This is a genomic window from Brevibacillus fluminis, assembly GCF_003710825.1.
Lineage (GTDB): Bacteria > Bacillota > Bacilli > Brevibacillales > Brevibacillaceae > Brevibacillus_D > Brevibacillus_D fluminis.
In genome coordinates this window covers 55729-171071 of the sequence record NZ_RHHQ01000023.1, presented here as the reverse complement: position 1 = coordinate 171071, position 115343 = coordinate 55729, and the positions used below count along the sequence as shown (strand labels likewise).

The following is a 115343-nucleotide window of genomic DNA, read 5'->3' as shown; positions in this document are numbered from 1 at the left end:
TGTTGCCGAATATGAGCGGATTTGATGTTTGTGAGCGCATCCGGAAGAATTCCGACGTACCGATTCTTTTTCTAACAGCGCTTGGAGATGATGATTATTACACACTTGGATACCGTTTGGGTGCAGATGACTATATTGTCAAACCGTTTAAGGCCTCAATTCTCGCCCTGAAAGTTCGGCGTATTTTTGAAAGGCAGGCCAAAGCTGATCCTGCAAAGATAACAGCAAAAGGTATCGAACTGGACATAGATGGTTTTCGGTGTATTATTGATGGGATGAATATCGAATTAACGCAAAAGGAATTTCATTTGCTGCAAATTTTAATACGTAACGAGGGACGTACCATGTCACGCGATTATCTTCTCAATACGGTCTGGGGTTACGACTTTTATAACGAGAGCCGTGTTGTCGATAATCATATAAAAAATATACGACGTAAGCTTGGGACTTATTCGACTTATATCAAAACAGTCATTTCTGTCGGGTACAAATACGAGAAAAACATATGAAAATCAAGAAATCAATCATGCTTCAAATATTTTTTACAATCTTATCTATATTTTTACTTGTGTTTGTATTGCAATTTATATTCTTTGGTAAATATTTCACTTCTCTATATAGCAATTTTTTATTAAGAGATATCCGAGCAGAATTTCAAAGTGCGGTTGAACAATTCTCTCGCAGCAATAATGAGCAGGCCAATTCTGTTTTAAGTACCTATGCTGTGTCTTATGACGCACCTGTGCTTGCTTTTACCGAAGATTACAGCGTTATTGGGCAAGGGCTTTTCAACTACCTTAGCATTTTGACGGTTCGAGTACCAGGAGTTGGCATTTGTCGTATTCTTATTAGCGGTTTAAATGAAATGCCCAATATTAATTTAAATGATTTACTGACGGTTGAAGCGGTACGTGTGGGTGAAAGCAATTACTTTGAACCTTATTCGATCCGCTCTACGAACAAAATATATTTATATCGACAAGCAGAAAGAGCAAAGAGCACGAAAACAATGACGGCAACCAGTAACTGGTATACTAAAAATGAAGGAAGTCTTTTAAACGACCGTGCACGAATCATCTATGATCTAATGAAAGATTGCCTGATTAAAAGAAAAGATATTAAAACATATCTTGCAGCGATTACAAAAGAGCCGTTTACAGATAAGAGAGGAACATCGTACTATATCATTTCCGAAAGCAGGCGTATAAATGGAGTCGTGACTTATTTTGTAACGATCCGGCCTATTGTTGTATCCAATAGTGAAGTGCGATATTTTAGCAATTATTTTTATACCGTTTATTGTATTCTTGGCATCCTGTTAATAGCGGCGGTTTTTATTTTGTCCAGGAAGCTGAGTGCACCGATCGTACGTCTTTCAAATGTAACCGGTAAGCTTGCTTCCAAGGATTTTTCAGTCAGGGCAAATGTCAACCTACAGAACGAAGTTGGACAACTTTCGGCAAGCATAAACGTGATGGCAGACAATCTTCAAGCGGCAATGGAAGAATTGCAGCAATCGGCTGAGATAGCAAAAGTAAACGAAAAACGTATGAAGCTGTTGCTTGCTGACCTGGCACATGAGTTTAAAACACCGCTTGGGATCATTTCACTTTATAGCGAAGTCATTGAGAACGGAATGTTTGAAAAGGAGCCTTCATACTATTTTGGAATTATTGAGCAAGAAATTGAAAAACTGACCCAGATGATTGACGAGACTATTCAGCTGTCAAAGCTGGAGGCAGGATACTGGGAATACAAACCCGCAACGTTCTACATCAGTGACCTGATCGAGGGGGCACTTTCAAGGTTCTCTGAAAAGATTATGCGAGAAAACTTTACGTTGAAGGTTGATTTACTGGATGCGATGGTTTTTGCTGACGGACGGCGAATTGAGCAAGTATTAACGAATTTGATTTCAAATGCCTTAAAATATTCCAGTGAGAAAAAAATAATTGAGGTGCGCGTTACAAGAGAAAATGGAAATGTGAAGGTCCGCATTTGCAACGATGGATATATTTCCGAGCAAGACATTAACCATATATGGGAGCGTTATTACCGGGCATCCGAAAAAACGACAGCACGCTTGCCAAGCGAGGGTATTGGACTTGAAATTGTGAAGCATATTTTGATTATGCATAATAGCAATTTTGAGGTAAGGCAAGAAGCGGATATGGTTTGTTTTTATTTTACAATTCCACTCGTTGATGAATGAATAATTCATGCGATTCAGATGTCAACTGAGAGTGGCTGCAGTCACAATGATAGAGGCGGGAGGTAGGTCGTCGTGCACTATTTCGGACAATTTGAATCACGTGAACGAATCCCGGATATTTTATCGGGGAGATTGCATCCTTCTGAAGATCCATTATGGCAAATGTCTGGAGCAGCCGATAGGCAGGAATATTCGGAGTGGAGCTTTCATATTTGCGGGATGGCGTGTTTGAAAATGCTGCTGGCGCAGTGGAGGAATGTCATAATTCCCACAATCGAGCTCACAAAGCAATGCCGTGAATTCGGAGGATACACGATCAGCGAGGATGGCTCCATTAAAGGGTTAATTTATCGCCCTTTTGTTGCGTTTATCGCGGACAGGTTTGGTTTGGAAGCCGAGGTGAAGGAGCATGTACCGATCGAGGAAATATACCATTTGCTAGGCCAGGGGTATGTGTATATGGCATCCGTCCATCCGAGTATCCGTACTCCTGAAGTAACACCACCTAAACAAGGTGGGCATCTGGTGTACGTGTTTGATAAGGATGATCAGCACCAAGAAATCATTTTTCACAATCCTTCTGGAGATACCGCCCATAGCCAGGAAAATGTTCATGCGACTCTCGATGTCTTTTCGCGCTTCTACGCCAATCGGGGAATATTGATAAAAGTATCTTCATGATATTTTTGCTTATTAAGAGGATTCCGCTTGGAATTATCGCCTGTTCAGTAAGTAAACTGAATGGGCTTTTTTATTGTTTACATCGATATATGTGCATCAAGGAAAAATTTACGAGGGAATATCCCCGTAAAGTGCCGCATGAGAAATTAGATTACTCATCTTTCCACTTGAATCTCAAGTTACTTGAGGTTTTATAATTGCTTTGGAGGTGTTGCAACGTGCATGCAAATTCGAGAAACAGAGTAGACACCACACAAGATCAACAGACTGATCCGACAGCAAAAGACGTGAAGTTCTCCATCGGACAAGTAGCGAAAATCACAGGATCTACTGTACCCACTATCCGTTATTACGACGAGATCGGCCTGCTCTCACCTGCAGAGATAACGTCTGGCGGTCATCGTTTGTATGCGGCGGAGGAAATATGGCGATTAAAACTGATTCTTACTCTCCGATATCTGAATTTTGGCATTGATGAGATTCAAAAAATAATATCCGGGGATATAGCTGTTGATACGGCAATAGATTGGCAAATGGAAGCGTTGGACAACCAAATGCGTATGCTTGCCAGCATGAAATCCATTTTGGAACAGACCAAGCAGAGTAAGGGTGGCACTGATTCTCTCCGCTTTATGTACGAATTGGTTGAATCAATTTCAGCAAATACATTGGCACGTGAAAAGTTTATTTTGGAAAAAATGTTCTTGTCCGTTTTCCCTGAACAATTTCCGGTTGAATGGCGAGAGATTTTTTTACTTGGGGTTAAAGTCTCTACTTTGCTGGATGGTAAGCTTTCGGCAGCACAAACGGCTGCATTAGATGAGTTGGAGGAAATGTTTAATGATTCACAGATTGTTCGGGAGTTGAAGAAAGATTTTCTGTCCTACCTGGAAGTCGTTCATCTACCGAGAATCAGCGTTGAGATGTGGAGCGCCAAAATGATGAAAAACCATAAACAGTTGTTGAAGTTAGCGGAACAACATGCAACTCCTGACAGTCCTTTCGTACAGGCGAACGTTCAAGAGTATGTCTTGCTGTTTGCCGATGTTGACGAACCTCCTGTCTCGGAGTCATTTTTCCGGCGGTTTGCAGAAAAGATGCTTTCAATGCAGTCAGAAAATCTCGAACGTTTCAGAAGAATTGCCTTTATCTTGTACCCAAGTCTGCAATCGTATTTGAAAACAAATGAGTTATTCTACCAAGCATTACAGTGGAAGCTTCAGCAGCTGGATAAAGAGTAATTGTACTCTTTGTCTTACACTTTTATATGGAAGCGCTAACAAGAATGGCGTACCGAATGCGAAGGAGGTGAAATCATCAGTCATATATCGGAAGTACTTTAAGAGAGAAAAGTGAAGTAGGGGGGACTGTAGTCATATGAAGAAAAACAAGCGAAGAATCTTTTTGAGGGGATTTGTGACTCTTTGTATGTTCATGATGGTTGGCTGCAGCAGTCAAACAAATGAACCAGCTGAGCAACAAAAGAGTGCCAAACCAAAAATGGGCGGAACCATTACAGTAGCGTACCCTTATGAACCGGATACGTTAGATGGCCAGAAGTCTGCTGGAACAGCTGAGGTCTATACCTGGTTGCTGGGTGGATCTCTGCTCTATAAAGATCCTGCCACAAATGAATACAAGCCCTCTCTTGCAAGTGACTATAAAATTTCAGAGGATGGCAAAACGTTGACCTTTACCATTCGTTCCGGGATTACCTTTCACGATGGGACACCTCTGACCGCAAAAAGTTTTAAGGAAACCTTCGATCGCGCTCGCAATCCGGAGACGAAAGCAATGACAGTCGGTGAATTAATGGCTCCAGTAAAAAGTGTGAAAGCGCCAGACGATCATACTCTCGTTCTGGAACTATATGAACCCAATGCAGCCTTTCTCTATACGTTAGGGATTAATTCCTCGCAGCCGTTATCGTTGAAAGCGATTGAAAAGGCTGGAGAGGCTTACGGCCGGAATCCTGTAGGAGTAGGGCCGTGGAAGTTTGAGAGCTGGAAAACGGGCGAAGTCACCTTTGTTAGAAATGAAGCTTTTCACTGGGGAGAGCCCTATTATGAAAATCAAGGTCCTCCAAGAGCGGACAAACTTGTCATAAAATCGATTCCTGACACCAATCTGAGGTTGTCAGCGCTAGAGAGTGGTGCGATTGATGTAGCAACGGAGGTACCTGTTAAAGAAGCGAAAAAATTTCAAAACAATCCGAAATATCAAGTTATGGAGCGTTTACGGTCTGGAGTGGGTATGCTGCTGGAGATGAATCTGAGAAGACCGGAGTTTCAGGATATTAAGGTGCGTCAAGCATTAAATATGCTCGTCAATAAAAAAGCCATTATCCAAGCTGTTATGCAGGGAGATGCGGAAGTAGCCCAAACGCCATTATCTCCAGCAACGCTAGGGTATGACAAATCCTTAGAGAAGTATGGGTATCAGTATAATGTGGACGAAGCAAAGAAATTGTTGGACGACGCTGGTTGGAAAGTTAACGGAAGTGGTGTGAGAGAAAAGGACGGGAAAACACTTAGTCTGGATTTGCTTAGTAGTTCAGATATTGACAAAGAAGCCCAATTGATACAAGCAATGCTGGGGGAAGCTGGTATTAAAATTACGATTCAGAAGCTAGAACTAGCAACGTATTTGCAGGAAGCAGTCAAAGGGAATTTTGATCTAACGCTAATGTCCGGTGCGTATGATGATCCAGATATTTTATACTTTTATTTTTATTCCAACGGTGGCTACAACATGGCTGGTATAAAAGATGACATACTGGATGCTCTCCTTTTGAAAGGGCGTATAACCATACAGATTGATGCCAGAAACCAAGTGTATAAGGATGTACAAAAACGTATAGCTGAGCAAGCGTATGTTGTCCCAATCTATTTCGATAAGGTCTTTACTGTCATAAATTCGCGAGTAAAAGGAGTGAAGTGGACATCTATCATGCCCACCTATAATGACAGCTGGATCGAGAACTAACAAGCAATAAGACGATCTATATTTGAATGGAGGAGAGACGCTTATGCAAAATAACGGATGGGTTGAGTCTTTTGAAAAGTATGCTCAAAACTGGACGACAGAAGGTAATGTTCCCGGTGTTAGTATCGGATTGGCACAAGATGGTCAACTCTTCTATAAAAACGGATTTGGCTTCCGGGATGTGGAACGGCAGTTAGGCGTTACGATCGATACGGTATTTGGTATTGGATCCATAACGAAATCCTTTACTTGTGTGGCAATCATGCAATTACAGGAAGCTGGTAAGTTATCCGTACATGATCCTGTAGTGAAATACTTGCCGGAATTCCAATTGAAAAATAGTGATGTTGGGCAAATCACGATTCATCATTTTATGACGAATACGAGTGGCATTCCTCCCTTGCCAACATTTTTTGCAACGGTGATGCGAAGCATGGAAGCGAATGGGGCAGAAGACCATTCATTCCCGGACTGCAATAGAGCTGATACGGTGCCAATCGATACGTACGAAGAATTGATGCAGGTTATTTCTACGTTAGATGTAGAGCTTTTAGGGTCTCCAGGTACAGAGTTCAGTTATTCCAATGATTGCTTCGCCTTGCTGGGGGCGATCATCAATCGCGTCAGCGGCAAGTCGTATGAGTTGTATGTCAAAGAGCACATCCTTGAACCAATCGGGATGGAGCACACTGGCTTTTTCTTGGAAGAGCTGAATGGGTATGACAATATTACAAATCTGTATATCATGCGAGACAGCGGCGATCACAAGGAAGTAGTCTCATCTCCAAATTGGTGGGATTTCCCTGCTTCCCGGGGGGCAGGAGCATTGAAATCAACGGTGCGGGATATGCTGCGATATACGGACATGTTCTGCAAAGGTGGGCTTACATCCGGGGGAAGCCGTATCCTGACACCTGAAAGTGTAGAACAGATGATGACGCCTTATTTTCCGACTGATATGACACCTGGTCAGTTTTACGGGTACGGCTTGATTATCACTTCTGACTACTATGGAAAAAAGTTGGTTGAACATAGTGGTGGTATAAAAGGGGTTACCGCTCATATGTGCTTCTTTCCCGAAACAGGACTGGCCGGAGTGGCGCTGTCCAATATCGAATTGTCGCCGGTTCTGGCGATCATGTCGGGTGCACTAAATAGTCTGGAAAACCGTCCTCCTGAATCCTCTCATCTGGATAGCAAGAATTATTCCGTATCTGAGGAAGCGTTGCATCAAATCGTGGGGGATTATCACTCTAGTGAGTTTGGGACATTGCCGATCAGCTTGGATAATGGTCAACTGATGCTCTCCTTTTTAGGAGAAAACTACGTGTTGAGACCATTTGCTGAAGATCTTTTTGTCGTCCGGGCTTTTGGAACAGATTCCTCCGTACGGTTTATCAGAGCTGGGAAGAATGAGATTGTTCGGATGGCTTTTGCTGGGAGACAATTTTCGAAAGAGGTAGCTGCAAATACGTTTGAAAATAAGGCGAGTGGGGGAAACGAAAAATGACACAGCGAGCCAACGCAAGTGATGTGAGATGCCGCCAGCTTGACGAGCTTCTTTCAACAATTGCTGAACAAAACAATTGGAGCGGGAACCTATTGATTTTGGAAGAAGGGAACCCTTTCTATCAAAACTCCATAGGGTTGGCCAATCGGGAAACAGCTGAAAAATTGTCACCGGATTCGGTATTTGAACTCGCATCGGTTTCCAAGGCGTTTACAGCAATGGGCATCATGATCCTGCAAGAACAAGGGAAGCTCGATTATTCAGATAAAGTGGACAACTTCTTTCCGGATTTTCCCTATGCCAATATTACCGTAGAGAATCTACTGGTGCACACATCCGGTTTGCCTGATTACATGGAGCTATTTTCTCATTGCTGGGATAAAACGAAAATTGCTACGAATCAAGACATTCTCGATCAGCTACAAAAGCATCGACCAGACATCTTGTTTCAACCGAATGAAAAGTATGAGTACAGCAATACCGGCTATGCTTTATTGGCCTCCATTGTAGACCACGTAGCAGACACACCATTTGCAGATTTCTTGCAAAAGCATATTTTTCAACCACTTAATATGCACAACACGAGCGTGTACAACCGAAGATATTCTCCTCAGTTGATCCAGCATTACGCGTATGGTTATGTATATTCTGCCCCATCTGAAGCATTTGTGTTGCCCGATGAATCAAGTGAGCACGATTTTGTCATTCATCTGGATGGCATTCAGGGAGACGGCGCTGTCAGCTCAACTCTGGATGACTTACGCAAGTGGGACAGAGCGCTTTACACAGAAAAACTGGTCAAGAAAGAAACGCTAGAAAAAGCCTTTTCCCCAGTGCGGCTTTCTGACAACAGTATGTCTAATTATGGTTATGGCTGGCGACTGAAAGAAGATCAGGTGATAGGAAAAGTGGTCCAACACGGCGGAAGCTGGCCGGGGTATCGAAGCTGGTTACGACGATATATTGAGACAGATAAAACGATTATTTATCTTACAAACGTGGATCAGGAACATCAGTGGACGGAAAAGACTCTTGAAGCAGTCGAAAATATTATATTTGAACGACCGTACATCATTCCATAAGGATGGGTGTGAACACATCATGAAGCAATACATTTTCAAACGACTTATTTCGGGTGTCATTGTTCTCTTTGGACTCTCGATTTTTACCTTTATGCTCATTCATTTCATCCCTGGCGATCCGGTACGTATTATGCTCGGTCAGCGGGCAACGGTTGAACAAATCGAGGCGCTGCGAGAAGAGCTTGGGCTTAATAAGCCTCTCGTGACTCAGTATCTCAGCTATGCGTCTGGGGTAGTAAAAGGAGATTTGGGTACGTCACTCAAGACAGGAAGACCCGTAAGCACGGAAATTGCAGAGCGCTTTCCAGCAACGGCGAAAATGGCAGTGGCAAGTCTAGGTGTTGCTGTTGTTGTCGGAATAGGCATGGGAGTCCTTGCTGCAAGATGGAAAGATACGTTTATTGATAGCTTCATCATGACGTTGTCAACCTTTGGCATGGCGCTGCCAGGTTTCTGGTTAGGTCTTCTTGTGATTTTGGTGTTTTCTGTGCACTTGGGCTGGTTTCCGATCGCAGGAGGCACCGGATTCATGGATATCGTACTGCCTGCGTTCACGCTCGGTACTTTGATGGCGACATCGATCAGTCGATTGACACGTGCGGGCATGGTGGAAGTCTTATCCAATGACTACATCCGCACAGCTCGTGCAAAAGGCATGAGTGAGCGACTTGTGCTACTGCGGCACGCATTTCGCAACGTGATGATCCCGATTGTTGCGGTAATCGGACTAGAATTCGCGGGACTGTTAGGCGGGGCTGTCATTGTTGAGCAAGTATTCAACTGGCCGGGAATAGGGACATTGGCGATTCAAGCGATCAGCTCGCGGGATTTCCCCATGATACAGGGAACGACATTGTTTATCGGTGCGATTTACGTTCTTGTCGTGATCGTAATTGACGTGTTGTACGCCATCCTTGATCCACGTATCGACTACACGGTAAAACGAGAGGGAGTGTAGTATGGGCCAGGTCAACAAAATGATTTCCGTCGATTCGATAGGGCGTAAAAAAAGGTCTCTTCCCCGTTTTGAATTGCTAGGAAAGATTATGCAACAAAAGAAAGCACGATTTAGTTTCATGATGATGCTGGGTATTATTGTAATCGGTATCATCGGTCCTTGGATTGCTCCACACGATCCGACCAAAACGTATTACGAAGCTTTTATGCAAGGTCCATCGAAGGAATTTTGGCTTGGGACGGATGCGATTGGCCGCGATATATTATCGCGTTTGCTGTATGGAACTAGGGTGACGTTGACAGTAGCGGTGATGGCGTCTGCAATGACGTTTGTAACCGGAACGCTCATCGGTGTGACAAGCGCCTATTTGGGAGGATTATTTGATAACGTGATGATGCGGATCATGGATGTCTTGCTCGCGTTGCCAGGGATTGTATTGGCTTTGGCGATCGTAGCAGTCCTTGGGCCCAGTCAGGAAAATGCCTTGATTGCAATCGGCATCTCGTCCGTACCCGCTTTTTCTATCCTCGTCCGAGGGGCAGCTCTAACCGTCAAGGGAGCAGGGTATGTGGAAGCAAGTCGGTCAATCGGAAGCTCCAACTGGTGGATAATTATCAATCAGCTGATTCCAAATATTTCTAATATACTAATCGTGTATACGACTATGTTCATTGGAAGCGCAATTTTAAGTACATCCGCACTCGGGTTTATCGGCCTTGGAGCGCAACCGCCTACTCCTGAGTGGGGAACGATGCTGAGTGAAGGCAAGGATTATTTGGGGGAAGCATGGTGGCTGGCGACGTTTCCGGGAATCGCGATAACTGTCGTAGTTTTTACCGTATACATGCTAGGCGATGCCCTACGCGATATTTTTGACCCGAAAGCATAGACACGGTAAAAAATCAGCTTTCATTCAGTTGCAAGGAGGGGACAACATGACTAACGTACTGGAAGTGTACGGTTTGACAACTACGTTTACAAAAAATAATAAAGAATTCAAGGTAGTGGATGATCTTTCTCTGTACGTCGGGAAAGGAGAATCCCTGGGAATCGTTGGAGAGTCTGGGTGCGGGAAAAGCGTTACCTCCCTCTCTATCATGCGCTTGCTCGGGAAGAATGGAAAAATTGAAGGAAGCATTCAGTTAAACGGTACTGAACTATTGGCGTTTAACGAAAAAGTGATGCAAAAAATCAGAGGAAAAGAAATGGCGATGATCTTTCAGGAGCCGATGACCGCGCTTAATCCTGTTTTGACAATCGGCAAGCAAATGAGTGAAGGACTCGAAAAGCATGAAGGTATGAAGCGCGCGCAAGCAAAGCAAAAGTCGATTGAGCTACTTACACAGGTAGGGATTTCACGAGCGAATGAAATCTACAACGAATACCCTCATCGTTTATCTGGAGGGATGAGACAGCGTGTCATGATTGCGATGGCGATCGCTTGCAGCCCGAAGCTATTGATTGCGGATGAGCCGACAACAGCTCTCGATGTGACGATTCAGGCACAAATTCTGGATTTGATTCAAAAAGTCCGCGTGGAATTGGGCATGTCTCTGATCATGATCACACATGATTTGGGAGTTGTTGCCGAGACTTGTGACCGGGTGATGGTGATGTATGCGGGGCAGGTCATTGAATCAGCAGATGTCCGTACGCTGCTGCGAAACCCGAAGCATCCATACACCATCGGCTTGATCCATTCCACTCCGCATAAGGCAAAAGGACAGAAGCGTCTGAACAGCATCGCCGGAAGTGTACCGGCCCCAGACGAATATCCCAAAGGCTGCCGCTTTGCTCCGCGATGCGATAAAGCCATGCCCATTTGTGCCGAACAGAATCCCCAGTTGATGGCTGTGGATGAGCAGTCCCAATGTCGGTGCTGGCTGTATCAAGAATTAGATAAGAGATCGGCGGTGAATGTATGACGACGCCTCTCTTGGAAGTGAAAAATTTGCAGAAGCGGTTTCTCGCCAGCAAAGGGTGGTTCCAACAGCCAACCTATGTACACGCTGTCAACGGCGTGAATGTGACGGTAAACGAAGGAGAAACATTGGGCATCGTCGGGGAATCAGGATGCGGCAAATCGACTCTTGGAAGGTGCATTTTGCGCTTGGTTGAGCCGACTGATGGCGAGATCGTGTTCCAAGGCAACAACATCCGTACCTTTACCAAAGCCGACATGCACAACGTAAGGCGTAATATGCAAATGGTATTTCAAAATCCTTTTGATACGCTGAATCCTAAGCTGACGATTCAGCACATTTTAACAGAACCGCTGATTGCCCATCACATCCCAAAGGAAGATAGACAATCGCTGATCGAAGAGACGATCGAAATTGTCGGTTTGAGCAAAAGGCACCTCTCACGATACGCGCATGAATTTTCAGGCGGGCAACGGCAAAGGATCGGGATTGCGCGGGCTTTGATGCTCAGACCAAAGCTTATTATTGCCGACGAGCCGGTTTCCGCTCTGGATGTATCGATTCAATCTCAGATTCTCAATTTGCTGCAGGATTTGCAGGAGCAGTTTTCCCTCACAATCCTCTTTATTTCTCATGATTTACGAGTCGTCGAACATATTGCTGATCGAGTAGCAGTCATGTACTTGGGCGAAGTCATAGAGCTGGCGAAAAAAGAAGAGCTGTTTCAAAGACCGATGCATCCGTACGCACAATCGCTTCTCTCTTCCGTTCCCGTTTCTGATCCAGATGAAAAAAAAGAACGGATCCTGTTAACGGGGGACTTACCCTCACCATCCAATCCTCCCAAAGGATGTAAGTTTCATACGCGTTGCTGGGCATGTATGGATGTCTGCAAAACAGAAGCACCTTTGTTGAAAGAAGTGGAAGGAAGAATGGTCGCCTGCCATCTCTATTCGATGGCGGGAGAATAAAAAAAGATTGCGGAGGTGTCAGTGATCAATGTTGGACTCACGACTTACCAAATTGGCGGATGTGCTAGTGAACTACTCTACTCATGTACAGCCAGGGGACAATGTACTGATTGAAGCGATTGAAATCGACACGGCTCTGATCAAAGAGCTTGTGAAAGCTGTCCATAAAGCGGGAGGACATCCTTTTGTAAACTTGCGAGATACCAGCATAAATCGCCAGCTGTTGCTGGAAGGAACCACGGAACAGTTCCGGACTTTGGCTGAGATTGATCGCTATCAGATGGAGAAGATGCAAGCCTATATCATCATCGATGGCGGGAAAAATATCAATGAACTGTCCGATGTGCCAGATGAGCAGTTGAAGCTGTCCGCTTCCTTTACCAAATCGGTGCGAGAGGTTCGTCTCCAGAAAAAATGGGTCTATCTCCGTTATCCCAATCCATCTGTGGCTCAGCTGGCAAACAAGAGTACTGAAGCTTTTGAACAATTCTACTTTGATGTATGCACGATGGATTACGCTAGGATGGCAAAAGCCATGCTTCCACTGCAGGAGCTGATGGAAAGAACAGACAGAGTGAAAATAATCGGACCAGGCACCGAGCTTACCTTTTCGATCAAAGGCATCCCAGCAATTCCGTGTGCGGGAGAAAAGAACATACCCGACGGAGAAATATTTACTGCTCCGGTACGAGATTCGGTGAACGGTGTCATCACATTTAACACGCCATCTCCTTATCAAGGCTTTACGTTTGAAAATGTTCGTCTGGAGTTTGCAAACGGGAAGATCGTGAATGCGACAGCTAATGATACGAAGCGATTGACGGGCATTTTGGATACGGATGAAGGTGCTCGGTTTATTGGCGAGTTCGCACTGGGGGTACATCCTTTCATTCGGGAACCCATGAAGGATATCTTATTTGACGAAAAAATTGATGGCAGCTTCCACTTCACACCGGGACAATGCTATGACATTGCTCCAAATGGTAACAATTCCATGATTCACTGGGATATGGTCATGAACCAACGTCCGGAGTATGGTGGGGGAGAGATCTGGTTCGACGATCGGTTGATCCGAAAAGATGGACGGTTCGTTATCCCAGAATTAGAACAGTTGAATCCTGAAAACCTAGTCTAGTCGAAACGGTTGTTTTTCAAAGGAACGTATGGCAAGGCTGGGCAAAATAGACAGCCTTGCCTCTATCAAACATGGTGAGGGTGATAGATGAATGACAATAAGAGTAAAGTTTCCTTGGATTGTTTCCTTCATTTCTCTAGTGTCTTTCAGTTTCTCTACAGCAGTACCGAGCATAGCTGCCGAAACAACCCAGCCACAACAAAATGCAGAAATATTAACGATCGAAAAGGCTATCAAACTAGTAAACGCCGCTGATTCTGAAGTGGCATTGGCCAGCCTTGATGCTGAAAATGACGATGTAAATGCACGAATTGTAAAATCACAGCTGCGCAACATTGGTGCTGATTCAATTGATTCGTTGGAATTTGCTGAACAAAAATATGTGACAGAAGCACAAAGTGCAATGGATGCTCGGATCAGTAAACTTTACAAAGAATCTGTAGAGGCAGATTTAAGGGGAAAGGCCATACTCTCCTATTACGATTTATTACAGGCATATTCCGAACGGGAATCGAAAAAGCGCCGTTACAACAGAGTGAATGAATTGGTCCAAATGGCAAAAGAAAACGCAACTAGCAGTAAGAACACGACTGTGTCTAACGTAGATGTTATGCAGGCAGAAGCAATTGCATCGATTGCAAAAGTTGAATGGTTTGAGGCTCAAAGCACGTGGGGAGAGACAAAAATCAAGCAAAATGAAATATTGGGCGTAGATGCGCAGAAAGAATGGCTGTTCCCGACTGAAGATGAAGTGACAACTGAAGACCCTCCCATTTCATTTGAAGATGCGATCGCTTCATTACAAACCGATTCATTTGCTATCGCTCAAACAAAAGGAGATATGGAGATCGCACAGTTACGAGTAGCGTTGATCAACAAATATTCTGCTGTATCAACTTTTTATGGGAAAATCGCGACAAACAATTTGGAAAAATTAAAAGTCGAGCTGGAGCATTCAAAAAAAGAGGATGTATATGCGGTATACACCCTGTATCAAAAATATCGCGACGGATATCAATTACTGCAAACATGCAAACATGCAGTAAAGCTCGCAAGCGAGAACTATGACCAGAGGATCTCTCGATTTAAGCAGGGAACGGCTAGCATCGGTGATGTTCTACAGTCGGAGCAGGAGTTAGCAAAACTGGAGGATCATTACGTAGCAGCAAGGAATGATTTCAATCATATTAGAGCAAATTTTCAATGAGTGAGTTCAATAAGGTTACTGTTATTTATTGTTTTTATATTTTGAATATTCGCTGTGTTTAAAAACCCCTTTTTGCTGAAAATTTGAGATAAATGAGAAAGCCAAGGAAAAGGAGATGGAAAAGCGCATGACACACGTAATTGATGCTCATTTTGATCTGCTGATGGATGTGGCAATCCAACGGGAGCATGGCAAAAGAAACGTCATTGTATCGGACTATTTACCTGGTTTTGTGGCAGGCGGGGTACATACCATCGTCGCTGCAATTTATATCGAAAACAAATTTTTGCCAGAGATGGGCTTGCGAAAGGCGCTCCAGCAAATAAGTGCGTTGCATGCAGAGGCGGATGAATCACCTGACAAAATCATGGTATGTAAAAGTGTGGATGATATCGAAAATGCAAAAAAAGCGGGGAAAGTCGGCTTTGTCCTTTCTTTGGAAGGTGCAGAACCATTGTACAACGATTTGAGTATGCTCCGCATCTTCTATGAGCTTGGCGTACGTTTTATGGGACTTGTCTGGAGCCGACGCAACTTCGTTGGAGACGGCAGCCACTTTTCTCCTGTGCGTGAGGGGAAAAAAGGGGGACTAACCGAATTTGGCGTGCGACTGGTTGAAGAGGCAGAAGCGATGGGGATGATCATCGATGTGAGCCATCTAAACGATGAAGGCTTCTGGGATGTTGTGGAGATCGCCAAAAAGCCAATCATCGCCTCCCATTCCAACTGTCGGTCACTTGTGGACTCTATGCGCAATCTGACAGACGAACAAATCAAGGCGATCGCTTCTACCAATGGGGTGATCGGCATGAATGGTGTAAATATTTTTGTAGCAGATGATGATGACGATTCAAATCTCGAGGGCTTGCTGGACCATGTAGACCATATAGCTGCGCTTGTTGGAGTAGAGCATGTCGGAATCGGCCTGGATATAATCGAGCCATTCATGAAGTACGAATCGCCTGATGTGATCGCGCAGGCTTCGCGCAAAGATTTTGACGTAGTAAAAGGACACATCCAAGTACCGGGGATTTCCAAGGCACTTGCCAAAAGAGGGTATTCAGATGAAGCCATCGAGCTAATCATGGGCAAAAACTTTATCCGAGTGTATCAAGAAGTCTGGAAATAAATGATGCGCTACTAAAACTGGCAACGCATGAACTAGGAGGCACACAATGTTACGAAAGCGCTTGGATTTTCGCAAAGGATTTATGTTGTTTGCATGTTTACTCGCCATTTCTACAGTGGGATGTACTTCTGCACCCCCATCAGTAGAAACGGCCGATCAACAGTCAAATACGAATGTCAGCCTGACGCCAAAAACGGGAGGAACAATCACAATCGGGTACCAAGCGGAGCCGGATACGTTAGATCCGCAAAAAACAGCCATATCAGCCGGCAACTTCGTAGGCGGTTTTCTGGGAGGAGCCTTGATGGTTATGGACCCATACACCTTAGAGCTGAAGCCGAACCTGGCTGAATCGTACACGATTTCCAAGGATGGAAAGACCTGGTCGTTCAAGCTTCGCCCGGGGGTGAAGTTTCATGATGGAACACCGCTGACGGCATCATCCATCAAGCAAAGCATGGAGCGGGCAATGGACCCCAAAACTGCTTCACCGCTTACCGGACAAGAGTTAGCTTTGATCCAGTCCATTTCTGCACCCGATGATTCTACTCTGATTTTTCAATTGAAACAATCTTCTGCTCCGCTGCTTAGTGCCTTGACCTATGGAGGATACCATCAGCCTGTATCGATGGAGGCGGTAAAGAAATACGGAAATAATTATGGACGAAATCCAGTGGGAGTGGGACCGTGGAAGTTCGAGAGCTGGAAGACGGGGGAATCCATTACGCTGAAACGAAACGATGACTATCAATGGGCACCTCCGTTTGTTGAGAACAAAGGCCCTGTGCGGCCAGATCGGCTCGTTATCAAGTTTATCAAAGACAATCAGACGCTGATGGCTGCGCTTGACAGTGGAACGATTGATATCGCGAACGTACCTGCAAAAGACGTGAAGAAGTACAAGAATGATAAGAAATTCACCGTTATGGAAGGGACGCCGCCAGTTGAGAACTTTATCGGAATGAATATGGAAAATGAAATTTTGCAAGATCTCAACGTACGTAAAGCTCTGAATCTGGCAATCAACAAGGAAGCGCTGATCGCCGCGGACCTGAAGGGAGAAGGAGTGCCTGTCTACGGACCTATACCGCCAACCATGGTTGGTTACGATCCGGCAGTGGAGCAATACGGCTACAAGTATAACAAAGAGGAAGCCATGCGATTGCTAGAGGAGGCAGGTTGGAAAACCAACGAGCGAGGAATTAGGGAAAAGGATGGGAAAGAGCTCAGCCTCATGATGATGATCGACAATCCTAAGCCAGGAAATCAGCTTGTGCAAAGCATGCTGAAAGAAATTGGTGTCGATCTAAAAATCCAAAGCTATGAAATGGCCACGGCCTCAGCGCAAGCAGTAAAAGGCGCGTTTGATTTGCTGGCGACGGATCATGGAAGCAATGACCCCGATATTTTGAATCTGCTCATGAATTCCAATCAAATCGGCGGCTTGAATTTTTTCCGCATCCACAATAAGGAGCTGGACAGCCTGCTGGAAAAAGGCGCAACAACAATGGATAATACAGAACGAAAGCAAGCGTATGCAGACATCCAGAAGCTTGTAGTTGATGAAGCTTATTGGATTCCGCTATATTCTGCGAAAACGTTCCAGGTTATCAACAATCGCATTCAAGGGGTCAAGCCTAATCCGTTAGCGACTTTGGACATCCAGGATATGTGGGTGAACGAATGACATTCGTTCAGGTAGGATATTGAGTTCTCTGCCATGTATGAGGCGGGAGTCAATCTGGAAAATGAAGAGATTTGCGAGGGTGTATCTGGTACTGCCGGCAATGAATAGGGACCTTCGGGTCCTTTTTGCTTTCAGTAAATAATTATACATACAGTTGATTATTATTGATTTCATTGAATCACTTATAGCTGAAGAGGGGCCAAAATGGCCTTTATTTATTTCATGTCGCGAACCACAACTATACCGAAAAGGAGAGTTCTAAGGTACTGAACAGAGAACTCAGCGGGATCGAAGTTGGCCAGAGCGAATAGCGCTGCTGGAAGCTTATCTTAGCCGGACGGGGTAATCAGAATAAACGACGAGAACGAGACACCACAATAGGGTGTCTTTTTGTGTTTCTGAATTTGTGTTCCGATTGGATGGGGGAGTGGTACTAATGGTCGTTTGTATAAAAAGTTATTGATAAAAGGATTTTACATAGGACTTTTTATATAAAAACCGTGTTTTAGGACGAAAATTTCCACAAAATATAGAAAAAATTATATAAATGTCTTGATTTTTTTATGCGCCCAACTATAATTCAAAGTAACAGGTGTACATGGAATATCCAAAAGCGGAGTGTGAAACATGGGAAAATACAGTGAAGAGTTAAAACGCTATATACCGATTGCGGATGCGATCGCGCAGACGTTTGGACGAGTCTGCGAAGTAGTTCTACACGATTTAAGCACGCCACAGTCCTCCGTTATTTATACGGTAAACAATCATGTGACTGGGCGTGCCGTTGGGCAGCCGTTCAACCATTTGATTACCCAAGTGCTGCTTTCTCAAAAGCTGCAAAACGATGTCGTAGCGAATTATCGTACAGAAACCGAAGATAAACGAACAATTAAATCGACGACTGTTTTACTGCGCGATGCAAAAGGGGAAGCGATTGGGGCACTTTGCATCAACGTTGATATTGAACCGATGGTGGATATGAAAAATTTCATAGAAGATTTTATCCGCATGGATGAGGAGCCACTTGAAGAAGGGGAGGTAGACGTGGTTGGAAACGTCTGGGAGATTGTCGACAATCTGATCACCCGGATGATAACCGAAAAAGAAGTGGATGAGTTGGATAAAGATGCAAAGCTGCAGATTGTTCAGTTTATGGACAAAAAAGGGATATTCCTGATCAAAGGGGCAATGGAGAAGGTAGCTGCTGAATTAAAGATATCAAAGGTAACCCTCTACAGCTATCTGGATGAGATCCGAAGCCAAAAAGAGTAAGGAGGTTAGATAGAATGGGCGAGTTGTTGCTGGAAGAATTGGATACGCCGTCACTGTTAGTGGATTTGGACCGTCTGGAGCAAAATCTGCAACACATGCAGGAGAAAGCCAACGCTGCTGGGGTGAAGCTGAGGCCACATACCAAAACCCATAAGATGGCTGACATCGCCCGTTTGCAACTCGAGTATGGCGCCGCAGGAATTACAGTAGCAAAGCTCAGTGAAGCGGAAGCGATGGCAGCCGAGGGAATCGATAATATTTTCATCGCCACACAAATTGTCGGCAAAAAGAAACTGGAGCGTCTGCGAACGCTGGCCGGTAAGGCGACGATTCGGGTAGCGGTCGACTCGATTGAACAGGTGGAACAAATCGCATCCTTTTTTGGAGATCAAGTTCCCGTAAGTCTGATGATTGAGGTAGATACAGGACAACATCGCTGCGGATTGGAATCGCCGGAAGCGGTGAAACTTGCAGATTTTATTGTCGGAAGATTTACTCAAGTATCACTTGCAGGTCTATTTACGCATGAAGGTCATGCTTATCACGCAGTGGATCGTGAGGAATTGAAGCGAATTTCACTCCGTGCCCAACGGGATCTGATTGAAGCATCCAAGCGTGTTGAAGACAAATGGGGTATTCAGTGCGAAAAAAGCATTGGCTGCACGTTAAGTCAGCTTGGGGGCGAGATTTTACCGGATATTACCGAAATCAGACCGGGAACCTATGTGTTTTACGATGCGGCGCACGCGTATTTTCTTGGGCACAGCAATTTTTGTGCGGCGACCGTACTTGCCACCGTCACATCGAAAAGCGGAGTGGAGCGGATTGTTGCCGATGCCGGGGCGAAGTCGTTTACCATTGACCAGCGTTCAAGCGGCATAGTGAAAACGTCAGGCTTTGGTATCGTGAAGGGCCATCCCGATCTTTTGATCCGGCGGCTTTCCGATGAGCATGCGGTGATCGTACCTGGCACCAGCCTTGTCATTGGGGAACGCATTGAAGTGATTCCCAATCATGTATGCCCTACCATCAATCTCTATGATCAGGCGTATGCGATTAGGAATGGGAAGGTTGAAAAAATGTTCAAGGTCCATGCTAGAGGATGCAATCAATAGAGTAGATGCGGGAGTGTAATCATGGGGAATGTATTGGTGATTAACCAGGAAATATTCAAGGATCTCGTAACGCAGGAAGAGGCGATTCAGATTGTCGAGAGTGCGTTTACTCAGCTGCACGAAAACAAGAGTATCGTGTTTCCCGCTGTTCGTCAGTTGATTGAGGAGCATAACGGAATTTTTGGAATCAAATCTTCTTATTTAATCGACGAGAAATCAGTGGGTCTGAAGGCTGGTGGGTTCTGGAAAGCAAACGGAAGCAAAGGAAAGGCAAACCATCAATCCACCATGCTGCTTTTGGACCCGGAAACGGGTGAACCGATGTGCCTTTTGGATGCCAATCATCTAACCAGTTTGCGCACAGGAGCAGCGGGAGCGGTGGCGGCCAAATATTTAGCCCGCAGCGTCAGCAAAACCGTCACTTTGATCGGAGCTGGGTTACAGGCCAGAAGCCAATTGAGTGCTCTTCTGCAGATGTTTCCCATTGAAGAGGTGGTTGTTTTTTCTCAAACGGAGGAATCATCGCGCAAACTGGCCGAAGAGATTGGGCAAAAGGGGATTGCGGCACGATACACGGATTGTCCGCAAAAAGCGGTGGAGCAAGCTGATATTGTCGTGACCACCACTCCGTCTTTTTCTCCGGTTATCAAGTCATCCTGGTTGCGAGAAGGCACCCATGTTAACGCAATGGGCAGCGATACAAAAGGGAAACGAGAGCTGGAGATTGATCGGGCTTTCGATATCGTCGTATGCGATCTTTGGGAACAGTCGACAAGCATGGGCGAGCTGCAAAATGCTGAACCGGAAACACCCTATCTGGAGATCGGCCAATTAACCAGCAAAGAAAAGCCGGGGCGACAATCCGCGCATGAAATCACCCTGTTTGATTCAACTGGTGTTGCCGTTCAAGATCTCAGCGTGGCACTGCATGTATATCGACGTGCCAAAGAGCTGGGGGTCGGTGTCACTGTCGAGTTGTAACGGAATCACGGAAAACAGACAAAAGGAGGGGCTTTATGAAGATCATTGATTTGCATTGCGACGCACTATTTAGGATTTGGCTGGCAAATGGCAAGCTGGATTACAGCAGTGCAGACCAACTTGAAACAAACAAGGAGCGGCTGAAGAAAGGTGGGGTTAACGTACAATGCTTTGCTGTATATGCGCCGCCCCAATTGCCAATGGAGCAAAAGTTTCAGGCAGTGATGCAGCAGGTCCATTATTTCTATCACGAAGTCTTGGGAAAAAACCCGGACATGAAGCAGATCAGGGAATGGGGAGATTTCGACCGGCTTCAAACGGGTGAAATCGGGGTCATGTTGACAATGGAAGGGGTGGATGCCATCGGCAGTGATTTGTACAAGTTGAGCATTTTGCATCAGTTGGGCGTACGCTGTGTCGGCCTCACCTGGAATTATGCCAATTGGGCTGCTGACGGCGTGTTGGAACCGCGCAATGCAGGGCTATCCATTTTTGGTCAAGAGCTTGTCCGGTTTAACAATGAAAACAAGTTGCTCACGGATGTTTCCCATTTGGGCGAACGATCCTTTTGGGACACGCTGGAGCTGGCCCGCTACCCGATTGCGAGCCATTCCAATGCGAGGAGCGTGTTTGATCATCCGCGCAATCTGTCTGATGAGCAAGCAAAAGCATTGTTCGCCAAAGGAGGTACGGTCCATGTCTTTTTTGCTCCACAATTCGTGAAACAGGAAGGAAGCGTGACGATTGACGATCTGCTTAAACATATCGACCACTTTTGTTCCATTGGAGGGGTAAAGCAGCTAGGTATCGGTTCCGATTTTGACGGGATTTCGATTCCTGGACGGATTGAAGGCTTGGGTCATGCAGGAATGATGGACAACCTGATAAATGCACTGTTGCAACGCTACAAAGAAGAAGAAGTGAGAGGGTTCACGGCAGAAAACTTTTTGCGCTGCCGTCCTAAATAAAAAAGAGAAGATTGTTTTCCATTCATCCACGATAAGGGAGGTTTTTAAAATGCAGAATATTGGGAATATGAGAGGGGTTTTCACTGGGATAACCAGAAGCTGTGGCAAGCACGCGAGCAAGGCTTTCGTAATCCTCGCACTGGCAGCGGGAACTGCTTTGACAGGCTGTTCAACCGGTGAACAGGCGAAACCGGCAGAACCGCCAGCAGCTCCGCAACAGCCATCTGTCCCTGCTGAGCAAGCATCTGGCCAAAAAGTGCTGCACATGAATTTGCACTCCGAACCGCCGACGATGGACCCTGGGCTTGCAGAGGATGTCCCCTCGATGGCGATGAGCATGGCGACTTTTGACGGGTTGACACGTGTGTCCAAAGATACGGGCAAACCGGAACTTTCTGCAGCGGAGAGTTACACCGTTTCTGATGACAAGCTTACCTACACCTTCAAGATTCGCGAGGCAGAGTGGAGCAATGGTGATCCCGTGACAGCACATGATTTCGAATTTGCCTGGAAACGCGCCCTTGACCCGAAAACGGCATCCAACTATGCGGCGATTCTCTTTTATATCAAGAATGGAGAGAAATTTAACCGTGGCGAGGTTGGAGCGGATCAAGTGGGTGTAAAGGCGCTTGACGATAAAACGCTTGAGGTAAAGCTCGAAAAGCCGACTCCGTACTTTCTTGAGCTGACTGCCATCACCACGTATTTTCCGATAGATGAGAAAGTGGCATCCGCCAATCCGAAATGGGCGAACACCCCGCAAACCCACGTTGGCAACGGTCCATTCAAACTGGATACTTGGGATCAAAAGAAAGAAATCGTCTTTGTTAAAAACGATAAGTACTGGGATAAAGAAAAAGTGAAGCTGGATAAAATTGATTTTTCCCGAGTGGAGGATGAAAACACCGAGTTGTCCATGTTTGACCAAGGCGATCTGGATTGGGCTGGCGCGCCACTCAGCACTCTGCCATCCGATGCTGTCCAGTCGCTGCGGGATACCGGTAAGCTGGTCGTTCAGCCTGTAGCGGGAATTTACATGTACGAGTTTAATACCAGTCAGCCTCCGTTCAATAATGCCAATATCAGAAAGGCACTTTCCTACGCGATTGACCGGAAACTGATCATTGACAACATAACGCAAACCAGCCAGCCGCAAGCTTTGGGTTTCGTTCCGTCCACGATGACACTTAAACCGGACGGTTATTTCAAGGACAACGATGTGGAGACGGCCAAGAAGCTATTGGCAGAGGGGATGAAAGAGCTTGGCATCAGCAAGCTTCCTGATATCACACTCTCCTTCAACACGTATGAAGTCCATAAAAAGATCGCCGAAGCCATTCAGGATCAATGGAAAAAGAATCTCGGCGTGACTGTGAAACTGGAAAGCAAGGAATGGAAAGTGTATATCGAGGAGTTGCATCAGGGCAAGTATCAAATCGGGCGAATGGGACTGCTGGCTGACTTCAATGATCCGGTCACATTCCTGGAGAAGCTGAAGGAAAAAGACAGTCCAATGAATTCAACCTTATGGGAAAACCCTCGATATAAAGAGCTGCTGGACAAAGCGGCGTATGAATCAGATTCAGAAAAGCGCAAGCAAATTCTGGTTGATGCAGAGAATCTTCTGATGGACGAAATGCCGATTATGCCCATTTACTTTGATACGCAAGCATGGGTAAAAGCAGATAAAGTTCAGAACGTATTTGTTGACGGGATTGGGAACATCGATTTTAAATGGGCTACTGTTCAGTAATCCAGCTATCTGGACGCATCCTTATAAACATGGGAGGTTTGTTCATGAACGTTATAAATGTTTCAGCACTTGAAGCGCATGTGGCGGAAATTATGGAGAACGAACAAATTGCTGGAGTCGCCATCGCTGTCTCCCAAAATGGCAATACCCTCTACGAAAAGGGATTTGGTGTTCGCAATATTGCGACAGGTGATCCCGTTACACCTGATACGGTGTTTGGTATCGGTTCAGTAACCAAATCGTTTACCGCGTTGGCCATTATGAAGCTGGCCCAGGAAGGGAAGCTCTCTTTGCATGATCCTGTGCAGAAGCATCTTCCAGATTGGAAGCTGCAGGGGCTTGAGGACCAGAGAACCGTAACCATTCATCATTTGCTGACACATACAACCGGACTGCCGCCAATGCGGCGACGTGAGGACTTAAACCGGTTTGATGAGCATTTGACATATCTCGGAAGCGCAGAATATGCGCTTCTGGGGCAGCCGGGGGAGTATTTCAGCTATTGCAATGACACCTTCCTGCTACTCGGGGCGATCATCGAACGTTTAACTGGTCGGCTGTATCGCCGTTATGTGACGGAAGAGATTTTGGCTCGACTGCAGATGCACCGTTCCACATTCAGTCTGGAAGAGCTCGCGAAGCTATCGAATGTGACGATTCCTTATGTAAAGAATGCTGTAAATAATCAGTTGGAAGCAGTGAACTGGTCCAAGCTCGGCAACTATGAGGTAGGTGGCGGCATTCGTTCCACGGTGCGAGATCTCATCACATACGGACAGGCGCTTCTTGGACAGGGAACAACGGTTGTTGGTGCCGGTGTTGCAAATGAAATGTGGCGTCCGCATCATCAAATTGACCGTAACAGCTTTTATGGATATGCTCTCGAATCAGTTCCCGATCATGCAGGAATAACGCTGGTGGAGCATGGCGGATCCCAACCGGGAGTTTCTTCCCATTTCGGTCTTGTGCCAGAGAAGGGACTGGTTGTCGCTGTTTTAACGAATGTATCGGATGTGTCTGCCGATGCAATCTGGTTAGCGACCGTGAACGCCGCTCTGGGCTTGCCGCTTGAGCAAAAAAGCAGCGTGCAGCCAACTTACGAGGCATCCTTGGAGGAATTGCAGCGGCTGATGGGCACCTACCATTCGGCAGAGGGGGGACGCGTACGGTTTTTCCTCGACAGGGAGCTGCCCAAAGCGATTTCTGGCAATGCGGAATTTTCGTTACGCGCAACCGACAGCCACACGCTGGTTGTGGAGGGCAAGAATTTTCCTATTCGCTTCTTTTTTAAAGAAGGAAAGCAGGCGTGGGCTGTTCGGATTGGTGTCCGTATGTGGACGAGAACGACTGATGAAGCATGAAAACGTCAAGAACAGGAGTTGAGAGTAATGCCGGTGGACATACAGGTACAGAAGGTTTTGCAAAAACAATCAGAACTTGGCTTCCCCTCGCTTGAGTCTGCAACGATCGAAGAGATTCGTCAAGCATTTGCTTATTCGCGCACACAACTGGTAGAAATTATCACACCTGTTGCGTCCATAGTTGATACACTCATTGCAAGTCCTGAGGGAGACATCCCGATCCGCATCTACACACCCGAAGCTGTGGGTGTTCTGCCCGTCATGGTTTTCTTTCACGGTGGCGGGTTCGTTCTGGGAGATTTGGAAACGACAGATAACATCTGCCGATTCTTAGCTCATCATGCCGGGTGCATCGTCGTTTCGGTCGCGTATCGGCTAGCGCCTGAGCATCCTTTTCCGTCGGCGGTGCACGATGCCTATTTTGCCACCAAGTGGGTATCGGAAAAAGCCTCGTCTTTTCATGGGGATGCTTCGCGAATTGCGGTTGGGGGCGAAAGCGCGGGCGGCAATCTGGCTGCAGTCGTATCTCTATTGGCAAGGGATAAGAGTGGGCCCGCAATCAACTTTCAACTGCTAATCTATCCCGCCGTTAGTTTTTCATTCGATTCTCCCTCCTGCATCGAATGTGGTAACAAGTACAATCTCACGTTAGATGAAATGATCTGGTTCCGCAGCAATTATCTCGCAAACGAGGAACTAGGCGCTCTGCCTGCTGTTTCTCCTATGCTTGCGGAAAGTCTCGCTGAGTTGCCGCCAGCATTGGTGATCACTGCTGAGTTTGATCCGATCCGCGACGACGGAGAAGCATATGCCGATCGCTTGAACAAATTTGGGACGAAAGCGAAAAAGAAACGATATGCCGGAATGGTTCACAGCTTTCTAAACTATTCCGGGTCCGTGGAGCAAAGTAAAATTGCGCTTGAAGAAATAGCGGCCGAACTGCGGCAAGTCTTCCAAGCGAAACGATAAAAATAGATTGGAGAAAAGATCCCATCATGTTTATTCCAAAACCGTATCGACAGAATGATCAGCAAAAGCTGCTTACCTTTATGAGGGCATATCCGTTTGCCACGATCGTCACCGGCGGCGGATCGAATCCGTTGGCAACCCACTTGCCGTTTATTGTGGAGCGAGAGAATGATGAGGTCAAACTGGTAAGCCACATGGCATTGGCAAACCCGCAGTGGAAGGCATTGCGTGATCAGGAGGAGGTGCTCGTGATCTTTCAGGGACCGCATGCCTATATTACCCCTGCATTTTATAATACGCCACTCGGTGTTCCTACGTGGAATTATGCATCAGTTCACGCATACGGCACCCCTGTTATCCGTTCGGGTACGGAAGGAGTCGTGCAAACGCTGCTCAAAACGATTTCAGCGTTCGAACCCGGCTATCAAACACAGTGGGAGAACATTCCATCCGAATATGCTGGCAAGCTGATGGGGGAATTGGTTGCCTTTGAGATACGCGTCACTTCATTGGAAGGGGCCTTCAAGCTGAGTCAGGATAAAACGGTTGCCGTTCAAGAGCGCATCGCTAGTTGGTTGGAGCAGGATTCCGATTCGGTGATTGCAGCAGTTGGCGGGATGATGAGAGAGAATTTGCAGCAAATGGATGAGGAGGCAGAGCAATGAGTAACTTGGAGCAGATGTTGGTAGAACTCGATGCGATCCACGGGGTGTCCGGTGATGAAGAACGGGTTGCAGCCTATTTGAAGGAACAGTTGACTGCACATGTGGACGAAACGTATGCAGATTCGCTCGGCAATCATTTTTTCGTCAAAAAAGGAAGCGACCCCGAGCTGAAACTAATGCTCTGCGCCCACATGGATGAGATTGGCTTCATTGTGAACTATATTGACGAGCGAGGGTTTGTCTCGTTTTTGCCGGTGGGAGACCATGACAGCAGAATGGTCATCAATCAGGTGCTTTCGATCCAGACTGAGCAGGGCGTGGTGCATGGGATTACAGGGGGCAAGCCCGCCCATATCGTGACGGAAGCGGAAGCGAGACAGTCGATTCCGTTGGAAGATCTGTTTTTAGATGTGGGCAGTCGCAGCAGAGAAGAGACACTTGCTCTTGGGGTAAGAGCTGGCGATTACATCACGTTTTCCCGCACAGGGCAGTTTCTTAACGGCAGCAAAGTGTATTCCGGCAAGTCGGTGGATAACCGCTCCGGCTGTGCGGTTTTGGCAGAAGTAATGAAACGGCTGGCGGACAGGGAGATTGTCCCCACTGTATATGCCGTAGCAGCGGTTCAGGAAGAGGTGGGACTGCGTGGAGCGGGAGTGGCCGCTTTTTCGATCCAACCGGATGTCGCTTTGGCGATTGATGTCGGGTTGGCAGGCGGGACCCCTCATATAGAGGAAAAAACACTGCCGATGGTGTTTGGCGGAGGCCCGGGGATCTTGCTGTTTGACTGGGTGCCTGGAACCAGCGCAGGGAACAACGTCCCCAAGCGGCTGACCCGCAGACTGGCACAGGTTGCAGAAAACAGTGGCATTCCCTACCAGCAGGGGGCAATCCTCAATGGTGTCACGGACGCGTATTCGATCAGCATTGCAGGTAAAGGAACATTAACCGGATGCGTCTGCATTCCTTCCCGCTATATCCATTCGGCAACCGGCTATGTGCATTTGGATGATATGGAGTATACCGTCCAACTCATTATCGCTTTCATCGAAGCGTTTCAGGAAAAACTGTAGAAAATTAATGGAAATAGGAGGGTTTAATGTCTAGACCGATTTTGCGGAATTTTCGGTGAAAATTTTACTCAAATAATTATAAGCGTTAGCTAAACCAGTAAGAATTGGGAGGGCATTATATGACCGTGCGAAAGATCATGCTGAAGGTGCACTTGTGGCTCAGCTTGCTGGTAGGCTTGTTTTTGGTCGCCATCTGCACCAGTGGAAGCATTTTGGTTTTTAAAGATGAGATTAATGTTGCTATTCATTCCAACTACTACAAACCGCTTCCGCCAACGGGAACTACCATTTCCGTAGAGGAACTCACCCAAATCGCCTCCAAAGCGTTCCCTGGCTATCATACGAATTTTATTGACACTCCGGAATACATTGGCGGAGTATACCGTTTATGGCTAAACAATGAGGAGAACAAAATTGAGACGTACAAACATGTATTGATCGATCCGGGAACGGGAAAAGTCCTGGGTGGTTACGATGTTTACGGTGGATTCATGGGCTTTCTAGATGACTTACACATCCATTTGCTGATGAAAAAGGACTTTGGCCTGGGCGAAGAATTCGGGATCTACAGTGTCGGTATTGTTGGTCTGGTGTTTTTGGTCATTCTGGTAACGGGCATTTACGTCTGGTGGCCGGGAATACGCAAATGGGTCTCGGGCTTTAAGGTAATTTACAATAAAGGGATTTACTTCCTGAATCGTGATCTTCATAAGAGCATAGGCATTATCTCCGTGCCTCTCCTGCTGATCCTTGCCTTAACAGGGGCAGCATTTGTATTCGACGAGACGATTTTTGGCTGGTTCGGCAGCCAACCCTATTCCACGCCACCGGTTGCTATCGAATCGACTCCAAACGGTCAAAATCGTATGCCGCTGGATGAATTCTTCAAGATCGCAAAAAAAGAGTATCCTGATTTTCAAGCCAACGAAATGTATGTACCTGGTGAGCCTAAAGAAGCGGTTCAGGTATATATGTCCTCGACCGGATACGACCCAACTTTGTTTGGCAATGTGCGTGTATATATCGACCAGTATACCGGTAAGGTAATCTGGAAGTCAGACCCAACCAACGAAACTACGGCAGGTATGTACGACACATGGAGGACTGCGTTACACTACGGCTTTTTTGGCGGCGAGATCGTCAAAGTGATTTACTTCATCTTTGGCATGATGCCGCTTGTTCTCATGATAACAGGCCTGGTTGTTTGGCGTTACAAGGCCAACCTTAAAAAGAAAAGCAAGAAAAAGGCTCAGGAAAAAGTTGCATGAAAAAACGGACAATCGCATGAGAAATAAAAGGTTAAAAACGAGAGCATATTTATAAAGTTGATTATATTGTCAACAAAAAGTTGGAACTGAAATTGTATTTAATTTGTAAGAGTTATAAAAATCTTGTTATCCAAAAGGAGAATTCAATGACTATTAATAAAGAAGTTGACCATATTTACTTTAATGGACGAATTTTTACATCCAATCCGGAACAACCATATGCGAGTGCAATGGTGGTACGTGATGACAGAATCGTTTGGATTGGAGAGCAAGACGATTTGAAAGATATGGATGGTGTATACGTAGATCTTCAAGACCGTAGAGTGCTTCCGGGTTTTATCGATGCTCATCTGCATCCCTTGTCTCTAGCGGATACAAAGAAGCAAATTGCGTGTACACCCCCGGAAGTCACCTCCATTGTAGATTTAATTGATGAAATCCGGAAACAGCGAGAACTTCAAGAAACGAATACATGGATTCGGGGGTGGGGTTACGACGAAGGGAAATTGACAGAAGGGCGCGCACCTACTCGTTGGGATTTAGATCAAGCTGCAGTGGATGTTCCTGTTATCGTAACCCGCACATGTGGTCATATCGCTGTTGTAAATAGTTTGGCTTTAGAGATTGCTGGAATTGATAAAAACACACCAAATCCACCAGGCGGTCAAATTGATAAAGATGCGAACGGAGAACCCACGGGTGTCTTACGAGAAAATGCTAAAAACCTAGTTCATAAAGTCATGCCGGTGCAAACGATGGAGGATAATGTTGCTTCTCTTGCAGAGTTAAGCCCAAAACTACTTGCACATGGGATCACAGCTATAACAGATCTCATGGCGAGTAGCGAACCATTTGACTACTTGGACATGTATAAGGAAGCCCGTGAAATGGGGCTCAAGCAACGTACAGTTTTATACTATATGTGGGAGGATTTGAAGAAACAACCTGGCTTGGACAAGAATAAAACATGCAACGAAAACCCCATTCACATTGGTGGTGTGAAGCTATTCGCAGATGGCAGTGTGTCCGGACAAACAGCATGGGTGGACCCACCGTATTTGGGTGACAAAGAAAATTATGGAATTTGCACAACTTCTCGACAGGAATTATTAGATGCTGCTAAATTAGCCAAACGTTACAAAATTCAATTGGTCGTGCATGCGATGGGAGAACAAGCGATTGATTTGATTGTGAATACGTTTTATGACCAAAAAGGTTGGCTCACAGATGCACCATCAATCAGAATTGAACATGCGGCAATGCCTACTACACATGCTATACAGCGGGCAGCAGAAATGGGAATCGGCTTTGTTCCCCAACCGATCTTCCTGTATGCGGAAATCGAGAGCTACCTTAGGAACTTGGGTTCGGAGAGAACCAAACAAACGTATCCGGTTAAAACGATGTTGGAGGCAGGGATCAAGGTTGCGTTCTCATCCGATTCACCTGCTACAGCATGGGCAGATCCAGTAAACCCTTTTGTCGGGATTAAGTCGGCTGTAATGCGAGTGGCGTATGATGGGACTGACACAGGTCAAGAACAACGTGTAGAATTGCCTACCGCTATTATGCTCTACACCCGATTTGCCCAGGAAATCACGAGAATTCCCGATGTTGGGCAACTTAAACCAGGTTACTATGCTGACTTTGTTGTGCTTGACAGAGATATTCTGGAGATTTCTCCGGAGAAGATTGATGAGGTCCGTGTGGCAGAGACCTATATGAGTGGGAATTCAGTGTATCGGAAAAGCAGTTGATAGATAAAAGGGGGGCATCCCCCTTGCCCATTAACCGAGGGCTGGGTAAGCTAATATAACTTGTAGAATGTTGTAGAAACTATCATTTGATTTCACAAAAACCTACGATCTAATCTTAAATATGGATCGTAGGTTTTTTATATTAAAAAACGGTGTTCAACAATATATTGATTCGAGCTGAGAAACAGGGTTTATCCGACGTTGATGAGTGAATATTGGACCGCTTTTTCTAGGCGATAAAACGAAAAGATCTACTCAAAGGTATCCAAAAATAGGAGCACTGTAAACAGAGATTTAACTACATGGTAAGGCGAAGAGGACCGACAATGTCGGCGAAAGCGCCGCCCGGAATGGTAAGTAACAGGGCAGTTTAGTGTAACAAGAGAAGGTAAAAAAGGTTAACCTATCCAATGTAAATTGTGAGATAATTTGAATGCAATCATTATAAAGAGGTGAGTTTAGTTGAGTAGAGAAGACGATGTAAAGGAGCTAATTGAGAGGTTTAGTGCAAGTTCAAACAATCGTTAACAACTTAAGGAGGAATAAAAGATGAGTAATTTCAAGAGTTTTGCAAGTGACAACTACGCAGGAATACATCCCGAAATCGTACAAGCAATCATCGACGCAAATGTCGGACATGCAAGCTCTTACGGAAATGATTCCTATTCAGAAAAAGCGGTAGCGACCTTTAAAAAACACTTTGGAGATGACATTGACGTATTCTTCGTTTTCAATGGAACAGCTGCTAATGTTTTAAGCTTTAAAGCGATTACAAAATCATACCAATCTATCATTTGTGCGGAAACAGCGCATCTTCATGTAGATGAGTGTGGGGCTCCAGAGTTGTTGACCGGATGCAAAACGCTTACGTTGCCTACTTTAGACGGAAAGTTGACCCCTGAGATCATCAAGAAGCAGTTATACGGATTTGGTGACCAACACCACAGTCAACCAAAGGTCATTTCCATTACCCAATCTACGGAACTGGGGACGGTTTATTCAACTGCAGAAATTACAGCGATCGCGGATCTGGCGCATCAACACGGAATGCTTCTGCATATGGACGGGTCTAGAATATCCAATGCGGCGGCTAGTCTAGGGTTATCTTTTAAGGAATTTACTGCAGATGCAGGAGTAGATGTGCTCTCATTCGGTGGTACCAAGAATGGATTGATGATGGGCGAAGCGATCGTCTTTTTCAATAGGGGACTGGCGGAAGACTTTAAATATATACGAAAGCAAACCATGCAATTGGGATCGAAAATGCGCTATATCGCCGCCCAATTTGAAGCATTATTATCGAATGATTTATGGTTTCGAAACGCAAATAATGCAAATGAAATGGCCAAGCTCTTAGCCAGCAAAATCGAACGAATCCCTCAAATCACAATTACTCAGAAGGTAGATGCTAACGCTGTTTTTGCCATTATTCCTCGGGAGTATATCCCCCTGCTACAACAGGTGAGTTTCTTTTATGTGTGGTCGGAGGAGAAGTCTGAAGTTCGTTGGATGACTTCGTTTGATACCACACGAGAAGATATTGATCGATTTGTAGAGCAAATCGAAAAAATTTGTTCGGAATCATGGAAATCGATTTGCGTTTAACCTAAAAAGGGTGGATTCGATCAGGGTTTTAAGATCGCCTAGCAGGAGCGGTCTTCATGACAGATGTCGCCGGTGACGCTGTTCAGGATTATGTATGTCAGCAGCGGGAATCCTTCTTTCAAATTTGTCCCCTTGAATTAGTAGGACAAATCTGATATATTTAACATTAATTAAATATTTTCTTACTTCAAACCTTTTGAAGTGAGGATAGAGGCGCAAAGGCCATTAGTACACAGTTGGAGGATAATGAGGTCCTGGGATGATTGTGGAAAGGGGAATTTGCCGAAGCTTTTAAGATTCTCATTTGTCTTAGAGCTGGTTCTGCTATTGAATAAATACAGAACTGTCATATAGGGGACTATATGGAGGGCTATCTCACGCACGGGAACTTGATTTTGTTAATGTTTCTATTGCAGCAGCGAGCCTTCGTTGCTGCTTTTTTGCGTTGACTTGGAAAGCCCTTAGCCACCTCTAATTTATAAAATATAATTGTAAGGGTGAGGAAAATGTATTTTGGCCAAGTTTTAACCGCTATGGTTACACCGTTTGATCATAATGGTGATGTTGATTTTAACGCGACGAGAACGTTAGTAAATTATTTAATTGAGAATGGCACTGATGGATTGGTAGTCGTAGGTACAACAGGTGAATCTCCTACCTTATCAACAGAGGAAAAGGTAGAGTTAATTAAATTTGTAGTAGACGTTGTAGACGGCAGAGTACCCGTTATTGCCGGGACAGGTTCGAATAATACCAGGGCTTCAATCAGTTTAACAAGACAGGCTGAAGCAACTGGTGTTGATGGAATTATGCTTGTCGCCCCATACTATAACAAGCCATCCCAAGAAGGTATGTATCAGCACTTTAAAGCAATTGCTGAGTCAACATCTTTACCAGTTATGCTTTATAATATCCCTGGGCGCAGCGTGGTTACTATGTCCGTTGAGACAATTGTTCGCCTATCCCAGATTCCAAATATTGTAGCGATAAAAGAAGCAAGCGGCAATTTAGATGCCATGACAGAAGTGATCAGCCAAACACCTAGTGATTTCACTTTATACAGCGGTGATGATGGTTTAACATTGCCTGTTTTAAGCATCGGCGGTGCAGGAATTGTTTCCGTTGCCTCCCATATCATTGGAAATGAGATGCAGGAAATGATCAACCTCTTTAAAAAAGGAAATACCCAAGAGGCAGCTGAAGCCCATCGCAAACTGCTTCCACTCATGAAAGCACTATTTGCTGCCCCAAGCCCATCACCTGTGAAAGCAGCCCTAAATCTGAAAGGAATCAATGTCGGCGGCGTCCGCCTTCCAATGGTTCCACTAACTGCTGAAGAAACAAACACATTACAAAGCGTATTGCAACAGCTTGTATAATTGTTTCACAAAGAGAGGCACCTCCCAAAGAATGGGACAAAGCGTTCTATGAACGTATTCTCCAGGTTGAAATGCAGTCAATGCTCATAGGGGATTCCGAATAGTCGTTTTTTCCGGTTCAGGAACAGCACAACGGAGGGGCATTACTGAAAGGCATCCAACATTTATAAGGAAATCAATTTCCGGAATGCCGGAACATCGCACAAGAAAGGCCATCCAACCAAGGATGGCCTTATATTTTGCAGTTGGTACCTAAATACCTCATCTTGTAATTGGTTTTCGCCGATCCATTCCTTTTATTTGATTGACGTTATCCTCATCCAGCCTCTTTATCAGTTCTACGAGTAACTTCACTGTATGATCTAGATCGTCACGGTTAACCATGGAGACGTGACTATGAATATAGCGAGCTGCAACACCTATTACCATTGACGGTACTCCGTTATGAGCCATATGGATTTTACCTGCGTCTGTTCCACCACCAGGCATGACATCCGCCTGATACGGAATGCCGTGTTCCTTTGCTGTATCGATAACAAAATCACGCAGGTTCAAATGAGGAATCATGCTGCTATCATAAAAACTAAGAAGGGGACCTGCCCCTAGTTTAGTATGACCCTCCTTATGGTTCATTCCTGGAGTATCTCCTGCGACCCCAACGTCGAGGGCAAATGCAATATCTGGCGAAATTTTGTGAGCTAAAGTAACTGCCCCCCGTAAGCCCACTTCTTCTTGAACAATAGCTCCGCAAAAGACAGTATTGGGATGTGACTCACGTTGAATCTGTTCCAATACCTTTAGAGCAATATAGCATCCAGCCCGATTGTCCCAAGCTTTTGCCATGAGCATTTTGGGATTGGGCATTACCTCAAATGGACATATCGGTACAATCGGATCACCCACCTCTATGCCGAAACTCTTGGCTTCTTCTTCGCTGGAAGCACCAATATCTACAAACATATTACTGATTTCCAGTACGTTTTTTCTCTCTTCAATGGAAAGTACATGTGGAGCTTTTGATCCGATCCATGCTCATCCCTCCATTTGGTAGGATGACCATTCAAAGTAAAGTTAATGTGGAAAACATACAGTAAAAGAAAACGCGCTGAACCTACGGAACAGTTGACAGAACTTATGACGACACTCAACAAAATGATGAAAATAGGGTACAAGGGTATAGTAAAAAACCATTGACGCTATATAGGGTCGGGGGGTATATTGGATTCGAAGGGGTTGATGGTAATGAATCCCAGACAATCAATACAAAATTGAAACAGTCAGCTGTCATCGTAAGAAAAACGGCTAAATACCTGGTCGCAATATTTATACTGTTCCATCTGTATTTGCACACCGCGAATTTGGTCTTCGATGTGATTCTTCGAGCATTCCGGATGCGATTGTCATGCGTCGGAAAACCATGAGCAACATCAAGCAGAATCTGTTCTTGGCGCTCGGCTATAAGACACTCGGCATTCCAATCGCGGCCACTGGCTTGTTGGCACCATGGGTAGCAGGAGCAGCAATGGCATTAAGTTTGGTATCTGTTGTTCTAAACGCTCTTCGATTGCGAAAGTTAAAGTGCGCTAAACCTAGCGAACATCCAAAAAATGATGTGTTTGTAGAGAGGAGTATGCTTATGGGAGAAACAATAAAAATAGCCGTGACACCAGTCATTCAGGGCGGAGGAAGTCTTTTTACTCCAGAGCAGTTTGCCACTATTGGAAAAGTAGTGGGTACCGATGCTAAGATTGAAATGACGTCATTCAAACAACTTTATGTTGAGATCCCTTTGGAAAGACGAGAGGAAATAGTTGCATCGCTTCAACAATCAGGTCTTGAAGTTTACCCGGCCGGTTTTGTAACCAAGAGTTTGATCGCCTGCAACTTTTGCAAGGGAGCAGAAGAGGCCGGTCTAGAAACAGCTAGAATAGTAAACAAGGCCATTGCGGGAATTGAAACTCCTACACCAATCAAAGTGGGGTACGCTGGATGTGCTCTTGGTACAAGTGAACCATTATTAAAAGATATTGGAATTGTCAAGATGCGGAATACCTTCGACGTTTATATTGGGGGAGAAGCAAAAGGTTTAAAGGCTGTCCCTGCAAAGCTGCTTGTTTCGGGGGTATCGGAAGAAGAACTGCCCCAAGTAATTACAAAAATTATCAGCTTTTATAAAGAGAATGCAAAAGGTAAAGAAAAGTTCAATAGGTTTGTGGATAGAATCACACTTGAGAAGATAAGTGCAAATTGCCTTTGAACCGTGGCTGGTTAAGCCTATTGAGACCTATACTCCTTAGATGGATTATAGGTTTATTCATTTTTTTCTCAAAACATTATTTAGATCTGTCTAAAACAATATTTTCTTTGCACATGAGGGATACTTCGCTTTGAATGAGGGTGTCGAGTTTTGTAGTCCGTGAGTCCGTTCAATGATTCGGTCCGTTTTAGCTGTACCCCACATAATCGAAAAAGGGTATGGAAGGATTGTAAGAAGTTTTTACTCGTAGGAGTTACCAGCAAAAGGTACGGCATCGGAGAGTTTTAGATGATTTCACGATGAAAAAGCTTTATGATGATAGGACATATATGAAGGTTCTTATCTGTATGTTCACCAAACAAATTCACAGGTCATGTCGCATTCAGGGTGGGATCGCATGAGTTTGCAAAAGCCATTGCTGAAGTCAGTCGTCTCGAGTATTACAATAAAGTATATTCTGATTTATTGCATTATTCTGGTTATTCCTGTTATTCTTCTCTATCAAGTCATCATGAGTAACTCCCATCAAATACTCGAAACAAATATTATCACGAACAATGCCTTTGGTGCAGATGCCGTGGCGAAGCGGTTCAACACGGAATTGAGCGATGTTGTGCTTCAGCTGCAGCTTGTAAGCAATCATGCACAAGGTGAACTGGATCTCAACTCCATGTATACGAACAGTCGTGAAATTATAGCAAGGAGTTCATTTGTCCACGCAATCTATTACCTGGATGAAAAGAGCCGGATCGGCTTTGAATTACCTTTTATGGAAAGCCCCAACGAACAGATATTTCCCTATCCGATGTTTGAGGAAGCGCGATGGACACAAAACTACACAGTATCCGATATACACAAAAATGTTCGCAGCGAGTCGGTCATCACGGTTGCCGTACCTGTTCTACTTGAAAGTAACCGTTTCGCCGGGGTGCTTGTTGCCGAATTAAGCCGCGAGTACTTGTCAGAAGTATTAAAAATACACAGCATGTCAAGCGGTGGGTTCGGTTATATTGTTGATCGCCATGGAAAGGTAATCGCATCTACTGACTCCAATGAGTGGGATCGGGATTATGCCGGTTTTCATCATGTGAGGAACCTTTTGATTGAATCTTATGGAACCGCAAGAGAAGCATACCAAGGGGAGGCGAGTATTTTATCCTACAAGCTGTTGAAGGATGGCTGGGGGGTAGTGATTGGTGTCCCGGAGCGAATTGCCTTTGAACCTGTATTACGCCAGTCGATGTTACTGACGCTCAGTTTCATCGGAATTCTACTATTTTCACTTTGTCTCATTGGCTTGGGAATGCGTTACCTACTTTCCCCTGTCGTCCGACTTACTCATCTTGCTCAGAATTATACGGTAGAGGCGTCTTTACGAGAAATTTCTCGTCTCAAGCGGTACCACTCGTCGGATGAGTTGGGATTGCTGATGAGGACCTTTATTCGGGTGGGGGTAAGCAATTTAGAGAAGCAGCGGATGCTGATAGAAAAGGAGCAGTATTTACGAAATATCATCGAAGGGATCCCTTTTGCGATTGTTACGTTAGATAATAATGGCGTCGTTACTTATTTCAATCGTCAATTTGAAAATTTGACGGGTATACCTGCCCAACAGGGGATCGGTATAAATTGGGCCGATTTAACAATAAATCAAACGCAGGACGAACGCATTGTGATTGATTTCAATTCTACGGACTCGTCGCACGAAACGGAGAGCACTCTTGTTGACGTGCAGGGGAATAAGCATATTATCAAGGTGATCATGACCCGGTTTATTAATGAGCAGGGGGACATTGCAGGTATTCTTGTCGTTATAAATGATGTTTCCCAACAAAAATTGCTAGAAGCTTACGCGAAACAAAGGGAAAAACTCGCATCAATCGGACAAATCACCGCAGGCATTGCACATGAGATAAAAAACCCTTTAGCGATTCTTTCAGGTGCATCCGAACTGCTAAAGGAAGAAGTACAAGAAAAACAGTTTGTTGATCAGATGATACGTGAGCTAACTGACGACATTTTTCAGGTCGTGGGTCGAATGAACGGAATCGCGAATGATTTCCTTCAATTTGCGAAAAGCAGTAATGATGAGTGGGAAACGGTTAGCCTTGATGAATTGTTGGATAAAGTTCTTCATCTACTACGAATAAAATTGAAGGAATGTAATATTCGTGTCTGCAAGGAGGAGCAGATTGAATATCCGATAATAATGGGGAAGAAAGACAAGCTTATGCAGGTTTTTCTGAACATTGTACTTAACAGCATCGACGCGATGCCAAATGGAGGTACTTTAACGATACAATGGCAACGAGAACTGCAAGAGAATGGAGAATGGATCGTCGTAGTAATCCGTGATACTGGGGAAGGTATTTCGGCGAACCAGCTTGAATGGTTGTTCAATCCGTTCTTTACAACGAAAGAGAATGGCTCCGGTCTTGGTTTGACCATCGCTCGAGACATTGTCATTGAGCACGAAGGATGCATGTCAATCGAAAGTCGGGAAGCAGAAGGTACCATTGTATGGTGCAAATTCCCAAAAGACAGTCATGGAGGTGGGAACGAGCATGTCAACACTACATACGGTCTTGATTATTGATGACGAGGAACAGCTGTGTCGGATCATTTCGCACAAGCTAAAAAAAGAAGGGTTTGGAACCATTCAGGTTCATAACGGACACGATGCCATTCAAGCTTTGACCAGCGAGACCATCGATTTGATACTGGTTGATTATATGTTGCCGGACATGACGGGAATCGAACTGCTACTCAAAATAAAAGAGATCAAGTCTGACATTCCCGCCATCATTCTGACCGCATATGGGAATGTGGAGAACGCTGTTCAAGCAATGAAAATAGGGGCTGTCGATTATCTCTGCAAACCGGTGGAGCTGAAGACTTTGGTCGATGCGGTCAAATTGGCGATCCCCAAAAGAGGAAGAAAGAATTTGCAAGACCCCACTGCTTTTTCTGATATTGTTTTCACGAGTTGCAAAATGAAAGAAATTTTCAATGTCTTGCAAAAAGTAATGGAGACCGATGCAAATATTTTACTATTAGGGGAAAGTGGAGTCGGGAAAACAGCAGTGGCCAGATGGATTCACCACCAAAGCAATCGGTCAGACAAGCCATTTGTTTCAATAAATTGTGCAGCGATACCGGAATCCCTGATGGAAAGTGAACTGTTCGGCTATCGAAAAGGGGCTTTTACCGGTGCATTGGAAACAAGAGGAGGCAAATTTGCCCTAGCGGATAAAGGGAGTATTTTCCTTGATGAAATTGGTGAAATTCCAATAAACACGCAAGCCAAACTACTTCACGTGATCGAGGAGAAACGCTTTATGAAGCTAGGTTCAACTTCTTATGAATCTGTCGATGTACGGATTATCGCCGCCACCAACAAGGAGATCCAGGAGCTTGTAAAGGAAAAGTCGTTTCGGGAAGACTTGTATTATCGCTTGAGTGTGGTTGAGGTAGTAATTCCGCCATTGCGTGAACATGTCGAAGACATTCCCTTGCTCGTGCAGCACTACTTACACAAACTAAACAACAAGTATCAAAAAGAGATTGCGATAGCTAAAGATGCCTGTGAAGCTCTCTCTTCTTATCCTTGGCCGGGAAATATCCGTGAGTTGATAAACGTATTGGAACGATTGCACATTCTGAAACGATCCGGTGTCATAGAGAAAACGGATCTGGTTGCACATCTTAACCTGAAAAAAAACAACAGCCCAGTGGAGCCACGGGAACAACAGTCACTTCCAATCATGCCTGAAGGAGAAGAAGGACTCCATCAGTTACTAGAAAAAGTAGAGGGAACAATAATTCAACAAGCCCTTGCCAAAGCTGGAGGAAACCAAACAAAAGCGGCGGAACAACTGGGAATCTCCCGCCATACGTTGATCTACAAGCTGAAAAAGCAAAAAGAGAGTGCAAGAAAGGACTCAGAATGATGAGTATCCATGATATTTCATGCACACATGCGAAAAAGAGCAGGTTGCTTTTGGTACTATTATGTATGCTGTTGATAGGGACCTTGGCTGGCTGTACCAATCGTCAATCGAATATCCAAGCAAGTAAGGAGCAACTAGAAATTGATCAACAACCCTTGATAACCATTGGATCAAAGTCCTTCACCACGGAACAAATCCTCTATGGAAAATTAACAGCGTTTTTATTGCGCAATCAAGGTTTTCAGGTAAAGGAAATGGTTTTTAAAGACAGTCAACCGATTCGGAAAGCATTGGAATCAGGCGTGATCAATTTGTATTGGGAGTACGCTAACACGGCACGAATATTTTATCAACAACAACCACCAATTATGGACGCTGGCGAGGCATACCGAACCGTAGCTACGGAAGATGAAAAAAAGGGACTCATCTGGCTAAATCCCAGCCAGTTTCTCAGCCCGTGGGTAGTACTCATTTCCAAGGAGTTAGCGGAAAAACGCAATATCAACACGATAAGCCAACTGGCTACCTACTCCAGACAACCGAGTGTCAAGTTAAAGGCAGCCGCCTATGCTGAATTTATTCAAAGAGATGATGGAAAGGCAAAGCTGGATGAGGTATACGGTCTTGCCATCCAACCTGAGGATTGGTTCCAATCAGAAAATGCACTGGTCTTTCAGGCCGTCAAAGATGCACGCGTTCAGGTGGGGGTTGGCATAGCATTTGACGGTCGAATCAGAGAATATCATTTGACAGTTCTGGAAGATGATCAGCATGCTTTTCCACCTTATCAGGCAGTGCCTGTGATACGAGCAAAAACACTTGCAGATTACCCAAGCCTCAAAGGTCTTCTAAATAAATTAAGCGATAGCCTCACGAAGGAAAAATTCGCAGAGCTTACTTATCAAGTTGACGCCCTGCATAGGGATGTGGCCCAAGTGGCAAATGCTTATTTAATCGACGAGGGATTGATTCAGCAAAACGAATAAGTGTGTCAAAATAATTGTGTGAAAATTCTACAATTTGTAGAATTTTTTCTCTTTTGCTGTTTGAATTTTTAAACAATTTATGGAAAGCGCTTCGTTTTTACCTGTTTTCAAGCAAGCTGACACCGGTTATCCGGTTGGTATCGAATTTGCAATGTATATAAAAATGAGTCCACTTTCAAGTTCTGACAGTGGAAAGCAAATAGGGGGGAGGCAAAAATGTTGTAAGGATAAAAAATGGAGCGAAGGGATGGGAAAAGGATGTTCACGATTGGTTCTTTAGACTGGATTGTGATTGCGGCGTACATGCTCGGGATGGTTGCAATTGGTTTGTTTGCTGGAAGAAAGCTGAAAGGCTATGAAGATCATATTTTATCCGGGAGGCAAGTACCCACGCACTACCTAGCCCCTGGCCTTTTGACAACACAAATCGGAGCTGGCTCCATCATCGGATTTGTTGGGCTTAGCTACTCGATCGGGTATTCGGGAGGCTGGTGGATTATCTCCAATATCGTAACCTTTATCGTTCTTGGATTAATCGGCGCTAAACCTTTACGGGAAGCGATCGGAAGTAAAACTCTCCCTGAATGGTTCGGAAACAGGTACAACGAAAAAAGCAGGCTGTTTACCTCGATAACAATAGCAATTGCGGAAATCGCATTTACGACTGGACAAATCGTAGGTGGAGGATTGCTCTTTTCTGTATTGCTGGGCTGGGATCCCAAGATTGGGATATTCGCTTTCTCAATCATTGTCGTAACCTATACCGTACTCGGTGGTTTATGGGCTGTTTTTATTACAGATTTTGTCCAAATGTTCGTGATGTTTGCAGGTGTAACCGCATTGATCGCCGTAGGTGTCATGGATACTGGAGGCATCACCAATTTAATCAAAACTTCACCAGAGGGATATTTCACATTGGTAAAAGACGGTCAAATTTCTACCGTGATTGCTCAAATTCTTTATGCGATTCCAGCTATATTCTGTTCATTTGATATCATTCAAAAAATAATGAGCGCGAAAAGTCCACAGGTCGCGAGAAATTCCTGTTACTGGGCAGCCGGTGGGGTTGTATTCTTCGCCATTACGATGCCATTAATCGGGATCTTGGGCTACCATATTCTCGGTCCAAATGTTGAAAACCCGGAAATGATAACACCGTTACTCATTGGAACCATTCTCCCAATCGGGTTAAAGGGTCTAGCGATATCTGCTGTATTGGCCACTTTGATGTCCTCCGCATCTGCTTGCCTGATCGCAGCATCTGCCGTTATTACGAACGACATTTGCAAGTACTTTGTAAACTTCGAAAAGCTGGAAGAAAAAAGAAAACTTTCAATCAATATATGGCTGACATTATTCCTTGGAGTGATAAGCTGGGCAATCGCGTCCTTCTATGACAAAGCGATGGGCAATATGGAATTGGCTTGGACTGCTCTCTCGTGTGGTGCATTTATTCCGTTGATTGCCGGGTTACTGTGGAAGAAGGCAAGCTCAGCCGGTGCAATTTCTAGTATGCTGACAGGGGCGTTAACTGGTATGATTTGGCTCTTTAATGACAATCCACTTGGCTGGAGGCCGATCATTCCTGCTTATATTGTGGGGATCTTGGTACTTGTCCTCGTCTCCGTCCTTTTCCCTAACAAGACGGGAAATTATGTTGGATCGCGTAATCAAGAGGATTTGGTCGGGTAACAGACCCGTTCAGGGATGAGGCAATTTAAGGAAAAGGGGAGTGGAGAAATGAAAGACGAACAGAATCATGACTACAAAGAACAGATTCATTACTCGACTAAGCAAGTGACATTTCGTTCTCCCGTACTGGAAGGCTGGAATTGGACCGTACATGAAATCACGTCCCCGGTTCCGGGCCCTCTGCTTTGTGTCATGGCCGGTATCCACGTTAATGAAGTTGATGGTATTGAAGCAACGTTCCAGCTTGTTGAACGATTTCGGAGGGAACTTCGCTGTGGTACCGTATCGATCATGCCGATTGTAAACCTACCAGCATTGGCCGATCGCTCGCAACACGTATGCCCCATCGACGGCAAAAATATCAATTTTTCTTTCCCAGGATCGAGCCAAGGCACCTTTAGTGAAGCGCTTGCCGATGCGCTTCTAAACGAATGGGCCGCAGATGCTGCCTGCTTGATTGATCTACACGGTGGAGACTTATGCGAGCGGGTCGCCCGATTTTCAGTGGCGCCAATGATTGGAGACAAATCGTTCGATGAGTTTAATTTTACTTTGGCAGCAGCCTTCGCGCCGGACATTATCGTACGAATCCCACCCGAGTTGCTGATGAAGCCGGGGCGAAGCTGCAGCGGCAGGGCGAGACAGCGCAAGTTCGCGGCGTTCGCTGAAGCAGGGGGGAACGGCCTTCTCGATGAGAACAGCGTATCTTTCCATAGGGATGGCGTGTTGCGTGTGGCAAGTCTTCTCGGAATGATCGAGGAACAGGCAAGGACAAACGAAAAACAACCGTTTATTGCAACGGAATATCATTGGTTGAAAGCTGAGATAAACGGTTGGTGCCGCTATGCTGTGGAGCCTGGTGAGCACGTGGTAAACGGGCAAACGATCGCATCCGTTTACGATTTCACCGGGTCAAAGATTCATGATGTCATCGCTCCTGTTACAGGAGTTGTACTTTGGCGGTGCACCCATGCAATCGTTACATCGGAAACAGATCTTTTCGGAATTGCAGCTGGTGAATTACGGCGGATAGAGTGATGCGTGAAGTGAAACGTCTGTCCAAGATAGAAAAATGAACAATGTCATGACCAAAACGGTAAAAAGCCATTTAAACACGATCTTCGTGGTTTAAATGGCTTTTTTGTTTGAAGGGGTTTCAAAGAGTAAGCAAAAACAGTTATGGAAGCGTTTGTAGTGCAAGCGCTTTGAGTCAATCCGTTACTACACGTAGGGGGAAAGTGGGACAAAAGTAATTCTTAATGGAACGCCTTCCTGTAAAAATAAGTAAAAAAGAGTACGTCTCTTGTATTTACGAAGAACTAACTTATTTAATTTTATACTAAACGGAGGAAAAATATGTAGCTACTCAGAGCATCCCGGTTACCTTCTTGCCAATTAAGTTTATGGTTGATGGGAAGATGAAGGAGACAAATGATGCTTTTCTCTATAAGGGAGTTCCTTATGCGCCGGTTAGCTTCGTCGGTCAGGCAGCAGGTAAAAGTGTTGGGTGGGACGCAAAGGCAAACACAGTAACTATGAACAGCAATGGGACAGGCGCAATCGGAGAGTCAACACGATTGACTGCACTGAAAATTGATACGGTACATGGCTTTAATAGCAATACCTTTCAAGACGGTTGGCCATCGGGTTCATTTGTAGCCGGTGGGGTAGTTTACGATCATGGGCTTGGATACAATTATTTAAAGTCTATCTACGACAGTCGTTTTACGTCCACTCAACAAAGCTTTACAATGAATTTAGACGGGAAATACACAAAGCTCTCAGGTGTGCTAGCTGTTGACGATCATTCCCCTAATAAGACTGACGAGGTTTTCTGGCTGTTCAAAGGCGATGGGAAAGTCCTGTTCAACAGTGCTCATCTAAAAGCGACGCAGACCCAGCAAATTGACATCAGTGTAAAAGGGGTTAAAAAATTGGAAGTAGAGATCAGAAAAGTATCTCGCAAAGAAAAGGATAACAATATGTGGTCTTTTTTTGGCAATGCATTGTTGCAGTGACGTTTCCGAGGGGTAAGAAGGGGTTGGCCCGATTAAAACATAACAGCGGTAGTCTAAGACTTGATTGACAAGGTCTTAAACTACCGCTATTTCTTTCATGGTCAAACTAGATGCTCCATACCCATTTTTGTGGAATATCGCTTATGATGTCTGGATCTTTCGAGCGACACGTTCCCCAAGCTCGGAGGACGCCTGGTACAAGTAGCCGAGCACGATGTTTTGCGTATCGGGGGATATGCTTGCAAGATCGACGGCTAGATTATCTACCAAGTGTTCTTGCTCCAATGGGGAAAGAGCACGATAATACTGACCGGCTTGCGCGAAGTCGTCTTGCTGGGGAATGTCGGACCGTACGAGTCGTCCTTCCACGAATCTTCCGTTGCCGCTTGTTACAAGGGAATCGGGCGTCCAGTTCTGCTGATGGTTAATCGGAATCTTGCGGAAATCCGGACCAAGCCGCCGTCGCTGCGAATCCCAATAAATATTTGCACGCCCCTGCAATATTTTATCGTCCGATAATTCTGCTCCTTCTAGCAGGTTGGAAGGGGAGAAAGCCAACTTTTCTACTTGCTCCATATAATCATCTGGATTCCGATTTAAAACCAATCTACCTACCGGGAGCAAGGGATATTGCCGCTCATCCCATACCTTTGTGCTATCCAACGGATCATAAGGGAGAAAAGACTCGTCTTGAGGGTTCATCAGTTGTACGTAAAGCCCATATTCAAACGTTTTGCCCTCGTTCAGCGTATCGAATAAGTCCTTGCCCGCATAATCCGGATTCTCGCAAGCGAGCCGAGCTGCTTCTTGACGGTCAATATACTGCACACCCGCAAAGGGCATCCAATGATATTTCATGTAAGTGCGGACACCTTGCGCGTTTTTCCAGACGTATGTATTGACGCTGTGCCCCGGGATGTGTCGAAAACTCTTGATCGTGCCAGCATCGGAGTATAGCCGGACGAGAAAGCTTGTAGATTCAGGTGCGCGGGCGACGAAGCGCCAAAATCGTTCCGGATCGATGAGGTTATTAGTGGGGGATGGCGAGAGGGCATTGATGAACTCGGGAAAGCGAATGGCGTCACGGACGGGAAACACGGGGTTATGGTTACAGACAAGATCGAACACACCCTGATCTGTGTAGAACTTGATGGCGACTCCGCACACGTTACGGGAAGTATCCGGAGTGCCTTTGTTACTGACGGCTAAGGAGAATCTTACCGCGACAGGGACCTGCTGACCCGGATTTTGCAAGAAACAAAGCTGCGTGTAAGCTGTCATGGCATGCACGGTCTGAAAGTAGCCGAATGCGCCATAACCTTTGGCATGCACGGGCCTTTCCAATATTTTCGAATGGATGAAAGTCTCCAGCTTTTCATGCAGCACGTTGTCCTGTTCCAAAACTGGGCCTCGTTCCCCCACCGTCTGCGAATGAAAAGCAGCCTGTGTATCTTCCGATCTTTTTTTAGGGCGAGCTCCATTGTTCTCGTTCATCTTGCAACCTCCCATGCCCGCATGCGAATTGTTTGGATATATTCAAAATGTATGAAGAGCTTCTCTGCGAATATGACAGTGTGGCGGTTTTTCGAGATGTTTCACGTAAGTAGAGGGCAAAGAGGTATTCGGAACGTAATTTCGTTTCTGGATACCTCTTTGCTTTCCCATTCGATTTCGAACTGACATAAAAAAACTCCATGCTGGTATGAGACATGGCTGGACAAAATTGTTTTTTAGGTACTGTTGGAGTATTTTAGCTCAGGTATTCGAGTTTTAAGGATTACTGTATTATAATAGGGATATACTACTATTTGAGGTGAATATTTGTGCAAAGTACGACTGTCGACAATAAGGTGCAACCAACATTTTCACGATTAAATCCATTTCAAGCGAAAGTTCTTAAAAATGTGAATTTAAATGGAGCTGGATCGAAAAAAGAAACAAGACATATTGAGTTATCCTTACAAGGATCAGGCCTCGCCTATGTTCCTGGTGATTGCCTTGGTATGATTCCTGAAAATGACCCTGAATTAGTTGCTGCTTTGCTTGAAGAAATGAAATGGGATCCAGAAGTTCCTGTTGCCATATCAAAACAGGGCGATACACTCCCGCTGAAGGAAGCCCTCACAACACACTTTGAAATTACGTTACTGACGAAAAAGATTGTCGCTCAGGCGGCGGAATTATCAGAAAACGCAGAGCTGCGCAAGCTTGCATCAGAAGAGAATGTAAATCAACTGAAAGAATATATCGATGGACGAGATTTGTTAGATTTATTGCGTGATTTTGGCCCGTGGAAAGCAACTGCACAAGAAATCGTCTCTTTATTAAGAAAAATGCCACCACGTCTCTATTCCATTGCAAGCAGCCTGGCTGCGCATCCTGAGGAAGTACATTTGACGATTGGTGCTGTTCGATACGAAGCGCACGGACGCGAACGCAAAGGTGTATGCTCCATTTTATGTGCGGAACGACTGGATGTAGGGGAAACGCTCCCGATCTTTATTCAACCAAATAAACACTTTAATTTACCAGAGTCGCAGGACAAAGATATCATCATGGTTGGTCCTGGGACAGGCATTGCACCGTTCCGTTCCTTCATCCAAGAGCGTGCAGCGAGCAAGGCAGCTGGTAGATCATGGCTCTTCTTTGGGGACCAGCATTCCGCTACTGATTTCCTTTATGAAGACGAATTCGAACAGTATCAAAAAGATGGGGGACTGAGCAGAGTAACGACGGCTTTCTCCCGAGATACGGCCGAAAAAGTATATGTACAACATAAAATGCTGGAAAACAGCAAAGAATTGTTTGAGTGGCTCGAAAATGGAGCGTACTTCTACGTTTGCGGAGACAAGCAATATATGGCGAAGGACGTCAATAACGCCTTGATTGACATTATTGAAAAAGAAGGCGGAATGACACGCGAAGCAGCCGAAGCCTACCTTAACGGCTTGCAGGAGCAAGGGCGTTACCAACGTGATGTATATTAATACGAATATCGAAAGGATGAGGGCGTAATAACGCTCTCATCTTTTTTTAGATGAAGATTCAGCCCAATGCTTCACGAATGGATTGAACATGAATAGATGGACGTTTGTTTTTCCATGGACGCGCTTCCAAGTACTCGGTGGCTGTCATGGATTTGCCGTATTGATAGCAAGCCCAACTCGAAGTTTCCAGGTTGTCTTTTGAAGGCGTCCGGTTCATATATTGTGCGATCCCATCCATCCAGTTCGATCGCTTGGATGGTTCCATTATTCCAGATGGTGCAGAATGCCGTAAATCACCCAATCGGGTCATTTTTTCATCATTCTATTGATGGTTTGCAGAGACCAAATATACTATAATCATGTCAAACCAAAAACATCGCCCGTGTGCAAGTGGAGGTGGAAACGATGTGTGCGCTTTCCCTCGCAGATTATCGGAATGTTCAACGATTTATTGCGGAAATTACCGCTACCACCGAATTCTCTCGTGACCGTGTATTACATTCACTGTCCAAAATTTTTGGCTACCACAAATGTGTTTTTTGGAAAGTCGATGAGTCCGGACGACTGCACCAGCCTGCCACATTGAATATCGATCATCGAGTAATTGAGCTCTATTTGCAGCATTTCAGCCAGCGTGACATCTTATCCCCCAATCGAATTCCACACCGTTGTTCCCACCATAAGGTACTTCGGACAAAAGACGTCATCGCCAGAAAAGAGTATGAGCAGACGGAATATTATAAATGCTTAATGCAGCCATTTGAAATGTATCATGAACTAGGCGTTTACATTACGGATGGAAACAAAACGGTGGGCGTAATCGGGTTAACCCGATCAAAAGGCGAAAAGGATTTCAACGCTGGCGATATGCTTCGCTTGGAAACCATTTCGAGATATATTTCCAACGCGTTCGTTCAATATTCTATTCATGAGGAAATGGTCAAAAAGCAAAGAATACTGGAATCATTCGTAGATCGTTCCACACATGGAATCGTATTTTTTGACAAGAGCCTTCATATCCATTACGCCAATCCAGTCGCAACACAACTTTCTGGGGAATGGCTGACAAATGCGACGGAAGATGGGGGTGATTCGGTTGGTCGTTTCATTCAAAGCATCATACAAGGAATGGATTTGGAGCGTGGAATTGACAAGACGATCGACCTTCCCTTTAACCGTGCTCTGTCTGTGCACATTGCACCGTACATCGGGATGGAACCGAATGCGCTCCATCCAAGCCTGTATATTGCACAAATGAAACCACACTTAGTGAAACTCGCTACGACTAAAGAGGTTTTAGAGGCAGAGTCATTAACCCAAAAGGAAAGGGAAGTTCTTGCGTGCGTCTCCAGAGGACTTACAAATCCAGAAATAGCAAATGAATTGTTTATCAGCGTGAATACTGTTAAACGGCACTTGCAGAGCATTTATCGGAAAATAGGGGTCACGAATCGAACGCAATTATGCTATCAAGTGAAAAGCCGTACTACCACATAAAAAAGAGCGGAATTTTCTCCGCTCTTTTTATCATTACTCTTTCAATGGTTTCCAGTACTCATAGGAATGGATTGCGGTTCCGACATAGGAAGGATGGGGGGACAGTAATGACGGAAGCTTGGATAACTCAGCATTCATGTACGTTTTTCCTTCTTCATAAAAGGTGACAAAATTACCTTCGGAGCTCTCTTTTGTTTCCACAGCAACCAGGGCTTTTTTACCCAGTTGATCAGCCCAATTCAATTCCTGCGGAACCAATGAGGATATGCTGTTCGAGCCATCCGCCCGGTCACGATAAGCCATCACTGTGATCTGATCGTGCTTGGAAATGAGCCATTCGCTGATTGTCGTTGTCGAATCATCGGGCAGATACGTCTTGTCCAACCAGAACGGAATGTCACACCCAATTTCAAGCGTTGGATCAAGCTGGGCTCGTTCGATGTAAGCATCTACATTGCCCATCCATTGCCGCATGATGGAGGCCTGCTCTGCTGTTTTCCATTCTGGCATTACGTAGGGTTCAATATCGAAGTGGATACCGCTGATTTTTTCTGTATCGGCAGCGCTTTTGTTGTAGGCAATCACCCAGTCCACGAATGCCATAATCTTGGGTCGATTTTGTTCCAATCCCCAGCTGGCCAGTCCTCCCAAAGCTTGAACTTTCACACCGGCCTCACTTGCTTTTTTGATGAAGGATTGATAATAAGAGGCTTTGCGGGTGATATCAATCTTCAGGTACACGAGGTTAACTCCTTGTTCCTTAGCAAACGTAAGAATCTGATCGGGTTCTGTAGCGATCAACGTCGTTTGCCAGAGATAGGTTGCTTTCAACTCTTTTTCTTCTGCTGAAAAGCCTGTCAAAAAACTAAACATCGATAAGAGCAGTATGAATCCAAACGTTCGTCGTGCCATCTTCATTGTGCGCTCCTCCAGGTGTGCAGTGACATGTAAAAAACTAGGAAAATCGTTTTCATTACTCATATCGGTTCCATTCCGCCTGTCAATAAGAGTGGGTTTGCGAGGAAATGGCATTTTCATCGAAATGAGCATAACTGCCCATGTGATCTTATTGAAAACTAAGCCTTTTGTAAGGGGGGACATGCCGCGATTCGATGCCGTGAGCCTCTTGCGGGTTAATGGGGAAAGTTTACGATAACCCCCTGACCGCAAGAGGTTTTTCCCGTCTCTTAAAACGGTTATTGACGCGATGAAAATCTCTCTGGTAAAATACAACTTGTACACACGAGTGAACAACCACATAACTGTATAACCAAACGAAAATGATTGAGGTGTTATGCGTTGCTCATGAAAGATGATTTTGCCCCGCTTTATATTCAATTGCAGAGAAAGCTGCGCGCACAAATCCTGAATGGCGAATTTAAGGAAGGCGAAGCGATTCCGTCTGAAACGGAGATTATGAAAACGTTTCAATCAACGCGTGGAACAGTCAGAAAGGCGATCGCGCTCCTGGTAAACGAGGGCTTGGTCCATCAAGTGCAGGGTAAAGGCACATTCGTCTTATTGCGCCCGCTGCAATACACGATGACCAATTTCGGCGGCTTCACCGACTATTTGAAAAGCCGAAAAGAGGTTGCTGTTTCCAAGGTGCTTGCCCAGCAAACTGTTACACTCGATGGCAAAGTGTATTACCAGCTTGTACGGGCGCGTGGAGTCAAAAAAGATGACAGCGTCAAATATCTCATGATTGATACCTCTTTGATACCGCTTGCCATATTTCCAGGGCTTGATCAATACGATTTTGAAAACCAGTCTCTTTATCAAATCTTCCGAGAGAAATACGGGATCGATCCAAAACGCGCAGAAGTCAATTTGTCTCCCGTGAAAATCGATGCGCAAATGAGAGAGATTCTGCAGGTGGACAAAAGTGAGGTGGCACTGCTGAAATCGGAAGGGAGCATCTACGATCAAAATGATGTCGAGATTGAAAAGATCAAAATCGTCTGTGCCCCAAATGTTGAAGTGAAAATCATGACCAACTTAAATAATAACGCCAATTTCGCGGAGTAACAGTATAGCGGCCAGCGTATGAAAACAACTGGTTTTACTGTTCTGTCTGATTTCAAAGCATATTGTCCAGCTTGTATGCTTATGGGATCAGCAGGGCTTAAAAATACTGAATATTCAGTCTTATTTGTCGTGCAAGTTGGAGGATGTATGCCCATTGGTGGTTAAGAGTGACCATCTGTTGGCAAAGGAGGGGAGAAAAACGGAAGTTGGCGAAGCGGTGTCAGCCTACTGGTATGAATTTTAGCAAGTATGCTAGTACGCACTTGAAAAAAAGAGACAAGGAGGGATTTTTTGTGAAAAATTCTCATAAGCTCACTGTTTTTTTGATCCCGATTGGTATTGCAGTTAACTTTATATGCGGCCAGATCGTTTTGCTGCTGAAGCTGCCTATGTATCTCGACTCGATCGGCACCATCACAATCGGCGCTTTGTGCGGTGGCGTTGCCGGGGCAATCGTTGGGGCAATCACGAATTTACTGATATCCATTTCCAATCCGACTACGATGGCATACATGATCCTCAATATTATCTTTGGTTTGCTTGCTGGTTTCCTGGCGAAAAGAGGGGTGCTGAACAGCCTTTGGAAAACCGTGATCGCCGGAATCGTCTTTGGGTTAATTGGCGGCGGCTTGGGCTCGCGCATTACGGTATGGTTGTTTGGCGGACTGGGTGCCGGAACAACGGGGGCGATTACTGGCGTACTGATGCAGATGGGCTTTTCAGCCAGCATGGGTGCACTTATTTCAGAACTGTTTGCAGATATCATTGATAAAGTACCGACGCTAATCATTGTTTACTTCATTCTGAAGAGCATCCCGGCCAGAACTTTGGTCAAGCTACCGCAGGGCAATATGTTTATCAAACGGAAGGGAGAGCCGAAAGAAGGTCAAAAGGTTGTCTAATCACCGTATGGTCAACTGATTCTTTCAGGCAGTATGAAGTTCTTGAAAGGGCGGTGGTCAAGCTGGTTGGCCACCGTCGCATTGAGCCCCACTTTCATCCGCAACCTTCCATTCAATTGTATCGACAGGGAAAAGGAGAATGGGTATGGATTATGAGTTTGCGTATTCGTTCAAAAATCCGCAGCTGACTGGCAACTGGCTGTTGGATTTGAACCCGCTCAGCAAGTTAAACATGATCGTCGTTTTTGCGATTCTTCCCATTATTGCACATACGTGGCAAGTAAACGTAACAATGATTCTCTGCTATTTTTTGCTGGCAGCTGCCGCAGGGCGGTTTGTCCAATTTGCCAAGACATATCTGCGATTCGGCTTGCTGATCGGCTCGCTGCTCTTTCTCATGCGAGCACTGTTTTTGCCCGGAGAGGTCACGCTGTTTCGCTTTTGGATTGTGAATATTACCCAAGAGGGTGTCCATACAGGGATTTGGTTTTCTTCATTGGTCGTGGCAATCTGCGGCGCAATCCTGTTGTATCAGTCGGTTACGCGGGCCAAAGATTTCATGTATGCCTTGGAGAAGCTAGGGGCGCCACGGGCTACTTCTTATGTCATTCTTTCCTCGCTCCAGTCCATCATTGATCTGGGGAAAATGGCGGGCGTAATTATGGAATCACAGAAAGCAAGAGGCATTGAGACGGATGGGACAATGTTTACGCGCATGAAAGCATTTGTGCCGATACTGGCGCCACTATTCTTGGGAGCCATATCCAATACGGAGGAAAAAGCGGTTTCGATGGACGCCAGAGCGTTTTCTCAGCCAATCAAAAATACGCATTTATGCCACCTCAGGCCTGTCCCGGTTTGGGAAAAGCTCATGGTGATTGTGGTGGATCTGTCTTTTATCGGATACATCGTTTGGAGGGTCGTGGCATGAACGTGATCAAGCTGCAAAACGTTTCGTACAAATATCCGCTGTCAGAGGAGTTTGCCCTAAAGGAGATCAGCTATGAATTCCAACAGGGAAAGCTCTATGGAATCATCGGTGCAAACGGAGGGGGAAAAACCACCCTATGCAATCTTGTGAGAGGATTGATTCCTCATTTTTATCAGGGGGAGCTTAGTGGAGAGGTTCTGGTCAACGGAAAAGATGTGCGTGATTGGGAAAGCCATGTATTGGCGACGACAATTGGCTTTATCTTTCAAAATCCTTTTTCCCAAATAAGCGGCGTGAAAGAGACGGTTTTTGAAGAGATCGCATTGGGGCTGGAGAATCTCGGAGTAGACAAGGAAGAGATGATCGAGCGGACCATCAAGGTTGTGAAGCTGCTGGGGCTCGAAGAGCTGATCAAGAGAAATCCCAACAATTTATCTGGGGGACAGCGCCAACGTGTGGCTTTTGCTTCAATCATCGTCATGAATAGCGACATTCTGGTCATCGACGAGCCTACGTCACAGCTCGATCCCGAAAGCACGGCAGAGGTATTTGCGATCATCCATGCGCTAAAGGAGCAGGGCAAAACGATAATGTTGGTTGAGCACAAAGTTGATCTGGTTGCCGAGTTCGCTGATGAGGTGTTGGTGATTGAAGAGGGACGGATTGTCATTGCGGGGCCGACTGCCGAAGTGTTCGCCAAAGAGGAGCTGCTGCAAAAAGGAGCTTCTTTGCCGCCAGTCGCGTTGCTGGGCCATGAGCTGGCGCGGGCTGGCCAGCCACTTGACGAGATTCCGGTCACGATTGCGTCGGCCAAAGAACAGATTGCAGGCAGGATGAGGTGGACAAATGGGGGCAATTGAATTTCGGAATGTCACGTATGCCTATCCCAACGGACATATCGCGAATGAAAATCTCAATCTCCTGATTGCGAGCGGTGAAAGGATTGCGATCGTTGGGCAAAATGGCGCCGGGAAAACAACAGCGGTGAAGCTGATGAATGGCTTGCATAAGCCAACCGCAGGCGATGTGTTCGTCGATGGCATCAACACGCGGGAGCGAACCACCGCGCAAATATCGGCGATTGTTGGTTACGTATTTCAGAATCCCGACGATCAAATTTTCAACGGTACCGTCAAGGCGGAAATTGAATACATGCTGCACTATCTGAAGCTGGATCAGTCAGAAATCGATCGGCGTGTAGCGCGTGCTGTTGAACTGACCGGAATCCAAAATTATTTGGAAGCAAACCCGTTCGACGTTCCTTATTCCATGCGGAAATTTGTGACGATTGCGGTTGTTTTGGCTATTGATACGCCTTATATCATTCTCGATGAACCGACTGCGGGCCAGGACATGAAAGGGATCAAAACGCTCGTAAGGCTGATGGATCGGTTGCAGGAGGAAGGGAAGAGCGTCATTACGATCACCCATGACATGGAATTCGTGGCCGACCATTTCAAGCGGGTGGTGGTCATGGCCAACAAGCGGATCATTGCGGACGATACGGCCAAAAGCATTTTTGGGAATGAACCGATCCTTACGGTAGCAAGAATCAAGAAGCCTCAGATTGGTGAGCTAGCAAAAGAACTAGGATTCGGAATAAACGGTACTATTTTATATCGAGAAGAGCTAATCGCCGCTCTCATAAAAGAAAAAATAAATCGATCATGAGGTGGAAAAATTGGGTTTTGACAAAGGGAAGTTCTTACAGTTGTTCAAGGTTAAAAAGCCGATCATGGCCATGGTGCATCTTAAAGGGGGGAGCGATGAGGAAAAGCTGGCGATTGCCAAGCGAGAAATCGACCAGTATGCAAAGAATGGTGTCGATGCGGTCATCATTGAAAATTATTTTGGCAACTCGGACCATGTTGAAGAGGTTCTGAAGTATATGCGCACAGAACGAAAAGAGATGATCTACGGGGTTAATGTGCTTAATGACGATGCGAGTGCATTCGAGCTCGCCAATAAATACGATGCTTGCTTCATTCAGCTCGATTCAGTGGCAGGGCACCTTACACCTGAAGACGATGTGGCGTTCCATGATTTTATCGTTCGGATGCGCAAAGAAACACAGGCGTTCGTGCTCGGTGGCGTTCGCTTCAAATATCAGCCATATTTGTCGGGCAGGTCTTTGGAAGAGGATTTGCAAATCGGAATGACTCGCTGCGATGCGATCGTCGTGACAGGCGAGGGTACAGGCATGGTCACGGACTTGGAAAAAATCGCAAAATTCCGCTCCATCATGGGCAATGACTTCCCGTTGATCGTCGGGGCCGGCGTCACAGCGGAAAATGCCAAGCTTCAGTTGGACGTTGCGGATGCAGCCATCGTCGGAAGCTACTTGAAGGATACGCATAAGGATGACGGCGATGTTTGCGAGGAGCACGTGCAAAAATTCATGTCTGAGATTGAAAAACTACGATAACAAGGTTCGCATGCTTCTAAGCTGGAGGTTCTGATGAGCAGAGACTATTCTTTTTTTGTCGGCGATGTTGCATTAGACGAATACTATCGGGCACCCTACTGGCCCAAAATCAGAGAAAAGGTGTTGGTTGAAACGCTCGAGCAGCATGTCGGTGGAATGATCGCGAATGCAGCCAGTGTCTATACCGCTTATAACGAATCCGTATATTTTTTGTCGCTGCTAAACAGTGGGCAGATCACCCAAAGACTATGCGAGGACCTGCGTCAAAGAGGGATCGACACCCGCTACATCACTTATGATGATAAGTTACCGGATGCCAAAAATATCATCATTTTAACCGAAGATGACCATACCCTTTTCATTCCTACCTTGGGGATCAAGCATTTTGAAATCACGCCCGAGATCATCGATGCGATGTGTGCAGCCAAATATGTCTACACGTCGGTTGTCGAAATGAAGCCATTGCGTTGCGGCACGATGGATGCGCTCGACATCATCCGAAAAATTAGAGCGTCCGGGGCGAAAATGGTCTACGACCTGGACGTTGCCCATCTTGAGCCGGGGGACGAGTGCTTTTTCGAGGAAATGGATATTCTTTTCTTCAACCGCAATGGATTCGATGTCTATCGAAAAGAATTGTCCTATGAAGCAGCAGTTGCGCAACTGCTCGGCTTCGGTGCCGAGATGGTCGTCATCACTTTTGCGGAAGAAGGCTGTCGCGTACATACCCGTGAGCAAGAAATCTCTGTACCCGGCATCCCTGTAGAGGTAGTGGACGTGACCGGTGCAGGAGATACGTTCTGCAGCTCGTTTATCCATGCACTGAACAAAACGGATGACTTGCGCTTGGTTGCGAATTTTGCCAATGCGGCCGCAGCCCGTGCAGTGACGATCTTGGGGCCTCGCGGCGGCGTCGCTTCAAGCGAAACGGTTCTTGCCTTTATGAACGAAAAAGGCGTAGCTATCGATGAGGAATATAACTGCTTTATCGCCCGATGAACGGCGTCACATGAGAGGAGAGATATGCATGAAAATAAAAGCAGTCCCGGTTTCAGCAATCGATTTCTCCAAATTTGGCACCTACTTCAGTATGAAGGAAGAGGCGGAAAATCTCCTGCTTTCCAAAGGCGATGGATGGGAAGATCGGCGGACAAACGCTCCTTTGCTCCGTACGTCTGGCAGTCTTGGGGTGACGCTTGGTTCTCCTGCACCATGTGAAGTTCGTGCGATGGAGCGGCATCTTCACACGGAAGAAGCGATCTTTTGCATGGCTGACCCGATCGTGGTTGCCTTAGCTCATTCTGCGGGCAGCAAGCCGCTTCTGTCTGACATTCAGGTGGTCGTTCTAACTCCGGGAGATGTAATCGTGCTCCGACACGGAGTCTGGCATGATGCGTGTCACGGCATTAACAAATCGGCTCATTATTATTGGATGGCGACTGAATCCGATGAGCAGACCGAGTGGATCGACATCGTGGGAGGCCCGCTTGAAGTAGCGTTATAGAAAGTCATCAACACGTAAAAATAGAAAAAAATAACCACTGCGAATGAACTTGTCGGGTTTCGCAGTGGTTATTTTTTTGTCTAAGGCACAATATTCCCTGCCGCCTTATAAAGCCGGTACCATTCCTCACGGGTCAACGACAGATCGGAACCTTTGCAAGCATCTTTTATTCGTTGCGGGTTAGTTGTGCCGAGCACCACATGGATATTGGCTGGATGGCGCGTGATCCATGCCGTCGCGATGGCCGTGTCCGTGACGGAATACGTTTCCGCGATGCTTCGAATCGTTTTGTTCAGCTCCGGGAATTTTTCGGTATTCCCGAGAAAAGGTCCCTCAAAGCTTCCATGCTGGAACGGCGACCATGCTTGCATTGAAATGTCATGCAGGCGACAGTAATCCAAAATGCTGCTGTCGCGGTTGATTGACTGGTCGATCCCCATGTTCAGCGCGATGCCGGAGTCGATGGCGGGCGTATGCGCGAGGCTGAATTGGATTTGGTTCGCCACGATTTTGTGAGGAGTGAATTTTTGTAGGAGCTCGATTTGCGCCGGATTGTGGTTGGATACGCCAAAATACCGCACTTTGCCGCTGCGATGGAGGGCATCGAACGCCTCTGCAACCTTGGTTGGCTCCACCAATGGATCCGGGCGATGGAGGAGGAGAATATCCAAATAGTCGGTTTTGAGTCGCTGCAAAATGCCATCGACCGATCCTACAATATGTTCCTTGGAAAAGTCGTAGTAGTTTTCTTTCGATCGAATCCCGCATTTGCTTTGCAAAATCATTTTTTCACGAATGCCCTGATTCATTTGGATCGCTTCTGCAAACCGCTCCTCACACCGACCTTGTCCATAAATGTCGGCATGATCAAAGAAATTGATCCCCTCGTCCATGGCGGTGCGAATTAGCGTTTCTGCTTCACGCAGTGAAAGCTGTGCGAGCCGCATGTTGCCCATAATTAAGTTGGAAACATCCAGCTCGGTATGTTTCAATCGGATGTATTTCAAACGGAATTCCTCCTCTGCACATCGTTATCAGTAGAATAACACCGGGCGCCTGCCAGTGTTAATAGGAATTAAACATTCGCGCATACGCGGAAAAGGAGAGGGAAAAATGAACCAAACTGAAGCCTGTTGACGATCGGGTGGGAGAGGTGGAAGAAGGATGAAAATCGGCAGTCATGTGAGCACGAGAAACGGGTATTTTGGCGCAGCCCAGCAGACGGTCCGCTTGGGGGGCAAGGCGTTTCAGTATTTTCCCAAAAACCCGCGCAGCTTGACGGTGAAGTCTTTTGATCACCAGGATGCGAACAATTGCGCTCGTTTATGCCAAGAGCATGGACTGGTCTCGATCGCACACACGGCTTACCCCACCAATTTATCGGAGGCAGACGATGCGATGCGGCGCGTTATGATGGCATCCATTGCGAACGATCTGGAGATTGCGGAAGCGTGCGGGTCGATCGGGGTTGTCGTTCATTTTGGCAAATACAAAGGGGCCGACCCGCTGATGGGGTATACGTTGATGATCAACATGTTGAATCAAATTTTACGCGACTGGGAAGGTTCAGCCCTCGTGTTGATTGAAAACAATGCCGGGCAAGGTGCAAAAATGGGGATCACTTTCGAAGAGCTTGTCCAAATCCGCAAGCTTTCAGCGTATCCGGAGAAGATCGGGTTTTGCCTCGATACGTGCCATGCATTTGCCAGTGGACTATGGAACGGAAGCAATTGGCCAGCGCTCGTGGAAAAAGGGACGGAGTTGGGCTACTTTCCCCACTTGAAGGCGGTGCATCTGAACGATTCCATGCATGAGTCAAGCTCCTATCGCGATCGCCACGCGAACGTAGGCAAAGGGTACATCGGAGAAACGAGCATGCGTGGGTTTCTGCAATCACCGGTGATCCGGGAGATGCCGGTGATTTTGGAGACGCCAAGCTCGGCATCGTATACGCATCAAGATGAGATTGCTTACGTCCATTCACTAGCAGAATCGAACGATGGGTAACCAGAAAAAGGGAAGGCAGCGGCCGGGGTTCGTTGAAAATATAGTATTAGACTGGTGCTGTGTCATTTTTTTAAAAAAAGCGGAATTTGCGAGAGAAAGTCAGATTTTTTTCGTTGTCTATGGTGTAAAGGCCTTTACCGAACATCTGGGAGGAATTATAGAAATGAGATGTGATGAACGGAATTACATCGAGCGATTAAAAAAGAAAAAAGAAGATGCTTTGGAGTATATCGTAGACAAATATTTGGGGCTGGTGAAAGGTACTGTGTGCAAAGTATTAGGCCCGAAATACCAGTCCGGGGAGATTGAGGAATGCATAAATGATGTATTCCTGGCGGTATGGAACCATGCCAATCAATTCGAAGGAGACGGAGAGGATTTTAAAAAATGGCTCTATAAAATAGCCAAATATCAAGCAATTGACTACTACCGGAAGATGGGGAAGCGCGACGAGGTCTCCTTGGCAGTCGAAAGTCTCGTACAGGGTTTATCGACGGAAGATCAGGTTGTACTGCAGGAGAATAAGCGGGAGCTCGCGACGTTCATCCATACATTGCAGCCGATTGATCAGAAAATATTCGCAATGAAATATTTCTTAGGTGTCAAATCAGACGAAATCGCCAAGCAGTTAGGGCTTACAAGGACGGCTGTGGATAATAGAGTTTTCCGCGGAAAGAAAAAGTTGGCCGAACAGGCGACAATGAACAGATAGGAGAGGGAGCCATGCGGGGTATTTACCGGTTATTGAAAGAAGTAAAGGTCGATGAGATGGAAATGAGAGAAATCGAGGAAGCGACGGAGGTTACCATGCTTGAAAAAGCAAAAGTGAAAAAACGATTGCTGGAGTCGGTTAGAAAGAAGAAGGGATGGGCCGGAACGAAAATAATCGCGGCAGCGTTCGCTGGTCTTCTGGTTGGAGGCACTGCTTATCTGGGAATCAACAATCCGGCCTACGCCGCTGGCATTCCGATTATCGGTGATATTTTCCGTTTTTTGGATACATCTCAGACAGGTGTGTATGATTTGTACCAGGTCAATGCCAATGAAGTGAATGTGAGCAAAGAGAGCAACGGGATTCAGATCACAGTGAAGGATGCCGTTTTTGATGGCAAAACAATTTCCTATACCTACGAAGTAAAGTCTCCTCAAGATCTCGGGGAATCGCCGTTAATCGGTTTGGGACCTTCCTTGCGTATCCATAACTATACCGGCGGACTGACGGGAAGCGATCATGTGGAGAAAGTAGCGTCGAACACTTACGTCGGGCAAGCAAACTACAGTATTGCTGGGGAGATGGAAGAGGTAGAGTGCCAGCTGACGATCAACGACATCCTAAAAATCGAGAACAATCAGCAAGAAGAGATCGACGGAAAATGGTCGTTTGCCTTTAAGCTGCAAACTGTGGAAAGCGATGTGAAGCTTGTTCACAAACGTACAGAGAAAGATGGCTTCGTCGTAACGATTGACAAAGTCAAGCTAACCCCGATGTCATTCGTAACGGACTATACACAGCAAGTACCCGATGAATATCGGGAGCGTTTGCAGGATGTAAGCGCCCATCTGATTGTCAAGGATGATTTGGGCAATGTGTATGAGGGAGAGGACAATGGGGGACATGGCGATGCCTCTACGGGGATCATGAAATGGAGCATGACCTTCAGAAAGTTGGAGGAGAAGGCCACGAAGCTGACGATTACGCCAATCATCTACATCTCTGAAAATAAAGGGGGGGTTTCTTTTGATGAGAACGGAAAAGAGAAAAAAGAAGCGCCTGTGGGCACCAGGGAACACAAAAAAGAGACCATGCCGGAGATTACGATAGATATAAAGTAGGAAAAGAATATCTGCCAACAAGTAAGCCGGCTTGACTCACCTGAGTCAGCCGGCCTTTCTCGATGGAATGGTTAACCCTTTTGGTAGTTCAATTCGTATGTTTCACATCGAACTGTCACAAGGTCATTATCGGGCAGGTTTAGGTGAGTCTTTTCCAATCAAAGAATTAGATAGGATTCATCACGAATCATTTGTGAATTTGTTACCCATAACTATCTTATTAAGACTAAGGAACAGGTCCAAAATATTGTAACCAGTACCCCCTTGGAGGAATAGGAAAAGGAAACCATTCTTAAATTGATAGACATGAAGCTCTCGGAATTTAGGTAGATATAGTAGGCGCAAATGCGGATTTTAACGTTACGAAGAAGGAGACTTAAAAATAGCTGGTATACCCTTAGCGTGGTGAAACCGGCTTTTTTTGAATTGCCTGGGGTGTTGGGGGATGCGTGAAATTAAGGAAGATGCTGATGGTTATGACCTATTAAATAAAATCAAAAAAGTAAATAATCTTCTGATTAATAATATTGACAACGGAGTATCAACTATGAGACATTACAAAAAACATTACTTTTAAGTAACGTTATTTTTAAGTAATGTAAAATACTGTTTTCTTGAGTATTTCAGGAGATGATATGGACATGACACTAGTAAAAGGGTTGAAAGGTAAGGAAAGCCGAATGCGTTTGCTTACCATTGCGGCGGATGAATTCGCAAACCGAGGGTTTCATGAGACAAAAGTTAGTACTATTGTTACACGGGCTGGATTGACTCAACCTGCTTTCTATCTCTACTTTTCTAACAAGGAAGCCATCTTTGATGAGTTAGTAAACGAGTTTCGTACCCGACTGCGAAAGTTAGTACAAACGAGTCGCTTTGCACCCACGGTAGAGGCACACGATGTTCCAAAGCAGTTGTTGATGACACTGGAGACGATTTTCCGTTTTCTAGCTGCAACTCCAAATATAACTCGTATCGGGCTTTTTCTAGCCCCAAATTCGGATCAAATCAAGGAAGAGCTAACCTCTCTGCTTATAGATAATTTACGAGCAGAACAACAAATGGGTCATTTTCGTTCTGAATTGGCGATGGAAACTGTAGCGGAGTGCATAGTTGGAATTGTGGAACGTCTAACACTTTCCCTTTTGTTACCTGGGATTAAGGGGCCAGAAAGTCTAGCGTTACAAGTAGTCAATCTTTTGTTGTATGGGATGCTTGCAAACGGAGATACCTCTATACAAGATAGTTGAAAGGAGTGGGGGTTAAATGATAACTACTGTCTTACAGGTAATTCTAGCTGTTTTTATTTTAACAGGCGGTATTATAAAACTCTTGCGCATACCATTCCAGGTTGAGCATTGGCAGCACTACCAATATCCATTATGGTTTATGTCTGTAATTGGATTTCTTGAACTCATTGGAGGTATAGCAATGATTTTGGGTGCCTCGAATAGATATTTGGCTGCTGGGGCAGGTGTACTGTTTGTAATTCTCATGTTAGGCGCTATTCACGCCCATATTTTTCGGGCAAACCAATCTGTTGTAACGATCATTCCTGCATTGGTTTGCTTCATTTTATCTATCTTCGTGATTCTAAGGAATCTAAAGGGGTTCTTCTAATTATAAAAAAGACGTGTTACGAGGTGATATTCATGATTAAAATTGAAGAAAGTTATAAACAGAGACCCATTCGATTTCTTGAACTTTGGGATCATTCAGATTGGACGTTAAAAATATATGGAATAACATATCAAGGTGAGTTTCCTAGATCAAACATAATTGAAAGAGCGAAATTACTTGCTTGTGAGTGTCTTCCCAAACCTGCAATCACTGAAAATCGTTATGGTGTTGGCTTTATAGGGGTTCATGATGGGCGCGGTGCAAGCTTTATATTTATTGATTGGTGGTCTGACGAAAATGAATTGCATCATCAAGTTTACGTTGCACCTCATGATAATCCGGAAGAGTTTACGTACGTAACACCTACAGGGTTAATTGCTTGTGTTTGGGATCTTCGCGTACTGTGCTTTGAGAGGGAAGCATGGATTCAAACAGTATTAGCTAATCCTAATGGGCCTAATGTACAAGAGTATTTAAACTTGCAGCTTAATGAAGACACATAATAATTTCCATTTCTTGTCAAGGGCAGTTAGGACAATGCCCTTGACAAACTACGTTAACGATTTCTTTGCAGAAGAAATGAAAACAAAAAATTTGTTTCGTATAAATATACGTTAGTTCAATTAAAACACCGGTAGTCTAAGACTTTATTTTTCAAGTTGTAGTCTGCCGCTGTTTAATTTTTTGTCCAGTCCAACACTTATTTTTAAAAGGGTGGCGATTTTCAATCTCATAAACCACGGTATATCAAGCACCCCAGTCTAAAACATTATTTTCACTGGACAGCCGGATGTGGCGTTACCAACAGCCATATGAGACTGCTGGTGGTTTTCTGTTTGAATTTTTCGTAAAATCACACATTGACACTACGTCAAGAGGAACCTAAAATACATAGAAAAGATATATATGCTCGATATAATGGTGCGCAAATGCCCAGGGAAAAGAAGCGATCGAAAAAAGGATTGGAAACTGTTGGAAGGCGAGCGAGCGCTCTGTCGACGGATGGGCATCCGCATTGGCCTCTATTGCAGCGAAGTGATTTTGACATAGAGTGTGGAGAGGATTATCGAGTTGAAACAGATGAAAAACGACCAGGCCGAATTTGGTTGCAAATGAACATGATATTCTGAATCTTCGAAATCAACTGAGTGATACAGCAAGATGCAGCCTTTCCAGAAAAATACACGATTGAATGAACAATGATTACATAGTTTGCACGGACGTTTGCCACACGCAAATCGTACCGAATGATGAGGAGGAATTGGTACATGGCTTGGATTTTGAATGAGAATCTCAAAAACGCCGCGAAACAATACCCGCAGCAGACAGCATGTCTGTTTGACGGGAAACGCACCTCGTATGAACAGCTTGATCTACTTGCCGATCAGTTCGCGTCTGCACTTGTCAAGCATGGTATTGGAAAAGGCGACAAAGTGGCGCTGCTCCTCGATAACTGTTTGCAATTCGTCATCGCCTACTATGGAATCCTCCGCACAGGCGCAGCGGTGGTTCCGATGAACCCGATCTATACGGCAAGGGAGATCGCGTATATCCTCACGAACAGCCAAGCAAAAACTGCAATTGCAGGCTCGGCCGCAAGCAAAATATTGGCTGATTCGAAGCAGCAGTACGGTACGCTGGAGCTGGTGATTTTTACGGAGGCCGTTGAAAGCGAATGGTCATTCGAGCAGTTCATGCAGGAAGGAAGCGAATTGTTTGAGAGCGCTTCGGTAACAGAGGACGATCTCGCCGTTATCTTGTATACGTCCGGCACGACGGGTGATCCAAAAGGTGCGATGCTGACGCACCGGAACTTGGCCTCAAATGCTGAAGCTACTTGCCAGCTGTTCGATTTGACCCAAAAGGATCGGGTTGTGGTGGTCCTTCCCGTTTTCCATGTATTCAGCATGACAACCTGCATGAACGCATCCATTGCATGCGGTGCCACGATGCTGATGCTGCCCAAGTTCAGCCCGGCGGCCGTCGTGGACATGATCCGAGATGAAAAGGCGACGGTCTTTTGCGGCGTTCCCACGATGTACAGCTTTATGCTGCAGCTCCCTCAAGCGACAGCTGACGATTTCTGTTCTCTGCGTCTTTGTGTGTCAGGCGGAGCGGCGATGCCGGTCGAGCTTCTGAAAAAATTCGAAGACAAATACAAAGCGCCGATTCTGGAAGGGTACGGATTGTCCGAGTCTTCACCGGTGGCAGCGTTCAATACGCTAAACCGGGTACGCAAGCCGGGTTCGATCGGAGTAGAAATACCCGGCGTCAAAATCCGCGTCGTCGATCCGGATGGCCATGACGTCCCGACGGGTGAGGTAGGCGAACTGATCATCTACGGCCCTGGCGTGATGAAAGGATACTTGGGGATGCCGGAAGCGACGGCAGCGGCGATAAAGGATGGCTGGTTGTACACAGGCGATATGGCGACAATGGATGAAGAAGGGTTCCTGTTCATCGTCGACCGGAAAAAAGACATCATTTTAGTCGGCGGCTATAACGTTTACCCTCGTGAGGTGGAAGAGGTTTTGTATCAGCATCCAGCTGTGATGGAAGCGGCTGTTATCGGTTTGCTAGATCAGGAGTATGGCGAGATAGTCAAGGCGTTCATCGTGAAGCAGGATGAACAGCTGACGGACAGCGAAATCATGAATTTTTGCCAAGACAAGCTGGCCAGATACAAGCTGCCGAGACAAATCGAGTTTTTGACCGAGCTGCCCAAAAATCGGACGGGGAAAATTTTGCGCAGAGCATTGCGGAGCTAACGCGGCAGCCTGTGAGTTTGACAAATCGACCACCCTCTTTCTGCGAAACGGATGTGTTTGCAGGGGGAGGTGGTCGATTTTTTTGTCAGGGCAAATCATTGACAGTCTGTGAGCGGAGGGCAGTGGGCGGGATGTGGATGAATCGGATCGACCGAATCGGGTCTTATTATCAGTCCTTACAGCAGCACATCGCTCGCTGGTCAGCTTGGCTCGCCTGTGCGATGATGGAGGAATCTGCCACACGACTGTGGAGACAAAACAGTGGACTCGGGCGAGGAGGTGTGCTGATGTACCAGGGCGTCCGTATGGGCATGAATGCCAAGGAACAGTGGCTAGAGGGGATGAAAAACTGGCAAGGTGACCTTTCGCAGCGGATGACGGACGATGTGGTGGAAGAAGCCTTCTGGCGTGAGCATATTCGCAAACATGTGATTCGCGAACAAGCAGCTCCACATGTGAAGAAGATTCAGACCGAGCTTTTGAGCCTCATCGAGCCTGGCGATCATGTGCTTGAAATCGGGCCAGGCATGGGCACCTATTCATTTGCTGCTGCCGAAAAAGCCGCTCGCTATACGGCTGTTGACAGCTCGCAGGGGATGATTGGCTTTTTGCGCGAGGAGATGGAACGACGCGGAATGGCAGCTGCAACATTCGTCCATGCCAAATGGGAGGAACATACGGTTAGTGAGCAGGCGGACATTGTCTTTGGCGTCAATTGCTACTACCGGATGCAACAGATCGATCGAGCGCTGGTTGAGATGAACAATGCTGCACGGCGGTTGGCGGTGATTGCGCTGACCAGCGGGCCGGAGCGTCCCCATCTTTTGGCGATCCATCAGGAGCTTGGCTGCAACATCCGGTTTCAGCGGCGCGATTACATCCATTTGACCAACATGCTTTATGAGCTTGGGATCGATGCGAACTGCCGCATCCTCGATCTGGAACGGACCTATCACTACGAAATTGAAGAACAGCTGGTGAAGGAAAACTTGAAGGCGATCATGGACGAGAGCTATGACCGACAGGCAGCTAAGGAGATTTTGCACCGATATGTGGAGCCGGTTGCCGACGGCGGATATCGCTATACGCATCGTTTCAAGGCAGCACTTCTTTATTGGCGTCCGGAACAGCTCCTGTAGGGTACACATACGTCGACTGAGTTGGCAGGCTTTGGCAAGAGGGGCTATAATGGGAACGGACATACCGCCATAAAGGAGAGGAAGTACATGAACTATCACCGCCTTGGGAATAGTGGCCTGAAAGTGTCGGCTTTGGGCCTTGGTACCAATTCGTTCGGCAAACGCGCGGACGAAGCCACCTCGACGCGCATTATCCATCATGCGCTGGACAATGGAATCAACTTCATCGATACCGCTAACATTTATGCAGGCACGAAATCGGAACGGATCATCGGACAAGCGCTAGAAGGACGACGACATGAAGTGGTGCTGGCGACAAAAGCCGGTTTGGTACGTGGGCAAGAACCGAATGCGAGAGGCTCTTCCCGCTATCATGTGATGCAAGAGCTGGAAAACAGCCTGCGCCGCCTGAAAACCGATTATGTCGATTTATTCCAGATCCATACGTTTGATCCGCATACACCGCTTGATGAGACGCTGCGAGCGCTCGATGATCTGGTGCGTGCAGGAAAGGTTCGCTATATCGGGGCGTCCAACTATGTGGCCTGGGAGATCATGAAAGCGTTAGGGATCAGCGACAACAAAGGATACGTCCGTTATGTTTCCACACAGATTAGCTATTCGCTCGCCGATCGTACGCCAGAGGCGGAGCTGGTGCCGATGTGCCTTGACCAAGGCGTGGGCATCATCCCGTATTTTCCACTTGCAGGCGGCATTTTGAGCGGGAAATACAGCATGAATCACGAAGCACCGACTGAGTCCAGAGCAAATACCGACCCAGGGTTCCAGCGGTTTCTCGGTGAGCGCAATGTGTCGCTCGGCGAAAAAGTCAGCAAAATCGCTGCGGAATGCGGCTATAGCCCAAGCGTGCTCTCACTCGCGTGGCTAATGGAGCGTCCGGCCGTTTCGACGGTCATTGTTGGGGCGACGCGTGTTGAGCAGCTGGAGGATAATTTGCGGAGCGCATCGATTACACTCGATGCGGATGTCAACAAAACATTGGATGAGATCAGTGATCCGTTCCGATACGGGGAGCCATTCGCTTTTTACCGGTTGCCGTAATTAGGTGGCTGTGCAGAGGAATACTTGCACAGCCGCTTTTTTCTTTTCCTTGCATTTTCCCACCATTGGTATTAATCAATCCGTTCTTTCGGCTTTCCTTAACTTATAAATCTTTATCGCAATCGAAATATCTTCAAGAATATCAACGTTTGTGCTTATGGATTCAAGCAACTCCTGCACTTTGCCTACACGGTATCGAATCGTGTTTTCATGGAGGAACAGAGCTGAAGCTGTTTTTTTATAATCCCTACCATTTTCAATATAGCTCATAATGGTTTCAAACAGGTTGGATTGATTCGTTTTTTTATCATACTCGAATATCGGACCAAGAATATCGTTATGAAATTTCTCCAGTTCTTTATGACCGCTAAACAACGTCAATAATCGAACCAACCCTAATTTATCGTAGTAGATGATATTCGAGTTTTTACTATCTCTTACATTGACGGCGGTCAGTGCTTGGTTTACTGCTTGCCCGCATTCGAGAATGTTATTGTTGCTGCTGATCCCGATTACAGATTCCTCATAATAATTGATGATTGTCTCGATGACATAATCGATTTTTTCTTGAATGGATTGAATCGTTGATTCCTTATAGCTTACTAGAATCAGCAGCCCGCTTTTGTATTCGAACGCCGAAATGAACATATTACGTTTGAGTATGCTTAAAATGGCAGAACTTGATTTGATGGATTTAATCGAGGGAGTACAATAAATAACAGTTAACTGGCTTTGAAAATGTGGATTCAATTCAGAAAGAATTTTAGCCGTTTGCGTATTGTCTAATTGACCACGGACAAGAGCGTCTATTTTATTTTCAATTAACGTATTTTGCTGATCGATGATAATCAATTCCATGATGCCGGAGATGATATCGGCATAAGGAACATAGTTATCGACCATAATGACGGGAAATTGATTTTGATCGCAATAATTTCGTATTTCATCGGGCAACACGCTGATATGCTCATTGGTCAGGCATAAGCCGCTAGCATTTGACTTTAGTTCCCTTTTAATAAATTCGTACATATCTGCAACGCTTTGCTTAGCGAAGTAAAAACTTGATATGCAGAATATTCCGTCTTTGAGAATGAAATCATCCGATTCATAATAAGGACTGTCTGAAAAAGAGACACGTTTGATCACGTTGTCCATGCCGTTTGCACCGGCAATAATCTGTGCTTTATGAAAGGGAGATAGGGCTAGAATATCTTTTACTGTAACACTCATTCAATATCTCCTTTCCATCATTTCGTTTCAAACACATGCAGATTACCATTCCCTCTTGACAAGTTATCAAAGATTCTACATGATTTGAATCCTTGCGTCTATAGCTTGAATCACTATTCGTTCCTCTCCAACGTAGACTTTACGATGTTGTTGTGAAAATTACAAAAATTCGGCTCGTATTTTTTTGATCCTATAAAGCTTTCAAATAAAAATGGCGCTAGAATTTGTAGTGTCACGAATATACAAGACAGGGAGGGTAGAGAGTTTGAAAAATAATGCGTATGGAGCCCATGCTTAGCATGTAGATCAAGTTATGGCTATCTGTATTTTTGACGGAATATTCTGTTTAGTATCGGCGGTTTAACCGTTATGCAAGAGATGCAGGTTCGAAAGAGAGGAGTGCTGGGCAACTTTCACTCCAATTATCAGCGAATAGACGAAACAGGAGGATTTGGTTGTGCGAATCATTGACACTCATAATTTGGAGAATATTGCGATGGGGGCGGCTGTACTCGGTACGGGCGGCGGTGGTGATCCCTTTGTAGGAAAAATGATGGCAAAGGCCGCAATCGAAAAATATGGTCCTGTAACGTTACTTTCACCGGACGAAATTGGCGACGAGGATTGGGTGGTATCGGCAGCATTGGGGGGAGCTCCATCGGTCTTGATTGAAAAAATCCCGAGCGGCTCTGAGGTGATCGGTGCGTTTGACGCAATCCGCGCATACAGCAAAAAGAATATTAAAGCGATTGTACCGAGTGAGGTAGGGGGCGTCAACTCCATTGTGCCACTAATGCTGGGGGCTATGACCGGAATCCCCGTGGTGGACATCGACGGCATGGGCCGCGCTTTCCCTGAAGCGCAAATGGTGACGTTTCATCTGGCAGGCCTGCAATCGGCACCAATGTCGATGGCGGATGAAAAAGGAAATACGTTGATTATAAACGGTTCGGATAGCATTTGGAACGAACGGATCAGTCGAGCCGCCCTGATCGCAATGGGAGGTTCAGTAATGTTCTGCGACTTTCTGATGCAAGGGCGGGATCTGAAAGCGGCGGGTATTCACCATACACTCACCCTTGCGGAAAAGATTGGGGAGACTGTGCACGGACTACGTCACCGTAACGAAAATCCTATAGCTGCTATGGTAGACGTACTCGGTGGCAAAATGTTGTTTGAAGGGAAAATCAATAACCTGCTACGTAGAACTTCCGGCGGTTTTACCCGCGGCGAAGTATATTTTGATGGCATCAATCTCTATCAGGGGAAACAGGCGAAGATCGCCTTCCAAAACGAATTTTTGTTGGCGGAAGTAGATGGCCAAGTAGCGGTAACGACACCTGATCTGATTGCGATTCTTGATTTGGAAACCGGTTTTCCGATCACAACAGAGGCCCTCCGGTACGGAAACCGTGTTGCAATCATCGCTATGCCATGCGACGCAAAATGGCGGACGGAAAAAGGTATTCAAACCGCGGGGCCGCGCTATTTTGGCTATGGCATCGACTATACCCCGCTGACGGTATAAGGAGGACTTTACTATGACATATCGGATTGGGATTGATGTCGGCGGAACACATACTGACGCCGTCATATTGAATCAAAAACAGGAATTGGTAGTGAAAGTCAAGACTGCTACTACGGAGGACATTGGTGCAGGCATCGGCAAAGCGATTGCAGCTTGTCTCGCAAAAAGCGGAATCGATTCGCAGCAGGTGACTCACGCGATGCTCGGTACCACGCATTGCACAAACGCCATCGTGGAACGCAACGGCTTGTCGAGGATCGGTGTGGTACGCATCGGTGCTCCTGCTACATTGGCGATTCCCCCTTTCACTGGATGGCCAAAGGAACTGCTGGATACGGTTTACGTTGGAAGCGTGATCGTAAGCGGTGGCCACGAGTTCGACGGACAGCGGATCGCAGACCTTGATGAAGAAGCCATTCGACAAGCAGGTGGCCAGTGGAAGGGGAACGTGGCAGCCGTTGCCATCACCTCCGTGAATTCGCCTGTGGATACAGCAGATGAGGTACGTGCACTGGAGATTTTGCGTGAGGTGCTTGATGACAGTGTTCATTTCTCACTCTCCCATGAGATCGGAAGCATTGGCCTTTTGGAAAGAGAAAACGCTACCATTCTCAACGCATCGTTGGTCGAAGCAGCTAAAAAAATGGTAGAAGGCTTCGAAAGATCATTGGTAGAAAACGGCATCTCACACGCACAAATCTTCCTTAGCCAAAACGACGGCACGCTGATGCGCTCATCCTACGCGCTCCGCTTTCCGGTGCTGACCATCGCGTCCGGTCCGACCAACAGCATTCGCGGGGCAGCATATCTTTCCAAAGAGCGAAATGCACTTGTCATCGACGTTGGCGGCACCACGACGGATATTGGAGTGCTCGTGCAAGGTTTTCCGCGTGAATCATCGCTAGTAGCCGAGATTGGCGATGTCCGCACCAATTTCCGTATGCCGGACCTCCTTTCGTTTGGTCTAGGTGGAGGGACGCTCATTCGCAGCTTGGGCGAAGACGTTCAGGTGGGACCGGATAGCGTTGGCTACCAGTTGCCGCAAAAAGGACTGATTTTCGGAGGGGATGTCCTTACTGCGACCGACATTGCTGTTGCTGTCGGGCAAACGGAACTGGGCAATCCGGCCAATGTGGCACATTACCCAAAAGAGCATGTAGAAGCAGCTTATCAGCGAATGGTTGAGTTGGTTGAAGAAGCGATTGATAAGATGAAGACCTCGGCAGATCCTGTCCCAGCCATTTTAGTGGGGGGCGGAAGTATCATTTTGCCGGACAAGCTGGCTGGTGTATCAGAAGTGATTCGCCCTGCAAACTTTGATGTGGCCAATGCCATCGGCGTTACCATCGCTCAAGTGAGCGGGCAAATTGAGAAAATCTACTCGCATGGCTGGCAGCGCGAGGAAGCGTTGCAAGACGCCAAAGGGCTGGCGACAAGTGAAGCGGTAGCCGCAGGAGCTAATAGAGAGACGGTGGAGATAGTCGATATAGAGGAAGTTCCGCTTGCTTATCTACCCGGTAACGCAATTCGTGTACGGGTGAAGGCTGTAGGGAACCTCTCCATATAGATCAGGAATACCATTGAAGAGGGGAGCATTCAGATGAAAAAGCTACTGAGAACCGGCTTGATGATTGGTTTTGTAGTGGCATTGGCAGCTTGCAGCAGTCAAAATGCGCCGGAAGCACAAAAAGGCCAAACGCTGCCTAAAGCATCGCAGTCTGCCAACGGTGAACCCAAAGGCGGCATCGCGACTTATGGGTACCATGTCGACACCATGACTTTCTGGGACCCAAGTGACAGCTTCTCTAACGAAAACATCGCGACTAACAACATGTATGAAACGCTCATGCGCTACAATTCGAAAACAAAAAAGTTTGATATGTTGCTAGCGGAAAACTATTCCGTTTCTCAAGATGGCCTCACTTGGACCTTCGCTTTACGGAAAGACGTCAAGTTCCACACTGGAACAGAGATGACGGCGGAAAGTGTCAAGAAATCGATCGAGCGAACAATCAAGCGAGGGAAAGGTGCAGCTTTCATCTGGGACTCCGTCGACAAAATTAATGTGGTTGATAGTAATACAGTAGAATTCAAACTTAAGTATGCGGCTCCATTTGACGCAGTCGTTTCTTCCGGCTATGGAGCCTTTATCTTCGATGTGGATGCGCTTACCAAAAACGGCGATGCCTGGATCAACACAGGCCATGATGTGGGAACCGGCCCTTACACCGTGCAAAAATGGACACAGGGCAGCGAGCTGATTCTGACATACTTCCCGAACTACTGGAAGGGCTGGAAGGAAAGGAACTTCCAAAAGGTTGTCTATAAAACGATGACCGAAGCAAACACCCGTCAACAAATGCTGCAAGCGCGGAAAATGGACTTTACCGATCAGTTGCCAATTGAAATGGTAGATGCCTTGAAGTTGAATCCGGACATTACCGTCCAACAAACAGACAGTTTCGAGCAGCTTGTCCTACAGCTTAACACCCAAAAGCCACCGTTCACCAATCCCAAGGTGCGCCAAGCGCTGGCTTATCTCATTCCATACGATAAAATCATCAAGGATATCCTCGTCGGAACGGGCGAACAATCGCACGGCACCATACCAAAAGGGCTGTGGGGCTATGATGAGACACTCAGTCAGTATACCTACGATCCACAGAAAGCAAAAGCTCTGTTGACCGAAGCGGGCATTACCGATGGCAAGCTGACTTTGACTTACATGGCTGGTGACGATTTTGAACGACGAATTGCGGAGATCCTTAAAGTGGAGCTGGCAAAATGCGGAATACAGTTAGATGTGAAAGGCATGTTGTGGGATGCGCAATGGGATCTGGCAAAAGCGCAGGACCCGGCAAAACGGCAGGACATCATGTTAATGTACTGGTACCCTGACTATACGGACCCGTATAGCTTTCTGAAAAATCTGTATGCTTCCGAAAAAGACATTGTGTTCAACCTAGCTTATTATCGTAACCCTGACTATGACAGGCTGATAGAAGAAGGAAAACATGTCTCTGGAATAAACCGAGAGAAAGCGATCGCCCTCTACAAACAAGCACAGGAAATTCTGATCAAAGACGTACCGGGTATTTCCCTCTATGATCTGAAATACGAGCGCGTTCTACTTCCGAATTTCAAAGGCTACGTGGACAATCCGGCTTATCCGAACGTCGTGTTCTTCTACGATACCTATCGAGAATAAAGGTGTGATTGTGGATGCTTCGATTCATTTCGCGGCGCCTCCTGCTTGGACTCATCGTACTGGCAGGGGTGTCTCTGATTACGTTTATCATCGCTAGGGTCATTCCTTCTGAGCCGGCCGCTCGTTGGGTAGGGGCCCATGCTACCGCAGAACAGATCGAGGCAGCAAAAATTGAACTAGGCCTAGATCAACCGCTTTCCATTCAATATGCAACCTATATGAAAGGTCTGCTGACAGGTGACTGGGGCCATTCCGTAAGCACACATCAACCGGTCCTAGATGAATTGCTGACGTATCTTCCCTCCAGTTTGGAACTAATCTTTGCCGGTATGTTGATTTCACTAGTCCTTGGAATTCCATTGGGCGTGATATCCGCCGTCAAAAAAGAAGCGTGGATCGACCATCTGAGCAGGGGTTTTTCCATCGGTGGGGTATCCATTCCGACGTTTTGGTTAGCACTGATTCTACAGATCGTCTTTTTCAAATGGTTAGGTTGGCTGCCACTGGGGGAACGTGTCAGCACAGATATCTCCTTGCTTTTTCCCATCGAGGAGAAAAGCGGTTCATACTTGCTCGATTCGCTTATGCAGGGCAACTGGGAATTTTTCACCGATGCCTTTCTGCACTTGATTTTACCGGCCATAGCGATGGCTGCATATCCGCTTGGACTGATTACTAGGATGATTCGCTCATCGATGGTGGAGGTGCTTGGGGAAGAATATATGCGCGTGATGCAGGCGTACGGCGTGCCCCGTCGCAAACGTGTTTTCCTATATGCATTGAAAAATGCTATGGCACCAACCGTGACCTCGCTTGGCCTAACAATTGCCTACTCGCTGACGTCCACTTTTCTGATAGAAGCGGTTTTCAACTGGCCGGGGCTCGGGATGTACGCCTCCAAGGCGATTCTCTCCTCCGACTATCCGGCGATTATGGGCATCACGCTAATGGTGACGATCGCCTACATTTTGATTAATTTGATCGTTGACATCCTGCTGGTATTGCTGGATCCGCGTATCAAGCTAGGAGAAACGGTGTAAGGAGGGGAGAAACATGGGTTATTTTCTCAAGACAAACAAACTGGCGCTGATAGGTGTTGTTCTCATTGTGATTCTCATCTTGTTCGCGCTGTTGGCGCCGCTCATCGCCACATATCCGCAGGATGTGTACGAACAAATGCATCTCGAAAACAAGCTGCTTCCGCCATCCTTCGATCATTACTTTGGAACGGATGAAATGGGGCGGGATATTTTTTCACGCGTTCTATTCGGGACACGAATTTCCTTTGAAATCGGTGTAATAGCGATCTCGTTGTCCATACTAATCGGCGTGCCGTTGGGCTTGATTGCCGGTTACTTTGGAGGGTGGATCGATGAAGTGATCATGCGCATCTGTGACATTTTTCTCAGCTTTCCATCGCTGCTGTTGGCCATTGCAATCGTGGCGCTATTGGGTCCTTCGATTAGCAACATGATGATCGCCATCGCGCTTTCATGGTGGCCGTGGTATACGCGATTGATCCGCAGCCAGGCGATTTCCGTAAAAGAGCGCGGATTTGTCGAAGCGGCTAAATCAATGGGGGTATCACCCTTTCGAATTATACTGCGTCATGTGTTTCCAAACAGCTTGTCGCCGGTGATCGTACAGGCTTCGATGGACTTTGGCTCCATCATATTGACTGCAGCATCGCTTAGTTTCCTCGGGCTCGGAGCACAGGCGCCTACGCCAGAGTGGGGTCTCATGATTAGCATCGGACGCAACTTTTTTCTGACGAGCTGGTGGTATGTCACGATCCCTGGCATGTTTATTCTCCTGACGGTCATGGCGTTCAACTTTTTGGGTGATGGTCTGAGAGACTATCTTGATCCCAAGATACGTGACCTGTAAGAAAGAGGTGGCGATATGAGCAATTTACTCCACATGGAAAATGTGCGTGTTCACATCAAGACGCGCGCGCTAGACATCACTGCACTGGAACTAGATCATCTTTCGCTTGCACGCGGTGAAATGCTTGCACTGGTCGGGGAGACCGGTTCCGGAAAATCCATGACTGCTTCGTCTATCATGCAGCTATTCCCCACACAAAAGGCCCGGGTCACCGCGGGGAAAATCATGTTTGACGGCCGCGACTTACTAGGTTGTAAGCAATCCGAGCTGGATCGTATTCGCGGCGAGGAAATCACGATGATCTTTCAGGACCCAATGAGCTCCCTCAATCCGGTGTTTCGCATCGGTGATCCGATCATCGATGTGATTCAGATGCATACCGGCGTCTCCAAGATTGAGGCACGCGATCAGGCAATCAGAGCGCTGCGGTACGTAGGTCTGCCTGATCCGGGGCGGCTGATGCAACGCTTTCCGCATGAACTTTCCGGGGGGCAACGACAACGCGTAATGATTGCAATGGCAATCGTCTGTGAGCCACGAATGCTGATTGCGGACGAGCCGACTACGGCGTTGGATGTAACGATTCAATCGCAAATCCTATTCCTTATCGATAAATTGAAGCGGGAAAAGGGAACGTCCGTCCTGTTCATCACGCACAATCTGGGCATCGTCTCTAAGATGGCTGATCGGATTGCGGTTTTGTACGGAGGGCGCATTGTTGAAACGGGACCAACTCGCGAAGTACTTAAGCACCCGCGCCATCCCTACACGCGAATGCTGTTGGAAGCGATCCCGCGTATCAAGGACAAACGCGACCGTTTGCCGGTAATCGGAGGGCGCGTGTCGAGCCCGGCAGAGCCGATTCGCGGTTGTCGATTTGCGAACCGCTGTCCCCGTGTAAGCGATCTTTGCCAAGCGGAGGTGCCGACTCTTGCTACGGCCAGCGACGAGCACGAGATCGCTTGCTTTCATCCGGTGGAAGAGAAGAGGTGAATGACACATATGGCTACACCTATTTTGGAAGTGGAGCAACTGAAAAAATTTTTTAGCGTACGAAATGGTTGGTTTGGCAAAATGCAGACCGTGCACGCTGTGGACGATGTCAGCTTTTCCCTCCAGGAAGGGGAGTGTTTCGGACTGGTAGGCGAATCTGGCTGCGGCAAAAGCACCCTTTCCCGAACGCTTCTGAAGTTATACGCACCGACCACCGGAACAATTCGGTTTAATGGTCAGGATTTATTCAGTCTCAATAAGCGGGACGCGCGCAAAAACAGCAAAAACATCCAAATGGTGTTTCAAGACCCGTTTTGGTCGATAAACCCGAAAATGAAAATCGGGGCAATTATCGAAGAGCCACTTTTAACACATATGCGTTTGTCATTTACAGAGCGTGAGCACAAGGTTCGTGAGCTGCTGGAGCAGGTTGGACTGCCTGCTGACTTTGCAGGACGCTTTCCCCACCAATTAAGCGGCGGACAGCGCCAGCGAGTCGGTATTGCCCGAGCTATAGCACTCGACCCGCGCCTTGTCATTCTGGATGAGCCGACATCGGCACTGGACATGTCGGTGCAGGCGCAGATTCTGAATCTACTGAAAGATTTGCAAGAGAAAAAAAATCTGACGTATCTGCTTGTGTCCCATGATCTTAGCGTGATTAAACATATGTGTTCCCGACTGGCAGTTATGTATCTTGGCCAGATCGTCGAGATGGGGTCGACAGAGGAGATATTCAACGACCCCCTGCATCCCTACACGAAACTGCTGCTTCAGTCACTTCCGGTGATCGACGAGACCGAGTTTGCCCTCACTTTTTATGAAGGCGAGATGCCAAAGGCGGTCAACCCTCCCCCTGGCTGTCGATTCGCAACCCGTTGTCCGTATCATATGGACATTTGTCAAACAGAGCCACAGGAGCTTCGGGAAGTGAGACCGGGGCATTGGCTGCGCTGCCAAATTGGCGCTGCTAACGAAATCAAAATGTAGGAAAAGAGAGGGAACCTACCGTCGATTTATGGACCCAAAACTATACTGAAAGTAAAGTTTTCCTTTTAACCGAGGGCTGGTTAAGCCAATGTATAGAATGTAAACTACGATCCAACTTGACCTGGATCGTAGTTTTTTTTCTTCATTCCAAGAACTGTGACGAGCTTTTTTTGTAACGGAAAAGAATTATGTTGAAATCATATATGATTGGATATACAATTTGAATATAGACAGAAATATCAGGAAAGGAAGTGAACAATCATTATGTACATCAATGGAGAGTGGTTAAAAACAACAGAAAAGATTAAAGTCGTCAACCCGGCTACCGGTGACATCATTGATGAAGTATTCGCTGTCGGCCAGAGTGAAACCGACCATGCAATCCAGGCGGCAAGTATCGCATTTTCCTTTTGGTCACGAACAACGGCTGATGAACGTGCGGTGTTTTTACACAAGATCACGGCAAAGCTGGAAGAGAAACGAGAGTACTTGGCCGAACTCATTACAAAAGAAATGGGCAAATCAATTCATAATTCACGTTATGAGGTTGCAAGCACCATCTCCTTTTTCAAATGGTTCGCGGAAGAAGCACGACGTGTATATGGAAAAACGGTTCCGGCTTCATTATCCAACAAACGCATCCGAGTGGATAAGCATCCTGTTGGAGTAGTTGCGGCGATCACGCCATGGAACTATCCGCTGTCGATGATCGCCAGAAAACTCGGTCCAGCCCTAGCTGCTGGTTGTACAGTCATCCTTAAGCCATCAAAGGAAGCACCATTATCTGCAGTTGAATTATTCAGAATATTCCATGAGGTTGGTCTGCCGAAAGGCGTCGTGAATTTAGTCATTGGCCAGTCCGGCCCGATTTCGCAGGCATTCATGAATAGTTCAATCGTACGCAAGATCTCTTTCACAGGATCTACTGAAGTTGGAAAACAATTAATTCGGCAATCAGCGGATACTGTAAAACGTGTTTCGATGGAATTAGGGGGACACGCTCCGTTTATTGTATTTGAAGATGCAGATATTCCACTTGCGATTGAAGGTGCCATCCAAAGCAAATTTGCTTCCGCGGGTCAGCAATGTGTTTGCGCAAACAGAATCTACGTGCATGACAAAATATATGAGGAATTCTCGAGAGGCTTTTTGGAGAAAGTGGAACGACTGAGGGTCGGAAATGGTCTTGATGAAAAAAATCAGTTAGGTGCCATGATCAATCAGGAAGGCGTCGAAAAAGTGCATGAGCAAGTCGTAGACGCGATAAGTAAGGGTGCAAAGGTACTATGTGGTGGAACTCGGTTGACCGAAGGGGCATATGAAAAAGGGCATTTTTATCCGCCAACGATTCTTACAGATGTTCATGAAAGCATGGTTATCGTCCACGAGGAAACATTTGGACCTGTCGCGCCACTTATTCGGTTTTTTACAGAAGAAGAGGTCATTCAGAAGGCAAATGCCATTGAATACGGATTAGCTTCTTATTTCTATACAAATGATTTGTCGAGAATGTACCGCGTGTCAGAAAGCTTAGAATATGGAATGGTTGGAGTCAATGATCCTTTTCCATTTTCCGTGCAAGCACCATTTGGCGGAATCAAGGAAAGTGGCTTGGGAAGAGAAGGTGGAAGCGAGGGAATTGAAGAGTATCTTTCGCTCAAAATGGTATCCGTGCAGATGTAAGTCTTACGAAAGAGAGGGGACAGTCAAGTGGATACAATATGCGTAGTTGGAGCAGGCACAATGGGAAGAGGGATCGCACTCGCGGGAGCGTTGGGAGGATTTCGCGTAAAAGTAAACGATGTCTCTGAAGAGTCATTAGGAAAAGCGAGCCATTACATTGAAACCACTATGCAGCATAGCGTGGCTAGAGGGTTCCTTGACAAAGAGAATGCAGAGGAGGCACTTCAGCGAATTACCTATACAACTGATATGGGGGAGGCGGTTCGGGACGTATCTCTTGTAATCGAGGCTGTGTTTGAATCCATGGAGCTGAAAGTAGAGATTTTTAAAAAACTAGATGAACGAACACATCCTGATACAATTTTGGCGACCAATACCTCAACGATGAGTCCGACAGAGATTGCCGCCTCCACCAGCCGACCAGATAAATGTATTGCCATGCACTTCTTCAATCCCGTCCATAAAATGAAACTCATTGAAATCGTCAGAGGGCTGCAAACTTCAGATGAAACGGTCGAGTTTGTCAAGAAAGTTGCAGTCAAAATGGGGAAGGAAACGGTTCAAGTCAATGAATTCCCTGGTTTCGTTACCAGCCGAATGAATTGCCTGATTGGGAATGAAGCGATGAACATTTTGATGGAGGGGGTCGCTTCAGCAGAAGATATCGATCGAGCAATGAAATTAGGTTTAAATCATCCAATGGGTCCTCTCGAATTAGCCGATTTGGTTGGGTTGGATACCAGGTTGAGAAATATGGAGTATTTGCATAAAACATTGGGCGAAAAGTACCGTCCCTGCCCCCTGCTTATCAAGTACGTGAAAGCAGGACGACTTGGGCGAAAATCAGGAGCTGGTTTTTATGACTATTCCTAACCGAAATGAGATCCCAAAGCTACTTTCGGCCAAAAAAGCCATCGAACTGATTAAAAGTGGGGATCGCGTTCTTGTTGGAGGCTTTGGTCTTTGTGGAACACCGCTTACTTGTATCGATGTGATAACCGAACAAAATCAGATAAGAGACTTAACCATCATCAGCAATAATTTGGGAGAAGCGGGGAAGGGACTTGGTAAATTACTTCTCTCGCGTCATATCAAAAAGGCGATCGGCTCATATTTCACTTCCAACCGTGATGCCGTTCTCGCTTGGAAGCAAGGACTACTCGAGATAGAAGTAATCCCTCAAGGTACTCTTGCAGAAGCCATCCGATGCGGAGGGGCGGGTATCGGCGGTTTTTATACGAAGACAGCAGTGGGGACGCTACTCAGTGAAGGAAAAGAAGAAAAAGTCATAAATGGTGAAAGATATATCCTGATCGAGAGCATACGAGCCAATGTAGCGCTGATTAAAGCTCATAAAGCGGATACCCTCGGAAATCTCATTTATACAAAATCAGCTCGAAACTTCAATCCAATCATGGCGACTGCAGCAGACTTGGTCATTGCTGAGGTAGACGAGATTGTCATGGCAGGTACGCTCGATCCCGAGCACATCGTCACACCCCATTCTTTTGTAGACATTCTAGTGTTGAATGAACGCTATGCCAAAGTCGGGGGGGACTATGTTGAAAAACCAACGAATCGATAACAAGGAAGTCAAGATGCGGGTAAACATAGCAAAGCGTGTTGCGTTGGAGCTGAAACGGGGAATGGTTGTTAATCTGGGCGTAGGGATTCCAACCTTGATCCAGGACTTTCTACCAATCAATCATGGGGTATATTTGCAATCGGAAAATGGAGTGCTCGGCATGGGAGCGACTCCAGCAAGAGAAGATGTGGATATGGATTTAATCAGTGCAAGCAAGCATCCCATTACTCTTGAAGAAGGAGCATCGATCTTTTCGAGTGCTGATTCCTTTGCGATGATCCGCGGTGGCCATATTGATATTGCGGTTCTCGGAGCATTGCAGGTAAGTGAAACAGGGGAAATTGCCAATTGGGCGATACCGGGAGCGGATATTCTCGGGGTAGGCGGTGCGATGGATTTAATCGCGAATACCAAAACGATTATTGTAGCAACGCTTCATCTCAGCAAAGAACACCGACCAAAGATTGTCAAACGTCTTACCTATCCGACTAGTGGTATTCGCCAGGCAAGCAAAATCGTGACCGAAAAAGCTGTATTTAAGATAGAAGATGACAAATTATACCTGCAGGAAATTGCGCCGGAGAGTTCGCTGGAAGACATCCGTTACAGTACTGAAGCGACGTTTGAGGTTTCTAGAGACGTGAAAGTAATGTCTTTGTAACCAAGAAATGAAATGAGGGGACGGCATGTATTACACAAATATTGTAACGAATGTAAGTGATGAGATCGGTTTGATTACGATTAACCGTCCGCACTTACGAAATGCATTGGATTTGGAAACATTACACGAGATTGAAAATGTCATGAGTGAGTGGCAGAACGATGCCCGCGTAAATGTCGTCATCATTACTGGTACTGGAGAAAAGTCGTTCGCTGCCGGTGCGGATATCGCCGAGTTACATAAAAGGACTATGATTCAAGCACTGAATCCAAACATGACTTCAACGTACAGAAAAATCGAAATGTTCGAAAAACCAACGATAGCGGCTATCAATGGACTTGCCCTCGGAGGCGGACTGGAATTAGCACTAGCGTGTGACATCCGGATTGCTGCTGAACATGTCAAATTAGGGTTACCTGAGTTAAACCTGGGGATAATGCCGGGAGCTGGAGGAACACAAAGGCTCTCCAGAATTGTGGGGAAAGGCAAGGCACTTGAAATGATTTTGACTGGGGATATTATTACAGCGGAAATTGCAGAAAAAATAGGTCTAATCAGCAAAAAGGTTTCCTTAGATGATTTAATACCGGTTGCCAGAGAATATGCCAAAAAAATTAGTTCAAAGGGGCCGCTTGCTGCACGGCTAGCGAAGGCGGTCATTCACCAGGGGTACGATTTGAATATGGAAACAGCTTTGTACCTCGAAAAAATAGCGCAAACGGTGCTGATGGGCTCGGAGGATAAAAAGGAAGGAACGCAGGCATTTTTAAACAAAACCATCCCGCATTTTACAGGAAAATAAAAAGGAGGAACACTTACCATGGATTTTCGTATGTCGGAAGACGTTCAAATGTTGGTCAAAGTAGTGGGGGACTTTGTGCAAAATGAAGTAGAAAGAGTGGCGATGGAAATCGAAGAAAAGGATGAGATACCAGAGAAAGTTATCAACATGTCCAAAGAGATGGGATTGTTCGGATTAAGCATCCCAGAAGAGTACGGTGGTCTTGGCTTGGATATGGTTGGAAAATGTGCGGTGTATGAGGAACTTGGAAAAACGCACAATGGATATACCACATTGATCGGAGCTCATACCGGCATCGGAACAGTTGGGATCGTTGATCTAGGAACCGAGGAGCAAAAGAAAAAGTATCTTCCTAAGATGGCATCGGGTGAATGGATTGGCGCCTTTGCATTAACAGAACCGAGCGCAGGCTCCAACGCAGCCAATTTAAAAACAACAGCTGTCAAGAAAGGCGATAAATACATTTTGAACGGTTCAAAGCACTACATCACGAATGCCGTTTGCGGACATGTTTTTACGGTCATGGCGGTAACGGATCCGAGTAAAGGGGCAAAAGGTATCACATCGTTTATTGTGGAGAAAGATTTTCCGGGATTCATGCTTGGTTCTGTTGAGAAGAAAATGGGACTTAGAGGTTCTCATTCGGCTGAATTGTTTTTTGAGGATTTGGAGGTCCCCGCGGAAAATGTCCTCGGTGCAGAAGGCACCGGATATGTCAACGCTCTCAAAATATTGGCGAATGGACGCGCTGGACTCGCTGCAAGAAATTTGGGTTCATGCGTGAAACTACTAGAGATGAGTATGGAATATGCAATGCAGCGTTCACAGTTCGGAAAACCGATTTTTGAGCAGCAGGCAGTTCAGCATATGCTTGCAGACATGTCGGTAGAGATTGAACTCCTCCGTTCGATGACCTATCGTGCCGCATGGATGAGCGACCAAGGAATGCGTGTTGTAAAAGAGGCTGCCATTGCCAAGCTATATGGCTCAGAAGTTTACAATCGCATCGCTGCAACCGCCATCCAAATCCATGGCGGAGTCGGTTACATGAAAGAATTCCCGATCGAGCGTTACTATCGAGATGCACGAATCACCACGATTTACGAAGGTACCTCACAAATCCAGAAAAACATCATAGCTGGAGAGTTGAAGCGGGAATATTTATAATCTTCTATTAAATCGGGGGAGTAACAATGAGAAGCGCAGTGATTATTGATGGAGTTCGGACAGCAATTGGAAAAATGGGTGGGACTCTTCGGGACGTTGAAGTTGATTTTTTATCTGAAAAAGTGATTCAGGAGGTTTTGCAACGGACTCGTATTGATGGAAAAGATATTGATCAGGTCGTATGGGGACATGCAAAGCAAAGCTCTGACCAACCAAATTTGGCGCGCTTGGCATCTTTGCGGGCTGGACTACCAATCGAGGTAGCGGGTTACACTGTCCATCGCCAGTGTGCTTCCGGTCTGCAAGCGATCAATAACGCGGTACAGGAAATCATGTGTGGGATTTCCGATATCGTCGTGGCAGGGGGCGCAGAAAGCATGAGCAATGCTCCCTATTATTTGCGAAAGGCACGCTATGGCTTTGGGGCAGGTAATGCGGAAATCATTGATCCCAATACGGAAAGTCAACCGCGAGCACAACCATTTGAAATCTACGGAAATCTCACGATGGGATTAACCGCTGAAAACCTGGCTGAACAATACAAAATCAGCAGAGAGGAACAGGATGAATTTGCACTCGACAGCCAGGAGAAGGCAGTTGCGGCTATTCGAGAGGGTAGATTCATGGAGCAAATCGTTCCCTATGAACAAAAAACAAGAAAGGAAACAATCTTGTTTGATACAGACGAGCACCCAAGGGTAACATCGCTCGAGAAATTGGCTGAACTGAAGGCGGTTTTTAAATCGGGAGGGACTGTTACTGCAGGGAATTCCAGCGGTAGAAACGACGGAGCGTCAGCTTTAGTTATCATGTCCGATGAAGAAGCATCAAAAAGAGAAATGCAGCCTCGACTACGTATTATCTCTCAAGCTTCAGCTGGTGTCGCACCGGAGATCATGGGGATCGGACCTGTTCCATCCACTTTAAAGGCGCTCAAACAGGCAGACCTTACACTAAATGATATTGATCTGATTGAACTAAATGAGGCTTTTGCGGCTCAAGCGTTGGCTGTTGTGAAAGAGCTTGGCATCGATAAGAAAAAGCTTAATGTTAACGGCGGGGCGATAGCCCTCGGCCATCCGATTGGAGGCACCGGGGCAATTTTGATGACGAAGCTGATGTATGAGATGGAACGCCGGGGAAACCGTTATGGACTTGTAACCTTGTGTATTGGTGGAGGTCAAGGTCTGACAACAATCGTGGAGAATCTGAGGGTCTAAGACATACCTAGGGGAGAAACCGAGATGAGAAATCATTCTATAGCTCTACTACCTGGAGATGGCATCGGAGTCGATGTAATTCAGGAAGGTAAGAAGGTTCTAGAAGTTGCCAGCCAACTTGACGGTGGATTTACCATTTCTTTCGAAAGTTTCGACTGGGGTTGTGAATATTATTCGAAGCACGGAAAAATGATGCCGGATGATGGCCTGGATCAACTAAAGCAGTTTGATTCCATCTACCTTGGCGCAGTCGGCTTCCCGGGGGTCCCTGACCATGTATCACTTTGGGGGTTGCTTCTGCCAATTCGCAGGCATTTCCAGCAATACATTAATATTCGCCCGGTTAAGCTTCTCCGTGGTATTCCCTCGCCATTGGCCAATCGAACGCAAACAGATTTGGACTTTATCGTTATCCGCGAAAATAACGAAGGGGAGTATTCGAACATCGGGGGACGCATGTACGAAGGTACCTCACAAGATATGGCCATTCAGGCAAGTGTATTCACACGGCAAGGAGTAGAGAAAGTACTTCGTTATGCGTATCAGGTGGCACAAAAGTCGGGCAAACGGAAACGAATCACAGCCGCGACAAAATCAAACGGAATTACATATACAATGCCGTTTTGGGATGAATATATTCAGAAGATTAACGCAGAATTTCCCGATATCGAAACCAGTATCATTCATATCGATGCACTTTGCTCTTTCTTCGTAACGAAGCCGGATTCTTTTGACGTTGTCGTTGCTTCCAATCTGTTCGGCGATATATTAACCGACCTAGGAGCAGGAATTATTGGAGGAATGGGAATCGCACCATCCGCCAATATCAATCCTGAAAAGAAGTTCCCATCCATGTTCGAACCCGTTCATGGCTCCGCTCCTGACATAGCGGGAAAAGGGATTGCCAACCCAATCGCTTCGATTTGGTGTGCGAGTATGATGCTCGAACATCTTGGAGAGCTCGATGCTGCTCATGCCATTATGGAGGCTATGCAGGACGTACTGGAAGAGCGAAAATTCGTTACCCCTGATCTAGGCGGTATTGCCTCAACTGAGGAAGTTGGCAATGCCATTTGCAAGAGACTGTACGAATCGATGAGATGACAAACGAACAGGGGATGATATTGTGGACATTGTTGTGTTGGTAAAACAAACGTTTGATACCGAAGAAAAAATTGTGATTCAGAACGACAGTGTAAGCGAGAACGGTGTGCAGTTTATTATGAATCCGTATGACGAGTATGCGGTAGAGGAAGCGATCAAGCTAAAAGAAGAGCATGGAGGCTCAGTTACCGTCCTATCCATTGGCCCCAAGCGCTTTGAAAGTTCATTGCGTACCGCTCTTGCTATGGGAGCAGACCACGCTGTGCTAATCGAAACCAGAGATATTGCCTTGGATGAATATAGTACCGGTATGATTATCGCAACTGCTTTAAAGAAACGTTCCTTTGATATGGTACTGGGCGGACACCTCTCAATTGACAATGGGTCTGGCCAAGTTTGCGCTAGATTGGCTGAATTGCTGCAAATTCCGTTAGCCACATCCATTACCAAGCTAGAAATCCAAAATGGTGCAGCTGTTGTCCAACGGGATATTGAAGGTGATTGTGAAGTTCTGGAAGTAAAATTGCCAGCCATTTTTACAGCTCAGCAAGGATTAAATGAACCCCGGTACCCATCATTACCCAACATCATGAAAGCGAAGAATAAGCCGCTGGAACGATTGGCGATCGAAGACTTAACAGTGGAAGAAGAGCAACTAAAAGCAAAAACGATGGTTATCGAAACCTTGCTTCCAAAGAAAAAAACCGCAGGACGCATCTTAGTTGGAACACTGAGTGATCAGGCCAGGGAATTAGGGTCGATTATTGGTAAGACAGCTGATCTTCATTAAGGAGGGTAACAACGTGGAAACGATTCTCGCCGTAGCAGAAGCAAAGGATGGAAATGTAAGAAAAATCTCCTATGAGGTGCTTACAGCAGCTAGAAGTATGTCATCAGGGGGACAAATTGTTGCCATACTGCTAGGCAGCGATAGTCATGAGCATGCCGATTCATTAGGGGAGTACGGTGCGAAAACGGTTTACTTGGTAAATACGCAGAATGAGGTCGGGGACACATCCGTTCTCTTTGCCGAAGCCTTACAGCAACTAATTGAGCAAATACGACCAAATGCTATTCTTATGCCGCACACAGCGCTTGGAAAGGATGTTGCCCCTCGTGTTGCAGCTAGGCATGGGCTTGGTCTGGTTTCAGATGTGATAGACATACAAATCGTGGATGGAGAAGTGGTCTTTACTCGTCCGATTTATGCAGGAAAAGCTTTTGAAAAAAGAAAAATGACTTCAGGCCTTCCATTTGCAACCATTCGTCCAAATAACATTCGTCCAGAAAGAACAACTCACACAGAAGTCAATAAAGTTGACCTGAAAGTGCATCGCAAAGATCTTCGGACGGTTGTGAAAGAAGTCGTCCGGAAAACTACCAGCACAGTCGATTTAACTGAAGCAAAAGTTGTTGTATCTGGCGGACGTGGTGTCAAATCGTCGGAAGGGTTCAAACTTTTGCAAGAATTGGCGGATCTACTTGGGGGGGCAGTAGGAGCGTCACGCGGGGCATGTGACGCCGAGTATTGTGATTATTCCTTGCAGATCGGACAAACAGGTAAAGTGATTACGCCAGATTTGTATATAGCAGCAGGCATTTCCGGAGCGATCCAGCATGTGGCGGGCATGTCCAATTCAAAAGTAATCATAGCCATTAACAAAGATCCGGAAGCTCCTATTTTTCAAATCGCCGATTACGGTATCGTTGGCGATTTGTTCGAAGTCATACCGATGTTGACCGAAGAGCTTAAGCAGACGCTTACAATATAAAATAGATAAATAGAGAGAAGTATGCTTGAGGAGGAGAGTGGAATGAATCCTTTGTTGATCGTACATTGGATTGCTTTTCTGTTGGTGAGTGCATACGGATTATATCGATTTGCTGTTTTGGTTATGGCCCGCTTGACTTATGTCCGGATAGGGAAAAAAGTTACGTTCGACCCTAAACTCAAACTCAGGTTTCAGAAAGTTTGGGTGAATGTGTTTGGGCAAAAAAAACTTTTAAAGGATAAAAAGAGTGGGATCATCCATATCATGATGTTTTACGGTTTTATTTTGGTTCAGGCGGGGACCCTCGATTTTTTTCACAAAGGATTGTTCCCGAATGAACGTCTAACAGTTGGAGGGTACTATCCCTCCTTCGCTTTTGTTCAAGAAGTGATATCGCTCGCGATTCTCATAGCTGTCGCTGGTGCTTTTTATCGCCGGTATATTGAAAAATTGAGTCGATTGAAGCGAGGGTTCAAATCTGGACTCGTTCTTATTTATATCGCTGGATTGATACTAACGGTCCTCCTTGGAAATGGGATGTATATGATCTGGCACGGTTATAGTGGGGGGTGGCATGAACCGGTTGCTTCAATGATTTTCTTCACTTTTACATGGATTGGCTCAACAACAGCTGGTGCGCTCTTTTACACGCTATGGTGGGTGCATCTCCTTATTTTGCTGTCGTTTTTACTCTATGTCCCGACGTCAAAGCATTTTCATCTACTGACTGCTCCAATCAATATCTTTTTAAACCGTACCTCTCCCCCTGGAAAACTGGAACCGATTGTATTTGATGATGAATCTCTAGTAGAGTTCGGTGTAAACAAAGTTGAAAATTTTACGCAAAAGCAATTGCTTGATTTGTATGCATGTGTAGAGTGTGGGCGTTGTACGAATGTTTGTCCAGCTGCCAATACGGGGAAAGTTTTATCTCCCATGCATTTAATTACAAAAATGCGTGACCATTTGTCGGAGAAGGCAGCTGAGTTAACGACACAACCACAATGGGCGTTATCGCATATATCGACGGCTCAAGAGGCTCACTCTGTCCAGTCAAACACGATAGAAGTCGGCAAGTTGGAAGTTGCTGCTACCTCTTTGTTTGAACAGCCCATTACAGACATTCATTCCACAATGAAATGGCACCAGGAGACGTGGGTTCGCTCTGACAAAAAGATAGAGGATATTCAATTAATAGGGGATGTAATTACGGAGGAGGAAATATGGGCATGCACCACTTGCCGAAATTGTGAGGATCAGTGTCCTGTAATGAACGAGCATGTCGATAAAATCGTTGATCTTCGGCGCTATTTAGTACTTACAGAAGGAAAGATGCATGCGGAGTCACAGCGGGCCATGATGAATATCGAAAAACAGGGCAATCCGTGGGGGATAAATCGAAAAGATCGTGATCAATGGCGTACTGAGATACAATCATTCACTGTACGTACAGTTGATGAAATACGTGAGAGTGGAGAAACGTTCGAGTATTTGTTTTGGGTCGGTTCGATGGGATCTTACGACAAGCGTAGCCAAAAAATCGCTCAGTCGTTTGCTCGCCTTATGAACATTGCTAACATTTCATTTGCAATCCTTGGGAATAAAGAAAGCAATTCTGGAGATACATCGCGACGTCTAGGAAATGAATTTTTATTTCAAGAGCTCGCCCAAAAGAACATTGCTGAGTTTCTCACACATAAGGTAACAAAAATTGTGACCATCGATCCTCACGCTTACCATACCTTAAAAAACGAATATCCGGACTTCGGGTTCAAAGTAGAGGTATACCATCATACCGAGGCATTAGCAGAATGGGTTCGAGAAGGCCGACTAAAACCAAAGTTTGCGGTCAATGAAACGATCACTTTTCATGACTCTTGCTATCTAGGGAGATATAATGAAGTGTACGATCCCCCACGTGACATATTGAGGGCAATCCCGGGGGTAAATCTAGTGGAGATGCATAGAAATCGCGAAAATGGGATGTGCTGTGGCGCAGGCGGAGGTATGATGTGGACGGAAGAAAAAGCCGGAAAGCGTGTAAATGTGGCTCGCACTGAGCAAGCGTTGGAAGTGGAACCTTCCATTATTAGCTCAGGCTGCCCATATTGTTTGACCATGCTAAGCGACGGTACGAAAGCTTTAAATGCAGAAGATGATGTCAGGACATATGACGTGGCGGAGCTATTGGAACTCTCGATCATAGGGAGAAAACAATGACTCTAGGAATGTTAAATTTAAATCGGTTGTTTCGAAGGGGGACATACAAGGGGATGAAATTTTAAAAAGTGGGAATATTTATACAAATCCTTCTTGAAACTTTATATTAAATCATATAAAATAATAAGCATGGATACGAAAAAAGATAATAAACAACAAATTGCATATGATTTCATTCGACGTGGGATTATTGATGGCACATTTTCCCCAGGGCAACGACTTGTTATTGACCAATTGGCGAAGGAATTATCGACAAGTCCCATTCCGGTTCGGGAAGCCATCCATCGGCTAGAAGCTGAAGGTTTGGTTAATATCAGACCGTATAGCGGAGCGGTTGTATTGTCTATGAACGAGGACGAATATAAGGAAATCCTCTCTACACTTGCTGTTTTGGATGGTTATGCAGCTTCGTTAAGTTTTCCTTTAATGGAAGAAAGTCATATAACAGCGTTACGAGAGATCAATGAACGGATGAAGCAATCACTAGAGCAATTTGATTTCTTCAGCTTTGTGAGCCTCAATAGAGAATTTCACAGTCTCTCTAGTAAATGCTGCGAAAACCAGTATTTGGTTAGTCAGGTTGAACTGCTTTGGGAAAAATTAGATACCATTCGTAGAATCAGCCTAAAATACTTTTCATTTCGTGCGCATGATGTGATCGAGGAACACGAAAAGATAATCAAGTTAATCGAAGGTAGAAGCCCCAAAGAAGAAGTTGAAGACTATATTCGCAAGCACCATATGAAGGCATTGCCAAAAGAACATTGATAGGAAGCCAATAAAGACCGTTATCCTGCTATTAAATGGAGAACGGTTTTTATTTGTTTAAAAAATCAAAAATAATATATTGAATCATATATGAAATGATGATAATATTAAGAAAATTCCGATCTCAGACCGTTTTTTGTGAAAAGTTAACTCAATTGATAACACAGGATGAATACATCACTGGAGGAGAAGGAATGTCATTTACTTACTTATTTACACCAGTAAAAATTGGTTCGGTTTGGATAAAAAACCGCATATTGAGTACAGGTCATATGACAACGTTCGTCGATAATTATTTGCCTACCGATCAATTTATCCGTTATCACAGGGAAAGAGCAAAAGGAGGAGCTGGGCTCATCGTCATTGAGGCGAATGCAGTGCATCCGAGTGCAATCATGACGCCTAAGACGATTTCGGCATTACAAGACGAGGTTATTCCCTATTATAGGAAGCTGGCCGAGGCTGTTCGTCCATATGATACGCGAGTATTTGCTCAGTTGTTTCATCCGGGTAGAGAAATCTCCCCTTCCGGAACAGCCATTCCATTGGCACCTTCTACGATTCCATCCGATCGGTTTCGGATAATGCCGAAAGAACTGGAAAAGCATGAAATCCAAGAAATTATAAACGGCTATGGAAACGCGGCTGCACGGGTCAAGCAAGGCGGATTGGATGGAGTTGAAATTGTTGCATCACACGGATATTTGATCAGTCAATTTTGGTCTCCGCGTATGAATTATCGTACAGATCAGTATGGCGGATCCTTTTCGAACCGGATGAGGTTTTTTAAAGAGGTTTTAGCAGCTGTACGATCAAGGGTTGGAGTTGATTACCCGGTTGGATTGCGAATTAGCGTAGATGATTTTGTGGAAGAGGGGCTTGGATTTCAAGATGTTCTGGAAATCACCACTTACATTGATCAGGAGCTTGGCGGAGTATCCTATCTCGGATTAACAGGAGGGAGTTCTTCTACCTATCTCAGCTCTGTATTTATCGCACCACCAGCACCGATTCCACCTGCTCATTTTGCCTCGTATGCAGGGCAGATAAAGGAACGCGTGTCGATTCCGATATTTGTGAACTCGCGCATTAATGATCCCGTGATTGCAGAAAAGGTACTAGCAAATGGTCAAGCCGATATGGTAGGGATGACGAGAGCATTGATTTGCGATCCCCATATGCCGAACAAGGCTTTACGTGGAGAATTCAATCGGATTCGCTTATGTATCGCTTGTAACCAGGCTTGCATTGGGCACATGCAAAACGATCAACCAATTAGTTGCATTCAAAATCCTGTGACGGGAAGGGAGCTGTCATATTCAGACATGGAAAAAGCGACGAATAGAAAAAACGTTGTCATTGTCGGTGGCGGTCCGGCAGGGATGAAAGCTGCTGTAACTGCGGCAGAAAGGGGACACAAAGTCACGCTTCTCGAAAAGAGCGGCGAATTGGGAGGACAAGTAAAATTGGCAAGGAGAATTCCAGGTCGTGAGGAATTTGGGGAACTGATTCCCAATCTGAAAAGCGAACTGGAACACTATCGAGTAGATGTTCATTTGAATACGGAAACGTCAAAAGAATTACTGGCAAATTTGAACCCTGATGAACTCATCATTGCAACTGGCTCCATTCCATACATACCCAAAGTGGGAGGAATTGATCTTCCCCATGTGATGACAACGTGGGACATTCTGGAAAAGAAAAAGTCCGTAGGAAATCGTGTGTTGATTGTGGATTGGAAGGGAGAAATGGCGGGAGTAGGCACTGCCCTCTATTTAAGAAACCAAGGGTACGATGTAGAGATTATTACGAATTGTCTTTATATCGGTTTTGGTCTACAGTCGTACGTTCGTTCTGCCATGCTTTCACAATTGTATACAAAAAATGTGGAAATGCTTTGTAACTATAAGCTCCATCACATCGAACCGACCGAGGTTACTTTTGAAAATATTTATAATGGTGAAAAAATCGTGAGAAAAAATGTGGATACCGTCGTGTTGGCGTGCGGTAATATGCAACAAATCGATCTTTATAAGGAAATAAAAGCTGAGTTCCCTAACGCTCGACTAATCGGTGACAGTCTGTTGCCACGTACTGTGGAAGAGGCGATATTAGAAGGATTTGAACTTGCTGCTCAAATCTGATCTGTTCTCCGATCCCTTACGATTGAAATTCTAGTCAAAAGAGTGGTGGTATCGATTGCAGCAACGAACCGTTGTATGTTATGTACCCGTTACAAAAGGGGTACGTTTGGATGTGGATGCATGGGGGATGGCAGAGATTGCAAATCACATGTATCAGGAACCTATAAGATTGATAGGAATTATTGTACATCATGGAGTGGAAAACGAGCTTTTTGATCAATTACCGTTTCATGAGGTGTACCACATAAAGGTACCACCGGAGAAGTGGAAGCTTACAGATTACCATATTCACTCTTTTCAAAAGGCAAACGAAAAGATTGCGATTTCAAATGGAACCTATTTATTCTCCTCAAGTCCCTTGTATCATGAAGTAGCTGTAAGGCTTTCCGTGCAAAACGATGCGGGTATCATTACAAACGCACAGGAAATCGGATGCAACAAGGAAAATAGCACCCTCTTGGTTAAACGTCAAATTTATGGCGAAAAGGCGAATGAATTCGTGTCATTTCAGGGTGAGCTACCGCAATATATCACGCTGGACAGAGCCATTCTGTATGGAAGTCCGTTTTCAGGCAAACCATCCATAGTCGAACAAATTGAGTTGGACACCGTTAGCAAGCACAACGTGAAATTCGTTTCGGAGACAGCCATTGGATTTCAAGACCTCAAAATCACAGAGGCTAGGTGCGTAATTGGGATTGGCAGGGGAGCTAGCGAATCCCAGGCGTGGGAATGTATCCTTCCGTTAGCAGAGCAATTGAATGCCCCAATTGGAGGAAGTAAAGTCGCAGACGAATTGGGGCTGATCCCGCGTGAAAAACGAATCGGTTCTAGCGGCAACTCCATCGATGCCGATATATACATCGCCATCGGTATATCAGGCTCCTCACAGCACTTGGAAGGGATTAAAGGAGTAAAGCATGTTATTGCCATCAACATTGATCCAGCAGCTCCCATTTTTCAACGCTGCGATGTTGGGATAGTTGGGGATTATCGCATTGTTGTTCCCAAAATTGTGGAGTCGCTTAAACAGGGAGAATAGGTGGTGAGTACATGAGAATTTGTGTTTTGATTAAGCCGGTGATTGATCCAACTTCTTTACAATGGAACTACAAGAGCCAGGCATTTGCATACGTAACACATAGCTTTCATCATACGGATTTATGTGCGCTTGAATGGGCATGTACATACAAGCGTGAATGTTCGGGGCATGTTACGGTATTAATCGCTATGGATGCAGACCAGGAAATGAAGGAGCACTTACTGAGGAAGTATGAGGTAGACGAATGCATTGTGATAAGGGTGAAAGATATAACCCATTACCGCAATGAGGTTGCGTATATGCTTGCAAAGGAATCAGAGGGGCGAGCTTTTGATTTGGTACTCAGCGGTTCCCAAAGTCAAGATACTCATTTGGGAGTTACCCCTATCGTTTATGCAGAATTACTAAATCTTCCGTACCTTTCTCAAATCCATCAGATTGAGCCAGACGAGGGGAAAGTTTGGAATGTCCATAGAAAAGAAGGGCGGGGGGTCATCGAAACGTTTCAAGTGGAACTACCCGCTGTTATCGGTGTTGTCAGTTCGATTTCACGTAGGCGGTATGTTGCAAGATTAGCTGACACAACGAGGGTAAGGAAGTTTTCTATCGTACAAGTGGATGGGAAAATCGAGCGTATTCCTAACGTTAAGGTAATTCGGGTCACCGAGCCAAAGCCTAGAATTCGTTATTTGGATGTTCCTTCCCCGGCGTTATCCGCTGAAAAGCGTCTCCTTGAAATCATGGGATTCGCCGAAGGATTAAGAATCGAGCACAAAGAAAAATCAATACAAACAATGTCTGGCCAAACCATTCATTACTTGAAGGAAAAGTTACAAAAATGGCTGGGAGAGGGATAGGCGATGATACAAAGGAACACATTCTGGATGATTTCTGAAGAAAATAGAATCGTTTTCTATCTGCTTGCAGCCATAGCGACACTTATCTTTATTTATGGTTTTTATCGCCGGTTCAAACTGTGGCAAAAAGGTCGAAGAGAAAAAATCAAATGGAGCGATGTGAAAACGAATGCTCACTTCTTCTGGAAGATGGTTGTACAGCAGAAAAAAATTCAAATTGACCGTTTATATGGGGTGATGCATCGATTTACCAGTTATGGATTTGTTGCGTTGTTCATAGGTACGGTTTTGGTCGTGATAGATTACGATTTTGGCGTGCCATTGCTGCGGGGAAATTTTTATCTGGTTTACAAAGTTGTTCTCGATATCTTTGGTGTTCTTTTTCTGGCTGGCGTGCTGATTGCAATCATCATTCGCATGAAAAAACAACGCCTACGACTTTGGTATAGCATCAGGGATAACATGCTGCTTTGGCTCCTTTTCATTATTGGAGTGGGCGGCTTTATTTTGGAAGGGATTCGAATCGCGTCTACAAAGGTCAGTTATGGCATCTGGTCTCCGATTGGATACACGCTTTCTCGTCTATTTCAGGATGTTTCTTTGTTCAGTGTGGACATGTATGTTTTTTGGTGGTTCGTACACAGCATTTTCGTATTTGTGTTGATTGCTGTGATTCCTTATACCAAATTGTTTCACATCCTTACAGCGCCGATTCAGATTTTGATGCACCCGGTGAAAAGAACGGGAACCATATTACTTCCATATGATCTTCAGACAATCACAGATGAAGCTTTGTTACAGTCGCCTTCCGTCTTGGGAGTGAACAAAATATCCGATTTTACAAACTGGCAATTGCTGAGTACAGACGCATGCACGGAGTGTGGACGCTGTGATAGTGTTTGCCCCGCATATCAAAGCGAGAAACCGCTATCTCCCCGTAATGTCGTGACAAAAATACGAAACCACATGCACCAAACCTACGAGATTTCAACTTTTATCTCACCGAGTGAGCTACAGTCATGTACGACATGCGGTGCTTGTGTGGAAGCTTGCCCCGTTTCCATCAACCACATTGACCTCATACTGGGTATGCGGAGAGGGCTAATCCAGAGAAACATTCTGGAACTGGAAGCGGAAAATACGCTAATGAAGGTCGAAGAGCAGTACAATATTTGGGGAAAGCCATGGTCTGAACGCGCGAATTGGAGCCGTGGACTTCAGGTTCCATCATTGGATCATGAGAACGTTAGCAAGAGTAAGGAGGCATAAAGGATGGAAGTCTTATTTTGGGTTGGTTGCGCAGCCGCATATGATCCCAGACTCCAAAGTATAGCCAGGGCTTTTGCCGAGATCATGCAAAAGGCAAAGATTGATTTTGCCATTCTGGGGACTGAAGAACGTTGTACCGGAGATATTGCACGACGACTGGGTGACGAAGCTCTTTTTCAAGAATTGGCGCAGCACAATATCAGCGTTCTCAAAGAAAAAAATGTGACCTCAATTGTAACCACGTGCCCACATTGCTTCAACATGTTTAAGAACGAGTACCTTCTGCTGGGTGGCTCTTTTGACGTCTCTCATTACACGACATATATCTACAACCTGATCAGAGATGGGCGATTAAAAATACCGGAGAAACAAAAACGGGAAATAATAACGTACCATGATCCGTGCTATCTAGGGAGGCAAAACGGGATCTTTGATGCTCCACGAGACATTCTGGAAATGCTGGGATACACAGTCGAGGAAATGGAGCGCAATCGGAAGCAGTCTTTTTGTTGTGGCGCGGGTGGTGGGATGATGTTTGAATCGGTACAGAGAGGGGAAAAAATTAATCTACTCCGCGCTGAAGAGGCATTGCAGACAAACGCTTCTACGGTCACGACAGCATGCCCTTTTTGTTTGGTGATGATGGAAGAAGCGATTGGGACACTCAGCCACTCGACGACGAACAAGGTCGTTTCTCGAGATATTGCTGAAGTTATTAACGAGATTGTAAAATAAATATTCATTATATTCCAAATCATATATTTACAAATATACGATTTGGAAATATACTTTCTGTATCATCGGCATGATGTCACACGTGGTTCAAAGTGACTCTGCAATCCAAACAAAATCTATGGGGGGAAAGAAACAATGTCCTTGCAAGAGCTTTTGGCACAATACACAAATGAAACGTATACCCTGCCGTATCCGTTTTACAGAGATGCAGTCGTGCTGCAGGAAGAAAGACTGAAAATTTTCTCGAAAGAGTGGCAGTTCGTCGGTCATGTCAATCAAGTGAAGAACCCTGGAGAGTTTTTGACTTGTGAAATGGCAGGAGAGCCAATCATCGTTGTTAGGGGAGATGATGATCAGCTCCGGGCTTTTTACAATGTATGTCCACATCGGGCAACACAGTTAGAACCTCAAGAACAAGGTAGACGCAAAATCCTGCAATGTAGCTATCACGGCTGGACCTTCAAACTCGATGGCCGCTTGCATCAAGCTCCTAATTTCAAGGATCATATGGATTCCCTTTGTGAAGAAGATACGTGCTTGCGTTCCATCCAAGTGGAGACAGTGGCGTCCCTCGTCTTCGTCAATTTGGACAATAAAGCGCAATCGTTGCAAGAAGCGCATGGAGATTTTTTTGAAGACCTTACACGATTTTCATTTTTGGATCGCTTGAAAAAGCACAGTTCGGAAAAGCGGTTGATTAAAGCAAATTGGAAGGCGTATATCGACAATTACTTGGAATGTGATCACTGCCCGATTGCACATCCTGCTTTTGCTAGCACCTTCGATATGAAGAGCTACACATTTGTTGATAAGCAGTCATGCATCATCCAGCAAGCCGACATCAAGCCAACTGCTAAAATGGGTGATGTAGAACTACAAGGTGTTGAAGTGAAAGAGGGAAGGTACTACTGGCTATGGCCCAATATGATATTCAGTATTTCTCCTGGCTCGGGTAACATAGCCGTTACCGTTTTGACAGCGGTTGACGAGAATACGACCATTGCCAACTATACGAATTACTTTGTGGATCAGGAACCTTCCCCTGAGCAAACCGAGAACATCAAATTCGTAAATCAGCTGCGTTTGGAAGACATCAAGTTAGTCGAGAAGGCCCAAATTGGATTCCGCTCAAGTGCTTTCCCTTATGGTAGATACTCACCTACGGAACATGCCCTCAGACGTTTTCATCAGATGATCAAACGCGCCTTAACAGAATAAATGGAATCTCTTTCAAAGGAGCCCTAGCATGCTGATTGTATTGCCCAATGCTGATGATCTATGTGAGAAATTATTGACAGATTACCATAAGGAACAGCTTTCTCAGTTCGGGAAATTCGAGCTTTATAGAGGAAGGCCGAACAGCACACAAGAATATGTAGACCGGGTTCGAGACGCGAACGTGTTGCTGTTGTGGGGGAGCATTTCAAATGAGGTGCTTGGGGAGTGTCACAATGTAAGCATGGTGTCATTCGCTGGGACGGGGTACAAAAACTACCTGGATGCGGACTTCGCTGCGAGTCGTGGGATAAAGGTAACGAATACGCCCAGCTATGGGGCCAATCCCGTTGCCGAGCATGCCGTGGCATTGATGATGTCCTTGGCAAAAAACATTCCCTCGAACCATTCGCTTGTAAGCGCAGGACACTGGGGTACACCAAGGTTGAGTTTTGAGCTTGAAGGAAAGGTTGTTGGTTTGATCGGATTGGGAGCAATAGGTACACGTATGGCTGCGCTCTGCAGCGCATTGGGGATGAAAGTACTTTGCTGGACTGCCCACCCAAGCGAAGAGCGAGCGAAAAAGGCAGGAGTTACCTTTGTTTCCCTCGAGAGCTTATTATCCCAATCGGATGTAGTCTCCATCCACCTTCCCTATACGGATGCCACCAAAGGCGTAATCGGTGAAGAACAGTTTGCCTCAATGAAGCGGGGAGCGATATTCATCAATACGGCGAGAGCGGAAGTGGTCGATACCTCATCGTTAGTCCGTTCCTTACAGTCAGGAAGGCTGGCTGGAGCCGGAATCGATGTGTTTGATGATGAACCAATACATTCTGACAATCCGTTGTTGAGATGCGAGAACGTCATTTTTTCCCCTCATGTGGGTTACAACACGCAGGAGTCCATTCAGCAGATTTTGGACATTTCGATTCAAAATATTGTGGCGTTTCTAAGAGGGAATCCAATCAATCTTGTAAATTAATGCGTTCATTCAGTTTAACGTTACTTGGAGGAGTTATCCATGAAAAGACCATACCTTGTTGTGGAATGGAATGATACAGAGACAGAAGCGAAAGGCTGGCTGGTTGTACAAAATTTTGTAAAAGGATATGCTGGCGGCGGTATCCGAATGCATCCAACCGTCACGAAGGAAGAAGTGGAAAGACTTGCCAATGCAATGGCTTACAAATACACTGCCTGCGAGTCAGAGACGACAGGTGGTTGCAAGGGAGGCATTTCTTATGACAACAAAGCGGCTGACGCGTATGAGGTCCTGAGAAGATTTATTATTGCAATGCTTCCTTATATCGAAGCTGGTGTGTCCCTCGGAAGCGATTTAGGTACGAGGTATGATAATGTGTTGAAAATTTTCGATGAATTTCATGTGGGAATTCCACTTACCAAATCCATGAAGAACGATCCGCTCGTACTCCGTGGGATCAAAGATTTCGACGAGCTGTTGACGACGAAAATCGACGGGTTTTATTTGAATGATGTGGTGACCGGATACGGCGTGGCTTTTGCTGCGGATGAAGCATGGAAGTTTACTAATAAACCCGTGGGAGCAAAGGTGGTAATTCAAGGATTCGGTTGTGTCGGCGCAAGCTGTGCTCTGAAAATGACGCAGCTTGGCTATCGCGTTGTAGGTATATCCGATGCGAATATTTTGGTGACATGTGAGGAAGGTTTGGATATCCAGAAACTGATTGATCACAAGAATTCTCATGGGGAGATGAACCCGGATTATTTTGAATCAAACTATGTGATCCAGTCCAATTCCGAATGGCTCGATGTTGAGTGTGATATTTTGATTCCGGCCGCACTCGAGGATGTGATTCATAAATCCAATGCGCATCTCGTAAAAGCGAGCCTGATTGTCGAAGGAGCGAACATCCCTATTTCGAGTGAGGGGGATTTGGTTCTGAAAGAAAGAGGAATTCAAGTAGTAAATGACTTCGTCGCGAATCTGGGTGCGGTTCGATTCTATGACGTCATTATTTTCGGACTGGTAAGGCCTGACCCACAGGCAGTCATTGATGATATCGAAAACATTTGCCGGAAAAATACGCGCAGTTTGTTTGCTGAAGCAACTAAACAAAAGAGATATCAAAGGGATGTAGCGATGGAGATGTTTGCACCGAAAGTCAGCGACCTCTTAGAAGTGTAAGTCTGGATTACTCTAGCCAATTATCTTCGATGTTGCCGGCAGCTGCTTGGCTACCGGCAACATTTCCCTTATTCGTCCCATTAAATGAAAACGCTTGAAAGTGATTACATATCGGGTGGGTAAATAGCAAAATGAAGGGGTGCAGAACGGAATGTTTATTCATACGGAAAGAGGCAAAGAGTACCCGCTTTGGAGATATGCCGTTCTTTATTCGGAACTCGAAGGAAAGCTCACGGAACTGAGGTTAGCCGTGTAGGCGCCGCAATCGGGACTTTCTTTCTTCCCGTTACATTCACTGCGTTTGGCCTACATGTAACCATGCTCGGGTTGGTGTACTAGTCGTCGGGTGGATTGTTTCGCTCACGTGGGCACCTGAAACGAAGGATTTGCCTCTCGACCAGACCTGTGCACTCGATACTTCATTAGACAGCACTTACCCTCCAACATTCATTAAGTACCTTTAGATGAGGTGCTTCAAAATAACCTTTTGAAAGAGAGGTGATCACCATGATATTTGTTAAAAAACTAACTGCTGAAGAAGCTCAAGAAGTAGCTGTTGATACTTGGGAGTCATGGGAAGGCGAATCGAAAAAAGTTACCTGGCACGTGGAAGAGCAGGAGGTTTTCTATGTGACAGACGGAGAAGTTTTTCTTACAGTCGATGGAGTGAAATATCACATTACAAAAAACTGTGTCGTATCGTTGGCGAAAGATGTTGTCTGTGAATGGGATTGTCCGGAATTTTTGAAAAAGAACTATAAGGTAAACCATGAGATTATTTGGAATAATATGCGCAGTTTTACGGAAGGCGTTACGAACACCCCAGCAACCAAATTGCGCCAAACCGGGGAGATATAAAACAACTTCCTTATATCCCCTTTTACCACCCCCACTGATTTCTGATTGCTAAATTAAACTCTTTACACATAAGTTTAATTAGACTATAAAAAAGAGGAGACTTACAGCAATAGATTGTCATCAGTCAGGTGGGAAAAACAGTGGGGTATATTTTACAGTTTATCATTGGTGGTACCATTTTGGTGTGCGCATCGCTTTTAAGCAAATCGAAATACTTATTCTTGTCGGGCGTCATTACATTACTCCCGATCATGACATTGATCAATGTTAGCCTGCAAAGCAAAAACATGAGCATTGGCGATTTTCGCATCACGCAAAAAAATGCGATTATGGGGGCCTTTGGGGCTGTGATTTTCATTAGCAGCATCTATCTGCTGACAAAATGGGTTAAGCCTACAGAAGCTGTGATCAGTGCAGTTGTTATCTATATTCTATATATGACCGGATGCAAGTATTTTTTTGCGTGAGATAAGGAGCACATCACGAGATGTCAGAAGCTGGCTGAACTTTGCAAAACCGCTGACAGCTTTTTGATCAGCACGCCGGAATACAATTATTTCGTTCCCGGCTTTATGAAAAATGCTTTTGACTGGCTGTCCCGTCAAGCCTTCCGCACGAAGTATTGCGGAAGGCTTTGCTTTTTTTGCAACGATCTCTTTTCTGGAACGTACTAAGGTTAAAGATTTCATTTTATTGGCTACAATGAGTGAGGAAGGAGTGTTGAAGATGGAGCAATTTTTGCAACTCGTAAAAGATTATTGGCCGATCGCGCTTGTCGGCTTGCTGGTCATAGTCGCGTTTCAATGGATCGTTCGCAGCCTGTTTCGCTTGGTAGCGATTCTGGCAGTAGTAGGCGTCATCCTGGTCGTGTTTTTCCAATTCAGTTCGGATCAAGTGATCAACATGGGGCGTACGGCGGTGAAAAATACCGAGAAAGTCGTACAACAGACGATAACGCCACTGTTAAATAACGAATTAAAGGACGCGGACATCACGTTTCAACCGGATGGCACCTATGAAATGAAGACAGCGAGCATCCGCATCACCGGTAAAAAAGGTGAGTCGAAGGCAACCGTGTACTACAAAGAGGAGAAGTGGGACGTAGACATCGGGCAGCTGGGGAACTTATTTCAGGAGCAGTTGAAAAAAGCGGAGGACGCTGCTGAATTAAAAGCACAATGACAAGGTGATATTGCGTGCGCAGCCGACCGTACATGACTTCACGATCAAGACACCCCTATTTCTCGCAGGGGTGTCTTGTATTATAATGGACCCACAATAAAAAAGCGCAACGGCAACGCGGCCGCAGCGTCAACCATGTACGAGAAGGTGAAACCATTGTACCATCTGTTGAACAGCCAGGTGAAAGACTTGCAAATCTCTGGCATCCGCAAAATCAGCAATCGCATCATGAACGACCCGACGATTATTAACCTGACGTTAGGACAGCCGGATTTTCCCACTCCAGATAAAATCAAGCGAGCGGCCCAGCAGGCGATCGTGGATAATAAATCGTCCTATACGCACAATGCGGGCATGCTCCCGCTGCGCGAAGCGATCAGCGCCTACATAGACAAGCTGTACGGGTTGTCCTATCGTGCGGAAGATGAAATCATCGTGACGAATGGTGCGAGCGAAGCGCTTGCGATCACGTTTCAAGCAATTTTAGAGCCGGGAGCCGAAGTAATTTTGCCCGCGCCGATTTATCCGGGGTATGAGCCATTGATCCGGTTGTGTGGTGGCGTGCCGGTCCTGATTGATACGCGTGCGACAGGCTTTAAAGTGAACGCAGCGATGATTGCGGCAGCTATCACGGAAAAAACCCGATGTGTCGTGCTGCCGTATCCATCCAACCCGATTGGTTGCACGTTAAACGAAAAAGAGGTTCGCGAAATCGCCGACTTGCTACTGGACAAGGAGATTTTTATTGTTTCCGATGAGATTTACAGCCGCCTGACCTTTGATGGCGACCATTTCTCCATCGCTACGATTCCTGGCATGAAAGAAAAAAGCATCGTAATCAACGGGCTGTCGAAATCGCATGCGATGACAGGCTGGCGTATCGGTTTCACGCTAGCACCCGCGCCCATTACCGCCGAAATGATCAAGCTGCATTTGTATCAAACGGTCTGTGCCAGCACGATCAGCCAGTACGCTGCATTAGAAGCTGTGACTTCTTGCATGGATGACGAGGAAGCGATGAAAGCGGAATACCGCAAACGCCGCGATTACGTATACGCGCGGCTCTCGGCCATGGGACTTGCTTGCACCAAGCCGGAAGGGGCTTTTTATGCGTTTGCCTCCATTGAGCATCTGGGCATGCCAGCGAGTGATTTCGTCATGAATCTGATCGACGATGAAAAAGTCGCGGTCGTACCTGGAGAAGCGTTTTCTCAGTTTGGGCAAGGCTATATCCGGCTGTCGTATGCAGCATCGATGGAGAAGCTGGAGGAAGGCCTGAACCGGCTCGAGCGGTTTGTGCAAAAATGCCAGCGATCTTAAAGTACCAAGCACCACCGGACATGTGAAGGTGGTGCTTTTTTGCATATGAAACCAGTTGGACGAGAGCTGGCTCAAGGGTTGCCTCATAACCAGAACCCGATTATAATTTTCAGAAAAAAGGGAAGTGTCAATCGACATGCGGCAACCGAAAATCATGATATATAGCCCGAACGATGCTACGGTATATGCGGATATGCTGTGCAATCAGATCGGCGTGGAATATGTGCAAGCTGCTTCCACCCCAGAGGAAGCGGCAGAAAAGCTGGATGGGACGGAGGTGATCCTCGGTTGGAAAATCCCGCTGGAACTGTTGGCTAGCCCTGCTGCGGCTTCTGTACGCTGGATTCAATCGATGGGAGCCGGTGTCGACGATCTGGTCCGATCCTCGCACATCGCCCCACATGTTCGTATTTCCCGAGTCGTCGGTCAATACAGCGCACCGATGGCCGAGTATGTGTTTGCCCACCTGCTGGCCGAGTATCAAAATCTGAACCAGATGAAGAGATCCCAGCAAAATAAAGAATGGCGCCCATTTGTGCCAGAGCTTTTGGCTGGCAAAACGATCGGCATCGCCGGACTCGGCTCGATCGGCAGCGAAATGGTTCGCAAGGCTCGTGCATTTGACATGACTGTGCATGGGCTCAGCTATTCGGGCAAGCAGGCACACCTGGTCGATCGCCATTTCGGACCGTCAGAATGGGACGCGTTTGTCCGTTCGCTGGATTGCCTGGTGCTAGTACTGCCGCTTACCGCCGAAACCGCACAGGTTATCAATCGTGAGCTGCTGCTTGCCATGAAGCCGGACGCCTGCCTTGTCAACGTTGGACGTGGCAAGCTGATCGTCGAGCACGATCTCATCGATGTGCTGCGCGAGGGCCATTTGCGGACGGCTATTCTCGATGTGTTCGAGCATGAACCGCTCTCAGCGGACAGCGCGCTCTGGGAGCTGCCGCAGGTGTGCGTGACACCGCATTTGTCCGGAATGAATACAGATGAGCGGATTTGCCGATATTTTTCCGAAAACCTCAAGCGGTATGTGCAAAACGAGCCGCTGATGGGTGCAGTTGACCGCCAGCTCGGTTATTAAGCGAACGCTTACGAGGCGTTATGCCAGCTGCCAAAATGCCAAAAGAGCGAGCCCACCATGTAGGGCTCGCTCTTTTACCACCATAGATCAAGACGAAATCGTTTTTTCTCCCGGCTTCCAATCCATCGGGCACAAGCCGCCGGATTGTAGGGCTTCGAGGACACGCAGTGTTTCGTCTACGCTGCGGCCAACCTTGGAATTGGAGACGACATAATATTGGACAATCCCTTGGGTGTCGATCAAAAAGCTGGCACGAAGTGGGGCTTTGGTCGCTTCATCCAGCACGCCATACAATGTCGTCACTTCTTTGCTGAAATCAGAAGCAAGCGGGAACGAAAGCGGGCCGATGCCGTCCCCTGTACGCAGCCATGCTTTGTGGGTATGTATGCTATCCGTGCTAATGCCGAGTATTTCCACGTTCAAGTCGGAAAATTCGCCGATCCGGCGATTCAGACTCACGAGCTCAGTCGGGCAGACGCGGGAAAAATCAAACGGGTAAAAGAACAGCAGCAGCCATTTCCCAAGGTAATCATCGAGGCTTTTAGAAACGGGAAAACCGCTGTCATACGTGATTGTATCAAGTGTGAATGAAGGTGCCGGAAGTCCGATCCGAGCTGTCATGGGTACCCCTCCTAGAACATTATGGTAATAAAATAGCATGCAAAGTTATTAAAATCAATATCTTTTTAAAATAATTATAAATTAGATAGAGTTATAGAAAAAAGCAACCGTCTGCAAAATTCGAGAACGGTTGCTTCCTGTTTCTTTATTGATAGGTTGCGAAAGCGACAATGCCTTCCTCGTCATCGAGTACCAATTCGATTGCCGCCGCATATGGATTACGCTGCATTTGGGACTCCAGCCAGAAACGGATCGCCTCGATCATGTTCGCTTCGATGAAGATTTGCTGGCGGGAGAGAGCTTCCACTTCAGCGGAAAAACCATGGTCTTCATCCCACATCAATTCGACGCTGACGTCGGTAGGCTGCAGCTCTTTTTTGTACGCGACATGCAGGCAGATCGCATTGATGACTTCCTGCTCGGAAAACTTTATTTTCTCCATGGGTTAACATCTCGCTTTACTTGCTTCGCTTTGAAGTACAGGAACGCTTTGCGGATCAGGAAGAGAACCGCCACAATCGCCATCATGTTAATCAAGAAGCCAAAGATGGCACCCATTGCACCCATGTTTCCAAACATGCTGCCGAACAGCATGCCTGCCAAACCACCAACTAACAAGCCTTTCATGAAGCCGCCTTTGCTTGGCTGTGCGACGGAAGGGGAATTCGTCGGTGTCGTGGTGTTGCTTTTGTTCACGGTCGAATTTTCATTGGTGACCGTTTTGTTCGGTGTCGTGGTTGTCGTGTTGGAGTTAAACGACTTTTTCCCCGATTTGTAGCCTTTTGCATCGACAGAATCGTAGCCGAGACCAGCTGGGGCGAGAACAAGGACGAACGCAATTACCAACATAATCAGTTTTTTCATAGTCGTCAGATCCTACCTTTATTTTTGATTATATAATCATATTCTAATATACGTGTGAATGAAAAGCAAATGACAGAAACGTCACATTTTCCCGCCATCATCCAGCATGTATTTTCCTATCCGGAAAATGCCCTGCCACAAGCCGCGTAGCGCGAGGGCGTGCGCATCAGATCGTATAAAATGTAAGCGCTTTTTTGGCAGTTTGCAACCGTTGCAGTTTTGGTAAAAGAGGAGTAGCGTATATTCGTTCTGATGTAGTTGTTAACGCTGAATCGTAAAGAGCGGGGGAACCAATTGATCGGGGTGAATCTCAGAAATGAGTAGGGCGACTCGTCCGTCCGAATCCGACAGCTAACCTCGTAAGCGTAGGTGAGGAGGTTTACCATGTGCTGTAATACGACTTGATCCTCTCATTCGTGCTCATGTCTCAATTTGCCTTGTAAAAAGACAACATGAAGATGAAGTGGGGAAAGATTCGAGTGGTAGCAAAATTAAAGCGCATTTTCATTGGACGACCAATGAAGTCGACAGAGCTGGCTGAAGAAAAGCTTACCAAATTAAAGGCGTTGGCTGTTCTATCGTCTGACGCGCTTTCATCCGTAGCATACGGTACTGAACAAATTTTGATTGTGCTGATGGCAGCAGGTTTTTCCGCGTTGTGGTATTCGATTCCGATTTCACTGGCGGTGTTGGGACTGCTGACCGTTCTCGTCTTGTCATACCGGCAAACGATCTATACGTATCCAACAGGGGGCGGCGCCTATATCGTCGCAAAAGAAAACCTCGGAACACCAGTCGGTCTCGTGGCTGGCGGTTCGCTGCTGGTCGATTACATTTTGACCGTTGCCGTCAGTTCGTCAGCTGGGACGGATGCGATCACATCTGCCTTTCCCGAGTTGCATGACGACCGCGTTCTCATCGCGCTATTGATGATCGCGGGGCTGACGCTGCTGAATTTGCGCGGGATTACGGAATCGGCTTCGATTTTGGCGCTGCCCGTCTATCTATTTGTATTTGCCATTTTCATTTTGATCATCGGCGGCACGTATCGGATTCTCACTGGTTCTGTCCCAGCGGCAGCCCCAACGTACGGCCTGTCCGTGCATGGCATCGGTCTGTTCATGCTGCTAAAGGCATTTAGTTCAGGCTGTTCCGCATTGACAGGGGTGGAAGCGGTTTCCAACGCGATCCCGAACTTCAAGGCGCCTGCTGAAAAAAATGCAGCGCGGACGCTGGTGATGATGGGCTTGATTCTGGGTGCGATGTTTATCGGAATCAGTTTGATGGCCTATTATTTTGGCATCGCCCCTGATCCAAAAGAGACGGTGGTATCCAAAATCGCCGAGGCCACGTTCGGTCGAGGGTTCGCCTACTATGCAATCCAGGGCGTGACGGCGCTGATTCTCTTTTTGGCGGCCAACACGGCGTTTGCTGCGTTCCCGCTTCTGGCGTTCATGCTGGCAAAAGACAAGTTTATGCCGCACATGTTCAAAGTGCGCGGGGACCGTCTTGGCTTTTCCAACGGCATCATCGTCTTGGGCATTTTCTCCGCAATCTTGATCATCCTGTTTGAAGGGGATACGGAGAATTTGATTCCGCTCTATGCTGTCGGCGTATTCATTCCGTTTACGCTGTCACAGGCCGGAATGATGAAACGCTGGTTTACGAAAAAAACAGCGGGCTGGGTGCTTCCATTCTGCATCAACACGTTGGGCATGCTGACGACGCTCACGATCACATTGATTTTCATCGTGACGAAGTTTTCACAGGTGTGGATGGTCTTTCTTTTCTTACCTGCTGTCATCTTCATTTTCCTTAAAATCAACCGGCATTACCAGGATATCGCGCAGCAGCTCAAGCTCGATATCGCGACGGAGAAGCCGGTCGTCAGCGGCAGTGTGATCGTGATTCCGGTGGCAGGGATCACGACGGTCGTGTCTGAAACAATCGGTTATGCCAAATCACTCACAAATAACGTCGTGGCCGTCTATGTCGGCTTTGATGATGAATCTGTCGAAAAGATGGAGCAACGATGGGAAGAGTGGAATCCGGGTGTGCGTCTGATCGTATTGCGCTCGCGCTACCGCAGCATCATCCGCCCACTAGTTAAGTTCATCGACACCGTCGAATGGAAACGGGCGGCAACCGATCATGTCACGATCATGATTCCGCAATTCATCGTGAAAAAATGGTGGCATCACTTCTTGCACAACCAAACCAGCTTGCAAATCCGGGCGTATTTGTTCGCTCGTCGCGACATCACCATCGCGACCGTTCCTTATCGACTGGAAAAATAAAAAATAGAAACAGGAGGCATTCGCGATGGGCGGATGCCTCTTTTTTTGACTGTGAAAGGCAGCGCATTTAGCAGGAGATTACTTGCAGATGTGTAAAAATGATGGAGAAGAAAGTGGACCCATTTGCGAAACGTGTGGAATTTTGAAAACGTCTATGTAATAGAGAAGCCATTTATTTGGTAAAGGCGGGAGTCCCATTGAAATTATCGCAAGTCCACCCCATTTTTTATCACACGCGCATCAAACAAAAGCAGCTTGCGCGCACATGCAGCGACCTGGTGTGCCGGACAAAATTTGCCGAAGACGTCTCCCAAGCGCTGCTTCCGCATTCCTGCAAAAAGCATCAATCGCTCTTACGCCGGAAGCTGGGCAATGCCGATCCACAATTGCAAGAAAATAAAATCGTCAACCTCAAGCTTGCGATCGAGCAGCTTGACGGGCTTCTCATCAGGCCGGGAGAGACGTTTTCCTTCTGGCGGCGCGTCGGGAAGCCGACCAAACGAAGAGGGTTTATTGAAGGGATGCTTTTGTCCCAAGGCAAGGTCATCACCGGAGTTGGCGGCGGGCTCTGCCAGATGGCCAATCTACTGTACTGGATGGCTTTGCATACGCCATTGCAGATCAGCGAGCGCCATCATCACAACTTTGACCCGTTTCCCGACGATCAGCGTGTGCTGCCATTCGGCAGTGGGGCTAGCGTCTTCTATAATTATGTGGACTTGCGCTTCTACAATCCGACCGATCAAACGTTCCAGCTTTTGGTCTGGATGACAGATCAGCATCTAAAAGGAAAAATTGTCTCCGATCGCGAGTGGCCGTATGCGTACCATATCGAAGAACGGAATCACCATTTTCTGAGGGAACAGGATAAAACATACCGGACAAATGAGCTATGGCGGCATATGGTGGAAAAACGGACGGGAAAAACCGTCAAGGTGGAGCATTTGATGAAAAACAAGGCGGAGGTCAAGTATCCGGTTCATTTTGAGGAAAATTCAAATCTGACAGAGGAAAGCGGACGTATGTGAGTGAAGAATGTGACAAAATCAAGGATAGGTAGATGAAAAGGGCCTGATTCGTGTATGATTACCTTGTTGCAAAAAGCTGGTAGGAAGCGGTTTCATTGTTGGTACAAGCAGGTTATGCTCGTGCTTGCCCACTATCGCCGCAATCGGAAAGGAGCAAGGAATCGTGGGAGAGGTTGACTTTAAGGTACTTCCCTGGGAGTTGTTTTTGTATGGCGTGTTCATTTTTCTGGGGCTTGGTTCTGTCTTTTGCTTAGGCTTCATGCGGATTTTCCAAGGGCGTGTGCGTGTCGGCGTGACGCTCATGAGCGTTTCGGTCGTCGTTTTTTTCGTTAGTTATTATTTCGTCAATCGCTGGTATTTCTAGGTTCATGGGCCGAGCGCTCTCCTCCTCAAGACGGAGCTTGCAATCAATCGATTGTCGGTATGCTCCATACATAATGGCATGCTATGATTGTACCAACAGATTGAGTTAGCCAAGGAGGAAGTTTTATGGATCATAACGGGGTAAAGGCGATCACGCATGCGAGTGCATTTTTTGCGCCAATCCTAGTTCCGCTGATCGTCTGGTTGTTAATGAGCGATCGAACGGTGAAAAGCATGGCGCTGCAAGCGCTGCTGTTCCACATTATCATGAGCGTATTGATTGGAATTTCGATCATGTTTTCCTATATCATCATCGGAATTCCGTTCTTGATCGTTTTCGGCTTGATGGGGATTTACTATCCAATCAAAGGTATCATTTATTCGTTGTCGGGACGACGTTTCCACTACCCGTTCCTCGGTGGAGTGTAAGGAATGGCAAGCATTAGCGACAAAAAGCCTGTCTGCATGAGCGGACGGGTTTTTTCCTTTTGTTGGATAATGGATTGACAAGATTCGGAAATAAACGGAAAATAGATCGTGCTTGGCATGAAGTTACATTTTTTTGAAGGCCTGTTACGAGAAAGGAGGTGTCAGTACCCAATGAATGGAGTGGAAAAGGAAAAACTGCTCTTGCACCGAAATGAAAAAAGTTATTTCACCATCTGTGCGATTGTGAGCGTCATCGGTTATCTGTATCTGATCATTTCTATCGTCGGGATCGCGGTGCTGGCGGTTCTGTTTTTGCTGCCATTGTTTTACCATGCGATCAGCATGGCAACGATCCGCAAAAATGGCGTCCGCCTCACAGCGCGCCAGTTCCCTGAGGTCTATGAGCGGACGAAAGATCTGGCGGTTCGCATGGGGCTTACAGTCATGCCCGATGTGTATGTGCTGGAGTCGGGCGGTCAGCTTAACGCATTCGCCACACGCTTTTTCGGTAGAAATATGGTCGTGCTCTATTCGGATATGTTCGACTTGATCAATTCTGGTGCAAACGATGAACTCGACTACGTGATCGCACACGAGCTGGCGCACATCAAACGAAACCATATTGGCAAGCACCTCTTCATTTTACCGGCAATGTGGATTCCGTTTGTCGGGGAGGCGTATTCTCGTGCATGCGAATATACGTGCGACCGGATGGCAGCCTATTATACAGGAAATCCTGAAGCTGCAATAAATGGTTTGACCATTTTGGCTATCGGCAAGGCACTCTACCGGCAGGTGGATCGGGAGGAGTATTTGCATCAAACTCAGCAAGAACGCGGCTTCTTTGTCTGGCTGGCGGAAAAGCTGTCCACGCATCCTGCTTTACCGAACCGGATGCAAGAAATTCATTTTTTATTCCGTGAACAAGTCATATCCAAAACCGCTTATCCATTAAATGGATAGTAGTGGGCTACAAATCAGATGAGTGGAGAGTGATCATCATATGGAAAGCTTGCCTCAGATTCCGAGCAACCCGGTTGGATTCTGGCGTCGACTCGGCGCGAATTTGTTAGACGGGATCATCATTGGCGTTCCACTTTCACTTATCTCGTACCTGATTACAGGCGATTGGGAGAAGGATGAACCGTTCACAAATGCGCTCTCGTACTTATATTCGTTGCTCGTCCCTGTTTTGTGGAGTGGATACACGATCGGTAAAAGGATTGCGGGCATCCGTATCGCGAAGATGAATGGTGAAAAGGTCGGGATCGGCACGATGCTGCTTCGCGGGCTTGTAGCCTCCCTCGTGTACGTGATTACGCTCGGGATCGGATTGATCGTCAGTGCGATCATGGTAGGCGTACGGCAGGATAAACGGTCGATCCATGATTTCATCGCAGGAACGTATGTGACGAGCGACAAACCATAATGTCATGGCTTGGAAAGGAAGAGCCCTGTGGGAACGTTCCCATCGGGGCTCTTCCTTCATTTATCGAAGTGATGGATGTAGAAACAGATTTGTAACTTTGTCAGATTATTCTAAAAAGAAGGGAGGGAACCCTTTCTGCAGAATCTGTTATCGTAACGTATTCAACCAGTGCATCCCGGTGAGAAATTCAAAGGTTTTCCCTAAGATCATGGTGACAGGAGGACGTGTATGGCAACGATTATTACCTCGACAATTGGCGATCTACTCGACGAAACCACCGGGATGTACCCGGAGAAAGAAGCGGTCGTTTATCCTGAGCGCAACCTACGGTATACGTACAAGCAATTTCAGGCCGAATGCGACCAAGCTGCAAAAGGGCTCATACAGTTGGGAATCCAAAAAGGCGAAAACATCGCGATTTGGGCGACCAACGTACCGGAATGGGTTATCGCTCAATTCGCATCCGCCAAAATGGGTGCCGTGCTTGTGACGGTCAATACCAATTACCGCACTCACGAGCTGGAGTATTTACTGCGTAATTCCGATGCAACCACGATCCTTTTGATTGAAGGGTATCGCGATGCCAACTATGTGGACATGCTGCAAGAGATTTGTCCGGAGCTTACGGAAGCTGAACCTGGCTCACTCCGTGCCGAGCGGCTGCCGCTTTTGAAAAATGTCATTTATATTGGTGATCAGCCGCGGGTGGGCATGTTCAGCTGGCAAGATTTGATTCGTTTGGGCGATGCCGTTTCCGATGAAAAGCTGCTGGAAAGACAGCGCAGCTTGACACCCGATGAGGTAATCAACATGCAGTACACATCTGGAACGACCGGTTTCCCGAAGGGCGTGATGCTCACTCATCAAAATCTTGTGAATAACGCCGTGAATGTAGCGGGTGCGCAAAACATCACGAATGACGATAAAATCTGCATCCCGGTACCGTTTTTCCATTGCTTCGGCTGCTCGATGGGGACATTGGCTGCGGTCGCCACTGGCGCTGCAATGGTGCCGCTGATTACATTTGACCCGCTGAAAGTGCTGGAGGCAGTGCAGCAAGAAAAATGTACCGCACTGTACGGAGTGCCAACGATGTTCATCTCCGAATTGAATCACCCGAGGTTTGCTGACTTTGACCTGACCTCGCTGCGGACAGGGATCATGGCTGGTTCCCCTTGCCCGATTGAAGTCATGAAAAAAGTGGTGGACAGCATGGGCATTCGCGAAATTACGATCGCGTATGGCCAAACGGAATCATCACCCGTTATTACCCAAACCCGCGTAGATGACAGCATTGAGCGGCGCGTGACGACAGTCGGCAGAGTGCTTGCCAATACAGAGGTAAAAATCATCGATCCTGTGACCGGCGATGAGGTTGGGCCAGATGTGCAGGGCGAATTGTGCTCGCGCGGCATCCATACGATGAAAGGATATTACAAAATGCCCGAGGCGACCGCTAAAGCGATCGACGCAGAAGGATGGCTGCACACCGGCGACCTCGCGACGATGGATGAAGAAGGCTATGTAAAAATTACCGGAAGACTCAAGGACATGATCATACGCGGCGGGGAGAACATTTACCCGCTGGAAGTCGAGCAATTCCTCTATACCCACCCGAATATTTTTGACGTGCAGGTCTTTGGCGTCCCGGATGAAAAATACGGCGAGCAGGTCGCAGCTTACGTGAAAGTGAAGGAAGGCCAAGCCATTACGCCGGAGGAAGTAAAGGCGTATTGCGAAGGGAAAATTGCCCGTTACAAAATCCCTCATTACGTCGCAATCGTTACCGAGTATCCCATGACCGCATCCGGCAAAATCCAGAAATACAAGCTGCGGGAAATGGCGGTCGCCCAGTACAGGCTGGCAAATGCCGATGCCGACGCGGACACGACCGCGTAATATTTCTTGAGAAAAAAGCATCCGTCGCGGATGCTTTTTCGCTGTGCAAATAAAAATAGAGGCTATGAGCCGCCCATTTATTTCCACAATTCAAGCAATTACTATTTACAATCAGAAGTGATCTTTGTATACTGAAGTCAGAAAGTTTCCCTGATGCAAAAAATGTTGCTGTCCACAACAAATCAATCACATAATTTTTTTTAGCGCATATGTTGCCTAGAGGCAAAAAAATTAGTCCATTCCACATAAATAGAGATGACATAAAGAGAGTGGTGAACAACATGGCAAAAGAATATGCAAAAGCAATGTCGATAGAAGAACGTTCGGACGGCTGGAAACAAGACCGGAAGCAGCCGTCATTGCAAGAAGTGCATCGTTCGCTGAAGGTGCCAACGACCGGCTCCTGGTTTCGCAAGTTTCTGGCATTTGTCGGTCCTGGCTACTTGGTAGCGGTCGGCTACATGGACCCGGGCAACTGGGCGACTGACATCGCGGGTGGGTCGCTGTTTGGCTACACGCTCTTGTCCGTCGTGATGCTGTCCAACCTGATGGCTATCCTGCTCCAAGCATTGGCTGGGAAATTGGGAATTGCCACCGGAAGAGACCTCGCTCAAGCGTGCCGGGATCACTACAGCAAGCCAGTCAATATGGGGCTTTGGTTTTTATGCGAGCTTGCCATCGCAGCTTGCGATTTGGCAGAAGTGATTGGTGCGGCGGTCGCGCTGAACCTGCTGTTTGGAATTCCGTTGTTGTACGGCGTGATTTTGACCGCGATTGATGTCGTGTTGATTTTGTTCTTGCAAAACAAAGGCTTCCGTTATATCGAAGCATTGGTCATCATTCTGATCGTGACGATCGGCGGCTGCTTTGCGGTGGAGATGTTCTTGTCCAAACCGGATATGCTCGGGATCGCCAAAGGGTTTGTTCCGAATGCGGAAATCTTGAGCAACCCAGAAATGCTCTATATCGCGATCGGGATATTGGGTGCAACCGTAATGCCGCACAATCTGTATTTGCATTCGTCGATCGTCCAAACCCGTCAATTCAGCTTGACCAGCCGTGGCAAACGTGAGGCCATCCGCTTTGCCACGTTGGATTCGACCATCGCGCTTTTGTTTGCGCTCTTCATCAATGCGGGGATTTTGATTCTCTCGGCAGCCACGTTTCACCGAGCTGGTATGACGGATGTCGCTGATATCAATGATGCATATCACCTGCTCACACCGCTTTTGGGCACGACGTTAGGCAGTATCCTTTTCGGGGTGGCGCTGCTTGCATCGGGGCAAAACTCCACGCTGACGGGTACGCTGGCAGGGCAGATCGTCATGGAAGGGTTCCTCAATATCCGCATGAAGCCGTGGATTCGCCGCTTGCTGACCCGATTGATTGCCATCATTCCAGCCGTGATCGTAACGGCGATGTACGGGGAAGGCGGAACCGCACAGCTGTTGATTTTGAGCCAGGTCATTTTGTCTCTGCAGCTTTCGTTCGCGGTCGTTCCACTCGTCAAATTTACGAACGACAAAAATAAAATGGGCGAGTTCGTCAACCCATTGTGGTTGAAAATCCTCGCATGGATCGTAGCCGGCATCATCATGGTGCTGAATGCGTACCTCTTGTTCCAGACCATTTTCGGTTAATCAAAAAAGCGGTGACCATATCTACAAATGGGGCCGCTTTTTTTTGTTGGGTGCGGTAACGAAATCGGCACAGGCAGCGTCTTACCAAATAAACACAAGACGAGGTAACGATGAAAAACGAATTGCCGAAATCAATTTCTCATATTGTGCATACATACGCGGAACAGCTGCGGATGTTCTTGCCACATAAGCTCGTTGGTGTCTATTTATACGGCTCCATTTCGCTAGGAGGGTATGAGGAGGGGAAGAGTGACATTGATTTTGTGACCATCTTAACAGAGGAGCTTACAACAGAGGAGAGTCTTGCGCTCGATGAGCTTCATCGCAAGTTGAAAGATAAGCTACCGCTTGCTGGGAAGCTTGACGGCGTTTATGTGACGGAAGCGGATGTCGGAAAAACAAATGCTGAGCTGCGACCATACCCATACTGTTCTGAAGGGGCGTTCCATGCCTCAGGTCATTGGGATCTCAATCATGTGACATGGTGGCTGCTTCATCATCACGGGTTTACCATCGCGGGGAAAGAATGCGCGGCGCTTGCAATCGGGGTAACCTGGGGTGATGTCATGGAGGCGATGCAGGACAACCTGACACAGTATTGGGAGAAAAAATCAAGCCAGCTACTGTTATTTCTCGCGGACGAATGGGTGGAATTCGCTGTGCTGACGATGTGCCGCATTTACGATACGGTCACCCATCAGCGTATCGTCACCAAAACGAAGGCGGCGGAGGAAGCTATTGCAGCACTCCCGCAGCGCTGGCATCCGTTGATCACAGAAGCGCTGAGACTGCGACAGTCGCATGAGGGAAGCCCAGCAACTATGAATC

Annotated in this window: 104 protein-coding genes, 1 pseudogene and 2 riboswitches (2 of these 107 only partly in view); of the genes and pseudogenes, 97 read left to right on the top strand and 8 right to left on the bottom strand. The window is 46.2% G+C overall.

All coding sequences use genetic code 11. The annotated features are described in order from the left end of the window. The 28 genes from EDM56_RS26465 to dapA all read left to right on the top strand — a co-directional run. Positions 1-509, top strand: partial view of a response regulator transcription factor gene (locus EDM56_RS26465; RefSeq protein WP_122920943.1) — the 3' portion only. 166 nt of this gene lie to the left of the window's left edge; the window shows 509 of its 675 coding nt (coding positions 167-675); the start codon falls outside the window, past its left edge; its stop codon occupies positions 507-509. Continuing rightward, complete coding sequence (locus EDM56_RS26460) at positions 506-2212, top strand: sensor histidine kinase (RefSeq protein ID WP_122920942.1); 1707 nt, start codon at positions 506-508, stop codon at positions 2210-2212. Before EDM56_RS26465 ends, EDM56_RS26460 begins: the two co-directional genes overlap by 4 nt. A gap of 72 nt (positions 2213-2284) precedes the next feature. Continuing rightward, entirely contained in the window at positions 2285-2893 is a 609-nt protein-coding gene (locus tag EDM56_RS26455) for a cysteine peptidase family C39 domain-containing protein (RefSeq protein WP_122920941.1), read from the top strand. Between the two features lie 218 nt (positions 2894-3111). Beyond that, on the top strand, positions 3112-4134 hold the full coding sequence (locus EDM56_RS26450; protein WP_122920940.1) for a MerR family transcriptional regulator: 1023 nt from the start codon (positions 3112-3114) through the stop codon (positions 4132-4134). A 136-nt stretch (positions 4135-4270) separates the two neighbouring features. Continuing rightward, on the top strand, positions 4271-5878 hold the full coding sequence (locus EDM56_RS26445; RefSeq protein WP_122920939.1) for an ABC transporter substrate-binding protein: 1608 nt from the start codon (positions 4271-4273) through the stop codon (positions 5876-5878). 43 nt (positions 5879-5921) lie between these two features. Next, positions 5922-7388: a serine hydrolase domain-containing protein gene (locus tag EDM56_RS26440; protein ID WP_122920938.1), complete on the top strand. Its 1467-nt coding sequence runs from the start codon at positions 5922-5924 to the stop codon at positions 7386-7388. After that, positions 7385-8470, top strand: coding sequence for a serine hydrolase domain-containing protein (locus tag EDM56_RS26435; RefSeq protein WP_122920937.1), 1086 nt, complete (start codon positions 7385-7387; stop codon positions 8468-8470). The genes EDM56_RS26440 and EDM56_RS26435 overlap by 4 nt, the downstream gene beginning before the upstream one ends. A gap of 19 nt (positions 8471-8489) precedes the next feature. Next, the gene (nikB, locus tag EDM56_RS26430; protein WP_122920936.1) at positions 8490-9428 is read left to right on the top strand and encodes a nickel ABC transporter permease; all 939 of its coding nucleotides are present in this window, start codon (positions 8490-8492) and stop codon (positions 9426-9428) included. Positions 9429-9516: 88 nt separating this feature from the next. Next, positions 9517-10317, top strand: coding sequence for an ABC transporter permease (locus EDM56_RS26425; protein WP_246009543.1), 801 nt, complete (start codon positions 9517-9519; stop codon positions 10315-10317). A gap of 46 nt (positions 10318-10363) precedes the next feature. Beyond that, the gene (locus EDM56_RS26420) at positions 10364-11353 is read left to right on the top strand and encodes an ABC transporter ATP-binding protein (protein ID WP_122920935.1); all 990 of its coding nucleotides are present in this window, start codon (positions 10364-10366) and stop codon (positions 11351-11353) included. Next, positions 11350-12321, top strand: a complete 972-nt coding sequence (locus EDM56_RS26415) for an ABC transporter ATP-binding protein (protein WP_122920934.1) — start codon at positions 11350-11352, stop codon at positions 12319-12321. Before EDM56_RS26420 ends, EDM56_RS26415 begins: the two co-directional genes overlap by 4 nt. Positions 12322-12349: 28 nt before the next feature. After that, positions 12350-13456, top strand: a complete 1107-nt coding sequence (locus EDM56_RS26410; RefSeq protein WP_122920933.1) for an aminopeptidase — start codon at positions 12350-12352, stop codon at positions 13454-13456. A 91-nt stretch (positions 13457-13547) separates the two neighbouring features. After that, the gene (locus EDM56_RS26405) at positions 13548-14663 is read left to right on the top strand and encodes a TolC family protein (RefSeq protein WP_122920932.1); all 1116 of its coding nucleotides are present in this window, start codon (positions 13548-13550) and stop codon (positions 14661-14663) included. A gap of 127 nt (positions 14664-14790) precedes the next feature. After that, positions 14791-15792 (top strand): dipeptidase, encoded by a 1002-nt coding sequence (locus tag EDM56_RS26400; RefSeq protein ID WP_122920987.1) that lies wholly within the window; start codon positions 14791-14793, stop codon positions 15790-15792. 46 nt (positions 15793-15838) lie between these two features. Beyond that, positions 15839-17479 carry an ABC transporter substrate-binding protein gene (locus EDM56_RS26395; RefSeq protein WP_122920931.1) on the top strand — a complete coding sequence of 547 codons (1641 nt, stop codon included), beginning with the start codon at positions 15839-15841 and terminating at the stop codon, positions 17477-17479. A 627-nt stretch (positions 17480-18106) separates the two neighbouring features. Further along, complete coding sequence (locus EDM56_RS26390; RefSeq protein ID WP_122920930.1) at positions 18107-18751, top strand: helix-turn-helix transcriptional regulator; 645 nt, start codon at positions 18107-18109, stop codon at positions 18749-18751. Positions 18752-18765: 14 nt separating this feature from the next. Continuing rightward, positions 18766-19866, top strand: coding sequence for an alanine racemase (locus EDM56_RS26385; RefSeq protein ID WP_122920929.1), 1101 nt, complete (start codon positions 18766-18768; stop codon positions 19864-19866). A 21-nt stretch (positions 19867-19887) separates the two neighbouring features. After that, positions 19888-20847: an ornithine cyclodeaminase family protein gene (locus EDM56_RS26380; RefSeq protein ID WP_122920928.1), complete on the top strand. Its 960-nt coding sequence runs from the start codon at positions 19888-19890 to the stop codon at positions 20845-20847. 35 nt (positions 20848-20882) lie between these two features. Further along, complete coding sequence (locus EDM56_RS26375) at positions 20883-21815, top strand: dipeptidase (RefSeq protein WP_122920927.1); 933 nt, start codon at positions 20883-20885, stop codon at positions 21813-21815. A gap of 67 nt (positions 21816-21882) precedes the next feature. Next, entirely contained in the window at positions 21883-23568 is a 1686-nt protein-coding gene (locus tag EDM56_RS26370) for a peptide ABC transporter substrate-binding protein (RefSeq protein WP_122920986.1), read from the top strand. Positions 23569-23612: 44 nt separating this feature from the next. Continuing rightward, positions 23613-24929, top strand: a complete 1317-nt coding sequence (locus EDM56_RS26365) for a serine hydrolase domain-containing protein (protein WP_122920926.1) — start codon at positions 23613-23615, stop codon at positions 24927-24929. Between the two features lie 27 nt (positions 24930-24956). Beyond that, complete coding sequence (locus tag EDM56_RS26360; protein WP_122920925.1) at positions 24957-25898, top strand: alpha/beta hydrolase; 942 nt, start codon at positions 24957-24959, stop codon at positions 25896-25898. A gap of 26 nt (positions 25899-25924) precedes the next feature. Further along, positions 25925-26563: an FMN-binding negative transcriptional regulator gene (locus tag EDM56_RS26355; RefSeq protein WP_122920924.1), complete on the top strand. Its 639-nt coding sequence runs from the start codon at positions 25925-25927 to the stop codon at positions 26561-26563. After that, positions 26560-27633: a M42 family metallopeptidase gene (locus tag EDM56_RS26350; RefSeq protein ID WP_122920923.1), complete on the top strand. Its 1074-nt coding sequence runs from the start codon at positions 26560-26562 to the stop codon at positions 27631-27633. The genes EDM56_RS26355 and EDM56_RS26350 overlap by 4 nt, the downstream gene beginning before the upstream one ends. A gap of 119 nt (positions 27634-27752) precedes the next feature. Then, positions 27753-28901, top strand: a complete 1149-nt coding sequence (locus EDM56_RS26345; RefSeq protein WP_122920922.1) for a PepSY-associated TM helix domain-containing protein — start codon at positions 27753-27755, stop codon at positions 28899-28901. A gap of 146 nt (positions 28902-29047) precedes the next feature. Further along, positions 29048-30658: an amidohydrolase gene (locus EDM56_RS26340; RefSeq protein ID WP_122920921.1), complete on the top strand. Its 1611-nt coding sequence runs from the start codon at positions 29048-29050 to the stop codon at positions 30656-30658. A 549-nt stretch (positions 30659-31207) separates the two neighbouring features. Continuing rightward, the gene (locus tag EDM56_RS26335; protein WP_122920920.1) at positions 31208-32263 is read left to right on the top strand and encodes a threonine aldolase family protein; all 1056 of its coding nucleotides are present in this window, start codon (positions 31208-31210) and stop codon (positions 32261-32263) included. A 200-nt stretch (positions 32264-32463) separates the two neighbouring features. Then, positions 32464-32644, top strand: a riboswitch (Lysine riboswitch). Between the two features lie 125 nt (positions 32645-32769). Continuing rightward, positions 32770-33642, top strand: a complete 873-nt coding sequence (gene dapA, locus EDM56_RS26330) for a 4-hydroxy-tetrahydrodipicolinate synthase (RefSeq protein ID WP_122920919.1) — start codon at positions 32770-32772, stop codon at positions 33640-33642. A gap of 261 nt (positions 33643-33903) precedes the next feature. Here the strand turns inward: dapA and EDM56_RS26325 are convergent, their stop codons facing one another. After that, positions 33904-34668: a M42 family metallopeptidase gene (locus EDM56_RS26325; protein ID WP_281274991.1), complete on the bottom strand. Its 765-nt coding sequence runs from the start codon at positions 34666-34668 to the stop codon at positions 33904-33906. A 337-nt stretch (positions 34669-35005) separates the two neighbouring features. Between EDM56_RS26325 and EDM56_RS32280 the strand changes: the two are divergent. From EDM56_RS32280 to EDM56_RS26285, 8 genes and pseudogenes are all read left to right on the top strand, one after another. Continuing rightward, a pseudogene (locus EDM56_RS32280) lies at positions 35006-35221 on the top strand (hypothetical protein); the annotation flags it as partial. Between the two features lie 51 nt (positions 35222-35272). Then, positions 35273-35899, top strand: a complete 627-nt coding sequence (locus tag EDM56_RS32130; protein WP_425456363.1) for a nitrite reductase — start codon at positions 35273-35275, stop codon at positions 35897-35899. 397 nt (positions 35900-36296) lie between these two features. Next, entirely contained in the window at positions 36297-38495 is a 2199-nt protein-coding gene (locus EDM56_RS26310; RefSeq protein ID WP_183192599.1) for a sensor histidine kinase, read from the top strand. Continuing rightward, positions 38464-39849 (top strand): sigma-54-dependent transcriptional regulator, encoded by a 1386-nt coding sequence (locus EDM56_RS26305; protein ID WP_183192598.1) that lies wholly within the window; start codon positions 38464-38466, stop codon positions 39847-39849. Before EDM56_RS26310 ends, EDM56_RS26305 begins: the two co-directional genes overlap by 32 nt. After that, positions 39846-40835: an ABC transporter substrate-binding protein gene (locus EDM56_RS26300; protein ID WP_122920916.1), complete on the top strand. Its 990-nt coding sequence runs from the start codon at positions 39846-39848 to the stop codon at positions 40833-40835. Before EDM56_RS26305 ends, EDM56_RS26300 begins: the two co-directional genes overlap by 4 nt. Before the next feature lie 258 nt (positions 40836-41093). Next, complete coding sequence (locus EDM56_RS26295) at positions 41094-42527, top strand: sodium:solute symporter family protein (protein WP_183192597.1); 1434 nt, start codon at positions 41094-41096, stop codon at positions 42525-42527. Between the two features lie 48 nt (positions 42528-42575). After that, positions 42576-43565 carry a succinylglutamate desuccinylase/aspartoacylase family protein gene (locus tag EDM56_RS26290; RefSeq protein ID WP_183192596.1) on the top strand — a complete coding sequence of 330 codons (990 nt, stop codon included), beginning with the start codon at positions 42576-42578 and terminating at the stop codon, positions 43563-43565. Between the two features lie 380 nt (positions 43566-43945). Continuing rightward, the gene (locus EDM56_RS26285; protein WP_183192595.1) at positions 43946-44545 is read left to right on the top strand and encodes an NPCBM/NEW2 domain-containing protein; all 600 of its coding nucleotides are present in this window, start codon (positions 43946-43948) and stop codon (positions 44543-44545) included. A 141-nt stretch (positions 44546-44686) separates the two neighbouring features. Here the strand turns inward: EDM56_RS26285 and EDM56_RS26280 are convergent, their stop codons facing one another. Then, complete coding sequence (locus tag EDM56_RS26280) at positions 44687-46039, bottom strand: catalase (RefSeq protein ID WP_122920912.1); 1353 nt, start codon at positions 46037-46039, stop codon at positions 44687-44689. 329 nt (positions 46040-46368) lie between these two features. On the opposite strand from EDM56_RS26280, the gene EDM56_RS26275 reads away from it, so the two are divergent. Together EDM56_RS26275 and EDM56_RS31970 are read left to right on the top strand one after the other, a co-directional pair. Beyond that, the gene (locus EDM56_RS26275) at positions 46369-47532 is read left to right on the top strand and encodes a sulfite reductase subunit alpha (protein WP_122920911.1); all 1164 of its coding nucleotides are present in this window, start codon (positions 46369-46371) and stop codon (positions 47530-47532) included. Positions 47533-47937: 405 nt separating this feature from the next. Beyond that, entirely contained in the window at positions 47938-49029 is a 1092-nt protein-coding gene (locus tag EDM56_RS31970) for a LuxR C-terminal-related transcriptional regulator (protein ID WP_246009542.1), read from the top strand. 33 nt (positions 49030-49062) lie between these two features. On the opposite strand, the gene EDM56_RS26260 is transcribed toward EDM56_RS31970, so the two are convergent. Beyond that, on the bottom strand, positions 49063-50010 hold the full coding sequence (locus EDM56_RS26260; protein ID WP_148040422.1) for a hypothetical protein: 948 nt from the start codon (positions 50008-50010) through the stop codon (positions 49063-49065). Between the two features lie 324 nt (positions 50011-50334). Between EDM56_RS26260 and EDM56_RS26255 the strand changes: the two genes are divergently transcribed. The 8 genes from EDM56_RS26255 (at position 50335) to EDM56_RS26220 (ending at position 56819) form a co-directional block, all read left to right on the top strand. Further along, positions 50335-51057 (top strand): GntR family transcriptional regulator, encoded by a 723-nt coding sequence (locus EDM56_RS26255; protein WP_246009541.1) that lies wholly within the window; start codon positions 50335-50337, stop codon positions 51055-51057. A 293-nt stretch (positions 51058-51350) separates the two neighbouring features. Continuing rightward, complete coding sequence (locus EDM56_RS26250) at positions 51351-51959, top strand: hypothetical protein (protein WP_122920907.1); 609 nt, start codon at positions 51351-51353, stop codon at positions 51957-51959. A 145-nt stretch (positions 51960-52104) separates the two neighbouring features. Next, positions 52105-52890 (top strand): energy-coupling factor transporter transmembrane component T family protein, encoded by a 786-nt coding sequence (locus EDM56_RS26245; RefSeq protein ID WP_183192594.1) that lies wholly within the window; start codon positions 52105-52107, stop codon positions 52888-52890. Next, positions 52887-53750 (top strand): energy-coupling factor ABC transporter ATP-binding protein, encoded by an 864-nt coding sequence (locus EDM56_RS26240; RefSeq protein ID WP_122920905.1) that lies wholly within the window; start codon positions 52887-52889, stop codon positions 53748-53750. The genes EDM56_RS26245 and EDM56_RS26240 overlap by 4 nt, the downstream gene beginning before the upstream one ends. Next, the gene (locus EDM56_RS26235; RefSeq protein WP_122920904.1) at positions 53737-54561 is read left to right on the top strand and encodes an energy-coupling factor ABC transporter ATP-binding protein; all 825 of its coding nucleotides are present in this window, start codon (positions 53737-53739) and stop codon (positions 54559-54561) included. The genes EDM56_RS26240 and EDM56_RS26235 overlap by 14 nt, the downstream gene beginning before the upstream one ends. 40 nt (positions 54562-54601) lie before the next feature. Next, positions 54602-55315 carry a BtpA/SgcQ family protein gene (locus EDM56_RS26230; RefSeq protein ID WP_221176004.1) on the top strand — a complete coding sequence of 238 codons (714 nt, stop codon included), beginning with the start codon at positions 54602-54604 and terminating at the stop codon, positions 55313-55315. 33 nt (positions 55316-55348) lie between these two features. Further along, the gene (locus EDM56_RS26225; protein ID WP_122920903.1) at positions 55349-56314 is read left to right on the top strand and encodes a carbohydrate kinase family protein; all 966 of its coding nucleotides are present in this window, start codon (positions 55349-55351) and stop codon (positions 56312-56314) included. 28 nt (positions 56315-56342) lie between these two features. After that, positions 56343-56819 (top strand): ureidoglycolate lyase, encoded by a 477-nt coding sequence (locus EDM56_RS26220; RefSeq protein ID WP_183192593.1) that lies wholly within the window; start codon positions 56343-56345, stop codon positions 56817-56819. Positions 56820-56899: 80 nt separating this feature from the next. On the opposite strand, the gene EDM56_RS26215 is transcribed toward EDM56_RS26220, so the two are convergent. Continuing rightward, positions 56900-57826, bottom strand: a complete 927-nt coding sequence (locus EDM56_RS26215; RefSeq protein WP_122920901.1) for an aldo/keto reductase — start codon at positions 57824-57826, stop codon at positions 56900-56902. Positions 57827-57983: 157 nt separating this feature from the next. Between EDM56_RS26215 and EDM56_RS26210 the strand changes: the two genes are divergently transcribed. From EDM56_RS26210 to EDM56_RS26170, 9 genes are all read left to right on the top strand, one after another. Beyond that, complete coding sequence (locus tag EDM56_RS26210) at positions 57984-58826, top strand: deoxyribonuclease IV (RefSeq protein WP_122920900.1); 843 nt, start codon at positions 57984-57986, stop codon at positions 58824-58826. 163 nt (positions 58827-58989) lie between these two features. Continuing rightward, positions 58990-59538, top strand: coding sequence for a sigma-70 family RNA polymerase sigma factor (locus tag EDM56_RS26205; RefSeq protein ID WP_122920982.1), 549 nt, complete (start codon positions 58990-58992; stop codon positions 59536-59538). Between the two features lie 11 nt (positions 59539-59549). Then, positions 59550-60659: a DUF4179 domain-containing protein gene (locus EDM56_RS26200; RefSeq protein ID WP_122920899.1), complete on the top strand. Its 1110-nt coding sequence runs from the start codon at positions 59550-59552 to the stop codon at positions 60657-60659. A 641-nt stretch (positions 60660-61300) separates the two neighbouring features. Continuing rightward, positions 61301-61909 carry a TetR/AcrR family transcriptional regulator gene (locus EDM56_RS26195; RefSeq protein ID WP_122920898.1) on the top strand — a complete coding sequence of 203 codons (609 nt, stop codon included), beginning with the start codon at positions 61301-61303 and terminating at the stop codon, positions 61907-61909. A 16-nt stretch (positions 61910-61925) separates the two neighbouring features. Then, positions 61926-62279: a DoxX family protein gene (locus EDM56_RS26190; RefSeq protein ID WP_122920897.1), complete on the top strand. Its 354-nt coding sequence runs from the start codon at positions 61926-61928 to the stop codon at positions 62277-62279. 32 nt (positions 62280-62311) lie between these two features. Next, the gene (locus tag EDM56_RS31965; RefSeq protein ID WP_238933580.1) at positions 62312-62782 is read left to right on the top strand and encodes an isochorismatase; all 471 of its coding nucleotides are present in this window, start codon (positions 62312-62314) and stop codon (positions 62780-62782) included. Between the two features lie 765 nt (positions 62783-63547). After that, entirely contained in the window at positions 63548-65047 is a 1500-nt protein-coding gene (locus tag EDM56_RS26180) for a long-chain-fatty-acid--CoA ligase (RefSeq protein WP_122920896.1), read from the top strand. A 137-nt stretch (positions 65048-65184) separates the two neighbouring features. Next, complete coding sequence (locus EDM56_RS26175) at positions 65185-66186, top strand: class I SAM-dependent methyltransferase (protein WP_246009540.1); 1002 nt, start codon at positions 65185-65187, stop codon at positions 66184-66186. A gap of 87 nt (positions 66187-66273) precedes the next feature. Further along, entirely contained in the window at positions 66274-67248 is a 975-nt protein-coding gene (locus tag EDM56_RS26170) for an aldo/keto reductase (RefSeq protein ID WP_122920894.1), read from the top strand. Positions 67249-67323: 75 nt separating this feature from the next. Here EDM56_RS26170 and EDM56_RS26165 read toward each other — a convergent pair whose 3' ends face one another. Then, positions 67324-68478, bottom strand: a complete 1155-nt coding sequence (locus tag EDM56_RS26165; RefSeq protein ID WP_122920893.1) for a PucR family transcriptional regulator — start codon at positions 68476-68478, stop codon at positions 67324-67326. 457 nt (positions 68479-68935) lie between these two features. On the opposite strand from EDM56_RS26165, the gene EDM56_RS26160 reads away from it, so the two are divergent. The 33 genes from EDM56_RS26160 to EDM56_RS26000 all read left to right on the top strand — a co-directional run bounded on the left by EDM56_RS26160 (position 68936) and on the right by EDM56_RS26000 (position 103945). Next, the gene (locus EDM56_RS26160) at positions 68936-70006 is read left to right on the top strand and encodes an S-methyl thiohydantoin desulfurase family protein (RefSeq protein ID WP_122920892.1); all 1071 of its coding nucleotides are present in this window, start codon (positions 68936-68938) and stop codon (positions 70004-70006) included. A gap of 13 nt (positions 70007-70019) precedes the next feature. Then, entirely contained in the window at positions 70020-71573 is a 1554-nt protein-coding gene (locus EDM56_RS26155) for a hydantoinase/oxoprolinase N-terminal domain-containing protein (RefSeq protein ID WP_122920891.1), read from the top strand. 33 nt (positions 71574-71606) lie between these two features. Next, positions 71607-73214, top strand: coding sequence for an ABC transporter substrate-binding protein (locus tag EDM56_RS26150; RefSeq protein WP_122920890.1), 1608 nt, complete (start codon positions 71607-71609; stop codon positions 73212-73214). A 14-nt stretch (positions 73215-73228) separates the two neighbouring features. Further along, the gene (locus EDM56_RS26145) at positions 73229-74254 is read left to right on the top strand and encodes an ABC transporter permease (protein WP_122920889.1); all 1026 of its coding nucleotides are present in this window, start codon (positions 73229-73231) and stop codon (positions 74252-74254) included. A gap of 13 nt (positions 74255-74267) precedes the next feature. Then, complete coding sequence (gene nikC / locus EDM56_RS26140; RefSeq protein WP_122920888.1) at positions 74268-75101, top strand: nickel transporter permease; 834 nt, start codon at positions 74268-74270, stop codon at positions 75099-75101. 15 nt (positions 75102-75116) lie between these two features. After that, positions 75117-76094 (top strand): ABC transporter ATP-binding protein, encoded by a 978-nt coding sequence (locus EDM56_RS26135; RefSeq protein ID WP_122920887.1) that lies wholly within the window; start codon positions 75117-75119, stop codon positions 76092-76094. Positions 76095-76103: 9 nt separating this feature from the next. Further along, on the top strand, positions 76104-77084 hold the full coding sequence (locus EDM56_RS26130) for an ABC transporter ATP-binding protein (RefSeq protein ID WP_122920980.1): 981 nt from the start codon (positions 76104-76106) through the stop codon (positions 77082-77084). A gap of 264 nt (positions 77085-77348) precedes the next feature. After that, on the top strand, positions 77349-78767 hold the full coding sequence (locus tag EDM56_RS26125; protein ID WP_122920886.1) for an NAD-dependent succinate-semialdehyde dehydrogenase: 1419 nt from the start codon (positions 77349-77351) through the stop codon (positions 78765-78767). A gap of 60 nt (positions 78768-78827) precedes the next feature. Further along, complete coding sequence (locus EDM56_RS26120; protein ID WP_425456361.1) at positions 78828-79640, top strand: 3-hydroxyacyl-CoA dehydrogenase family protein; 813 nt, start codon at positions 78828-78830, stop codon at positions 79638-79640. Beyond that, positions 79627-80352 (top strand): CoA transferase subunit A, encoded by a 726-nt coding sequence (locus EDM56_RS26115; protein ID WP_183192592.1) that lies wholly within the window; start codon positions 79627-79629, stop codon positions 80350-80352. The genes EDM56_RS26120 and EDM56_RS26115 overlap by 14 nt, the downstream gene beginning before the upstream one ends. A gap of 13 nt (positions 80353-80365) precedes the next feature. Then, on the top strand, positions 80366-81013 hold the full coding sequence (locus tag EDM56_RS26110) for a 3-oxoacid CoA-transferase subunit B (protein WP_246009548.1): 648 nt from the start codon (positions 80366-80368) through the stop codon (positions 81011-81013). Positions 81014-81038: 25 nt separating this feature from the next. Beyond that, positions 81039-81815, top strand: coding sequence for an enoyl-CoA hydratase-related protein (locus EDM56_RS26105; protein ID WP_122920883.1), 777 nt, complete (start codon positions 81039-81041; stop codon positions 81813-81815). 18 nt (positions 81816-81833) lie between these two features. Beyond that, a complete protein-coding gene (locus EDM56_RS26100; RefSeq protein WP_122920882.1) occupies positions 81834-82982 on the top strand; it encodes an acyl-CoA dehydrogenase family protein in 1149 nt (382 codons plus the stop codon). Positions 82983-83008: 26 nt separating this feature from the next. Further along, positions 83009-84202, top strand: a complete 1194-nt coding sequence (locus EDM56_RS26095; RefSeq protein WP_122920881.1) for a thiolase family protein — start codon at positions 83009-83011, stop codon at positions 84200-84202. Positions 84203-84226: 24 nt separating this feature from the next. Beyond that, complete coding sequence (locus EDM56_RS26090) at positions 84227-85306, top strand: tartrate dehydrogenase (RefSeq protein ID WP_122920880.1); 1080 nt, start codon at positions 84227-84229, stop codon at positions 85304-85306. A 22-nt stretch (positions 85307-85328) separates the two neighbouring features. After that, entirely contained in the window at positions 85329-86096 is a 768-nt protein-coding gene (locus tag EDM56_RS26085; protein ID WP_122920879.1) for an electron transfer flavoprotein subunit beta/FixA family protein, read from the top strand. Positions 86097-86109: 13 nt separating this feature from the next. Further along, positions 86110-87078: an electron transfer flavoprotein subunit alpha/FixB family protein gene (locus EDM56_RS26080; protein WP_122920878.1), complete on the top strand. Its 969-nt coding sequence runs from the start codon at positions 86110-86112 to the stop codon at positions 87076-87078. A gap of 42 nt (positions 87079-87120) precedes the next feature. After that, complete coding sequence (locus EDM56_RS26075) at positions 87121-89298, top strand: (Fe-S)-binding protein (protein ID WP_122920877.1); 2178 nt, start codon at positions 87121-87123, stop codon at positions 89296-89298. Positions 89299-89427: 129 nt separating this feature from the next. After that, positions 89428-90066, top strand: a complete 639-nt coding sequence (locus EDM56_RS26070) for a GntR family transcriptional regulator (protein ID WP_148040421.1) — start codon at positions 89428-89430, stop codon at positions 90064-90066. Between the two features lie 194 nt (positions 90067-90260). Beyond that, positions 90261-92210 carry an oxidoreductase gene (locus tag EDM56_RS26065; RefSeq protein ID WP_122920875.1) on the top strand — a complete coding sequence of 650 codons (1950 nt, stop codon included), beginning with the start codon at positions 90261-90263 and terminating at the stop codon, positions 92208-92210. A gap of 127 nt (positions 92211-92337) precedes the next feature. Then, positions 92338-93252, top strand: coding sequence for an electron transfer flavoprotein subunit alpha/FixB family protein (locus EDM56_RS26060; protein WP_148040420.1), 915 nt, complete (start codon positions 92338-92340; stop codon positions 93250-93252). 11 nt (positions 93253-93263) lie between these two features. Continuing rightward, positions 93264-94109, top strand: a complete 846-nt coding sequence (locus EDM56_RS26055; RefSeq protein ID WP_122920873.1) for a hypothetical protein — start codon at positions 93264-93266, stop codon at positions 94107-94109. A gap of 27 nt (positions 94110-94136) precedes the next feature. Continuing rightward, on the top strand, positions 94137-95378 hold the full coding sequence (locus EDM56_RS26050) for a 4Fe-4S dicluster domain-containing protein (RefSeq protein ID WP_183192591.1): 1242 nt from the start codon (positions 94137-94139) through the stop codon (positions 95376-95378). A gap of 3 nt (positions 95379-95381) precedes the next feature. Next, on the top strand, positions 95382-96113 hold the full coding sequence (locus EDM56_RS26045) for a (Fe-S)-binding protein (protein ID WP_122920871.1): 732 nt from the start codon (positions 95382-95384) through the stop codon (positions 96111-96113). Between the two features lie 135 nt (positions 96114-96248). Next, the gene (locus EDM56_RS26040; protein WP_122920870.1) at positions 96249-97331 is read left to right on the top strand and encodes an aromatic ring-hydroxylating oxygenase subunit alpha; all 1083 of its coding nucleotides are present in this window, start codon (positions 96249-96251) and stop codon (positions 97329-97331) included. 28 nt (positions 97332-97359) lie between these two features. Continuing rightward, on the top strand, positions 97360-98313 hold the full coding sequence (locus EDM56_RS26035) for a 2-hydroxyacid dehydrogenase (protein ID WP_122920869.1): 954 nt from the start codon (positions 97360-97362) through the stop codon (positions 98311-98313). A 39-nt stretch (positions 98314-98352) separates the two neighbouring features. After that, the gene (locus EDM56_RS26030; protein ID WP_122920868.1) at positions 98353-99498 is read left to right on the top strand and encodes a Glu/Leu/Phe/Val family dehydrogenase; all 1146 of its coding nucleotides are present in this window, start codon (positions 98353-98355) and stop codon (positions 99496-99498) included. Positions 99499-100005: 507 nt separating this feature from the next. Then, a complete protein-coding gene (locus tag EDM56_RS26025; protein ID WP_122920867.1) occupies positions 100006-100356 on the top strand; it encodes a cupin domain-containing protein in 351 nt (116 codons plus the stop codon). A 140-nt stretch (positions 100357-100496) separates the two neighbouring features. Further along, positions 100497-100823: a GlpM family protein gene (locus EDM56_RS26020; protein WP_122920866.1), complete on the top strand. Its 327-nt coding sequence runs from the start codon at positions 100497-100499 to the stop codon at positions 100821-100823. 12 nt (positions 100824-100835) lie between these two features. Beyond that, positions 100836-101030, top strand: a complete 195-nt coding sequence (locus EDM56_RS26015) for an NADPH-dependent FMN reductase (RefSeq protein WP_122920865.1) — start codon at positions 100836-100838, stop codon at positions 101028-101030. Between the two features lie 52 nt (positions 101031-101082). After that, positions 101083-101538 carry an O-antigen ligase family protein gene (locus EDM56_RS26010; RefSeq protein ID WP_122920864.1) on the top strand — a complete coding sequence of 152 codons (456 nt, stop codon included), beginning with the start codon at positions 101083-101085 and terminating at the stop codon, positions 101536-101538. 156 nt (positions 101539-101694) lie between these two features. Continuing rightward, complete coding sequence (locus EDM56_RS26005) at positions 101695-102858, top strand: aminotransferase A (protein WP_183192590.1); 1164 nt, start codon at positions 101695-101697, stop codon at positions 102856-102858. A gap of 136 nt (positions 102859-102994) precedes the next feature. Further along, on the top strand, positions 102995-103945 hold the full coding sequence (locus EDM56_RS26000) for a D-2-hydroxyacid dehydrogenase (protein ID WP_122920863.1): 951 nt from the start codon (positions 102995-102997) through the stop codon (positions 103943-103945). Between the two features lie 87 nt (positions 103946-104032). On the opposite strand, the gene EDM56_RS25995 is transcribed toward EDM56_RS26000, so the two are convergent. The 3 genes from EDM56_RS25995 to EDM56_RS25985 all read right to left on the bottom strand — a co-directional run bounded on the left by EDM56_RS25995 (position 104033) and on the right by EDM56_RS25985 (position 105430). Beyond that, positions 104033-104566: a peroxiredoxin gene (locus EDM56_RS25995; RefSeq protein ID WP_122920862.1), complete on the bottom strand. Its 534-nt coding sequence runs from the start codon at positions 104564-104566 to the stop codon at positions 104033-104035. A gap of 145 nt (positions 104567-104711) precedes the next feature. Continuing rightward, positions 104712-105008, bottom strand: a complete 297-nt coding sequence (locus tag EDM56_RS25990; protein WP_122920861.1) for a YxcD family protein — start codon at positions 105006-105008, stop codon at positions 104712-104714. Continuing rightward, entirely contained in the window at positions 104996-105430 is a 435-nt protein-coding gene (locus EDM56_RS25985) for a hypothetical protein (protein ID WP_122920860.1), read from the bottom strand. Before EDM56_RS25985 ends, EDM56_RS25990 begins: the two co-directional genes overlap by 13 nt. Positions 105431-105685: 255 nt before the next feature. After that, positions 105686-105811, top strand: a riboswitch (cyclic di-AMP (ydaO/yuaA leader). A gap of 98 nt (positions 105812-105909) precedes the next feature. Between EDM56_RS25985 and EDM56_RS25980 the strand changes: the two genes are divergently transcribed. From EDM56_RS25980 to EDM56_RS25940, 9 genes are all read left to right on the top strand, one after another. Continuing rightward, a complete protein-coding gene (locus tag EDM56_RS25980; RefSeq protein ID WP_122920859.1) occupies positions 105910-107727 on the top strand; it encodes an APC family permease in 1818 nt (605 codons plus the stop codon). A 197-nt stretch (positions 107728-107924) separates the two neighbouring features. Continuing rightward, positions 107925-108755 (top strand): VanW family protein, encoded by an 831-nt coding sequence (locus EDM56_RS25975; RefSeq protein ID WP_122920858.1) that lies wholly within the window; start codon positions 107925-107927, stop codon positions 108753-108755. A 163-nt stretch (positions 108756-108918) separates the two neighbouring features. Continuing rightward, positions 108919-109119 (top strand): hypothetical protein, encoded by a 201-nt coding sequence (locus tag EDM56_RS25970; protein WP_122920857.1) that lies wholly within the window; start codon positions 108919-108921, stop codon positions 109117-109119. Positions 109120-109244: 125 nt separating this feature from the next. Then, positions 109245-109547: a DUF4870 domain-containing protein gene (locus EDM56_RS25965; protein ID WP_122920856.1), complete on the top strand. Its 303-nt coding sequence runs from the start codon at positions 109245-109247 to the stop codon at positions 109545-109547. Between the two features lie 171 nt (positions 109548-109718). Further along, entirely contained in the window at positions 109719-110510 is a 792-nt protein-coding gene (locus EDM56_RS25960; protein WP_183192589.1) for a M48 family metallopeptidase, read from the top strand. 40 nt (positions 110511-110550) lie between these two features. After that, positions 110551-110976 (top strand): RDD family protein, encoded by a 426-nt coding sequence (locus EDM56_RS25955; protein ID WP_122920854.1) that lies wholly within the window; start codon positions 110551-110553, stop codon positions 110974-110976. Between the two features lie 228 nt (positions 110977-111204). After that, positions 111205-112875 carry an AMP-binding protein gene (locus EDM56_RS25950; RefSeq protein ID WP_122920853.1) on the top strand — a complete coding sequence of 557 codons (1671 nt, stop codon included), beginning with the start codon at positions 111205-111207 and terminating at the stop codon, positions 112873-112875. A gap of 305 nt (positions 112876-113180) precedes the next feature. Continuing rightward, positions 113181-114515, top strand: a complete 1335-nt coding sequence (locus EDM56_RS25945; protein ID WP_425456362.1) for an Nramp family divalent metal transporter — start codon at positions 113181-113183, stop codon at positions 114513-114515. A 110-nt stretch (positions 114516-114625) separates the two neighbouring features. Continuing rightward, positions 114626-115343, top strand: the 5' portion of a protein-coding gene (locus EDM56_RS25940; protein WP_122920851.1) for a nucleotidyltransferase domain-containing protein. The gene runs 74 nt beyond the window's last position; the window shows 718 of its 792 coding nt (coding positions 1-718); the start codon lies at positions 114626-114628; the stop codon falls past the right edge of the window.

Excerpts from the sequence above, each read along its gene's own strand:
- EDM56_RS26135 (WP_122920887.1), top strand. The coding sequence starts at position 75,117 with ATGAGCAATTTACTCCACATGGAAAATGTGCGTGTTCACATCAAGACG.
- EDM56_RS26360 (WP_122920925.1), top strand. The coding sequence starts at position 24,957 with ATGCCGGTGGACATACAGGTACAGAAGGTTTTGCAAAAACAATCAGAA.
- EDM56_RS26125 (WP_122920886.1), top strand. The coding sequence starts at position 77,349 with ATGTACATCAATGGAGAGTGGTTAAAAACAACAGAAAAGATTAAAGTC.
- EDM56_RS26380 (WP_122920928.1), top strand. The coding sequence starts at position 19,888 with ATGGGGAATGTATTGGTGATTAACCAGGAAATATTCAAGGATCTCGTA.
- EDM56_RS25945 (WP_425456362.1), top strand. The coding sequence starts at position 113,181 with ATGTCGATAGAAGAACGTTCGGACGGCTGGAAACAAGACCGGAAGCAG.
- EDM56_RS26365 (WP_122920926.1), top strand. The coding sequence starts at position 23,613 with ATGAACGTTATAAATGTTTCAGCACTTGAAGCGCATGTGGCGGAAATT.
- EDM56_RS25955 (WP_122920854.1), top strand. The coding sequence starts at position 110,551 with ATGGAAAGCTTGCCTCAGATTCCGAGCAACCCGGTTGGATTCTGGCGT.
- EDM56_RS25965 (WP_122920856.1), top strand. The coding sequence starts at position 109,245 with ATGGATCATAACGGGGTAAAGGCGATCACGCATGCGAGTGCATTTTTT.
- EDM56_RS26130 (WP_122920980.1), top strand. The coding sequence starts at position 76,104 with ATGGCTACACCTATTTTGGAAGTGGAGCAACTGAAAAAATTTTTTAGC.
- EDM56_RS26285 (WP_183192595.1), top strand. The coding sequence starts at position 43,946 with ATGAAGGAGACAAATGATGCTTTTCTCTATAAGGGAGTTCCTTATGCG.
- EDM56_RS26440 (WP_122920938.1), top strand. The coding sequence starts at position 5,922 with ATGCAAAATAACGGATGGGTTGAGTCTTTTGAAAAGTATGCTCAAAAC.
- EDM56_RS26390 (WP_122920930.1), top strand. The coding sequence starts at position 18,107 with ATGGGAAAATACAGTGAAGAGTTAAAACGCTATATACCGATTGCGGAT.
- EDM56_RS26145 (WP_122920889.1), top strand. The coding sequence starts at position 73,229 with ATGCTTCGATTCATTTCGCGGCGCCTCCTGCTTGGACTCATCGTACTG.
- EDM56_RS26255 (WP_246009541.1), top strand. The coding sequence starts at position 50,335 with ATGAAAGATGATTTTGCCCCGCTTTATATTCAATTGCAGAGAAAGCTG.
- EDM56_RS26115 (WP_183192592.1), top strand. The coding sequence starts at position 79,627 with ATGACTATTCCTAACCGAAATGAGATCCCAAAGCTACTTTCGGCCAAA.
- EDM56_RS26245 (WP_183192594.1), top strand. The coding sequence starts at position 52,105 with ATGGATTATGAGTTTGCGTATTCGTTCAAAAATCCGCAGCTGACTGGC.
- EDM56_RS26190 (WP_122920897.1), top strand. The coding sequence starts at position 61,926 with ATGATAACTACTGTCTTACAGGTAATTCTAGCTGTTTTTATTTTAACA.
- EDM56_RS26435 (WP_122920937.1), top strand. The coding sequence starts at position 7,385 with ATGACACAGCGAGCCAACGCAAGTGATGTGAGATGCCGCCAGCTTGAC.
- EDM56_RS32130 (WP_425456363.1), top strand. The coding sequence starts at position 35,273 with ATGCTTATGGGAGAAACAATAAAAATAGCCGTGACACCAGTCATTCAG.
- EDM56_RS26065 (WP_122920875.1), top strand. The coding sequence starts at position 90,261 with ATGTCATTTACTTACTTATTTACACCAGTAAAAATTGGTTCGGTTTGG.
- EDM56_RS26220 (WP_183192593.1), top strand. The coding sequence starts at position 56,343 with ATGAAAATAAAAGCAGTCCCGGTTTCAGCAATCGATTTCTCCAAATTT.
- EDM56_RS26000 (WP_122920863.1), top strand. The coding sequence starts at position 102,995 with ATGCGGCAACCGAAAATCATGATATATAGCCCGAACGATGCTACGGTA.
- EDM56_RS25985 (WP_122920860.1), bottom strand. The coding sequence starts at position 105,430 with ATGAAAAAACTGATTATGTTGGTAATTGCGTTCGTCCTTGTTCTCGCC.
- EDM56_RS26050 (WP_183192591.1), top strand. The coding sequence starts at position 94,137 with ATGATTTCTGAAGAAAATAGAATCGTTTTCTATCTGCTTGCAGCCATA.
- EDM56_RS26240 (WP_122920905.1), top strand. The coding sequence starts at position 52,887 with ATGAACGTGATCAAGCTGCAAAACGTTTCGTACAAATATCCGCTGTCA.
- EDM56_RS26090 (WP_122920880.1), top strand. The coding sequence starts at position 84,227 with ATGAGAAATCATTCTATAGCTCTACTACCTGGAGATGGCATCGGAGTC.
- EDM56_RS25950 (WP_122920853.1), top strand. The coding sequence starts at position 111,205 with ATGGCAACGATTATTACCTCGACAATTGGCGATCTACTCGACGAAACC.
- EDM56_RS26205 (WP_122920982.1), top strand. The coding sequence starts at position 58,990 with ATGAGATGTGATGAACGGAATTACATCGAGCGATTAAAAAAGAAAAAA.
- EDM56_RS26045 (WP_122920871.1), top strand. The coding sequence starts at position 95,382 with ATGGAAGTCTTATTTTGGGTTGGTTGCGCAGCCGCATATGATCCCAGA.
- EDM56_RS26200 (WP_122920899.1), top strand. The coding sequence starts at position 59,550 with ATGCGGGGTATTTACCGGTTATTGAAAGAAGTAAAGGTCGATGAGATG.
- EDM56_RS26040 (WP_122920870.1), top strand. The coding sequence starts at position 96,249 with ATGTCCTTGCAAGAGCTTTTGGCACAATACACAAATGAAACGTATACC.
- EDM56_RS26025 (WP_122920867.1), top strand. The coding sequence starts at position 100,006 with ATGATATTTGTTAAAAAACTAACTGCTGAAGAAGCTCAAGAAGTAGCT.
- EDM56_RS26070 (WP_148040421.1), top strand. The coding sequence starts at position 89,428 with ATGGATACGAAAAAAGATAATAAACAACAAATTGCATATGATTTCATT.
- EDM56_RS26100 (WP_122920882.1), top strand. The coding sequence starts at position 81,834 with ATGGATTTTCGTATGTCGGAAGACGTTCAAATGTTGGTCAAAGTAGTG.
- EDM56_RS26370 (WP_122920986.1), top strand. The coding sequence starts at position 21,883 with ATGAGAGGGGTTTTCACTGGGATAACCAGAAGCTGTGGCAAGCACGCG.
- EDM56_RS26010 (WP_122920864.1), top strand. The coding sequence starts at position 101,083 with ATGGAGCAATTTTTGCAACTCGTAAAAGATTATTGGCCGATCGCGCTT.
- EDM56_RS26345 (WP_122920922.1), top strand. The coding sequence starts at position 27,753 with ATGACCGTGCGAAAGATCATGCTGAAGGTGCACTTGTGGCTCAGCTTG.
- EDM56_RS26310 (WP_183192599.1), top strand. The coding sequence starts at position 36,297 with ATGAGTTTGCAAAAGCCATTGCTGAAGTCAGTCGTCTCGAGTATTACA.
- EDM56_RS26120 (WP_425456361.1), top strand. The coding sequence starts at position 78,828 with ATGGGAAGAGGGATCGCACTCGCGGGAGCGTTGGGAGGATTTCGCGTA.
- EDM56_RS26340 (WP_122920921.1), top strand. The coding sequence starts at position 29,048 with ATGACTATTAATAAAGAAGTTGACCATATTTACTTTAATGGACGAATT.
- EDM56_RS26460 (WP_122920942.1), top strand. The coding sequence starts at position 506 with ATGAAAATCAAGAAATCAATCATGCTTCAAATATTTTTTACAATCTTA.
- EDM56_RS26225 (WP_122920903.1), top strand. The coding sequence starts at position 55,349 with ATGAGCAGAGACTATTCTTTTTTTGTCGGCGATGTTGCATTAGACGAA.
- EDM56_RS26445 (WP_122920939.1), top strand. The coding sequence starts at position 4,271 with ATGAAGAAAAACAAGCGAAGAATCTTTTTGAGGGGATTTGTGACTCTT.
- EDM56_RS26195 (WP_122920898.1), top strand. The coding sequence starts at position 61,301 with ATGACACTAGTAAAAGGGTTGAAAGGTAAGGAAAGCCGAATGCGTTTG.
- EDM56_RS26305 (WP_183192598.1), top strand. The coding sequence starts at position 38,464 with ATGTCAACACTACATACGGTCTTGATTATTGATGACGAGGAACAGCTG.
- EDM56_RS25990 (WP_122920861.1), bottom strand. The coding sequence starts at position 105,008 with ATGGAGAAAATAAAGTTTTCCGAGCAGGAAGTCATCAATGCGATCTGC.
- EDM56_RS26105 (WP_122920883.1), top strand. The coding sequence starts at position 81,039 with ATGTATTACACAAATATTGTAACGAATGTAAGTGATGAGATCGGTTTG.
- EDM56_RS25995 (WP_122920862.1), bottom strand. The coding sequence starts at position 104,566 with ATGACAGCTCGGATCGGACTTCCGGCACCTTCATTCACACTTGATACA.
- EDM56_RS26290 (WP_183192596.1), top strand. The coding sequence starts at position 42,576 with ATGAAAGACGAACAGAATCATGACTACAAAGAACAGATTCATTACTCG.
- EDM56_RS31970 (WP_246009542.1), top strand. The coding sequence starts at position 47,938 with ATGTGTGCGCTTTCCCTCGCAGATTATCGGAATGTTCAACGATTTATT.
- EDM56_RS26260 (WP_148040422.1), bottom strand. The coding sequence starts at position 50,010 with ATGAGTAATGAAAACGATTTTCCTAGTTTTTTACATGTCACTGCACAC.
- nikC (WP_122920888.1), top strand. The coding sequence starts at position 74,268 with ATGGGTTATTTTCTCAAGACAAACAAACTGGCGCTGATAGGTGTTGTT.
- nikB (WP_122920936.1), top strand. The coding sequence starts at position 8,490 with ATGAAGCAATACATTTTCAAACGACTTATTTCGGGTGTCATTGTTCTC.
- EDM56_RS26375 (WP_122920927.1), top strand. The coding sequence starts at position 20,883 with ATGAAGATCATTGATTTGCATTGCGACGCACTATTTAGGATTTGGCTG.
- EDM56_RS26210 (WP_122920900.1), top strand. The coding sequence starts at position 57,984 with ATGAAAATCGGCAGTCATGTGAGCACGAGAAACGGGTATTTTGGCGCA.
- EDM56_RS26405 (WP_122920932.1), top strand. The coding sequence starts at position 13,548 with ATGACAATAAGAGTAAAGTTTCCTTGGATTGTTTCCTTCATTTCTCTA.
- EDM56_RS26385 (WP_122920929.1), top strand. The coding sequence starts at position 18,766 with ATGGGCGAGTTGTTGCTGGAAGAATTGGATACGCCGTCACTGTTAGTG.
- EDM56_RS26300 (WP_122920916.1), top strand. The coding sequence starts at position 39,846 with ATGATGAGTATCCATGATATTTCATGCACACATGCGAAAAAGAGCAGG.
- EDM56_RS26155 (WP_122920891.1), top strand. The coding sequence starts at position 70,020 with ATGACATATCGGATTGGGATTGATGTCGGCGGAACACATACTGACGCC.
- EDM56_RS26175 (WP_246009540.1), top strand. The coding sequence starts at position 65,185 with ATGAATCGGATCGACCGAATCGGGTCTTATTATCAGTCCTTACAGCAG.
- EDM56_RS26355 (WP_122920924.1), top strand. The coding sequence starts at position 25,925 with ATGTTTATTCCAAAACCGTATCGACAGAATGATCAGCAAAAGCTGCTT.
- dapA (WP_122920919.1), top strand. The coding sequence starts at position 32,770 with ATGTATTTTGGCCAAGTTTTAACCGCTATGGTTACACCGTTTGATCAT.
- EDM56_RS26170 (WP_122920894.1), top strand. The coding sequence starts at position 66,274 with ATGAACTATCACCGCCTTGGGAATAGTGGCCTGAAAGTGTCGGCTTTG.
- EDM56_RS26335 (WP_122920920.1), top strand. The coding sequence starts at position 31,208 with ATGAGTAATTTCAAGAGTTTTGCAAGTGACAACTACGCAGGAATACAT.
- EDM56_RS26295 (WP_183192597.1), top strand. The coding sequence starts at position 41,094 with ATGTTCACGATTGGTTCTTTAGACTGGATTGTGATTGCGGCGTACATG.
- EDM56_RS26055 (WP_122920873.1), top strand. The coding sequence starts at position 93,264 with ATGAGAATTTGTGTTTTGATTAAGCCGGTGATTGATCCAACTTCTTTA.
- EDM56_RS26410 (WP_122920933.1), top strand. The coding sequence starts at position 12,350 with ATGTTGGACTCACGACTTACCAAATTGGCGGATGTGCTAGTGAACTAC.
- EDM56_RS26420 (WP_122920935.1), top strand. The coding sequence starts at position 10,364 with ATGACTAACGTACTGGAAGTGTACGGTTTGACAACTACGTTTACAAAA.
- EDM56_RS26150 (WP_122920890.1), top strand. The coding sequence starts at position 71,607 with ATGAAAAAGCTACTGAGAACCGGCTTGATGATTGGTTTTGTAGTGGCA.
- EDM56_RS26180 (WP_122920896.1), top strand. The coding sequence starts at position 63,548 with ATGGCTTGGATTTTGAATGAGAATCTCAAAAACGCCGCGAAACAATAC.
- EDM56_RS26400 (WP_122920987.1), top strand. The coding sequence starts at position 14,791 with ATGACACACGTAATTGATGCTCATTTTGATCTGCTGATGGATGTGGCA.
- EDM56_RS26030 (WP_122920868.1), top strand. The coding sequence starts at position 98,353 with ATGAAAAGACCATACCTTGTTGTGGAATGGAATGATACAGAGACAGAA.
- EDM56_RS26280 (WP_122920912.1), bottom strand. The coding sequence starts at position 46,039 with ATGAACGAGAACAATGGAGCTCGCCCTAAAAAAAGATCGGAAGATACA.
- EDM56_RS26165 (WP_122920893.1), bottom strand. The coding sequence starts at position 68,478 with ATGAGTGTTACAGTAAAAGATATTCTAGCCCTATCTCCCTTTCATAAA.
- EDM56_RS26235 (WP_122920904.1), top strand. The coding sequence starts at position 53,737 with ATGGGGGCAATTGAATTTCGGAATGTCACGTATGCCTATCCCAACGGA.
- EDM56_RS31965 (WP_238933580.1), top strand. The coding sequence starts at position 62,312 with ATGATTAAAATTGAAGAAAGTTATAAACAGAGACCCATTCGATTTCTT.
- EDM56_RS25960 (WP_183192589.1), top strand. The coding sequence starts at position 109,719 with ATGAATGGAGTGGAAAAGGAAAAACTGCTCTTGCACCGAAATGAAAAA.
- EDM56_RS26075 (WP_122920877.1), top strand. The coding sequence starts at position 87,121 with ATGAATCCTTTGTTGATCGTACATTGGATTGCTTTTCTGTTGGTGAGT.
- EDM56_RS26095 (WP_122920881.1), top strand. The coding sequence starts at position 83,009 with ATGAGAAGCGCAGTGATTATTGATGGAGTTCGGACAGCAATTGGAAAA.
- EDM56_RS26060 (WP_148040420.1), top strand. The coding sequence starts at position 92,338 with ATGGCAGAGATTGCAAATCACATGTATCAGGAACCTATAAGATTGATA.
- EDM56_RS26035 (WP_122920869.1), top strand. The coding sequence starts at position 97,360 with ATGCTGATTGTATTGCCCAATGCTGATGATCTATGTGAGAAATTATTG.
- EDM56_RS26425 (WP_246009543.1), top strand. The coding sequence starts at position 9,517 with ATGCAACAAAAGAAAGCACGATTTAGTTTCATGATGATGCTGGGTATT.
- EDM56_RS26110 (WP_246009548.1), top strand. The coding sequence starts at position 80,366 with ATGCGGGTAAACATAGCAAAGCGTGTTGCGTTGGAGCTGAAACGGGGA.
- EDM56_RS26395 (WP_122920931.1), top strand. The coding sequence starts at position 15,839 with ATGTTACGAAAGCGCTTGGATTTTCGCAAAGGATTTATGTTGTTTGCA.
- EDM56_RS26415 (WP_122920934.1), top strand. The coding sequence starts at position 11,350 with ATGACGACGCCTCTCTTGGAAGTGAAAAATTTGCAGAAGCGGTTTCTC.
- EDM56_RS26350 (WP_122920923.1), top strand. The coding sequence starts at position 26,560 with ATGAGTAACTTGGAGCAGATGTTGGTAGAACTCGATGCGATCCACGGG.